The following is a 115,343-nucleotide window of genomic DNA, read 5'->3' on the forward strand; positions in this document are numbered from 1 at the left end:
ATCCACGCGAGGTATAGCTGACCACCACGTAGCCGTCGCTGGCCAGTTGGGTGGCGCGCCCCAAATATTCCAGATTGGGCAACGACCAGCTGGCCGGCATCACGATCAGCGGAAACGGCCCGGCGCCCTGCCCTTGCGGCACCAACACCAATGCGCCCATCTGGGCACCGTCCCAGCCGGGAATGCGTTCATAGGTCTTGCTGAAGGCGCCTGCCACGGCCGACGCCGATGCCAACAGCAACGCCAGTGCGGCGATGCTCCCGATCCAACGCTTGCTCATGCTGCTGTCTCCCACGCGAGGCCAGGCCGGGATGGCCCAGCGGCAACTGCGATGCATCCGTGGTTCGGGGGAGAACGGGGCGAACGTACCAGACGGTACGGTATGGCTCAAGGGCCGGGATTCGGGATTCGTTGCTTGCGCAAGCGGGAGCGGCCGGGCAAACCGGTTCGCTGCCTTCTCCCGCTCGCGGGAGAAGGTGCCCGGAGGGCGGATGAGGGCTGGCAGCACCCGTTGTTTCCAATGCGCTCCACCCAACTTCGCAGCAGGCGCCACCGCCGCCTCCGCTACGGCACCCAACGATCAGCGCAGCAGCATCGTCTCAGCGCAGCGCATCGGCACTGCCCGCATCCACTGCACGCTCCAACCCCACGCCTCAGCCGACGAAATGCTGGTAGCCGCGCTGCGGTGGGTGCCAGGGGTTGCCCTCGGCGTCGTGTACCACCACGCCGGGCGTGGCGACAATCTGGCCGATGCGCGTTGCAGCCACCGTTGCAAATTCCATTGCCTGCGCCACGGCATCGCGATGCTGCGGCGCGGCGGTGAAACACAACTCGTAATCGTCGCCACCGCCGAGTTGCCAGCCCAGGCACTGCACCACGTCGATTCCGGCACTGCGCGGCATCGCCGGCAAGGCCGCGAGCACCAGGTGCGCACCCACGCCGCTGCGTTCGCATAGATGCCCCAGATCGGCCAGTAGCCCGTCGGAGATGTCCACGCAGGCATGCGCAAGCCCGCGCAGGCGCAGCCCCGCCTGCACGCGGGGCTGCGGACGCAGCAGGCGGCCGCGCCAGCGCTCGTGCAGCGGGTCGGCCGCCGCGCAGGTCACGTCCAACTGGCCGGCCTGCCACAACGCCAACGCGGCGGCGGCTTCACCCGGCGCGCCGGTCACCCACACATCATCGCCAACGCGCGCACCATCGCGCCGCAGCGCGGCGCCCGGCGGCAGGCTGCCGATCGCAGTCACCGCGCACGACAACGGCCCGCGCGTGGTGTCGCCACCGACCAGCACAATGTCGTGTGCATCAGCCAGCGCGAAGAAGCCATCGGCAAAGCCATCCACCCATGCCGCATCGTCGTGCGGCAACGACAACGACAAGGTGCACCAACGCGGTTGCGCGCCCATCGCCGCCAGATCGGAGAGATTGACCGCCAGCGTCTTCCAGCCTAGATCGTCAGCGCGCGTCTCGTGCGGAAAATGCACGCCTGCATTGAGCGTATCGGCAGTGATCGCCAACTGTTCACCGGCCGGCGGCTGCAGCAACGCCGCATCGTCGCCAATGCCCAGCGGCACATCGGCGCGCGCTGCAATGCGCGCACGCAGACGGGCAATTAGATCGAATTCGGGCATGGCGACGGGAATCGGGAAAAGGGAGTCGGGAATCGCAAAAGCGCCTCAGTGAGGTATCGGAAACGGTGCTCTTACGATTGCCTATTCCCGACTCCCCAGTTCCCGCGGCGCTCAGGCGCCGCTGGCGCCCGACTCCACCTTGCGCCACTCCACCGCGGCGCGGTCCAGCACCCCGTTGACGTAGGTGTGGCCGTGCTCGGAGCCGAAGCGCTTGGCGGTTTCGATCGCTTCGTTGATCACCACGCGGTACGGCACATCCTGGCGGTACAGCAATTCGTAGGCGGCCAGGCGCAGCACGGCGCGCTCGATCGCATCGACCTCTTCCACGCTGCGATCCAGGTACGGCGTCAGCGCGGTATCCAGCTCGGCACGGTTGCTCAGCACGCCTTCAACCAGGTTCTCGAAGTACGCCAGATCGGCCACTTCGTGCGCCTGCTCGTGCGCGAACTGGGCGATCACCTGCTTGGCGAAGCCGCCGGAGATCTGCCAGGCATAGACCGCCTGCAAGGCGCGCCGACGTGCGCGCGAGCGCAGCACCGGGTCGATGCCGTCGCGACGGCCGTGGCGCGAATGCCCACCGGGCTTGCTCATGGCAACAACTCCATCAAATTCACCAGTTCCAGCGCTGCAAGCGCGCATTCCTCGCCCTTATTGCCGTGGCTGCCGCCGGCACGGGCTTCGGCATCTTCCACGCGTTCGACCGCCAGCACGCCATTGAGCACCGGCACGCCGGTCTGCAGCTGCACGCTCATCAGGCCTTCGGCACACAGGTCGGCCACGTGCTCGTAGTGGCGGGTATCGCCACGGATCACGCAGCCCAGCGCGATGATCGCGCCGTGCTGGCCGGACTGCGCCACGCGATTGGCGGCGATCGGGATCTCCCAGGCGCCCGGCACGCGGATCACGTCGATGGCGTCTTCGCCGATACCGTTGCCGGCCAGGCTCTGGCGCGCGCCGGCAACCAGCACGTCGGTGATGCGGGCATTCCAGCGGCTGGCGATGATCGCAAAGCGCGCGGTGGTGGGGCGAAGATCGCCTTCGTAGTGGGTCATGCGGGTCGGCAACTCGAGGGGGCGGGAAGTTTAACAGCTGCCGGGCCCAGGCCTGGCCGACGCGTGTGGGCCGGGTCGGCCAAAGCAGACCCGGCCATGCGTTTCAGCAACACAGGGCGTGGCAAATGGCCCACTGCGCAAACGGCCGGGGGCAGGCCACGGCTGGAACCGGTAGCCGGCCCCGGGCCACTTCAGCGCCGCCACACGCAGCGCGCAGCTGACAGCCGCGCGCCGTCAGCTAACTGACAGTCCAGACCAACGGGACCGGCCAAGTGAGCTCGCAGCCATCTCAGGGAACGGCAGACGGCGGCACCGAGCGTACGCCTTCACCGGGGTGGCATTCCAGATACTCAACCACCTCCAGCCCGAACCCGGCCAACCCCACCTGGCGCCGAGGGGTGCCCAGCACGCGCAACTTGCCCAGGCCGAGGTCGGCCAGGATCTGGGCGCCGGCGCCGTTGCGCCGCCACTGACTCACGTCCTTGGCATTGGCGGCCGCTTCGGGCTGCTGGCGCAGCCGTGCCAGCAGCGATTCGCTGTCGCGTGGCGCCGACAGCACCACCATCACGCCCTGCCCTTCGGCGGCGATCGCGCGCAAGGCGTCGGTGGCTGCCACGCCGAAGTCATCGCGCTGCCAGTGCAGCAGGTCGGCCAGCGGGTTTTCCACCTGCACGCGTACCAGCGTCGGCGTCTGCGGATCGGCGCGACCGCGCACCAGCGCAAAGTGCAGGTCGTGCGCGATGCGGTCGCGGTAGGTCACCAGCTTGAACGGACCGAATTCGGTGGTGATCTGCCGCTCGTCCACGCGCTCGACGGTGTGCTCATTGGCAAGCCGATATGCGATCAGGTCGGCGATCGAGCCCATCTTCAGGCCATGCTCGCGCGCGAAAACTTCCAATTGCGGGCGGCGCGCCATGCTGCCGTCCGGGTTGAGCACTTCCACCAGCACACCGGCCGGTTCCAGCCCGGCCAGCATCGGCAGGTCGCTGGCCGCTTCGGTGTGGCCGGCACGGGTCAGCACGCCACCGGGCTGGGAGATCAACGGGAAAATATGCCCGGGCTGGCTCAGATCCTGGGGCCGGGCATCCGGGCGTACGGCGGTACGCACGGTGTGCGCGCGGTCATAGGCCGAAATGCCGGTGGTCACCCCTTCGGCCGCTTCGATGCTGACAGTGAAGTTGGTCTGGAACTGCGCGGTGTTGTTGCGCACCATCGGCGCCAGACCCAGCTGCGCGCAGCGCTCGCGGGTCAGCGACAGGCACACCAGCCCGCGCGCGTGGGTGACCATGAAGTTGATGTCAGACGGCTTCACCAACTCGGCGGCCATGATCAGATCGCCTTCGTTTTCGCGGTCTTCGTCATCGACGATGACCACCATGCGCCCGGCGCGCAGTTCTTCGATCAGTTCCGGAACGGGTGCGAAATTCATGCTGCCCCCCGCGTGCCGAGCAGGCGTTCCACATAGCGCGCCACCAGATCGATTTCCAGGTTCACCGCCGCACCGACCGCAGTCTGCGCAAACGCGGTGTGGGCCACGGTATGCGGAATCAAGGCGACCTCGAAGCCGTCTTCGTCTACGTCATTGACGGTGAGGCTCACGCCGTCCACGCAGATCGAGCCCTTCTTAGCCACATAGCGCAACACCGACGCCGACGCAGCAAACCGCCAACGCTGCGCACGTGCATCGTCATGGACCGACTGCACCTGGCCCAGGCCATCCACATGTCCGCTGACCAGGTGCCCGCCAAGCCGGTCGGTAGGCCGCATCGCGCGTTCCAGATTGAGCAGTGCGCCCTCTGGCAACGCGCCCAGGGTGGTCAGCGACAGCGTTTCGGTCGAGGCATCGGCCTGAAAACTGGCCGCGTCGAATGCGATCACGGTCAGGCACACGCCATTGACCGCGATGCTTTCGCCCAACTGGACCGCTTCGAACGGCAGCGTGCCGGTGGCGAAGGTGAAGCGCACATCGCCGCCCTGCGGCTGACGCGCGGCCAGTTGGCCGACGCCTTCAATGATGCCGGTGAACATCAGCGTGCCCCCGCTTGCAGCAGCACGGCTGCCGTGATGGAGCGCTGGAAGGCCGCGGCACAGCGCGGCTGGTGGTGCATGGACATTAGTCGTTTCTCGCAGGAGTTGAGCGAAAAACGCCGCAAGGCAAAGCAAACAGGCGCGCGCGCAGCCGCAAGGCCGCGCGTTGGCCGTCTTCTTTCATCCGGACTATACCGTCGGCTCCGGCATCGGACCGGATCTGCTGACCTTGCCCGGCAGGCGTTTGGCGTTGATCCGCTCAACCCTGGAGTGCAAGCGCTCGCGGGCTCGCACGCTTGCGCATGCCTACCGCCGGTGGGGAATCGCACCCCGCCCTGAAGACGTTCGTGAGTACCGGCGAACCGGTGCGCAAAGTTTAACAGGGCACATCGACGCAATGGCCGAGCGTGGGCCAAGGCTGGCAGGACACTGCGTCATGTCGGGAAATCCCCCATAGCCAGGATTGTGAAGGATCTGTTAATTTACGCGCCGCGACGGGAGACGTCGTTCTTTTCCACCTCGCAACGGGGTGGAGACACGGACATCAATTCGAAGAGAGACATCCAATGCGTAACACCCTGATTCTGGCTGCCCTGCTGGCTGCCGCACCGTTTGCCGCTTCTGCGGAAGGCTTGAGCTACAACTACGTCGAAGGCGGCTGGAACCGTACCGAAATCAGCGTCAATGGCGATTCGGACGATATCGACGGCGGCTACATTCGCGGTTCCTGGCAGATTGCCCAGCCGGTCTACCTGTTGGCCAGCTATGAGCGCGCCAATAAGGATTTCAACCTCGGTGGAGGCTTTGTGCTCGAGGGCACGCTGCAGCAGGCCACCTTAGGTATCGGCTACCGCCAAGAAATGACCGAGCGCGTGGAGTTCACCGCCGACATCAGCGTATTGCGCGCCAAGGTCGAATCCGACCTGCGCCTGCGCGGCCGTTCGGTCGACGATGCGTCGGACTCGAGCAACCTGGGCTTCGCTAATCTGGGCCTGCGTGGCAAGCCTTCGCCGCGCACCGAAGCCTGGATCAAGGCCGGTTACATCGACGGTAGCGACGTGGACAAGGGTGAGTTCGTCGGCACCCTGGGTGGCCAGGTCAACTTCACCCGCACCTGGGGCCTGGTCGCCGAAGCGCAGTTCGTCGACAACGCCAACCAGTACAAGGTCGGCGTGCGCGCGAGCTTCTGATCGGCGCCTCGCAGATACACCAAGGCCCCGCATGCGGGGCCTTTTTTTATGCGCGCAACAGCACAGCCGCGCAGCATCGCACGCGCCATGCAGCTCTCACCCGGCAACAGCCGGCGCATAGCGCAGACGCAGATCCTGCCCCAGCTGGCGCACATCCAGCAGCTGCAGTGCATGTCGCCGCGCCATCGTTTCGATGCCAAGGCCAGCGACCAGCGGCCTTGCGGTGTCGCCCAGCAACACCGGCGCCATGTAGACCAGCAATTCGTCCACCAGTCCGGCCTGCAGTAGCGCACCGCTCAGCATGGCGCCGGCTTCCACGTGGACTTCGTTGATGCCGCGCTCGGCCAGCAGCGCCAGCACCGCCGCCAGATCGAAGCGTCCAGCTTGCAACGGCATCGCAAGGAACTGCGCATCGTCCAGCGAAGGTGCGGCCACATTTTCGCCATGCAGATACAGCGTTGGCGCATTGCCCTGACGAATGTTCCTGCACGCCAACGTCCGCAGCCCGGCATCGAGCACCACGCGCAGCGGCGGCACGACCGGCATGTCCTCGCCCAGCCGCACCGTCATGGATGGGTCGTCGGCCATCACCGTACCTGCACCGGTCAGGATCGCGCCAGCACGTGCGCGCCAGCGCTGCCCATCGGCACGCGCGCGACTTCCGGTAATCCATTTGGATTCACCGCTTGCCAGCGCCGTCCGTCCGTCCAGGCTGGCGCCGAGTTTGACCCGCAGCCACGGCCGCCCACGCTCCACCCGCGACAGAAATCCCTGGTTGAGCGTGCGCGCCTGCGCGTGCATCACGCCGCTCAGCACTTCGATCCCGGCCTCGCGCAGCAGCGCAAACCCGCCGCCATTGACCTGCGGAAACGGGTCGGCCATTGCTGCAACCACACGCGCAACGCCGGCATCGATCAAGGCCAGCGCACATGGCGGGGTACGCCCATAGTGCGCGCATGGCTCCAGCGTCACGTACGCGGTGGCACCGCGCGCCAACTCACCCGCTGCACGCAGCGCGAAGACTTCGGCATGCGGGCCGCCGGCACGTTGATGAAAGCCCTCGCCCACGCAGACGCCGTCGCGCACGATGACGCAGCCCACCATCGGATTGGGCCGGGTGGTGTAGGCGCCGCGCTCGGCCAGACGCAACGCCTGCGCCATCCAGCGATGGTCGTCGGCGCTGGCGGTCGTTGTGGCCTCACGCATTGCGTTGCCCTCCCGGCGCAATGCGCATCACCACGATCTGCATCGGGCCCAGCAGAAACCCGGTATGTATCTGCCATCCCAGGCGCTGGTAGAACGGCGCCAAGCCCGGCTGGCAATACAGGTATAGCAGCGGCACGCCCAGCTGCGCGGCGGCCTGCACACAGTGTGCGACCAACGCCTCGCCGATGCCCTGCCCGCGCGCCTGCGGCTGCACGTACAACGACGCCAACCACGGCGACCATTGCCGGATGCGTGCGTCGTCGTTTTCGAGCAGGCTCACCGAGCCCAGCCACTGCGTTTGATCCAGCGCCACCCAGGTCGTGGGAATGACGCCATCGCGCGCATGGCTGCGCAGTTCGCTCAGCGCCTCATCGATGCTCCACTCCGGCAGCAGCGCGCCGAAGGCCTGTAGATGCGCTTGCGCAATCGCAGGCAGGTACTGCGGCGTTTGCGCAACGCAGGCGATGCGCATCGCGCTCATCGCTTGCCGGGTTTGCCGGCGCGTTCCAATGCCGCTTCCAGCAGCGGCAGTTGTTCGCTGCCGACCGGCAGTTCGCGTTCGAGCTTTTCGATTTCCTCGCGGAAGTCGGCCACGTCCTGAAAGCTGCGATACACCGAGGCAAAGCGCACATAGCCGACATGATCGAGCTTGCGCAGCTCCACCATCACGTATTCGCCTACCCGCAGCGAACCCACTTCGCGCTCGCCGGACATGCGCAGCTGATGCACCACCGCGCGCACCGCCGCCTCGATCTGCTCTTCGGCCACCGGCCGCTTCTGCAGCGCGCGGTCGAAGCTGGTGCGCAGCTTGCGTGCATCGAACGCCTCGCGTCCACCATCGCTCTTGACCACGGTGGGCAGCTTCAGCTCGATCGTCTCCAACGTACTGAACCGCTCGCCGCACGCCTCGCACTCGCGGCGCCGACGGATCGTCGTGCCGTCTTCGGACACCCGCGAATCGATCACGCGGGTGTCGTTGTGCTGGCAGAAGGGGCAATGCATCAGACGTCCGGGATTTGGGATTGGGGATTGGGGATTGGCAACAGCACAAGCAAGGACGCGCCGTTAGCGCATCCCGAATCCCGAATCACCAATCCCGGCACCTTAGCCATACACCGGATAGCGCTTGCACTGCGCGGTCACGGCATCGCGCACCTTCGCCAGCACGGCTTCGTCGGTTGGCGCGTCGAGCACGTCGGCGATCCAGTTGGCCAGGTCGATGCTGTCCTGTTCCTGGTAACCGCGCGTGGTGATCGCCGGGGTGCCCAGGCGCAGACCGGAAGTGACGAACGGCGAGCGCGGGTCGTTGGGGACCGAATTCTTGTTGACGGTGATGTGCGCCTTGCCAAGCGCAGCTTCGGCGTCCTTGCCGGAGACATCGCGACCGATCATGTCCACCAGCATCAGGTGGTTCTCGGTGCCGCCGGAGACGATCTTGTAGCCGCGCGCAATGAGGGTATTGGCCATCGCCTGGGCGTTCTTGACCACTTGTTGCTGATAGGTCTTGAACGCCGGCTCCAACGCCTCCTTGAACGCCACCGCCTTGGCCGCGATCACGTGCATCAGCGGGCCGCCCTGGATGCCGGGGAACACGATCGACTGCAGCTTTTTCTGCAGCTCTTCGCTGGCACCCTTGGCGACGATGATGCCGCCGCGAGGGCCACGCAGTGTCTTGTGCGTGGTCGAAGTGACCACGTGCGCATGTTCCATCGGGCTGGGGTACACCCCGGCGGCGACCAGCCCGGCAATGTGCGCCATGTCCACGAACAGATAGGCGCCGACGCTGTCGGCGATGGCGCGGAAGCGGGCCCAGTCGATCTTCTGCGAATACGCGGAGAAACCGGCCACCACCATCTTCGGCTTGTGCTCGGTTGCGAGGCGCTGGACCTCGTCGTAATCGATCAGGCCCTGCTCGTTGACGCCGTACTGCACCGCGTTGAACAGCTTGCCAGAGACGTTGACCTTTGCGCCATGGGTCAGGTGGCCGCCATGCGCCAGGCTCATGCCCAGGATGGTGTCGCCCGGCTGCAGCAGCGCCAGATACACCGCCTGGTTGGCCTGGGAACCGCTGTGCGGCTGGACGTTCGCGTAATCGGCGCCAAACACCTGCTTGATGCGGTCGATCGCCAGTTGTTCGGCAATGTCGACGAACTCGCAGCCGCCGTAGTAGCGCTTGCCCGGATAGCCTTCGGCGTATTTGTTGGTCAGCTGGCTGCCCTGCGCTTCCATCACCAGCGGGCTGCAATAGTTTTCGCTGGCGATCAGCTCGACATGATCCTCCTGGCGGCCGGCTTCAGCAGCGATGGCCTTGGCCAGTTCGGGGTCGTAGGTTTCCAGTCGGACATCGCGCGAGAACATTCCAAGCTCCGGGGCAGCTATTGCCAGTAGGGTCGCCGATTGTAAGCCCCTGCCGCACGGGTGACCAATCGCGCAGCCGGCGCCGCCCGTGTGACCGCACTGCGCACATGACAAAGGCGCACCCGACGATGCGCCTTTGTGTGATGACCGGCTCGATTGCCGGTCGAGGCCGGGGGCGAACGGGCAGCCGCGCCGCGTTAGTTGTTGAGCACCAGGTCGGCAATGATGCCGGTGGCGATGGCCACCAACAGCAGATTGCCGCGGTCGTCGCGCTGCCAGCGGTAGCCGTACGGCGGGCGGCGCAGGTCGTAGCGGTCGTAATCGTTCACCACATAGACCGGGCCGTGGTAGCGCTGGCCACGGGCCCAATACGGACGCGGCGGCGGGCCGGCGCGGTAGTACGCGGGGCGATCGTAGACGTAGACGCGATTGCGGTCGTAGCGGCGGTCCTGGTAGCGGGCATCGCGGTAACCCTCGCGATAGCCGTTGCTGTAGTAGCGGCGGTCCTGGCGCCACTCGCGACGGTCGTCACGGCGGGCGTCGCGCCAGTCTCTTCGATGATCGTGGCCATGGTGACGGTCATGGCCGCGGCGATCGTGGTCGCGGTCCCAGTCCCCGGCGAACGCCGCAGGTGCGAAGGCACCGAGCGCCAGGATGGAGGAAAGCACAACGGTAACGATGCGTTTGCGGTTCATGACAGTTCCTGTTCGCGGTGTCGTAATTTCATTAAGGGGCGGACCGCCTTAACGCATTCTTGCTGGAATCGATTACGAAAAAGCCTATTCAGGTCGAAAGTAAGGTGCGGTTTAGCTGCAAGGGTGCTGCCGCGGCTCAAGCCACTTGCCCGTATAATTGGCGCAACCCCTTTTCCGCTGCCTCCGGCCTCGGCCGGCGGGCTGCCTGCGTCCACGGAGCCCCCATGTCGCAATACATCTACACCATGAACCGCGTCAGCAAGGTGGTCCCGCCCAAGCGGCAGATCATCAAGGACATCTCGCTGAGCTTCTTTCCGGGCGCCAAGATCGGCCTGCTGGGCCTGAACGGCGCGGGCAAGTCCACGGTACTGAAGATCATGGCCGGCGTGGACACCGATTTCGAGGGCGAGGCGCGCCCACAACCGGGCATCAAGGTCGGCTACCTGGCGCAGGAACCGCAACTCAATCCCGAGCACACCGTGCGCGAGGCGGTGGAAGAAGGCGTGGGCGACGTGCTGCAGGCCCAGGCCGCGCTGGATGCGGTGTATCTGGCCTATGCCGAAGAAGGCGCCGATTTCGACGCGCTGGCCAAGGAGCAGGAGCGCCTGGAGGCGATCCTGGCCGCCGGCGATGCGCATACGCTGGAAAACCAGCTGGACGTGGCGGCCGATGCGCTGCGCCTGCCGCCGTGGGACGCCATCGTCGGCAAGCTCTCCGGCGGCGAAAAGCGTCGCGTGGCGCTGTGCCGCCTGCTGCTGCAGAAGCCGGACATGCTGCTGCTCGACGAACCCACCAACCACCTGGACGCCGAGTCGGTGGAATGGCTGGAGCAGTTCCTGGCGCGCTACACCGGCACCGTGGTGGCGGTGACCCATGATCGCTACTTCCTCGACAACGCCGCCGAGTGGATCCTGGAACTGGACCGCGGCCGCGGCATTCCGTGGAAGGGCAACTACACCGACTGGCTGACCCAGAAGGACGAGCGCCTCAAGCAGGAAGACAACCAGGAAAAGTCCCGCCAGAAGGCGATCCAGAAGGAACTGGAATGGTCGCGCCAGAACGCCAAGGGCGGCCGCACCAAGGGCAAGGCACGTCTGGCCCGCCTGGAAGAGCTGCAATCGGTCGATTACCAGAAGCGCAACGAAACCAACGAGATCTTCATCCCGCCGGGCGAGCGCCTGGGCAACGCGGTGATGGAGTTCAAGAACGTGTCCAAGAAGTTCGGCGACCGCCTGTTGATCGACAACCTGTCGATGATCGTGCCACCGGGCGCCATCGTCGGCATCATCGGCCCCAACGGTGCCGGTAAGTCGACCCTGTTCAAGATGATCACCGGCCAGGAAAAGCCGGACTCCGGCGAGATCGTGGTCGGACCGACCGTGCAGCTGTCGTACGTGGACCAGAGCCGCGACGCACTGGAGGGCAACCACAACGTATTCCAGGAAATCGCCGGCGGCCTGGACATCCTCAACATCAACGGCATCGAAATCCAGTCGCGCGCCTACATCGGCCGCTTCAACTTCAAGGGCCAGGACCAGCAGAAGATGGTCGGTTCGCTGTCCGGTGGTGAGCGCGGTCGTCTGCACATGGCCAAGACCCTGCTGCAGGGCGGCAACGTGCTGCTGCTGGACGAACCGTCCAACGACCTGGACATCGAAACCCTGCGTGCGCTGGAAGATGCGTTGCTGGAATTCCCCGGCAACACCTTCGTGATTTCGCATGACCGCTGGTTCCTGGACCGTATCGCCACGCACATCCTGGCCTTCGAAGGCGATTCGCACGTGGAGTTCTTCCAGGGCAACTACCGCGAGTACGAAGAAGACAAGCGCCGCCGCATGGGCGACGACGCCGGCCCGAAGCGTTTGCGTTTCAAGGCCTTGAAGTAAGTCGCAGTAGTTCCAAAGAAAAGGCGCCGAAAGGCGCCTTTTTTGTGTGCGGAGTCAGCGGACGGAGACTTGGCTGTTGGCTGCTGGCGCCGTCCACCTGCGCGTATGGAGTCCCCTGCCCGCCCGTCGACGGGATGCTCACTTGCGCTGCACTACCGTGCCGGCGTCATCCATCTGAGCCTTGCATATGCCTGTCAGCTATTCGATCAGCCTGCCCGATCCCAAGCTCGCCCGTGGCAGCGCGCCCTCGGTGAGCTTCACCGCCAATGGCGCCGAGGCCTTTGCCGAGCAATTGCAGGCGGCTTTGCGCGATCCGGCGTGGTTCGACCGTTGGCGCCAGCTACAGACCGACCCCGACGAAGTGGATCCCAGCCTGGGCATCACCGACCCGGCAGCGACGGTCACCGGCAAGCAGCACGACCTGCGCATCGATCTGATTGCAACGACAAGCATTCCCGGCGACCTTTTCAAACAGCGCATGCAGGCCCTGGCTGGCTCGCACTGGGAACTGCGCGACGTTCGCTGAACTGCACTCCGTCATGTGTCGGCGGCGCTGGCAGTGCCCAGTGCCGCCGATGGCAGAGCGGGCGAGTGACGCCACTCAGCTACACGTGACGCCACGCACTGCATCGGCGTGGCCCCCACCCTCATTCACCGGACTGCATCTCCAGCGGCATACGCCAACAGCGGCACTCAACCACGCAAGGCCGCAGCATGATGCGCAATGTGCTCGCCAATAAAGCTCGCGATGAAGTAGTAGCTGTGGTCGTAGCCGGGCTGCAGCCGCACCGTCACCGGGTAGCCGGCGGACCTGGCCGCATCTTCGAACAATGCGGTTTTCAGCTGGGTTTGCAGAAATTCATCGGCATCGCCCTGATCGATGAGCAGCGGCAACCGCTCCTGCGCGTCAGCAAGCAATGCAGTGGCATCGTAGGCTTTCCAGGTCGTACGGTCGTTGCCCAGGTACTGGCCAAATGCTTTCTCGCCCCACGGCACCTGGCTGGGCGCCACGATTGGCGAAAACGCCGACACGCTGCGATAGCGGCCCGGATTCTTCAATGCGATGGTCAACGCGCCATGCCCACCCATCGAATGGCCACTGATCGCACGCGCACCGGTGGTGGCAAAGGTCGCTTCAATCAAGGCCGGTAATTCGTTCACCACGTAATCGTACATGCGGTAATGCGCCGCCCATGGCGCTTGCGTGGCATCGACGTAAAAGCCCGCGCCCTTGCCGATGTCGTAACCGTCCGCATCGGCCACATCCTCGCCCCGGGGGCTGGTGTCGGGCGCAACCAGGATCACGCCATGCTCGGCCGCATAGCGCTGCGCGCCGGCCTTGCTGATGAAGTTCTGTTCGGTACAGGTCAAACCGCTCAGCCAGTACAGCACCGGCAACGGGCCGTCGGCGGCTTGCGGCGGCAGGTAGACGCCCACCTGCATGCTGCAGTTCAAGGTGTGCGACTGATGCCGATAGACATCCTGCCAGCCGCCGAAGCAGGCGCGGTGTTCGATACGTTCCATGAGATTCCTTACGAAGAGAAAACCCTGCAGCCGGATCGCCGGCTGCAAGGTTGGACCATCAATGCAACAGACCCTTTTTGCGTGCCACATGCGCCGACAGGGCATCCATCAATGCCGGGGAAAGGCAGTCGTAGGGCGGCAAGCCCAGTTCGGTCAGGCGCGTGCGTATGCCATCCATCTGCTCCGGCGGCGTGCCGGTTTCGATGATCGACGAGACGAACGCGGCAAAGCCCGGTGCCGACCAGCCCTGTTGTTTCGACAACTCGGTGTGCACAAAATCCAGACCGTAGAATGCGTGGTCCTTGTTTTCGATCCGCCCATACAGATGCACGCCGCAACCGGTGCACGCATGGCGCTGGATCGTCGCGCTTTCGTCGACGATCTTCAGCTTTTCCCGGTGCGCGGTGACCTTGACGTTGTCGCGCGGAACCACCGCCACCACCGAGAACTTCGCGCCATCGGGTTTCCAGCATTTACTGCAACCGCAAGCATGGTTATGCGCGGTCTGCGCAGACACCTCGACGGTCACCTTGTCGCTGGCGCAGTGACATTCAAGCGTGCCGCCTTGAAAATCTTCTGCACCACCTCGCGCAACACCATCATCTACCGAAGGATGAATCGACACGTTAGTCATTACGCTCCTCCCGGAGTGTCGGGTACCACGTGCGCGGAAGCGGCCGCGCGCCGCTCCTGGCCGCCTGGTCAGAAATGGATCACGGTGCGGATCGACTTGCCCTCGTGCATCAGGTGGAAGGCCTCGTTGATCTCTTCCAACGGCATGGTGTGGGTGATGAATGGGTCCAGGTCGATCTCGCCCTTCATCGACTGCTCCACCATGCCCGGCAATTGCGTACGTCCCTTGACGCCACCGAAGGCGCTGCCGCGCCACACGCGACCAGTCACCAGCTGGAAGGGACGCGTGCTGATTTCCTGGCCGGCGCCAGCCACGCCGATGATGACGCTCTCGCCCCAGCCCTTGTGGCAGCACTCCAGCGCCGAACGCATCACATTGACGTTGCCGATGCATTCGAAGCTGAAGTCCACGCCGCCATCGGTCAACTCGACGATGACCTCCTGGATCGGCGTGTCGTAGTCCTTGGGGTTGATGCAATCGGTGGCACCCATGCTGCGCGCCAGGTCGAATTTGCCCGGATTGGTGTCGATGGCCAGGATGCGCCCGGCCTTGGCCTGCACCGCGCCCTGGATCACCGCAAGACCGATGCCGCCCAGGCCGAACACGGCAACACTCTCGCCTGGCTTGACCTTGGCGGTGTTGTGCACCGCGCCGATACCGGTAGTGACGCCGCAGCCGAGCAGGCAGACCTTCTCCAGCGGCGCCTCCGGGTTGACCACGGCCAGCGAAATTTCCGGCACGACGGTGTATTCGCTGAAGGTGCTGCAGCCCATGTAGTGATAGATCGGCTCGCCGTTGTAGGAGAAGCGCGTGGTGCCATCCGGCATCAGGCCCTTGCCCTGGGTGGCGCGCACGGCCTGGCACAGGTTGGTCTTGCCGGACAGGCAGAACTTGCACTTGCGGCATTCGGCCGTGTACAGCGGAATGACGTGGTCGCCGACCTTGACGCTGGTCACTCCCTCGCCGACCGCCTCGACGATGCCGCCGCCTTCATGCCCGAGCACCGACGGGAAGATGCCTTCCGGGTCGTCGCCGGACAGCGTGAAGGCATCGGTGTGGCACACGCCGGTGTGGGTGATGCGGACCAGCACTTCCCCGGCTTTCGGCGGCGCGACATCGATTTCGACGATTTCCAGCGGCTTGCCGGGTCCGAATGCGACTGCTGCACGGGATTTCATGGGATGACGCTCCTGACGATGAGGTTCGAGGACGGGGGCGCGACAAGCGCCGACCCGGTGGGAGATTTATTTGAGGTAGGACCGGACCAGACCGAGCAGATCCTGCACCCGCTCGGCGCGTTGCGCATCGGATGCGGCGGCGTGCCCGAAATCTTCACGGATATGCGCTTCAAGCACCTGCGACATCAGCCCGTTCACGGCGCCCCGGATCGCGGCGATCTGCTGCAAGACCGGAGCGCAATCCGCGCCCGCCTGCAGCGCCCGCTCCAGCGCGTCGCATTGCCCGCGCAGCCGGCGCACACGTGCTAGCGCTCGCTTTTTCTCGTGCGGCGAATGCGGCATGGCAGCTCCAGCAAAATACTGGGGGGCAGTATATGGATTGTTTCGAAAAAAGCTATGGCCAGCGGCCCGCCGACCGTGGTCTTGTCGAGCGCGATGACCGCCACGCGTTGGCACATGGCGCGATGCCCCCACTGCCGCCGGTGGCACGGGGATAAAGAGCCCACCTGTTAGCCGCAGTGCAGCACGCACATTGCGCAGACGTGGCGACGCCTCGCACATCGCAGGCGCGCCAGGCACCCAGCGCAAGGATGGTTGCGGGCCATTGCCGCAGCATCTGACCCTTCGATCATCCCGACCGTTGCCGACCGCTGGGGTGGCGTCCCCGCATCAGCGCCGGGGCTGGAACGGCGGCGGCGGCGGCGGAGCGAATCCTGCGGCATCCAGACATTGCGCCAGCAACTCGGGCGGCAGGTCCGGCGAAGGCGCCTGCGGGAACGGCGCTGCGCTGCCTTCGGCGGTCGCGCACGCCTGCAGCGCTGCGTCGAACTCGGAATCGTCTGGCGGCAGGCCAGGCAGTTCATCTGCGGCATCCGGTGCGTCGAATGGGTCGCTATCGAAGGGTGGCGGCGGTGGCGGTGCCACGCCCCTATGTACCAGGCAGCCGTCGCCGCTTCCCCGATCCTGCCGCTCCGGCGCAGCGCGGTGCGCGACGTCGGCAGGCGCTGCCGGGACCACCTCGTGGTCCGGCGCACACGGCGGCAATGCTTCGATGATTCCTGCACCCGGCGGTGGCGGTGGCGGTGGCGCACGATGCGCGTAGGGCATAGGCGCATGGTGCATAGCACCGCAGAAATTGGCACAACCTGCCAGGTTGAGCGCCGCGAGTATTGCAGTGGTAACGACAACGCGTGGTGGTGCGTGGACCATCGTGATCTCCCTGGCTGGATGGCACATCTGCGCACGGCCTGCAGACGGCGGACGCGGGCTGGGCCGCGCTGGTCCGGGAAGAGTTGCAGCTGACTGTGCTGCGCATTTGCCATCGCGCGCCGCGCGCCGGCGTGGATTGGCGCTTGCCGGCATCCGCAGCGCAGATGCAAGGCGCGTGCAGCACCTGCTTCGGCTTACGCACGGGAAGATGCGGGGTCCGACAGTGGCGACGCAGGGGTTGTCGCCGTCAGTTTTCGACGGCAGCCGGCGCCGCGGCGACCGCAGCGTCCACTGCATGCTCCGGTAGCGAGGCCAGCACCGCAGCACGAAAGCGCGCGGCAAATGCCGCATCGTTGGCCTGGTAGAACGCGCGCGCGTTGGCCGACAACTGGTCCAGTTGGGCCTGTGGCAATGCCAGCGCGGTTTCCACTGCCTGCGCGATGCCTGCCGCGTCCACGTAGTAATACGATGCCAGACGACGCTGACGCACCTCGGCCACCGGGATCAGCACCCCGTGTTCGGGCCTGATCAATTCGTTCATCGGCTCGCCGTCGGTCGCCAACGTCACCGCGCCCACGCTTAGCGCTTCCATCAGGTAGTGCCCGAACCCTTCGGCCTCGGAGGGGCAGATATGGAACAGATGCGCGTTCTGCATGCGGCGCAGTTCGGCATCGTCCAGATACCCCACGCGGTGGTCGATGTTCGGGGCCACGACCGGCTTGCCGGCGGTGCGTGGGTTCTGCACCACCGTCAGCAGCGGCCACTCCGGATGCTGCTGCCAGGTGTCCAGCAAGACGCGCGTGCCCTTGGCGGTACTGCGCCCGGCCAGGTGGAAGAAAGCGCGCTGACGAAACACGCGTGGGTCATGGCGATCCGGACTGGTGAAGCCGATGAAGCGCGTGGCGCACCCGAGGCTGCGGAAGATTCGCTCGGCATGGTGGGTCTTGCACAGCACCGCATCGAAGCGCGGCAGCAATGGCAGCCACTTGGGCAGCAGCCACTCCGGGTTGGGCACCAGCAGGTTGATCCGCCCCAGCGGCAGGCAGCGCTTGTACACGCGCTCGGAAAAGATCTGCAGCGGCACCCGCCCGAACAGCGTGCGGCTGGCCCACAGGCGTGCCTCGCGCCCAGTGTCGTGCAGGCGCTGACTGGTGAATCCCACTTCCTGCACCGGCACGCCGCCGGCGCGCAGCGTATCGGCCATCAGCACCATGTCGCGGGTCAGCCCCACGCCGTTGTCGCGACTGATCACCCGCATCATTGGAAATGCCTTGTCATGAACGCACGCGCCAGTACAACGGCATAGTGTCGATGCCGTGGCTTCCTGCGCGATGTCTTGGTCTGTCATGGTGCGTTACACGTGTGCCAATGGTTGACAAATTCGATCATTATGATGCGTGCTCCAGCCCTGCAATTGCGAGCACCATGTATCCGGCAGCCACCACCTTGCGCGGGCCAAGCTCCGCGCCACAGACGATGATCCCTATGGACCTGCAACAACCCTGCGTTCTCGTGGTCGACGACGATCCGGACCTGCGCAAGCTGATCGGCGAATTTCTGAGCGCTCACGGCTACCAGGTGGATATGGCCGAAAACGTGGCGGAGATGCGCTCTGTCATGGCGCAGCGCCGCCCGGACCTCATCGTACTCGACGTGATGATGCCAGGAGAAGATGGGCTGAGTGCAGCGCGCGCCCTGGCCAGCGAGCGCGGTTCACCTGCGGTCATCATGCTCAGCGCGTTGGGTAACGACACCGACCGCATCATCGGCCTGGAAGTGGGTGCCGACGATTACCTGGCCAAACCCTGCAATCCGCGCGAATTGCTGGCCCGTGTGCGCGCCCTGCTGCGGCGCAGCCAGGCCAGCAACGAACAGGCCGACCAGCGCGGAAACGTCTACGAATTCGCCGGCTGGCGGCTGGACGTGGTGCGCCGCGACCTGCGCGACCCCACCGGCATCTTCATCAATCTGTCCGACGGCGAGTTCGCGCTGCTGCGCACCTTCGTCGAACACCCGCAGCGCGTGCTCAGCCGCGACCAGCTGCTGGACTACGCCCGCGGCCGCGACACCGACGTCTACGACCGCGCCATCGACAGCCAGATCAGCCGCCTGCGCCGCAAAATCAATGAGCGCGTCCATACCGAGTTGATTCGCACCGTACGCAACGAGGGCTACATGCTGCTGCCGAGCGTCTCGCGCCTGTGAGCAAACCGGCACGGCGCGGGCTGTCGATCTTTGCGCGGACCTTTGTGTTGTTGGCGGTGGCCCTGGTCACCGCCCAGGCGGTGGGCATCGCCCTGTTGATGATGCGTACCCCCGTCTACGAGCCTCCGGTCCATCCGCCGGAAGTGGTGGCGCTGCTCTCCACCCGCATGCCGGCCGGTACCCAGACCCTGAAAGTGCACGAATCGGCGCAAGCCCCGGTGCCGCCGACAGGCCAGGTGCGCGACCCCTTCGCCGAAATGCTGCTTGCGCACTGGCTGGACGTGCCCGAACGCCAGGTGCGGTTCTACCGCAACGCCAATGATCGTGAAGGCCCCCAGCCAGGCATGCTGCCGCCGCAGCGGTGGTCCAACGAGAACCACGCGGGCGAGAGCGGTGACGGGGCGCACGAACGCCCTGGCACGCAACCTCTGCCGCCGTTTCCGGACGACTGGCCGCGTGACGGCCACCCTGCTGCGCTGCCCGGCGACGGGCTGCGCCCGGACGAGTTGCCCGGCGCCTGGGAAAGCGAGCGCCTGACCCCCGGCGTACCGCTGCTGGACGGCTTCACCGCCGCCCTGCAACAACCCGATGGCCGTTGGCGTACGGTGGAATCGCCGCGTCGACGCCTCTCGGGCGAGTTCAAGACCCACGTCGTGCTGCTGTTCCTGGCCGGCCTGCTGGCCAACGTGCCGCTGGCATGGTGGTTTTCGCGCGCGCTGTCGGCACCGATCAAGCGCTTTGCCGAAGCTGCCGACCGCCTGGGCCGGAATCCCGATGCCGCCGCCCTGCAACGCAGCGGCCCGCCGGAAATCGTGCGCGCAGCCGATTCGTTCAACGCGATGCAGGCGCGCCTGAACCGCCTGATCAACGAACGCACGCACATGGTCGCAGCGATTGCGCACGACCTGCGCACGCCGCTGGCGCGGCTGTCGTTTCGTCTGGATGGCCTGCAGCCACCGCTGCGCGACAAGGCGCTGGCCGATATCAACGAAATGAAGGCGATGATTTCCGCAGCGCTGGACTTCATCCAGAACGATCGTCATCGCGGCGAGCGCGCGCCGCTGGATCTGCGCTTGCTGGTGGAGAGCGTGGTGGACAACGCCACCGATATCGGCGCCGACGCCGAGCTGCTGCCCGGCCCGGAAATCACCCTGGACGGCGACCCGCTGGCGTTGCGCCGCGCGGTCATGAATCTGCTCGAAAACGCGTTGAAGTACGGCAAGCGCGCCCGTCTGCAACTGCAGCGCGATGGCGAGGACGGCGTGTTGTGGATCGACGACGACGGCCCCGGCATCGACCCGACCCAGCGCGAACAATTGTTGCTGCCGTTCGTGCGTGGCGAGTCTTCGCGCAATCGCGACACCGGCGGCATCGGGCTGGGTTTGTCGGTGGCGCACAGCATTGTGCTGGCGCACGGCGGCGACCTGCGCCTGGACAATCGCCCGCATGGCGGCCTGCGCGTGACCGTACGACTGCCCTGCATGCCCGAGCGGCGCTGACGTGTGATGGAGTGCGGCCTGCCGGGCCGGGCAAGCGGCAGCTGTCATGATCCGAGCCCACCACCGCTGTTCCGGCCATGGCCTTGCGCGTCTGGCGACATCGGCTGAGGCGACGACTCCGGCACGCAATCGCCGACGGCAACGGCTGCCAGCGCCAGCACGCGCTGGCGACCGGCCAACCCACGCTCAGTAGGCGAACTCGCGGAACACGCGGTCGATATCGCCCTTCCATGCGCCGTGATACAGCGCCAGCTTGCGTTCGGCGGCGGTGACACCACTTTCGGCGATCTCGGCGATCACATCCAGAAAGCCGGTTTCGTCCTGCCCGTCGCGATTCAGGCGTGCGCGGCGACGCAGGCCCTCGCGTGCGATGTTGACCGCCTCCACTGCCAGATCGCGCGCGGTGCCGTTGCGGAACGGCAGGCCCAACGCGTACCTGGGCACGCCGTCGCGCAGCGCATGCCGCTCGGTCGGACTGAAATCCTTGACCAGGTCCCAGGCCGCATCCAGCGCGGTCTGGTCGTACAACAGGCCGACCCAGAACGCCGACAGCGCACACAACCGATCCCACGGGCCGGCATCGGCACCGCGCATTTCCAGATACTTCTTCAAGCGCACTTCCGGAAACGCGGTGGTCATGTGATCGGACCAATCGCGCAGTGTCGGCAACGCGCCCGGCAGCGCGGGCAGCTTGCCCTGCATGAAGTCGCGGAAGCTCTGCCCGCTGGCATCGTGATAGACGCCATCGCGATACGAGAAATACATCGGCACATCGAGCAGGTAATCGACGTAGCGGTCGTAGCCGAAGCCATCTTCGAACACGAAATCCAGCATGCCGGTGCGATCGGCGTCGGTGTCGGTCCAGATGTGCGAGCGGTAGCTCAGGTAGCCGTTCGGCTTGCCTTCGGTGAACGGCGAATCGGCGAACAACGCGGTGGCGATCGGCTGCAACGCCAGCGACACGCGGAACTTCTTCACCATGTCCGCTTCGGTGGCGTAATCCAGGTTGACCTGCACCGTGCAGGTGCGCGTCATCATGTCCAGGCCGAGCGAGCCGACCTTGGGCATGTAGTTCTTCATGATCTGGTAGCGGCCCTTGGGCATCCACGGCATCTGGTCGCGACGCCACTTGGGCTGGAAGCCCATGCCCAGAAAGCCCAGCTGCAATTCGCCGGCGACCTGCGCCACTTCGTCCAGATGGGTGCCGGTTTCCACGCACGTATGGTGCAGGGTTTCCACTGCCGCGCCGGAGAGCTCCAGTTGCCCGGCCGGCTCCAGCGTGACCGATGCACCATCGCGCAGCAGCGCGATGGTGCGGCCGTTTTCCTGCACCGGCTCCCAGCCGAAACGGGTCAGCCCGGTCAGCAAGGCCTCGATGCCGCGTGCCCCTTCGAAGGTGGGCGCACGCAGGTCATCCAACTGAAAGCCGAACTTCTCGTGCTCGGTGCCGATCCGCCAGTCCGCACTCGGCTTCTCGCCGGAAGCCAGCACCTGGACCAGCTCCGCGCGTTCGGTGATCGGCGTTTCGGCAACGTGGCTGGGACTCGACAAGGGCAGGCTCGCAAACGAAAGGGGTGGGACGATGTGGGGATCCTCCCCTGCCACCGCAAGGCCCGCACTATACCCGCCCGACGCGAAAGGATTGGCGACACCGGCGGGGCATGACATTTCCACCGATGCATGCCCGCCATCGATCGCGGCGATGGCGTGATCTGGATCAAATGACCGGGCTGCGCGTTCTGCAGCGCCGGCATCGTCCGACACAGCCCGGTCATCACCGCAAGCGTTGCCATGCGCGCCCTACGCACTGCTCAGGCTGCGCATCGCTCCGCAAGGCGACCCACCGATCACTGCCGCTGGAAACGCAAACGGCAGACCGAAGTCTGCCGCCGTGACGAGGCGCTGGGCATCCAGCCACGCCCGACACTCGTGTTGCACGGCATCATTCGGCCGCAGTGGTTTCCACATCCAGTCCCAGCCAAGCACCGACAATTGCGCGCAATTCGTCCACACCCTGGCGGGACTCGCCCGAGTAGGTCTGCACCGTCACGCTGTCGCCAAAGCGCGAGGTCACTTCCTTCTTGACCTTCTGCAAGGTCTGCATCTGCTGGCCACGGCCGAGCTTGTCGGCCTTGGTCAGCAATCCATGCGCGGGCAGGCCGCGTTCGGCGGCATAGCCGAGCATCTGCAGGTCGTAGTCCTTCAGCGGGTGGCGGATATCCATCACCACCACCAGCCCGCGCAGCGCCTCGCGGGTGCGGAAATAGCGGTCGATGAAGGCCTGCCAGTGCGCCTGCAGGTCCTGCGGCACCTTGGCGTAGCCGTAACCGGGCAGATCCACCAGGTAGCGCTCGGGCTGGATCTGGAAGAACACCAGCTGCTGGGTGCGGCCGGGGGTCTTGGACACGCGCGCCAGCGCGTTCTGGCGGGTCAGCGCATTGAGCGCGCTGGATTTTCCGGCGTTGGAGCGGCCGGCAAAGGCCACCTCGTAGCCGCCATCGTCGGGCAATTGCCGGGCGTTGTGGGCGGACAGGTGGTAGCGGGCTTGTTCGATAAGAAGCGACATCCGCTTAGGATCGCACGTTCGGGCCCGGCAGTTTTGCTGCACTGTTCGTTGACCCTGGCGCAAAGGCGTGTCGATAATCGAAGCACGCCTGCCACTGCCAGTACCCAACGCGCGCGGGCCGGGTCCATACGGAGCTTTAGCTGATGCGCCATGCTCGTGTGCTAGTCCTCGCCGCACTCGCCGTACCGGTCATTGCGGCCGTGGCGTTTGCGCAATCGGCAGTCACGCCGATCCCCGATCCGCCGCCGGTACGCGTTGCGCCGCTGGAGGTGGACCTGGCCAAGACCACCTGGGGAGATGCCAAGGCCGGCCAGACCAAGGCTGCTGCCTGCGCAGCCTGCCATGGACCGGACGGCAATCCGGCCGTGGCGATGTACCCGCGCATTGCCGGGCAAACCGAGCGCTACGTGGCGCATCAGGTGGCGTTGATTGCCAGCGGCGAGCGTAATACCGGGATGTCGGCGGTGATGGTGCCCTTCGTCAAGGACCTCACCGCGCAGGACATGCGCGACCTGGGCGCCTATTTCGCCACCCAGAAGGCCTCCGCCGGTGTCGCCGACGACGCGGCGATCGCCGAGGGCCCCTACCAGGGCATGAAGTTCTACGAGGTCGGCGAGAAGCTCTACCGCGGCGGCGACATCGCCCGCGGCGTGCCGGCCTGCATGGCCTGCCATGGGCCATCGGGCGGCGGCAATCCGGGCCCGGCCTATCCGCGCCTGGGCGGACAGCATGCCGAGTACGTGGCGCGGCGCCTGAAGGAATACCAGGCCGGCACCACCCAGGAGCGCAATCCGGCGCTGTTCAATATCATGGCGCAGGTGGCGCATCCGCTGACCGAGCAGGAGATCCAGGCGCTGGCCAGCTATCTGCAAGGCCTGCATGATCGTGCCGACGACGCGGCAGCGGCGCAGCCACCTGCAGGAGCGCCTGCACGTTCGTGATCTGATCCCTGCCGTCGCCACGCCGCTTCACGACGCCGGTCCCGCGACCGGCGTCGTCGTTTACCGCTCTCCCCTCGCCCCCACGGAGCCCGCATGAAATTGCTTTCCCGTCTGCCCCTGCTGTTGATGTTCCTGTTGCCGCTGGTGGCCTGCGCCGCCGACAAGAAAGCCGCGCCGGTCGAAGGCGAGGACTACACCCTGATCGACGGCGGCCAGCCGTACGCCCCGCTGGCCGGCAAGGTCGAAGTGACCGAAGTCTTCGGCTACACCTGCCCGCATTGCGCACATTTCGAACCAGTGCTGGAAGCCTGGGTGGCCAAGCAGCCGGCATACGTACGCTTCACCCCGGTACCGGCCGCCTTCGGTGGCTTCTGGGACGCGTTTGCGCGCGCCTACTTTGCCGCCGACATCCTGGGCGTGGCCAAGCGCAGCCATCGCGCCATGTTCGACGCCATCCATGAAAAGCAGACCGTGCCCACCCAGAACGTGGCGCCCGAAGAACTGGCCGCGTTCTATGCCGGTTACGGAATCCCGCAGCAGCGCTTCATCGAGACCTACAAGAGCGAGGCGGTGGAGGCCAAGCTCAAGGCCGCGCGCGAGTTCGCGCTGCGCAGCAAGATTCCCGGCACGCCGGCCATCATCGTCAACGGCCGCTACCTGATCGGCGCACGCAATTACCCGGACATGTTGCGCATTGCCGACTACCTGATCGCCCGCGAGCACGCCGCGCCGGCCAAGCGCTGAACCGCATAACCGCCAGCGACGGCCGCGCGTGGCATCATGCGCCCCGCGGCCGTCCGGCCCTTTTCTCGCCCCACGCTGGAGATCCAATCCGATGAAGACACGCTTCGCCCTGACGCTGATGGCGCTGTTGCCGATCCTGGTCGCCTGCAAGGCGCAGGACGGTTCGTCCGACACCGCACCTGCCGCCACCACCCCAGCTGCCGAAACGGCGCCCGCGCCTGCTGCCGCTACCCCGGCCGCAGACCCGGCCGCTCCGCCTGCAGTCGGCGAAAGCGCCACCACTCAACCGCCCGCCGCGCCCAGCGCTGCCCCGCGTGCACCGAATGGCCCCGAGCCGGTCGCCGGCACCGATTATCTGGACATCGACGCTGGCCAGCCCTACCAACAGGCCGCCGGCAAGATCGAAGTGGCCGAAGTCTTCGGCTATGTCTGCCCTGCCTGCAACGCGTTCCAGCCGCTGATCGGGCCGTGGAAGGCCGGTTTGCCGTCGGACGTGCATTTTGTCTATGTGCCGGCCATGTTCGGTGGCACCTGGGATGACTACGGCCGCGCCTTCTATGCCGCCGAAACCCTGGGCGTGCAGGAAAAGACCCACGAGGCCTTGTACAAGGCCATCCACGTCGACCAGACCCTCAAGGGCGAGCGCGGCAAGGATTCGGTGCAGGACATCGCCGCGTTCTATGCCAAGTACGGCGTGGACCAGAAGACCTTCATCGACACCATGAGCAGCTTCGGCGTCTCGGCCAAGACCAACCGCGCCAAGCAGTTCGCCACCCGCAGCAAGATCACCGGCACCCCGTCGCTGATCATCAACGGCAAGTACCTGGTCAAGGGCCAGAGCTTCCCGGACATGCTGCGCATTGCCGATCACCTGATCGCGCGCGAACGCGCCACGCTGGCCAAGTGAGTCGCGCGAACGCAACGTCGTGAACGCTTCGGACTCGCGCACCCTGCGGGTGCTGACCGCCAATATCCAGGCCGGTTCCAGCACCCGCCGTTACAGCGACTATGTGACGCGTAGCTGGTCGCACGCGTTGCCGCTGGGCAGCAAGCGCACCAGCCTGGACAGCATCGCCAAGCTGGTCGGCGAACGCGACATCGTCGGCCTGCAGGAGGCCGACCCCGGCAGCCTGCGCTCGGGTTTCACCAACCAGACCCACTATCTGGCCGAGCGCGCCGGTTTCGATTATTGGAGCCACCAACCCAACCGCCGCATGGGCGGGGTGGCCTCCAGCGCCAACGGCTTGTTGAGCAAGCTGGAACCGGTGGAAGTGCAGGACCACGCCCTGCCCGGCCGCATCGGCGGGCGCGGCATCCTGCTGGCGAAATTCGGTGAGGGCCGCGATGGCCTGGCCGTGGCGGTGGCGCATCTGTCGCTGGGCGCCAATTCGCGTATGGCGCAGTTGGCCTTCATCGCCGAATTGTTGTCCGACCATCCCAACGCGATGTTGATGGGCGATTTCAATTGCATGGCCGATCGCCCGGAGATGCAGTCGCTCTATCGCCATACCCGTCTGCAACCGCCCAGTTGCGAGGTGCACACCTTTCCCAGCTGGCGTCCGGACCGGGCGATCGACCACATCCTGGTCAGCGACAGCCTGGTGATCGAACATACCGAAGCCATTCCGGCCGCGTTTTCAGATCACCTGGCGGTGGGCATGGATATCCGCGTGCCAAGGCAATTGCTGCGTTAAGAGCAGCCAACAGAACGACTGCGCAGCCGCCAGACGGGCGCGGCCGGTGCTCGGAATCGGCACGTACCGCTCGTACACTCCGGTTCTGAGCGCGCCGCCCACGCCCACCTAACGACTGCTCGCCACGCTGTGTTGGCCGCTCCAAACAACCGGAAAAGTGACGACGGGTTCGCATTGGCGAACTCGACCGCTGACACCCCCTCGACACCGCCTGTGCGATAACGCAGGCGGTTTTTCGTTGGGAGCACAACACGTGATACGCAGCGTATGAGTGCGTTGCCATGAGTGCGACAGCGCCGCACACCTTGCCGGTACGCACCCTGCGCCCGGTGTTCGTGCTGGCTGCCACGGTCGTGTGCACGTTTGCCTTGCTGGTGTCGTTGTTTCCGCTGGAATCGGGGCGTGTGCTGCTGGATGCGCAGACCTGGGCGTCGCGCAATGTCGGCTGGTATTACCTGCTGGCGATGACGCTGTATCTGGTGTTCGTGCTGGCCACGGCCCTGTCCAGCTACGGCAACATCAAGCTCGGCGCCGATCACGACGAGCCGGAATTCAGTTATCTCTCCTGGGCCGGCATGCTGTTCGCCGCCGGCATCAGCATCACGCTGTTCTTCTTCTGCGTCTCCGAGCCGCTCACGCATTATCTGCAACCGCCCCAGGGCGGTACCGGCAGTGGCGAGGCGTCCGCGCGACAGGCGATGCAGGTGCTGTTCCTGCATTGGGGCCTGCACGGTTGGGGCGTGTTCGCACTGGCCGCCATGGCGCTGGCGTATTTTGCCTTCCGCCATAACCTGCCGCTGGCGTTGCGCTCGGCGTTGTACCCGCTGATCGGCAAACGCATCAACGGGACGATCGGCTATACCGTGGATGCGTTGGGCATCGTGGCCACCGTGTTCGGCCTGGGCGCGGACATGGGCTTTGGCGTGCTGCATCTCAACGCCGGCCTGAGCACCTTGATGGACGTGCCGCATACGCACTGGGTGCAGGTGGCGCTGATCGTGGCGATGATGGGCGCGGCCATCGTGGTGGCGGTGTCCGGCGTCGAAAAGGGCGTGCGCTGGATGTCGGACATCAACATGCTGCTGGCCATTGCGCTGCTGTTGTTCATGCTGTTCGCCGGACCGACGCAGTACCTGCTCAATGCGCTGATGCAAAACCTGGGCGACTACCTGGGCAGCGTGGTCAACAAGAGTTTCGACGTGTATGCCTACGGTGGCCGCGCCGATTGGCTGGGCAACTGGACGGTGTTCTATTGGGCCTGGTGGATCGGCTGGGCGCCGTTCGTCGGGCTGTTCATCGCGCGCATCTCGCGCGGCCGCACCATTCGCGAATTCGTGTTGGGGGTATTGCTGATCCCGCTCGGGTTCACCCTGGCGTGGCTGTCGATCTTCGGCAACAGCGCGCTGGATCAGCTGCTGCATCACGGCCAGGCAGCATGGGCGCAGCAGGCCATCGATGCACCGCAAACGGTGTTGTATTCCCTGCTGCAGAGTTATCCCTGGAGCCACACGGTGATCACGGTCACGGTGGCGATCAGTTTCGTGTTCTTCGTGACCTCCGCCGATTCCGGCACGGTGGTGTTGTCCACGCTCTCCTCCCACGGCGGCGAACCGCACGACGATGGCCCGCGCTGGCTGCGCGTGTTCTGGGGCGTGCTCACTGCCGTGGTCACGGCAGGCTTGTTGCTGGCCGGCAGCATGGACGCCCTGAAATCGGCGGTGGTGCTGGCGTCGCTGCCATTCTCTGCAGTGCTGCTGCTGATGGCCTGGGGCCTGTCACGCGCCCTCAGCGAAGAATCGCAGCGCAAACGCGCGCAGCTTTACAGCCCCAGCCCCTTGATCGGGCAATCGCGTCATCACGGCGGCTGGCGCCAGCGGTTGGGCCAGGCGATGCACTTCCCGGCGCGCGATGAGGTGTATCGCTTCATGCACGACCAGGTGCGCCCGGCCATCGAAGCGGTCACCGCACAGCTGCAGGAGGAAGGCTGGAAGGTCAGCAGCCGCATCGACGACGGCGACATGGAAATCAGCGTCGATCATGGCGAACAGCAGGGTTTCCGCTATCAAATCGTGATGCGCGGCTATCTGACTCCGTCGTTTGCCGCGCAGCGCTTCCGCAACCAGCGCTACTACCGCGCCGAGGTCTACCTGTACGAAGGCAGCCAGGACTACGACCTGGTGGGCTACAGCCGCGAACAGATCATCAACGACATCATCGATCAATACGAACGTCACCTGCAGTTTCTGCACCTCACCCGCTGAAGGTGCGTCGCTGCGGCGACCGTCCCACAGGAGGTTTGTCATGCCACGTTTTTCCGACCAGTTGCTGTATATCGGCGGCCGTTATGTTCCCGCCCGCGGCGGCCACACGTTCGAAGTGGTCAACCCCGCCACCGGCGAGGTGCTGGCCAACGTGCACAATGCCGGTGCCGACGATCTGGACGCCGCGGTCGATAGCGCGCAGGCAGGCCAGCGACAATGGGCGGCCCTGACGACAGTGGAGCGCTCGCGCATTTTGCTGCGTGCGGTGGCGTTGCTGCGCGAGCGCAACGATGCGCTGGCGGAATTGGAAACGCTCAACACCGGCAAGCCGCTGAGCGAAACGCGTAGCGTGGATGTGGTCACCGGAGCCGACGTGCTGGAGTATTACGCTGGCGTTGCGCAGGCGCTGCAGGGTGCGCAGGTGCCCTTGCGCGAAGGCAGCTTTTTCTACACGCGCCACGAACCGCTGGGCGTTGTGGGTGCAATCGGCGCGTGGAATTACCCCATCCAGATCGCGCTATGGAAAGCCGCGCCCGCCCTGGCCGCCGGTAACGCGATGATCTTCAAACCCAGCGAAGTCACCCCGCTCACCGCGCTGAAACTGGCCGAAATCTTTACCGAGGCCGGCCTGCCCGATGGCGTGTTCAATGTGTTGCCCGGCGATGGCGCCAGCGTGGGCACGGCGCTCACCGAGCATCCGCAGATCGAAAAGATCAGCTTCACCGGCGGCACCGCCACCGGCCGCAAGGTGATGGCCAGCGCATCGAGTTCGTCGCTGAAGGAGGTGACCATGGAGCTGGGCGGCAAGTCGCCGCTGATCATCTGCGCCGATGCCGACCTGGACCTGGCTGCCGACATCGCCATGATGGCCAACTTCTACAGCTCCGGGCAGGTGTGCACCAACGGCACGCGCGTGTTCGTGCCGCGCGCCTTGCGTCATGCATTCGAAGCGCGCCTGCTGGCCCGCGTGCAACGGATCCATATCGGCGATCCGCTCGATGAGCGCACCACCTTCGGTCCGCTGGTCAGCGCCGCGCATATGCAGCGCGTGCTGGAGCATATCGAACAGGGCAAGGCCGAAGGCGCACGTCTGCTGTGCGGCGGCGAGCGCCTGCAAGACGGCGCACTGGCGCAGGGCTATTACGTGGCGCCGACCATCTTCAGCGATTGCACCGATGTAATGACCATCGTGCGCGAGGAAATCTTCGGGCCGGTCCTGAGCCTGCTCACCTACGACGACCAAGACGAAGCGGTGACGCGCGCCAACGCCACCACGTATGGGCTGGCTGCAGGCGTGGTCACGCCGGATCTGGCGCGCGCACATCGGCTGATCCATCGCCTGGAAGCGGGTATCTGCTGGGTCAACACCTGGGGCGAGTCGCCGGCGCCGATGCCGGTGGGCGGCTACAAGCAGTCGGGCGTGGGGCGCGAAAACGGCCTGGCGACCTTGCAGGCCTACACGCGCACCAAATCGGTCCAGATCGAACTGGAACGTTACGCGTCGGTGTTCTGAGGGCAGAGAGCCAGCGCACGCAAGCGCGGTGGCAGTAACGCGCCGCTATCGCCCCGGGAGCACGCTTGCGTCTGTGCCGTATGCCTTGATCGCCACCGCACCGTTACCGCATCAGGAGAACACCATGCAACGCGAATACGACTACATCATCATCGGCGCCGGCTCGGCAGGCAACGTGCTGGCGGCACGCCTGACCGAAGATCCCGGCGTGACCGTGCTGCTGCTCGAAGCGGGCGGGCCGGATTACCGCCTGGATTTCCGCACGCAGATGCCGGCAGCACTGGCCTTTCCGTTGCAGGGACGTCGCTACAACTGGGCCTATGAAACCGAGCCGGAACCCTACATGGACAACCGGCGCATGGAATGCGGTCGCGGCAAGGGCCTGGGCGGTTCGTCGCTGATCAACGGCATGTGCTACATCCGCGGCAATGCGCTGGACTTCGATCATTGGGCCAAGCGCCCCGGCCTGGAGGACTGGAGCTACCGCGATGTCCTGCCGTACTTCCGCAAGGCAGAGACGCGCGACATCGGCGCCAACGATTACCACGGCGGCGACGGCCCGGTGAGCGTGGCAACGCCGAAGAACGACAACAACGTGTTGTTCCATGCCATGGTCGAGGCAGGCGTACAGGCAGGCTACCCGCGTACCGACGATCTCAATGGCTATCAGCAGGAAGGCTTCGGACCGATGGACCGCACGGTGACGCCACGCGGGCGCCGCGCCAGCACCGCGCGCGGTTACCTGGACATGGCCAAGCCGCGCGACGGCCTGCATATCGTCACCCACGCCACCACCGACCGCATTTTGTTTGCAGGCAAGCGTGCCATCGGCGTGCATTACCTGGTGGGCAACAGCAGCGAAGGAATCGATGCGCATGCACGCCGCGAAGTACTGGTGTGCGCGGGTGCGATCGCCTCGCCGCAGCTGCTGCAACGCTCCGGCGTAGGCGCACCCGATCTGCTGCGCGCACTGGATGTGCAACTGGTGCACGACCTGCCCGGCGTCGGCCAGAACCTGCAGGACCACCTGGAGGTGTATATCCAGTACGCATGCACCAAGCCGGTGTCCTTGTATCCGGCATTGCAGTGGTGGAACCAGCCTGCGATCGGCGCGGAATGGTTATTCGCCGGTACCGGCACCGGCGCCAGCAATCAGTTCGAAGCCGGCGGCTTCATCCGCACGCGCGAGGAATTCGACTGGCCCAACATCCAGTACCACTTCCTTCCGGTGGCCATCAATTACAACGGCAGCAATGCCGTCAAGGAGCACGGCTTCCAAGCGCACGTCGGCTCGATGCGCACACCCAGCCGCGGGCGTGTGCACGCCAAATCGCGCGACCCGCGCCAGCATCCTTCGATCCTGTTCAACTACCAATCCACCGACCAGGACTGGCAGGAATTCCGCGACGCGATCCGCATCACCCGCGAGATCATCGCGCAACCGGCGCTAGACCCCTACCGCGGCCGCGAGATCAGCCCCAGTGCGGACTGCAAGACCGATGCGGAGCTGGACGCATTCGTCCGCGCTCGCGCTGAAACCGCCTATCATCCCTCCTGCTCCTGCGCGATGGGCACCGACGACATGGCGGTGGTGGACGGCCAGGGCCGCGTGCACGGCATGGAGGGCCTGCGCGTGATCGATGCCTCGATCATGCCGCGCATCATCACCGGCAACCTCAACGCCACCACCATCATGATTGCCGAGAAAATCGCCGACCGCATGCGCGGTCGCCCCCCATTGCCGCGCAGCACCGCCGATTACTACATCGCTGGCGATGCACCTGTGCGCGGGTGACCTTTTCTCCGGGTCGAGCGTGCGGTGCCCTAACCCTTTTTGCATGTACCGTGAACCCTTCCATGAGCGCGTTGGCGGCGTCCTCGCCGCCAGTGGTCCCGCAAGCAGCCGGGAGAGCGTACAGACAGGCGCATGATTGCTCGGGCATCATGCGCTGATGAAGATCTATCTCGTTGGCGGCGCAGTCCGCGATGCATTGCTTGAGCAGCCGGCTGGCGACCGCGACTGGGTGGTGGTTGGCGCCGATCAGGCGCAGATGGAAGCGCAGGGGTTCAAGCCGGTCGGCAAGGATTTCCCGGTGTTCCTGCACCCACGCAGTGGCGAGGAATACGCACTGGCGCGTACCGAGCGCAAATCCGGCCGCGGATATCGCGGCTTCGTGGTGGACGCCGACCCATCGGTGACCCTGGAAGAAGACCTGCTACGCCGCGACTTCACCATCAACGCGATCGCGCGCGATGAGGAGACGGGTGAATTGTTCGACCCGTACAACGGTGCGCGTGATCTGCAGGCGCGCGTCTTGCGGCATGTCGGTCCGGCGTTTGTCGAAGATCCCGTGCGCGTGTTGCGTGCCGCGCGCTTCATGGCGCGGCTGGCACCGCTGGGCTTCACGCTCGCTGCCGACACTGCGGCATTGATGCGGGACATGGCCGCCAGCGGCGAACTCGATAGCCTGGTGCCGGAGCGCGTGTGGCAGGAGCTGCGGCGCGCATTGAGCTGCGCGCAGCCCTCGGCGTTCCTGCGCACGCTGCACGACACCGATGCGCTGCGGGTCATCCTGCCGGAAGTCGATGCGCTGTACGGCGTGCCGCAGCGCGCCGAATTCCATCCGGAGGTCGACACGGGCATTCACCAGGAAATGGTCAGCGATATGGCGGCACGTCTCGCGCCCGGCGATGCGCTGGTGGGCTTTGCCGCACTGACCCACGATCTGGGCAAGGCACTCACACCACCTGAGGAATGGCCGCGCCACGTCATGCACGAACAACGCGGCGTGGCGCCATTGCAGGCGCTGTGCGAGCGGCTCAAGGTGCCGCAGGACTTTCGGCAACTTGCCATCATCGCCTGCCGCGAACACTTGAACGTGCATCGCCTGGCCGAGCTGCGCGACCGCACCCTGCACGAGCTGCTGGTGCGCTGCGATGCGTTTCGCCGGCCGGAGCGTATCGCGCAGCTGGCACTGGTCTGCGAAGCCGACAAGCGTGGCCGTCTGGGCAGTGAAGAAGCCGCGTACCCGCAGGGCGAAGCACTCAAACGACTACATGCCGCCGCACTGGCGATCAATGCGCGGGATCTGGCGGCCGAAGGTCTGCAGGGGCCGCAGATCGGCGAGGCACTGACAAAGGCGCGCATTGCCGCGATTGCGGCAGCGCGAAGGATCGGTGCATAGCTGAATGTCGCGCACCTGTGTCCAGGTGCGACGCGATGTGGGGACGCCAGGAAGGACACAATTGCAGCACCCCATGGACCGAAACCTGCCCATTCGATGTCAGTGATGTATTGGAGATCTGATTTACGCCGTTAAGAGCGGCTAACAAAACTACTGCGCAGCCGCCAGGCGGGCGCGGCCGGTGCTCGAATCCTCATGTACCACTCGTACACTGCGGTTCCTGTGCGCCGTCCGCACCCACCTGACGACTGCTCGCGACATTTTGTTAGCCGCTCTAAACCAAGGCGGCTGCATATGAGCAGCCGCCCCGGCCGGGCATCACAGCTTGAAATTCAGGCTCAACATGAAAGAGCGACCGTTCTTGTAGATGTAGTACGGCTGGTTCTTGTTGCCGATGTAGCTGAAATAGGTTTCATCCAGCAGGTTGGTGGCTTCCAGCGCCACGCGCAGCCGCTCGGTGGCCTGGTAGCCGAATGAGGCATCTACCTGCGTAAACGCGTCGGTCATCTGCTGCCCGTTGAGCCGGCCAATCTGGGTGAAGTATTCCGAGCGCCAGCCCAGATTCACCCGCGCATTCCACTTGCCTTGCTCGTAGTACGGGCTGATGTTGTAGGCATTGCGCGAGTTGTACGGCAGGCTGTAGTCGCCGTCGGTGTTGGAATCGGAATAGGTGTAGTTGGCCACCACGCCGAAGCCATTGCCGAAATTGTGCTGCAGATTGAGCGCCACACCCCGCACCGTGGCATCGCCGGCGTTGGTGGGCACGGATGTCTGGTAGGTGCTTGAGCCGCCGGTAGCGTTGTTGAAGAACACACGGTCCTGCACGGTGGTGAGGATGTAGTTGGAGATGTCGCGCGAGAAGAATTCGCCACTGAGCAAGCTGCTGTCGGAGAAATACCACTCCAGCGATGCACCGAGATTGGTCGACTCGTATGGACTCAGTCCTGGGTTCCCCGTCGAGGCCGTCAGCGTGGTGTCGTCGGTGGCCACGTACGGCGTCATGTTGGTGTAGCGCGGCCGCGCGATCACTTTGGAGGCGGCAAACCGCAGCATCAGGTCGTCGCGCAGGTCGTAGGCAATATTGAACGAAGGCAGCCATTTGCCGTAGCTGCTGAGAAAGTTGACCGGCGTGTAACCGCCGCCCGGCGCATAGCTGTAGCCATCGGTGGAATCGCGTGAGTGCACATAGCGCACGCCGATGTTGCCGCGATACCGCTCGCCGGAGAAATTGCCTTGCAGGAACCACGCACGGTTCTGCTCCTGGATGCTGTAGTTGCCCGCATAGCTGATGGGCAACCCATCATCGCCTTCCAATTCGCCGATATACCGACCGATCGCACCGCTGTTGATGGTCGACCAGCGTTGCATGTCGGTGCTGGTCGACAGCCCGTCCAGATAGCCCGACGGCGTGGTACCCGGCGAGAATGCCGCCAGCGTGCTGCCATCGTTCGGGGTCCAGGTACGGCTATAGGACGATTGCCCGGTGGCGTGATTGGTGAGCTTGATGCCGGTGAGGATTTGGTTGAATGGCCCCCACTCCACCGCATGATCGAAATCCAGCTGCAGATAGCGCTCCTTGTCGTATTGCGGGCTATGGCTGGCCAAGGCGTTGTTGAGCTGCATCGCCGCCGCATTGGTGGGATCGGTGCTGTAGTCCATCGCGGTACGGCGCCCGTCGATGGCGTAGCTGTAGCCAGCCAGATTGCGGAACTGGATGCCGTAGATACGCTCGGCGCCGCCTTGCGAACTGGTGTAGCCCACCTGGCTGGAGGCGTTCCAGCCCTCGCCATGCCAATCGGTGCGCAAGTGGATGCTGCCGGTGCTGACCTGGCTATTGCGCAGATAGCCGTCGAGATAGGTGTTGGATTGATCGCCGAAGGTGCCCGAGGTGGCGATACCGTTTTCGAAGCCCAAGGCCTGCGCATCGCCGGGCGTCGAGCCCCAGTAGCCGTAGCGGCTCTGGTTGTAGTTGTCGAAGCTTTCCTTGACGTACAAACCGGTCAGATTGAGCTCGAAATCGCTGTCCGGCTTCCATTGCAGCGCCGCGCTGACACCGTCGCGCTTGCGTGTCTGCTGGAATAACGCCGTGTTGATCGACGTCGGAAACACGCCGGTGTGGTTGCCGACCACACCGGGCGGAAACCCGGCGCCCTGCACATTGTCGTAGCCGAAAATTTCCACGCCGTCGCGGCGCAGAACGCGCTGCGAATGCATCACCGAGGCAAGCACGCCCAACGTTTGGTCCTGATTCTTCCAGCTATACAGCGCCGATGCGTTCGGCTTGCCTTCGTCGGAACGATCGTTGTAGCCATAACTCACGGTGCCGGTGAGCGTATTGCGATCCAGATCGAGCGGTTTGCGCGTATGCACGATCACGGTTCCGCCGATGGAGCCCTCGTCGATGCGCGCTTCGGGCGTCTTATAGACCTCCATCAGGCCGACCACTTCCGGTGCCAGCGTGCTGTAGTTGAACGAGCGGCTGTCCGGATCGTTGGGATCGCCGCCCCAGCTGGTCGATGCAATGGTCTGACCATTGAGCAGCACGCGATTGAGTGCCGGATCGGTACCGAGGATGCTGACTTTTTCGCCTTCGCCGAACTGTCTGTCCACGGTGATGCCGGACAACCGCGACAGCGATTCGGCAACATTGGTATCGGGAAACTTGCCGATATCCTCGGCGCTGATCGCATCGACGATCGCATCGGCGTTGCGCTTGACGTTGAGCGCCTTGCCCAGGCTGGCCTGGTAACCCACCACCTTGATTTCGTCCAGGGTGGAGACCGAGGGACTGGTTTGTGGTGGTGTCTGTTGTTGCGCGGGTGCGGGCTGCACCTGCGCAAATGCGGGAAGGCTTGCGACGCAGGCCAGGCTGGCGCCACCCATGAGCAGGCGCCTGACAGCGGCACTTAATGATGAGCGGCGCAGTGGGTTGACGAACGCAGATACCGGAACGCAAGGGGATGACGCGAACAGACGGGAAAACAGCATTGCGTGGACCTCATCACTGATGTCGGATGGCAACCGCCTGGTTGCACAACGGCGCGCGACGCGCGTGCCATGCCCGTGATCCGTCCCCTGTGCCGGATACGAACAACTGCCCGCATTGCATGACCACATGCGGGTAAACGCCGGACCGCTGGAACAACGGCCGGTTGTCGTCTTCTCAAACGTGGAGCAGACGTTTCTTCGCTGAGAACGTTACCTGCGAAGGTGCCTTCGGTGGGTTGCAGTGTCAACCCGCTGCTGCATACGTCTGTTTTTATGCGCTAAACACCGGCTTCCCTGCAGATATCGGGATGATGGCGTGATCGCTGTCTCACTGCCCTCGGCGTCGATGCAGACCAGTGCGCCTTACGGCCTGTTCGCACAAGGCCGCACCACCCAAATGTTGCGACGCAAAGCGTCTGCGCACGCGAACGGAGACGATGAGAAAACTTGCGCAGCATGGAACGCTGCGCTGTCGTCGGAAAGCCGATCGCCAGCTGCACGCGTGTCGGGTCAGACGACAGCCTGCCCACCGTAGGACTGGTTTCATCGCTGCCGCGGGCGTGCACGGTGCCAGCGTCCGGCGCAGTTCCCTTAGCCGGGCAACAGCACTTGCACCTCATGTGCTGGCGGCAACGAGCGCGTTTGTCAGGCGAGCAAGGCGAAGCATGCGACATGCGCCAATTCGATGTGCATGGGCCGCTGCACGCCCCTGCATTTCAAAAATCAAACACGACACGCGCGCCGCATTACGCAATGCGGCGCGCACGATACGTAGATTGGCAAGTCGTGTTGTCAGCGGCACCTAATCGCGCTGCCCAGCCACCCACGTGCTCAACACCTGCACATCGTCATCCACCAGTACCAGATCGGCTTGGTAGCCAGGTGCGATGCGTCCCAGGCGTTCGCCCAGGCCAATGCATTGCGCGGGATAGGTGGAGGCCATGCGCGCAGCTTCGGCAAGGTCCACGCCCAGCCAGCGCACGCTGTTGCGCACGGCGGTGGCCATGTCCAATGCAGAGCCGGCCAATGCACCATCGGCATTGCGCACCACGCCGTCCACGGCGGTGATGGTTTCGCCGTAGAGGTCGAAGCTGGCGCTGTCGCTGCCGACCATCGGCATGGCGTCGGTGACCAGCAGCAATTTACCGCGTGGCTTGGCCGCCAGCGCCACGCGCAGGCTGGCCGGATGCACGTGCACGCCGTCGACGATGACGCCGCACCACACGTTGGGGTCTTCCAGCGCTGCGCCGACTGCATTGGGTTCGCGGCCAGCGAGCTGGGACATCGCGTTGTACACGTGCGTGAAGCCGCTGACGCCGGCGGCAATGCCCTCGCGCGCCTGCTCGTAGGTGGCCGCAGTGTGGCCGGCGAACACGATCGCGCCGCCGGCAACGAAGGCACGGATATCGTCCAGCGGCACGCGTTCGGGTGCGAGCGTGATCAGGGTGACGCCGTTGTCCAATGAGGTATCGACGGCAATCTCGTGCGCGTCCGGCACGCGGAATTTGCCTGCGTCGTGCGTGCCCTTGCGCGCAGGACTCAGGTACGGGCCCTCCAGATGGATGCCGAGCACTCCGGGCACGCCTTGTGCGATGGCCTGGCGCGTGGCATCGATCGCCTCGGCCATCACCTGCGCGGTATCGCTGATCAAGGTCGGCAGCATGCCGGTGGTACCGAAGCGGCGATGTGCGGCCGCAATGGTGGCCAGCGCCTGCGGGTCGCGTGCGTTGTTGAACAACACGCCGCCGCCGCCGTTGACCTGGATGTCGATAAAGCCCGGCAACAAGGTGGCGCCGCCCAGATCCACGCGCGTGTGCGCCTGCGCAACGCGCGCATCGTCGGCCGGCACGATCGCCTGGATCTGCGTGCCAGCCAGTACCACGACCAGGCCGTCCTGCAATCCGTTGTCGGTGAGCACGCGTGCATTACACAGTGCCTGAGTCGCGAGAGCGTGCATGATCAGACGGTTTCCGTGACCTTGTTCAGATGCGGCGGAAGATCGGGATTGTTGCCGCGCTGCAGCGCCAGCGCATTGATCGCGCGATAGAAGCTCTGCACGGTCAGCAGCGGCGCGCAAGCCGGATGCGCGGCCTCTGCCAGCGGCAGATCGCCACCGGGCGCGGCCAGCCACACTTGCGCGCCACGCGCGCGGAATTCTTCGGCCAGTGCGCGGGTGCCGGCACCGGTTTCGTCGGGCTGTGCGAAGACCAGCACCGGGAAGCCCGGCCCCACCAGGGCCATCGGGCCGTGCTTGACCTCGGCCGAACTGTAGGCTTCGGCGTGCAGGCCGCAGGTTTCCTTGAACTTCAATGCTGCTTCCTGCGCTGCGCCCAGGCCCAGGCCGCGGCCGAGCACGAACAGGTTGTGCGCAGGCACCAGGCCGGCGGTGAGCGCCGACCAATCGGCCTGCCACGCGCTGCGCAACTGTTGCGGCAATGCGTCGAGCGCGGCAAGCAGGGCCGGGTCGTTTTTCCACACCGCGCCCAGATGCAGGACCGCGGCCAGCGAGGCAAGATAACTCTTGGTGGCGGCCACACTCTTTTCCGGGCCTGCGCCCAGCGGAATCACCACCTCTGCCAGTTGCGCCAACGGCGAATCTTCCACGTTGACCAGCGCGACCACGCGCGCGCCGGCCGCCTTGGCCGCTTCGGCATTGCGCAGCAGATCCGGGCTCTTGCCCGATTGCGAGATCACGATGTACAGCGCGCCACGCAGCTGCAGCGGCGCTGCATAGACCGAGCCCACCGATGGCGACGCAGATGCGGTGACGATGCCGAGCTGGGTTTCGAACAGGTACTTGGCATAGGTGGCCGCATGATCGGAGCTACCGCGCGCGCAGGTCACCACGAACGGCGGCGGCGTCTGGCGCAGCGACTGCGCGAGCGCGGCGATGGTGTCGGCATTACGCGCGAACTGTGCAGCCACCACATCGGCGGTCTGCGCCGCTTCGCGGAACATCAAGGTCTCGGTTTCGGAGGGAAGGCTCATCGTGGCTCAGGCAGATTCAGGAGGAAGGGGTTTGCCGGTGGACGCGGGCGCCGGCGCGGTGGAGCCGCGCACCACCAACTGCGGCACGAAACCACGGCTCTGCAATTGCGCCGGTTGGTCGTCGTAGGCGTCGCTGCGCAGCTGGCTGATCAACAAGCGTGCGGCGTGCCGCGCGATGTCATCGGTGGCCTGTTTGGCGGTGGTCAATGCCGGCCACGACTGGCGCGAGAACGGGCTGTCTTCGAAACCGGCGATCGACAATTGATACGGCACGTTCATGCCGGTGGACTTGGCTGCGGCCAGCACGCCTGCAGCGATCTCGTCGTTGCTGCCGAAAATGGCGGTGGGCGGTTCGCGCAGCGACAACAGCCGGCGTGCGCCGCGGAAGCCATCGTCGAAGGTGTAGTCGCCGGGAATCACCAGGTGCTTGTCCAGGCTGATGCCGTAATCCTTCAATGCCGCTTCATAGCCGGCGTAACGCTCGCCGCTGGAGCGATGTTGCGGGCCGCCCCACAGGAAGCCGATGCGTTGATGGCCGAGCTGGATCAGGTGCTCGGTGATTTCATAGGCGGCATCGCGGTCGTCGATGTACACGCACGGGCCGTCGCCGGGGTCGTCGGTGGAGGCGATGATGCGCACGCTCTTGATGCCGCGCGCGGCCAGACCGGCCAGCAATTCCGGGCGTTCGGACATCGGCGCGGTCAACACCACCCCGGCCAGGCGCGAGCGCTGCACCCATTCGGCCAGTTCTTCGGCCAGCAACGGCGAGGTGGAATCGCAGGGATGGATCTGCAGGCCAAAGCCGGTTTCCCGGCACGCGGCCAGCACGCCGTTCTGGATGCCGATGATGTGGTACGGGTTGGGGTTGTCGTACACCAGGCCGATCACGAACGGCGTGCCGCTGCGCAGATTGCGCGCGGACGGGTCGGGTTCGTAATCCAGGTCGGCGATGGCGCGCAGCACGCGCGCGCGCGTGGCCTGCATCACCGACGGCTCGTTGTTGATCACCCGCGACACGGTCTTCAACGAGACCTTGGCGCGTTCGGCGACATCTTTGATGGTGGGCCTGCGCATGGAGGTACCTTGTCCGTCGGAACGCATCATGCCGCCGCGATCACTTGGCCTGGGCCGGCAGGCCCACGCGATGACCGCGCAGCGAATAGAACAGAATGTACAGATAGCACGGCACCATCAGCGCAGCGAACACGACCTGGAAGTCGTAATGCTGCTTGAGGATGGCGAACAGCTGCGGAATGATCGCGCCGCCGGCGATGCCCATCACCAGCAGTGCCGAGCCGATTTCGGTGAACCGGCCCAGTCCGCGAATGGCCAGCGGAAAGATCGCCGGCCACATCATGGCGTTGGCAAAGCCAAGCGCGGCGACGAAGCCCACCGACACGTAGTTGTGGGTGAACAAGGCACCGAGCGAGAACAGCACGCCCAGCACCGCCGACACGCTCAGGTAACGCGCCTGCGAGATCACGCGCGGAATCAGTACCAGGCCGGCGATGTAGCCCAGCAACATCGCGCCCAATGTGTAGGAGGTGAAGATCTTGGTGCTGTCCAACGGGAGATTGAAGCCGTGCCCGTAGGTGCCGATGGCATCGCCGGCCATCACTTCCACGCCCACATAGACGAACAGGCACAGCACGCCCAGCCACAGGTGCGGGAACTGGAAGATGCTGGATTTCTGCACGCCACCGGTCGCGCCCGGCGTGGCGTTGGCCTCGGAGGGCTTGAGCTCGGGCAACGGCGAGAACAGCACGCCGATGGCCAGCAGCAGCAGGACGCCGGACATCACCAGATATGGCGCGTGAATCTTGGCGGCGAAGGCGGTGAGCAAGGCTTCCTTGGTCGCCGCATCGGCGCTGGCCACCTGAGCGGACAGGTCGCCGATACCGTGCAGCACCAGCGAGCCGATCAGGATCGGCGCCAGGATGCCGGCGATCTTGTTGCAGATGCCCATCAAGGCAATGCGGCGCGCGGCACTTTCGATCGGCCCGAGAATGCTGATGTACGGGTTGATCGCCGTCTGCAGCAAGGCCAGGCCGCTGCCGATGACAAACAAGCCGCCGAGTGCGCCCGGATACCAGCGCTGCGTGGCGAACTGGCCGAAGCCTGCTGCGCCCACGGCCATCACCACCAGGCTCAGCGCCAGGCCTTTCTTCATGCCGGTGCGTTTGAGAATCCACGAAGAGGGCAAGGCCAGAAAGAAGTACGACAGGTAGAACACCATCAGCACCAGGAACGCATTGACCTCGTTGAGGTCGAACGCCAGCCGCACGAAGGTGATCAGCGGCCCGTTGATCCAGGTAAAAAAGCCGATGATGAAAAACAGCACGCCGACGATGGCGATCGAGACAACGGGATTTGCGGGCCTGGCGGTAGTCATGGATCGGCTGGCTCTGAGGTTGTCGTAAGGAATGCCGTTGGCGTCAGCGGCGCAGTTCGGCGACGAAGTCGTAGAAGTCGTTGTGGCAATAGGTGTCGGTCAATTCGATCGCGCTGCCATCGCGGGCATAGCCCACGCGCACCACATGCAAAATCGCCTCGCCGGTCTTCATGCGCAGGTGTTCTGCCAACCGTGCGGGCAGATTGATGGCGCGGAAGTACTGCAGCGCGCGCACCACCGGCGTGCCCTGGGCATCGAGATAGCTGTAGAGCGAATCGCCGATCTGCTGTGGGTCGGTGACGATGCGCTGCGGCAACACCGCGTGCTCATAGGCCATCACGCGGTCGTCGGCGCTGCGCAGACGCGTCAGCGAGGCCACCGCCGCATCCGGCGACAAGCCCAGCCGCAGGATCTCTTCGCCATGCGCCGGGCGCAGCCGCCGTTCCAGCCAGCGCGTCCCGGGTTCATAGCCCTTGATGCGCAGCGTCTCGCTGAAACTGGTCAGGCCGCTGAGCTGATGCTGGATCTGGGTGGTGACAAAGGTGCCGGCGCCCTGCCGGCGCGAGACCAGGCCTTGTTCGACCAGCACATCCACCGCCTGGCGCAGGGTCACCCGCGAGATCTGCAGGCGTTCGCACAGCTGGCGCTCGGCCGGCAGCGCCTCGCCGGCCTTCCACTGCCCGCCACGGATGGCGTCGCTGAGCTTGGCCGCCAATTGCAGATACAGCGGCGTCGGCGCGGAAGCCTCCAGCGCCAGCGCGTCCATCCTGGGGTCGTCGTCCGTCCTGGCATTGGTTCTCGGTTTGGCCACTGCCTGTCCTCCGGACCGACTTGGATTTGTTAGGTCCAATATAGTACCAATTTACCCCGCGCGCATCAGACCGCGTGCAATCGCGAAAGCGCCGGATCGGCGACGCATCCGGCCGCGGCAGACCGGCTGCACTCGTTCGGCCGGCACCGTGCAGGCGTTCGGTAGCTGCTGCGTAGGTTGCGTGCACGCTGACGAATGCCGTAACCACTCGCCACCGCACCATGACGACAGGTTTGTCGGCGGATGCCCCGGCGTGTCGCTTAATCGGCCGCGATGGATGCGCCAGCGGTGCCGCGCGCACGTGCATGGTGCAGAAAACCGGCGCTACGGCGCGCAGCCAGTCACATCGCCACTAGCGCAATTGACCGTGGTCGTTGCGCACCATCCCGCGTTCCGGCGCGGCGGCGAAGCCCAGCAATTGCAGGCCGACGCCCAACACCGCGTCCTGCGCTGGATCGACACGCGACTGCAGCTGCCAGCGTCCGTCGGGCCACAGTTGCAGCTGTGCTTCGGCCTGCACGCCGGCGGGCAATGCGTTGTCGGGCAGCAAGGTCAGCACGGCGGTGTGATCCACGCACGTCGGCTGCCCGGACAAGCGCAGCGGCGGCAGACCGGGCAGCTCGCCCGCGCCGCTTGCCAGCAATTGCAGGCTGACCCGCCCATGCGCCTGCACGCAACCGGTGGCATCGAAGAGCAGATCCACCTGCTGCAGCTGCAACGCCAGATCGATCAGCGCCACGCCACCGGGCTGGCGCACCAGCAATTGGCCCTGTGCATTGCGTATGCCGCGTTGCGCCCCATCCACCAACAGCAGGTGCAGCTGTGTGGACTGCAACTGCACCTGGCGTTCGCCACGCACCAACGGCCAGAGCCGCGGCCGCACCGCCACATCGCCGAAGGCGATGCCTTGCCATTGCACCTGCCGCAACGTGCCGGCCCAGATCGGGCCCTCCACATCCAGCACCGAGAACGGCAGTCCCTCGCGCGGCAGCACCAGGCGCAACGGGACAAACGCCAGCAGCGCGACCCCCACCATCGACACCAAGAGCAAGGCCCAGCGCATGCGCGTCACGGTTCCGATTCCGCAAACCCGCAGCGTACGCGGAGTTGGCCCTGCTCGCGTGCCACGTGCAGTTGGGTCGGCGCCAGGCCGTGCGCCTGTCGCAACCGCTCAAGCCAGCCGAACAGCGTGGCGGCACTGACGGCCTCGATCTGCACCTCCACCCCGCCCGCGGCGCTGCGCTGTTGCGAGGTGATGTTGACGCCGGCATCGCGTGCGCTGCTTGCGATGATCTCGGCCAGAGCCGCTGGTCCCGGTGCGGCGGTGCGTCTGGTCGATGCCGCCTGTGCAGATGCATCGAGCACCAGCTGCGCAGCGTGGGCATAGCGCGCCCAAGCCCGGTCATGCCAGTGCCGCAATGGCATGTAAAGCGCATACCAGCCCACGAATGCCGCCAGTGCGGCGCACATCACACCCAGCATGCGCCGCTCACGCGGCGCCCGTGTCTGCCACCAGTACGTGCCGCGTTGCACGGATGTCTTCATCGCAATGGCTCCAGCGCCAACGGTGTCCGCATGCGACCGTCTTCGACCTGGCTGCTGCCCGGATCCACGTGCCAGCCGTCATCCGCAAGCCGCGCCGAGAGCTGCTGCAGGCTGGCGTCATCGGTGTGCAGCAAGGTCGCGCGCAACGGCTGTGCGGCGTTGTAGTCCAGCTGATCCAGTTCTGCCGCTGGAAGGGTATCGACTGCGCCGAACAAGGTGCTCAGTTGCACCGCCAGGCGATCGGTCGCCGTGCCGGCCTGCCGACGCGCCTGCAATGCGGCCGGCACCGCCGCTGCATCGCGCACACCCAACTGCGTGGCGGCGCGGGCCTGCAGTACACGCGCACCGATCTCGTAGCGCAAGGTCTGCGCCAGCAACAGCACCCCTGGCGATAGCAGCAGCAATGCGGCCAACACCGCCAGACGGCGCGGAGCGCGCCGTTGCTCAGCAGCGGCCTTGTTCGCGAACGGGTGCTGCAGGAGATCGATCGGCACGTGGGCAGCATTGCGCGCAAAGCAGGCAATGGACTGCGTCGGGTCGGGCACCGGCGGCACGGCCGGCACACGATCGCCCAACAGCAGACGCGCCGCCTCTGGCTCCAGGCTGCAGGCCAGCTGTGCGCCGCGGATCAGCCATCGGCCGTCCCAGTGCATCACCGCGACCGTCGCATCGGCACCGGGCTCCAGCAGCAGGCAATCCGGCACCACCGCATCGGGAACGAAGCCCAGTTGCGTTGCGCGCGCCAGCCAGTGCTGCATCACCACGCTGTCCACTGCGGCGACCAGGCGCGTGCCATCGGCCTCAGCGCCAGCGGCGATCACCACATGCAAGGCCTGCGCGTCGACAGCCAGATGCTCGGCCAATTGCAGGCGCGCAGCGGCCCGCGATTGCGCAATGCTGCGGCCAGGCAAACTCAACCAGCGCAGATGGACATCCACACCCGGCACCACCAGGAGGTTGCGCGTGGATGGCCCAGGCGGCGTGGCGGCCTGACCCATCGATTGCACTTGCCCCTGCGCGTCCACACGCACTGCAGTGGCTTGGGCGGCTGCATCGGCTGGCAGCAACAACAACGTGGTGGTCATTGGTCAGAACTCCATTGGCGCGCGACCAGTCGGACCCGGCCGGCCGTTTCCTGTTGCAGCAACGCTTCCAGCATGACCTGCGCGCCGGCATGGTCGACCTGGCTGTAGAGAGAGAAGTAGCGGGTGCGTAGTTCGAGCTGTTCCAATACCGCATTGGACAGCTCGGCCTGCATCAGCGCCGGCTGGCTGAGAAACATCCTGACATCGCGCCATCCTCCAGCCGGCCGTGCAGCGATAACGCGTCGCGCGGCCGGCAGCTCCAGCGCTCCTCCGGTCAACGCCACCAGCACCGGTGCATCGTCCAGGCGCAGCGTGTTGATATTGATCGGCGACAAGCGCCCCTCCGGCAATGCGCAGACATACGGCTGCAGTTGCGCGATCAATTGCGGCGTGTAACCGGCGATGGCGCGCAGTTCGCTGACGCCTGCCAGCAAGGTTGCACCGGTACGCCGCGGCGCGGCGACCTGCAGGTAGCGGTCGTCTTCGGCGCCGTGCACGCCCGGCTGTGTGTCGGAGTCGATCCAGTCCACCAATGCGTCGGTCAGCGCATACGCCTGTTGCGGGGCGATGCCCAACACCTGGAGCAATGCGCGATATTGGCGTGCTCCCTCATCGCTACGCTGCCATTGTTCGGGCGCACCAACGACCACGCTGTTGAGATTGAAGCAGCCGCCGCGATCGCGCAGGCGCACGCTCACCGCACCGTCGTCCAGCGGAAAGCGGACCGGCTGGTCGTTCCAGCCGCCGTCCAGCGTGGTGCGCAGCGGATCCCGCTGGGACAGCGCCTGCAAGCGCTGCCGCGCAACGGCCTCGCTGCCCAGGGCGTACCACTGCGCCTGCGTCATCGCCTGGCCATTGCCGCTGCGACGCAGACCAAAGCGCAGGTCTTCCAGCACGGCCGCCATCAGCAAGGTCATCACGGCAACCAGCAGCAATACCGTGAGCAAGGCCACGCCGCGTTGCCTGGCAGGTACGTGCAGTGCCATCACGTGCGCCCTTCCGGCAACAGGAACAGTTGGCGCACGCGCCCCCAGTGCTCCAGGTCCAGCTCCAGTGCGACCGCGTCCGGCAATGCTTCAAGCCCGCCGCTCCAGCCATCGCTCCACTGCGCCCGGTAATGGAATGCCACCGCCGCCGAACGCACGCCGCGCAACAGTACCTGCGGCGTGCCAGCTGCCGCGCCGTCGAGCGCAGAGCGTGCGCTGCGCTCCAGCCGCCCATCCACGACGCGGTATTCCACGTATTGCAGCGACGCACGCGGTGCCTGGTCCGGATTGCTCCAGCCACGTCGCACAAACCCGAACAAGGGCCCGTACGTTCCGGGTGCACTGGCGACAAATGCACTGCGTGCGGCGCTGCCCTCGCTGTTGCGGGTGCGGCGCACGGCCGCCTGCTGCAGGTCGCTGCGCAGCAGGCCATGGGCCAGTTGAAAGTCGCGAATCTGTTGCAGCCGCGCGCGCACGGCATCGCGCTGGTCGATGCTCTGCCGCATCACCACCACCGCAGCTGCGGCCACCAACGCGAACACCGCCAGGGCCACCAGCAATTCGATCAAGGTGAAGCCACGCGCGCGTTGCTTGCCGATCATTCGGCGCTCCGCAAGACATTCAGACCGGCAACTTCCTGCGCCTGGCCTGCAGGGCGCACGCGCACCTCGATTTGCACCAAACCTGCCGCGCCGGCCGGCATCGACTGGCGCTGCCACTCCCAGCTGCGCCCGCCGAGCACCACCTGCCCGTTCGCCGGCGCGCGGATCGCGGCAGCTGGCGTCAGCGTCGCCTCGATCGCCTGATTTTCCGCCACCACCGCGGCCAACGCGCGCTCCTCCAGCACCACGGCGGTGCGGGTACTCTCGCTGGAAAGGTTCAACAGGCCGACCACCGCCATGCCGAAGATCGCCAGCGCGACGATCAGTTCGAGCAGCGAAAATCCACTTGATGCGCGTGCATTAGCGAGATGGCGCATCGACCTGCACCACGCCTGCGGCATCTACCACGATCTGCATCTGCTGCCGGCCATCGCCCAACGCGATGCGCTGCGGTGTGGCCGCACCGGTGGGGTCGAAGCGCACACTTATGTGTCTGCTGTCGACAGGCAGCTGCGCCTGGATGCCCTGCGGCCAGCGGACCGCGGCAAATGGCGCTTGATCCAAGGCAACCCACTGCTGCTGGGCCTGACGACGGAAACCATAGCCGCCGGCATCGATGCTGACCTCCACCATGCGCAAACTCATGATCGCCTCGTCGCGTGCATGCATCAGCGCGCTGGCCAGGGTGTCGGCATGATCGTGCAGATCGCGCCGCGTATCCGGCAAGGTCATCACCGCCAACGTGCTGGCCAGCGCGGCAATGACCAACACGGCAAGCACCTCAAGCAAGGTGAAGCCACGCGCGCATCGGTTCGCCACGCGCATCGGCATGCGCGATGAACACGGCCTTGGAGGGCCCAGCATTGCAGACACGGCCGTCACTCAGCGCCAGTTGCCGATATCGGCATTGTCGGCATCGCCACCTTCGGCACCGTCTGCGCCAAACGAGTACACGTCAAAGCCGCCATGGCGGCCGGGGCGCCGGTATTGGTATGCATGGCCCCATGGGTCTTCCGGCAACCGGCGGATGTAACCGCCCTGCCGATAGCGCTCCGGCCGCGTCAATCCGACCGGCGGGTTGAGCAAGGCTTGCAGCCCTTGTTCGGTGCTTGGGTAGCTGAGGTTGTCCAGGCGATAGGTTTCCAGCGCCTGCTCCAATACCGCCACGTCGGCGCGGGCTTTTTCCACCATCGCGCGATCCTGGCTGGGCATCACATTGATCATCACCACCGTGGCGAGCAGGCCGATGATGACGATGACCACCATCAGTTCGACCAGGGTGAAACCACGGCTGCGTCGATGTGCCGTCAGCGAGCCAAGGCGTGCACGTGGATGGATGGACTGCATGACGATCTCCATGGATAAGCGGACGCGCTCAACCAAGCGCGAGGGTGTTGAATTGCAAGATGGGCAGCAGGATCGACAACACGATCACCGCCACCACGCCGCCGAGCAGCACGATGATGGCCGGCTCCAACAGGCTCATCGCGGCGGCGGTGAAGGTCTCGAATTCGCGCTCCAGGTAGTCAGCGGCACGCTCCAGCATCGGCGCCAGGCGTCCGCTGTTTTCGCCGCTGGAGGCCATGTACAGCAGCGTTGGCGGAAACACCCCCGCGCGCTTCATGGCCGCGGCCAGGCTGCCGCCTTCGCGGATCGCGGTGACCATGCCGTCGGTGGCCAGGCGTAACGCGCGGTTGTCCACGGTGCGTGCGGCAATCATCAGCCCCTCCATCAACGGCAAGCCGCTGTTGACCATGATGGCCAGGGTGCGCGCCATGCGCGCGGCGTGCAGATCGCGGAGCAACCGGCCCAGCAGTGGCGCACGCAGTAACGCGCGGTCCGCCGTCAGGCGCAGTGCCGGGCGTTTGAGCAGCTGCAACGCCGCAACCACCGCAATCACCAGCGCGATCAGCAGCGGGATACCGGCATGCAGCAGAAAATGCGACACGCCGATCACCGCGCGCGTCAGCCACGGCAGGGCACGGCCCATCGAATCGAACTGGTCCACCACCTTGGGCACCACGAAGGTCATCAGCACGATCACCACCGCACCGGCCGTCGCTGCCAGCGCCGCCGGATAGACCAATGCAGACTGCAACTTGCTGCGCACCTGTGCCTGGCGTTCGAGCAGATCGGCCAGTCGTTCCAGCACCTGCGGCAACGCACCCGCGCTTTCGCCGGCGGCCACCATCGCCCGATACAACGCAGGGAACGCCCTGCCCTGGCGTGCCATCGCATCGGACAGGCGGAATCCTTCGACCACCAATGCATGCGTCTGGCTGGTGACCCGACGCACGCCGCGGCGTTCGGACTGGGTGCCGATGGTGCGCAAGGCCTCTTCCAGCGGCGCGGTCTCCACCAGCGTGGCAAGCTGGCGGGTGAACAGCACCAGATCCTTGCCGCTGAAGCGCGCTGCGCGCCCGGCCGTGCTGCCGGCCGCGGCCGCAACTTCCACGCGCACCGGCACCCATTGCCGCTGTTCCAGCAGCGCACGTGCGCCGTGCACGCTGTCGGCACTGATGACGCCGTGCCGGTTGCGCCCATGCAGATCGAGCACGGTGTAATCAAACTGCGGCATGCGCGTCGTCCTGTTGGCGGGTCACACGCAGCGCTTCTTCCAGCGTAGTCAGGCCTTGCAGCACGGCAGCGCGTGCGGCATCGCCCAGCCGCGGCGCGCGTGCGAAGGCCACAGCAGCCAGCGCGTCTTCGTCGGCGTTGTCGCCGATCAAACGGCGCATCGCATCGTCTACCGCAATCGCTTCGTAGATGCCCACGCGGCCGGCGTAGCCGCTGTGGTGGCAGGCGTTGCAGCCCACGGCGGTGTAGATCACTGCATCGGCCGGCGCATCCAGCAGTTGACGCGTGCCAGTATCGATCGAACGCTCGCTACGGCATTGCGGGCACAAGCGCCGCACCAGCCGCTGCGCCAGGATCAGTCGCAGACTGGAAGCCAGCAAGAACGGCTCGATCCCCATGTCACGTAACCGCGTGACCGCGCCCACCGCATCGTTGGTGTGCACGGTGGAGAGCACCAGATGGCCGGTGAGGCTGGCCTGTACCGCAATCTGCGCGGTCTCGGTATCGCGGATCTCGCCGATCATCACCACGTCCGGGTCCTGGCGCAGGATCGCGCGCAGGCCGGCGGCGAAGGTCATGCCGACACGTGCGTTGACCTGGGTCTGGCCGACGCCATCGATGGCGTATTCCACCGGATCTTCCACGGTGAGGATATTGCGCGAGCCATCGTTGAGCAGGCGCAGCGCCGCGTACAAGGTCGTGGTCTTGCCCGAACCGGTGGGCCCGGTGACCAGCACGATGCCATTGGGCACCTGCAATGCGCGCTGCACGGTGTGCATCACCACAGGTGGCATGCCCAGCTGCGCCAGCGACAGCGTGCCCTGCTCCTTATCCAGGATACGCAACACCACCCGCTCGCTGCCGCGCGTGGGCAACGTGGACACACGCACGTCCAGTGCCTTGGCCCCCATCACCAGCGACACGCGTCCATCCTGTGGGATGCGTTTTTCGGCGATATCCAGCCGCGCCATCACCTTGACGCGCGACACCAGCAGCGGTGCGATGCGTCCGGGCAGCGTGGCTGCCTCGCGCATCACGCCATCCACGCGCAGGCGCACGCGCAGGCGCGACTCGTAGGATTCCAGATGCACGTCGGATGCACCCAGCCGCGCGGCCTCGGCGATGATGCCGTTGATCAAACGAATGATCGGCGCATCGTCCTGGCTGTCGAGCAGATCGGCGGTGGGAATGTCGTCGATCAACGAATCCAGGCTGCCATGCAGATCCAGCGCTTCCACCTGCACACCTTGCTCCAGCCCGGCATCGGCGTAGATCTCCGATACATGCCGGTCGAACACCGACGGCGCCAGCGTGCGCACCTGCAATGGCATGCCCAACGCGCGGCGCAACTCGATCAGGGCCTGCACATCGCCACCTTCGCGCAAACCGATCTGCGCGGTGGTGTCGCTGCCAAGCAGCACTACGCCGTGACGCTTGGCGAATGCATAGGAAATGCTGGCGCGGGCGCTGCTCATGGCATCAACGCTGCACGGGACGTGCGCCGGGCGCAGGTGGTGTTGCCGGTGCCGGCGCAACCGACGATGGACCGGCCGGCAGCTGCGGCGGCTGCGCACGCAAGTAGTCGCGCACCAGCGCATCCAGCGCCGCTTCCGGATCGCCATCGGCCAGCTGGCGCTCGCGCAGGTAGTTATAGCGTGGCGCGGTCATGCGCTGGGCATCGGCTGCATCGCGAATGATGGTAGGGCGAATGAACACCATCAGATTGGTCTTGTCGCGGTTGCGCGACTTGTGCCGGAACAACGCGCCCAGGCCGGGTACATCGCCAAGTAGCGGCACCTTCTCCACGGTCTGGCGGTCGTTCTGATCGAGCAGGCCGCCAAGTGCCACGATGGCACCGTTCTCCACCACCACGCGCGTTTCGATCTGGCGCTTGTTGAACACCAGCTCCGAGGATTGCGCGCTGACCGGCCCGGCAATGGCCGAGACTTCCTGCTTGATCGCCAGCGTGATGCCGCCGGCCGTGTTGATCTGCGGGCGCACTTCCAGCTCCACGCCCACGTCCTGGCGCTGGATGGTGCGGAATGGGTTGTCGTTGGCCGCACCGAGCACTTCGCCGGTGGTGATCGGCACTTCCTGGCCTACCAGGATGCGCGCCTGCTCGTTGTCCAGGGTCATGATCGAGGGCGTGGACAACAGGTTGGAGCCGGTGTCGCTCTTGACCGCGTCGATGATCATGCCGAACACCGCGTCGTTGCTTTGCCCGGCCAGGCCGATCAGGCCACCGCTCAGGCCCAGCAGCGATTGCGCAGCCACGTTGCGTGCCTGTTCCAGCACCGAATCGTCGTCGGCATTGCCGCTGCGCGTGCCAGCCGCCGCCGCAGCCAGCGGCACGATGCCTGGCGAGGCGCCGCTGTATTGCGTGGCGATCAGCGGCACCGTGCCATTGCGGCCAGCCAGCAGCAGCTGCACACCCAGGCGCTTGGCGGCGGTGTCTGAGATCTCCACCACGATCGCTTCGACCAATACCTGCTCGCGATGCACATCCAGCTGCCGGATCACATCCATCAAGGCGCGCTGGGTTTCCGGATCGGCATTGATGATCAACGCATTGGAGCCCGGGTAGCGCACGATCACCGGGCGCTTGCCTGCCGCCGGCGCGATCACCTGCGTCTGCGCCGCGCCGCTCGCCGCAGCCACGTCCAGCGCAGTGGAACGTGTGTCCTGCCCGGCCTGCGCCTCGTTGCCGGGCGTCTGCCCGACCAGCTGCTGCAGCACCGGCAGCAATTGCTCGGCACTGGCGTGCTGCAGGCGCACCACGCTCACGTCGCCGCGGCGCTCGGCGCGCCCGTCCAGATCGACTGCGGTGCGTACCACGCGCTGGACCAGTGCCGGGTCGCCACGCACGATCAAGGAATTGCTGCTTTCCACCGGTAACACCGACAACACATTGCTGCGCTCGCCGCCTTGCCCGAACAGCGAGGTCAGGGTGCGCGCCAGTTCCTGCGCCGAGCTGTTGCGCAGCGTCACCGTATCGATGGCCGCACGGTCGGTGTCGATCTGCGCCACCAACGTACGAATGCGTCGCAGGTTGTCGGCGTAGTCGGCAATCAACAGGCTGTTGCCTTGCGGCATCGCCATGATCACGCCACCGCGCCCGATCAGCGGCTTGAGGATTTCTGCCGCGCTGCGTGCGTCCACGCGCTGCAGGGTGAAGACCTGCGTTGCAAATCCCAGGTTGCCGTTGGCGGCGCTACCTGGCTGCTGCGCGGCGGTGTCGTCGGGAATGATGCGATAGGTCGATGGCCCGCTGGACACCGCAATCAATCCATTGGCGCGCAACACGGCCAGCAGCATGCCCAGCAGATCGGCTTCGGACATCGCCTGCGCGCGCGCCACGTTGACCGAGCCCTGCACGCGCGTGTCCACGATGAAGGTAATGCCGGTGGCACGCGAGACGTCCTGGATGAAAGCGCGCAGGTCCACGTCCTGCAGGCGCACGGCCGGTGCATCGGCGGCATGCAACGCAGTCATCGGCACCGCGGGCAGCGCGAGCAACAACGTGGCCGAGAGCAGCCAGAGCGGGCGAACAGCAGTCATTGCGGGCGCTTCAAGGTCATGGTGTGGGTCTGGCCGTCGCGGCGGTAGGTCAGCGTGGCGCTCTGGCCATCGCGCAATTCGTCCTGCAGCTCGCGCAGATGTTCTGCATCGAGCGTGCGGCCGTTGATCTGGGTCAGCACATCGCCCGGCGCCAGACCGGCCTGACGCAGCAGTGCGCCATCGCCGCGCGGCATGATGGTGAAACCGCCACCATCGGCGCTGGCGCGCAAGCCGGCACTGGCGAGCAGCTGCTGCGGATCGACGACGGTGGCTGCGCTCGCGCCTGCTGCCGTGGTGACATTCGATTGCACGGCTGCCGGAGCAACGGTCGGTGGGGTGGCGCTCGTTGCTGCAGGCCGGAGCGATGCACCCGCAGCAGATGCCTCGCTCAATGCAATGCGACGCACACTGCCGCCAGCGCGCAGCAGCGCATGATCGGTCGCGATCGCCTGCACCACCACGCCGGGCGCAACCGTGTCGCCTACGCGGTAGACGCCTTGCCGGCCATCGCTACCGCTGAGATAGGCCGCCGCCTGGGTGCCGCCAGCACGCACGCCGTGCAGCACCATGCCATCGCGATTGGTGTCGGAGGCGCTGCGATGGAACACATCGCGACGCAATGCGGACACGTCGAGAGTAGTGACGCGACCGCGCTGCGCAGTGCCCAACGGCCCGATCGGCGTGAGCACCAGCCACAACAGGCGCACACCTTGCAGCACCAGCAACGCAACCACGCAACACGCCACCGCCGTGCGAACGCCTGGCGCCAGCAACAAGGAATTCAACGAGGGCCAGGCGCGCTGCAAAGCGGACATCCGTCTCAGGATTTCGATTGGATGACAGAATGCGGCTGCAATGTGTCAGTTCGAAGAAACCGATGACACAGACCGACACACGGCGCCATACGACTAAACGCAAACGCCCGCCATGCAACGCACAGCGGGCGCTTGCGACACTGGCAACTGCACCTCAGATCAGAAGCGCGCTGTCACACTGATGTCATAGCTGATGCCAGGCTGGTAGGTGTACAGGTCCACCCGGTTGCTCCCTACCTTCTGGTACTCCTGGTACTTGGTCTTGAGCAGGTTACGCGCGGCAAAATTCACCGACACCGTCTCGCCGGACCACGTCAGGCCCTGCTTGATCACCAGATCCAGCGAGGTGCCCGGCTTGTCGATGTAATCCGGCTGCCCGGGGCGACCACGCGCGGACACCCGCTTGCCCACGTAGTTGGCGATCAACGTCGCCTGGCTGAGCGTGCGCTCGCTTTCCACCCCGATCTGCAGGTTGGCGATGTCATCGGACTGGCCTTGCAATGCCGAACCATCGCGGATGAACAAGGTCGCCTGCACCGGTGCGCTGAAGCCGAACGGCTGCACCGTATCGCCATCGCTGGCACTAACCTCGGACGTGGTTCGGGTGTAATTGCCGGACACGAACATGCGTTTGTCGCCCCACCAGTCGGCAGCGATCGGCAACTCCAGATACTTCTTGGCCTCCAGCTCCACACCGTACAGCGTCGCCTTGGGCGCATTGATGAAGCTCTGCACGATGCCGCCGCCGGGGGCGTCGTTGACGATGGCTTCGATCGGCTTGTCGATGTTCTTGTAGAACGCGCCGACGGTGACGTATTGGCCCGGTTCGAAGAACCATTCGTAGCGTGCGTCCAGATTGACCAGCTCGCTGTCGACCAAAAACGGGTTGCCGAAGAACTGGCGGTCGATGTCCGGGTCCAGATACTGCTGTGGCGCCATTTCGCGAAACTGCGGGCGTGCGATGGTCTTGGAAGCGCCAAAGCGCAGCTGCTGGTTCTCGGCAAAATTCCAGGTGACCGTGGCCGACGGCAGCGCATAGCTGTTGTGCAACGGTGCCACACCGTCCTGGCGCGTGCCGCTGAAGATGTCGTACGGATGCACCGCCTGGGTGGCGTCTTCGTAACGCACGCCCGCCGTGGCGCGCAGCGTCGGCATGATCTCGCCCTCTGCCTGCAGATACGCCGCCTTGACCTTCAAGTTCGCGTCGTAGGCAGCCGCACCGAAACTACCGGTGGTTTCGCGCAGACGCAGCAGATCGTTGCTGAGGTTGTAATCGGAGAACAGATAATCCACGCGCTGGTACTGGTTCAGGAACGGCAGCGGCCCGTCCAGCGCCAGGAAACGGAATTCGCGGCTCCACGCGCTGCGGTCGTTGTCCAGATAGGCCAGCCCGCCCTTGACGGTGAGGTCGTGCTCCATCGGCAAGCGCCAGGTGACATCCACGCCACCGCTGGCCACCTTGTCGTCGACCTTGCTGAAACGCGTGTAGTTCTGCACGCGTGAGGCATCGTGCGCCCAGTAGCCGTCCAGCCGCTCGTAACGAATCCCGGTTTCGTAAGGCACATCGCGGCTGGCGTTGGCCACTGCAGCGCGCCATTCGATCTTCAGGTCGTCGTATTCGCCGAAGGCGTGCGTGCCGCGTAGTTGGTTGTTGATCAACTGCCGCGCGTACCACTCGGTGTTGTCGTCGCGCACGTCGAAACCTGCCAGTTCGTCGCGACCGGCGCGGCTGCGCGCCACCTTCAAGGTGTCGTGCACGTAGAGCGTGGTCCAGCCGATGGTATGCCGGCCATATTCCCACCCTAGCCCCAGCATGCCGTTGCTGCGCACGTTGTTGCGGGTGGTGGCGAAGTCGTAGTTGGAATTGAACTCGACGCTGTCGCCGACAAAGATGCCGTCCTGCTGCTTGCCGGTGCGCGTGCGCCATTCGTTGTCGTAGCTGGCCACCGCGATGATGCCCAGCTTGGCCTCGCCCACATCCATGCTGTAGCCGGCGCTGCCGCCGACATTGACGTCCGGAGCGATGCTGTCCTTTTCCTGCAGCACATACAGGTTGGCATCGTTCAAGCTGCGCCCGATGCGACGGATGTCCTCGCGCGAAAAGCTGCCCAGATCGACTCGGCGGCCGGTCCTGATCGCATCGCGCAAGGCGGTAGGCTGCTTGCGGATGCCATCATCAAAACCCCACTCGTCATCGTCGGAGCCGTAATAGGTCAGGCCTTTTTCGCCGGTGCTGACGCTGTTGGCCCCACCACCCACGGTCAACGACAGGAACGGCGTGTCGGGGATTTCCATCGATTGCAGATCGATCACGCCGCCGCCGAATTCGCCCGGATAATCGGCCGAATAGGTCTTTTGCACGGTCACGCTGGCCAGCACATCGCTGGGGAACAGGTCCAGCGGCACCACGCGCTGCATCGGCTCTGGGCTGGGCAGCGGCGAACCGTTGAACAACGCAGACGAATAGCGCTCGCCCAGACCGCGCACATACACATACTTGCCGCGCGACAGGCTCAGCCCGGTGACACGCGTCAGCGCCACCGCGGCGCTGCTGTCGCCGGTGCGCTCCATGTCTTCGCGCGTCACGAACGAGGCCACTTCGGAGGTATGCAGCATCGGCTCGGGAATGTAGTCGCCACGCACCACGACCTGGTCGAGTTGCTTGGGCACACTGGTACTGGCCGCGCTGGACGTACTGCTGCCGGCGTCGGCGTCGCTGGTGGTCGACTGCGCCATGGCGGCGCCGGACATCAGCAAGGTGGAAATGGAAAGAGACAGGCCCGTCCGCGAGAGACGGGCAACAGCAGAGGTTCGCATCGTGGGAGCCCTGGCAACAGAAAGATGAAGCTGGACGCATCGCACGGCGACCGATGGCCGCCGTGCGATGCCATGCCTCAGCAGGGACGGTCGGCGGTCAGCCCGCAGGTCCAGCCCTGCCACCACGTATCGTTGGCATCGCGCACGCCACCGATGTAGTTCACCTGCTGGAAGAAGCTGCTCACCCCGTTCAGGCCCTGGAACGCCGGTACTGCCGATTCATTGGCGCCATTGACGAAGGTGTTCTGCAAGGTGGACACGCCGTTGGCGACATTGTTGGTGCCGGCTGCGAACTGGCTGGCCGCACGCGCGTCGCTGCCGAAGGCCGTCGGGCAGGCGAAGAACACCGAGTTGAAGGTGCCGAGCGTGTCGGTATCGGCCAGGTTGAAGCACACCAGGCCATCACCGGTGCCGCCGGCTGGGCGGGTGACCACCGAGTTGTAGAACGCGGCCTGGGTGCCCTGGTTGAGCATGATCGCCGCACCGGCGCGCGCGTTGCCCACGTAGGTGAAGTTGGCCACTTTCGGGCGCGAATACGGCTGGCGGCGCAGGCTGCTCCACTCGTTCATGCGGTCGCCGCCACCGGCGCGCTGCACCACGATGCCGAACTGCAGTGCACCGCTCCAGCCAGCATCGGTATCCAGCGAATCGTCGTCGGCACCGGTGATGACCAGGTGGCTGCCGTTGACCGTCCCGCCGAACCATTCGATGCCGTCGTCGGAGCTATTGTGGATCTGCACATAATCCAGCTTGGTGCCGCTTCCCACGCCCGCCAGGGTGATGCCCTGCAATTCGTTGTTGGGCGAAATTTCGAAGCCCGAATACATCACGCGCAGGTAGCGCATCGACCCGCTGTTGTCGGTAGCGTTGTTGCCGCCATAGAACGCGTTGGTCCCCTCGACCTGCGCCTGACATTCCGGCGTCCCCGACACCGTGGTGCCCGGGCAGTTGTTGATCGCCGCGCGCCCCAGCACCACGATGCCGCCCCACAGGCCGATGGTATTGGCACTGACCGTGCTCTCCAGCGCCTGACGTGCGGTGAAGACGATCGGCGCAGCCGCACTGCCTTCGGCAAAGATCTGCGAACCGCGATTGACCACGATGTAGTCGCTACCGGCCGACCCGAACAGGGTCACGCCCGGCTCGATGGTCAAGACACCCTGCGTGCTGCCGGCGGCCGGTGCGGTGGCGTTGCCGCCGCGGTCGGTGCCGACATTGACGCGGCCGCTGATCGAGTAAACGGTGCCCGCGCGCGCCGGCACCACCAGGTTGCCGTTGATGGTTTCCGGCAACTGGCAGGCGCGTAGCGTGTTGTTGGCGATGGTGCCGACGTTGGAAAAACCGCTCGGGCAATCGGCGGCCGGACCGCTCGGTGCGGGTGCCGGCGTTGGTGCAGGCGTGGGCGCCGGCGTCGGTGTGGGGGCCGGTGCCGGCGGGAATGCGCCTTCACCTGGCGAGGCGACACGGTCGGCTCCGCCACCACAGGCCGACAGCGCCAGTGCGGTACCAAAGGTCATGAGAAGTGTCTTGCTGCTGTTGCGAACGGCCATGCGGCTGATCTCCAGGTCAAAGGTCGGTATGAAGAGGAGTCGTCAAGAATTGGTGGCGTTCCGCGCACTGCAGTGGCGAGCACGTTCAAGATCCCCGTCACTTTTATAGAGGGCATCTGTTTCATTTGTCTTACCACGACATAATTGACATACCAATGCCACATGCCGACATGCACTGTAGAGCGATGGCACACACCGATATCCCGACCCCGCTGGCCGACTGGATCGTGGCGCAAGCCGTGGCCGGCCATCCGCCCGAGCAAGCGCTACAGCCGCTACTGGATCAGGGCTGGAACGAACAGGACGCCATCGATGCGGTCGAGGCACTGGTCCGTGCCCACATCCGGCAACACGCGCAAGCGAACGGCTTGCCGATGCCGGTGCGCGTGCCCGCGTTGCAACAAGACGCCGATGCCTCGCTGCTTGCGTTGGGCGACCGCGATGTGCGCGTGTTGGTCAGCCTGTTGCTGCCGCGCGTGGTGGTACTCGGCGGCTTTCTCTCCGACGAGGAATGCGATGCATTGATCGCCTTGGCCCAGCCGCATCTGGCGCGCTCGCGCACCGTGGACAATGCAAACGGAGAGCACGTGGTGCATGCCGCGCGCACCAGCGACAGCATGTGCCTGCGCCTTGGCCAGGATGCGCTGTGTCAACGTATCGAAGCGCGCATCGCGCGCCTGCTCGACTGGCCAGTCGATCACGGCGAAGGGTTGCAAGTGCTGCGCTACGCCACCGGTGCGCAATACCGGCCGCATTACGATTACTTCGATCCGGACGCAGCCGGCACCCCGGTGTTGGTGCAGGCCGGCGGGCAACGCGTCGCCTCGCTGGTGATGTACCTCAACACGCCAGAACGCGGTGGTGCGACGCGTTTTCCTGACGCGCATCTGGATGTCGCTGCGGTCAAGGGCAATGCAGTGTTTTTCAGCTATGACCGCCCGCACCCGATGACACGCAGCCTGCACGCCGGTGCGCCGGTATTGGCTGGCGACAAGTGGGTGGCCACCAAGTGGCTGCGCGAGCGCGCAGTGCGCATGCCCGGATAAGCACCGCAACACCGCGCCGGCGGGATCGACCCCGTCCGCCGCCAGCGCGAAGCGACACGGCACCTGCATCGCCTGCGTGCTGCGGCTGTCGGATGCAGCACCATTGGCTGTTGGCTGTTCCCCACGCCGCGAGCGGCGCATCGCCGACACGCAAGCGGCCCATCAGGCGTTGCAACACGATCACTTGCTGACCGTCCCCAAAGGCGGCAGCAGCGCGACGCGAATTGAATTTGTCAGAATATGTTATAACATGTCATTACTGACACGATTCCATTAGCCCGCAGGTATTGCCCGCTTCATGAAGATCCATTCCCTCGTGGCGACTGTCGCCGCTCTGCTGTTTGCGGCCGACGCACGCGCGCAGTCCTCCGATTCGGCGCTGACGCTCGGCAAGGTCGACGTCCATCAGCATCACGAAGGCCAGCTCAGTGCGCATCAGGTGCTGACGTCGGTGGATGTCCTGGGCGCCGACCAGATCGAGGACAAGAACGTGTCCTACAGCTGGGAATTGCTGGGGCAGATGCCAGGCATGCAGTTGACCGAAACCCGTCAGGGCGCCGAATCGGGCAAGGTCAGCTTCCGCGCCTTCAACGGCGAGGGCTATCTCAATGCCATCAAGACCCTGATCGACGGCATTCCCAGCAACGTCAACAGCGGCAATCAGCGCTTCATCGACATGCTGTTTCCGCTGGAGATCAGCTACATCGAGGTGGTGCGTGGCACCAACGATCCGCGCTATGGGCTGCACAACATCGGCGGCAACATCAACTTCGGCACCCGCCAGGGCGGCAGTTACACCGATGCCCGCGTGGCCTACGGCAGTTACGCCAGCCGCGATGCGCAGATCGCGATAGGGCGCGAACGCGACGGATTCGCGCAGAACTACTTCATCGGCGCACAGGCGTCGGATGGCTATCGTGCGCACGATCGCTCCAGCAAGCATGTGCTGGGCGGCAAATGGTTCTACGGCAGTCTCGACGACGGCATGCGCATCGGCCTGACGGCACGCGCGTACCGCACCAAGGCCGACGAGCCGGGCTTCATGACCGCAGCAGAGTTGCAGGCGGATCGTCGCAACTCGGACCGCCGCAACCGCAACGATGGCGACGACCGCGACATGCAGCAGCTCGGCGTGCATCTGGACCTGAAACTGACCGATACCCTGTTCCTGGGCAGCAAGCTTTACTACAACCGCTACGAGGACGATCGCCGGGTGACCTTCAGCGACCTGCCCACCGGCAATGCCCCGCGCCAGCGGCGGCGCTGGAACGAAACACAGGTGGGCATGCTCAACACCCTGACCTGGCGCGCCAACGACCTGCTGACCTTGGAAGGCGGCATCAACTACGAACATCAGGACAATGCGTACCGGCGCGAACGCTTCAACTATGCCGAGCCCACCGACTTTGCCGCAGTGCCAGCGCGCATCCAGAACGACGACCGCTATACCTTCGACAATTGGGGCGCCTACGTACAGGCCATCTATCAGCCGGTCGAGGCCCTGAAGCTGGTGCCGGCCTATCGCGTGGACCGCTTCGACGGCGACACACAGCTACCGGGTGCGGTGCGCGCACCGCTGCAGCGTTACGGCAGCATCGGGCAGCCCAAACTCAGCGTGATCTACGCCCTGACGCCCAGCACCAACGTGTACGCCAACTGGGGCCGTACCTTCCAGGTGTTGACCGGCTCCACCGCCCCGGCCTATCTCACCCCAGGGCAAGCCGGCATCCGCCCTTCCACCAACACCGGCGTCGAGCTGGGCATGAAATTCAGCCCATTTGCAGGCAGCCAGGCGCGTATCGCCGTCTGGCAACAGGATGCGGAAAACGAGGTATCGAACATGCCGGCCACCGGCACCACCGTCACCTTGGGCAAGACGCGTCGCCGCGGCGTGGATGCGCAGATCAGCGCACAGCTGGGCGATCGCTGGACGCTCTGGGCATCGCATGCCTACCAGGAAGCCAGGATCACGCGCGACGACCGTGCCGCCGCGCTTTCGCTGCAAGGCAACGAAGTCATCGCCACGCCCCGCTACATCAGCAACATCGGCGTGGACTACCGCGCGACCGAGGCGCTGCAACTGGGCCTGCAGGGACGCGCCCAGGGCGACTACTACCTCGAAGAGCGCAACGTGGCGGGCAAGTACGGCGGCTTTGCAACGCTCGACCTCACCGCGCGCTATACGATCAACCCGAACTGGAGCGTGGACGTGCAGGTCCGCAATGCCACCGGTCGCGAGTATGCCTACGTGTGGTACGACAGCTTCTTCTGGGCACAGGCGCAGCCCATGTTCTCGCCAGCGGCCGGACGGCAGCTGTATCTCGGGCTGAGAATGAAGCTGTAACGCCGCGGCAGCGGTGGCGAGGTGCGAACCACGGGTCCGCGACGCAGCGTAGCGGCTGCACAAGCCGTCATCGCCAAGCCGGCACCTGGCGCCCCGCCGCGGCTTAGGCACGCTGCTTGGCGCATGCGGTCCTGGCGTACGATGCTTCAGATCGCTGCGGATATACGCTGCCAGGTTGATCAGGATCGCGTCGCCGCCTGGCTCCGTTTACGGCAGCGGGCAGGCGCCTGGCCTGCCGAGACATCGTTCCGTCACCGTCGCCGCTGTCCAAACAGGCGCCGATCGATCCGCAACATCACACATCGCAACGGCGTCCATGCCAGACAGAGCCCGGCGAGAATGCCCAAGGTATCGGCCAATGCATCGTACGGGTCGGCGCTGCGATTGGTGGTCAGCGCGCCTTGCGCGATTTCGATGCCGATGCCCAGCAACACCAATCCGAACGCAGCGAACGCCAGCGCGCGCCGGGTCGCAAACAACTGCACCGCTCCCCAGCACAACAACGCGAACGTAATGAAGTGCTCGGCCTTGTCGCTGTTGGACGGCAACTCCGGAAACTCCGGCGGCGGCCCCAGGCACACGGCAATGACCACGACGATTGCCGCGATCCACACGCCCACCCACAACCGCGGCCGGTGAAACGGCCGGAGTGCCGAACTCACAACCGCCATGTGAGATCGCCGGACAGGAATGCCGGGGCAAAATCGACATCGCGCGAGAAGCCCATCACCTGGAAGCGCTCGCCCATCTCGCTGGGCAGCGTCAGCCGCTTGATCTGTTCGCGCAGACGCATGCGCCCCACTTCATCGGTGCGCGTATCGGCCTGCGCCAACAATGCGTCCAGCCCATTGCCGAGCAGGAAGCTTGCTTGCGTGCAATACCCGGCCAGCTCGAAACCTGCGCCGGTGCCTGCCTCGGCCAACGCGGTGAAGTCCACCGATGCGGTCAGATCCTGCAGGCCCGGCCAACGGTAGAGATCTTCGTGCATGCGATGCCGGTAAAACGCACGCAACGTGCCGTCCTCGCGCTGCGCACGATAGAACTCGCCGCGCGGGTAACCGTAGTCGACGAACAACATCGCGCCACGCTTCAAACCGCCGGCTACCGCCTGGATCCAGTACGGCAACTGCGGCAGCAACTCGGAGCGATAGCCATCGGCGAACGGCTGCTCCAGATAACGCTCCAGGTGACGCACGGCCGCGCTCAGCAACGCATCGGCCGGTTGCTCGCCGCGCGCGAAGTGCTGCTGGGCATCCAGCACCACGGTTTCTTCATACACCTGCCCATCGCGCAGTGCGAAACGCGGCGTGGGCAAGGCGTCGATGACTTCGTTGGCAAACAGCACGCCATCCCAATCGTCCGGGAACGGCGCATCCAGCCATTCCACCAGATCGAACACCGGCGGAATCAGGCTGCGCCCCAACCGCTCGCGTTGACGTTCGCGCAGGTCGGCGCTGGGCTCCAGGATCGCGTAACGCTCGGGCAACGCGTCCAGTTCCAGCAGCCGCTTGAGCGTGACTTCGGCAAACGCGCCGCTGCCGCCGCCCACTTCCAGCACCCGCGCTTGCGGCCCTAGCTGTTGCAATACCGGCGCCAACGCGCCGGAGACGGTGGCCGCAAACAACGGCCCCAATTCCGGGGCGGTGACGAAATCGCCGGCCTCGCCGAACTTGCTGGCGCCGGCGCTGTAGTAGCCCAGGCCAGGCGCATACAGCGCCAGCTCCATGAAGCGCGAGAACGGGATCGCACCGCCGGCGGCCTGGATTTCGGCGCGCACATGCGCAGCCAGCCGGTCGCTGTGGGCCAGCGCGTCCGGATCGGGTGTGGGAAGGTCGGCGTGCATGCGGGCACCGGTTGCGGGGACAATGCACAGGATAGCCGAGCCCTCCGCAACGCCGAGCGAGTACGCCATGACAGACAGTTCCAAGGTGGTGTTGATCACCGGTGCCGCCCGCCGCATCGGCGCGCAGATCGCCACCACGCTGCACGCTGCCGGCTACCGCGTTGCACTGCACGCACACCGTTCCGCCGAGGTGCTCGACGCACGCGTGGCCGAACTGTGCGCCCAGCGTGCCGGCAGCGCATATGCCTTGCACGCCGATCTGCGGTTGCCCGACGCACCTGCGCAGTTGGTGGCCGACTGCGTCGCCGCGTTTGGTCGCCTGGATGGGGTGGTCAACAACGCCTCGGCGTTCTACTCCACCGCCATTGGCGAGGCCACTGCAGCGCAATGGGACGAGTTGTTTGCGGTCAATGCACGCGCGCCGTTCTTCATCGCGCAAGCGGCCGCCGCACAGTTGCGCCAGCGCCGCGGGGCCATCGTCAACCTCACCGATCTGCACGCGCAGGCGCCGATGCGCAACCACCCGCTGTACGGCGCCTCCAAGAGCGCGCTGGAAATGCTGACCCGTTCGCTGGCGCTGGAACTGGCGCCGCACGTGCGTGTCAACGCGGTCGCGCCTGGCGCCATCCTGTGGCCGGAAGAAGGCAAGTCCGCCGATGCCAAGCAGGCGTTGCTCGCGCGTACGCCGCTGGCGCGCATCGGCACGCCGGAGGAAATTGCCGAAGCGGTGCGCTGGTTGCTGGACGAGGCCAGCTTCGTCACCGGCCATACCCTGCACGTCGATGGCGGCCGCCAGCTCAGTTGAACGACGCTTCCGGGGCCTGCGCACTTTCGCTGCAAAGGGACGCCCCCCGTGTCATGCACGTGCGCCCGGTTGCCACCTCGCCGAATGCGGCATTGCCGGACGGTTGCACACGTCCTTGCGCTACGTGCGCGCGTGCTCGGCCGCGCTCAACCGCGCTGCCAGAACAGCACTATTGCGTGACGCTCAACTGCGGCGCAGCCGCATCCAGCTCCACCGTGGCAAACGCGCTGCCGTACTGCGGGTGCGCCTGCCACAGGGCTGCCAACGCCTGCCCGCTCAGCGGGTCGACGAAGTCCGGCGCGATGTCGGCCAGCGGTTTGAGCACGAATGCGTGCTTGAGCTCGGGCCGCGGGATGCGCAGATGCCCGGGGCCTTCGACGATACGGTCGCCAAAGAACACCACGTCCAGATCCAGGGTGCGGTCGCTGAAACGCGGGCCGCTGCGATCGCGCCCATGCGCATCTTCCAGTGCATGCAGCCAGTGATCCAGCGCGTCCAGCTCCAGATCGGTCTGCAAGACCACCGCGTTGTTGACGAAGTCCGGCCCTTCGAAGCCCACCGCAGGCGTGCGGTACGCGGGTGACACGACGATCTGGCCAAAGCGCGCGCGCAGTGCGGCGACAGCCAGGCGCAGGTAGTGGGTCGGCTGGACGTTGCTGCCGAGGCTGAGAAGCACGGTGGTCATACGTTATTCGCGCATGCGGCCGGCACGGACGTCAACTGTTGCAATCGCGTTGCACCCATCGACGCATGCGCCGGGTGCGCGCAAACGTGGTGTCAGGCCACTTCCAGCGCATGCGAAACGGCGCGGAACACCCGGCGCATTTCCAGCGGCTTGCGCAGCACATGCACCGGCAGATCCGACGGGAAATGCGCACGCTGCAACGGCGCACCGACATCTTCCAGCACGATCGCCGGGCCCTGGTACCCCAGCTCCTGCATGCTCAGCAGCACGCTCACGGCCGAGAGCAGGATGATGTCGCTGTCGATGATCACCAGGTCCGGCATCGCGTGCTGCTGCACCAGCTGCAGCGCCGCGGCGCCATCGCTGGCCAGCTGCGGCTGATAGCCCTGGCTGGAGAGCGCATTGCCCAGCAGCGATAGGCGCGTTGCCTCGCCATCCACCAGCAAAATGCGCTGCCCATGGCCAAGCGGAAGCGGCAGTTCGGCTTCGGTCACCGCCGCCGACACCGCACGCATCGGCACGATCATGTCAAAGCGCGTCCCTTCGCCCAGCCGGCTATCGACCACGATGCTGCCACCATAGCTTTCGATGATGCGCTTGCACGAAATCAGTCCCAACCCGGTGCCATCGGCCTTGGTGGTGAAGAAAGGACTGAACAGGCGCGCGCGGGTTTCATCGCTCATGCCCACGCCGGTGTCGGCCACGCTCATGCGCACGCGCGAGGCATCGTAGCGATCGGCTGCCAGGATCAGTCTGCCGCCCTCGGGCATCGCCTGGATCGCGTTCAAGCCAAGGTTGAGCAGACATTGCTGCAATTCGGTGTAGTTGGCCTCGATGGTCAGATCTGCAGCGATGGTGTCCATCTGCAGGCGTACTCCGTCGGGCAGGCTGCTCTTGAGCAGCATCTGCACGGCCTGGAACAGGTTGGCGATGGACACCTGCTCGCGTGGCTTGTTGGAACCGCGCACGAACGAAAGCATCGACTCGGCCATCTCATGCCCGCGCCGGCCGCATTCGGCCACCACGTTGGCCAGCTGACGCAGCTGCGGGTCGTCGGTGCGCCCGGCCAGCAGGTCGGGCACGATCAACAACGGTTGCAGGATATTGCGCAGGTCGTGGCTCAGACCGGCCGCCAGCATCGCCAGGCTTTCCAGGCGCTGCGCGCGCATCAGTTCGCTTTCCACGCGCTGGCGTTCCAGATCCGCGCGTGCTTCGCGGATCGCGCGGATCACCGCGCTCGGCAAGCGCGTCGGGTTGTGCTTGATGATGTAGTCGTTGGCACCATCCTGCAGCGCCTTGACCGCGGTCTCCTCACCCATGGTGCCGGAGACGAAGATGAAGGGCGTGGCGCCGTTCTGGCGCACCAGGCGTAGCGCCTGGTGGCCGGAAAAGCCCGGCATGCTCAGGTCCGACAGCACGATGTCCGGCTGGAAGTCATCCAGCGCGGCGCGCAGCGACGGCTCGCTGTCCACGCGCTCGAATGCCGCATCCAGTCCGGCCTCGAGCAACTGATCGGACAACAGCTCGGCGTCTTCCGGTGAATCTTCCACCAGAAGGATCTTCAGCTGCTCCAGGTTGCCCCCCTCATGCGGCATGGTTCAGTCCAGCTCCGGTGCCTGGTTGATGACCGCCCAGAAGGTACCGAGCGTCTTGACTGCGTTGAAGAACTGATCCACGTCCACCGGCTTGACCACATAGGCATTCACGCCCAGGTCCCAGCTGCGGGCCAGATCGCTTTCTTCGCGCGAGGACGACAGGATCACCACCGGCAGGCGCTTGAGCGTTTCGTCGCTGCGCACCTGCTTGAGCACTTCCAGCCCGTCCAGGCGCGGCATCTTGATGTCCAGCAGCAGCACGGCCGGCAGGCCTTCCTCGCGGTCGGCGAACATGCCACGGCGCAACAGGTAGTCCATGGCTTCCACGCCGTCTTCGACGTGCACGATGGGATTGGCGAGGCGGGCTTCGCGCAAGGCGTCGACCGCCATCTCCGCATCGGCCGGGCTGTCTTCTGCCAGAAGAATGGTACGGATGGCGGTCATGCAATGAACTCTTGGTTGGGCGCTTCAAGCGCAGGAGGTAACACGAAATAAAACGTGGCGCCCTCGTCGACGACGCCTTCGGCCCACACCCGGCCGCCGTGACGCGTCAACACGCGCCGCACGCTGGCCAGGCCGATGCCGGTACCAGCGTATTCGCTGGCCTTGTGCAAACGTTGGAACACACCGAACAATTTTCCGCTGTATTCCATATCGAAACCGGCGCCGTTGTCGCGCACGCTGAACTGGTGGCCGCCGTCGGACATCGGCGTATAGCTGACCTCGATTTTGGCCACCTCGCGCTTGGCGCTGTACTTGACCGCATTGCCGAGCAGGTTCATCCACAGCTGGCGCATCATGTTTTCGTCGGCAACCAGTACCGGCAGCGGCGCGATATGCCATTCCACCCGGTGGCCGGTGTTCTCGCTCTGCACGTTGGAATCCAGGATCGCACGCGTTTCGGCCACCAGCGATTGCATGTCCACCGCCTGCAGGCGCAGCGCACCGCGGCCCAGGCGCGAATACACCAGCAGATCGTCGATCAGCGAGGCCATGCGCCGCGCCGAGCTGCTGATCACCTCCATGTAATGGCGCGACTTCTCGTCGGCCGCATCGCCCAGATGGCGCGCCAGCTTGTCGGAGAACCCGGCCACGTGCCGCAGCGGTGCGCGCAGATCGTGCGAGACCGAGTAGCTGAAGGCTTCCAGCTCGCGATTGACTTCCGAGACCTGCTCCACCTTGCCTTCCATCTGCCGGTTGAGCTCCTGGATACGCAATTGCGCGGCCTTCTGCAGGCTGATGTCGCTCACCGTCATCAGCACCACGTCTTCGTCTGTGCTGTCGGGCAGCGGCATGCGGCGTGCATTGATCAACATGGTGCGCAGCACGCCGTCGGCGGCGCGCTGCTCGTGTTCGAAATCCCACAACTCGCGTCCACGCAACAACACGTCCGCCAGCCGTTGATGGATCTGCGCATCGCGCCAGACGCCATCGCCCACCTCTTCCAGCGGCATCAATTCGTTGCCGCGCTCTTCCAGGCCATACAGGTCGGCGAAGGCCGGGTTATGCAGCACGATGCGCTGGCTGGCATCCAGCAGCACGATCGGCTCGCGCACGGTTTGCAGCACCGAGCTGGCGCGCCCGTTGGCGCGCAGGTATTCCTGCTCGGCCGCCAGCCGGCGGCGGATCTGCCGCTGCAGCAGCCAGGTCACCGTGCCCAGCAACAGCAACTGCACCGCCAGCGCCGCCCAGCTCAGCACCGCGTAATGCATGCGCTCGGTTGCGGCGCGCGCATTGCGCAGCGCCAGCAACCGGCCTTCGGCGCTCTGCAGGTCGTCGATCAGCACACGGATCGGGTTGTTCAGGGTCATGTCGTTGATCAGCGCGCGTATCTGCTCCGGCGCAGTGGTCACCGCAATGCGCTCGGCCAACAGCAGACGCCGTTCGATGGTGCTCTGGATGCGCCCCATGCGTACTTGCTGGGCGGGGTTGTCCTTGGTCAGTTCGATCAGTCGCTGCACGGCGGCCAGCGATTCGCGCCGGCCGCGGCGCATACGCTCGTTCAGCGCCTCGCGCTCCACGCCATGCGAGCGCATCAGCGCCGCCGATTCGGTATCGCGCATCGCCGCCTCCAGGCGCTGCGCGGTCTCCTGCACTTCCTGGCTATGCGACACCCAGGACGCGGCCTGGTTGGCGTTGCGGGCCATCTGCTGCAGCAACAAGGAGGGCACCACCACAATCAGGAACACGGCGGCCGCCAACAGAGGCAGGCGCCAGCGATCCCACTTGTCTGCTTGGACCGTTGTTTGCATTGCTGGACCGAATTGCACTCGCTGCAGGGCCAAGGGCTGACCGGCATTGTCTCCGATCACGCAGCTTGCCAGATTAATGATTCAGAGAAATCAGGTCAGTCTGTGACATAGCTGAATGGGCATAGCATACGTGCAGCATGCGTGAAAATGGCGCGAGCGCCCTGCCAGCTGTCGGCTTGCCGGCCGGTTCATCAAAAACAAAAAAGGCGCACTCCGTGGAGTGCGCCTGGTGCTCGGGTCGCCGCCTCGCCTCGGCGGCCCGGCATTCGCAGCAGCTGCGCTTACTTCTTCGCAGCGGTGACCTTCAGGCCGGTCGACTTGACGCTCTTGACGCCCTCGATGCCCTTGGCAACGGCAACGGCCTTGTCATGCTCGGCCTGGGTGGCAACCGCGCCGGTCAGGGTCACGATGCCGTTCTTGGTCTCGACCTTCACGTCGGTACCCGAGACATTGTCGGTCGCCAGCAGGTCGGCCTTAACCTTGGTGGTGATCCAGGTGTCGGTGACCGGCTTCTTGGACTCGTTCATGCCGGCAGCGTGGTCCTTGTGGTCGGCATGTTCCTGCGGTGCCGCAAATGCCTGCGACGCGCCGAGGGTCAGACCGAGCGACAGCGACAGAGCCAGCAGCTTGCGTGCATGCGTCATGTTCTTCATACCAAGCACCTCCTGTTGAATGTGGGCGCAGCTTGCGGTGGCGCTCGTCGAGCAGACGTGACCGTTGCATGCAGAGGTTGTGAACCCTGCGCACACGGGCAGGTGCAATACCATGCGTGCTCCCTCCGTCGTTGCGATGAACCGTTTTCAATGCCTAAACTGTTCAATCTGGCCGTCGTCGGCTATGGCTATGTCGGCCGCACCTTTCATGCACCGCTGATCGCAAGCACCCCCGGCCTGCAGTTGCACAGCGTGGTGTCGTCCAAGCCGCAACAGCCACAGGCCGACTTTCCCGGCGTCACCGTGGTGGCCGATCTGGACAGTGCGCTGGCCGATCCGGCACTGGATGCCGTGGTGCTGGCCACCCCGAACCACACCCATGCACCCTTCGCGCTGAAGGCCCTGGCCGCCGGCAAGCATGTGCTGGTGGACAAGCCGTTTGCATTGGATGCGGCGCAAGCGCAGCAGATGGTCGATGCCGCCGATGCGGCGGGATGCATCATCAGCGTGTTCCAGAATCGCCGCTGGGATGCGGACTTTCTCACCGTGCGCCGGCTGATCGAAGAAGGCCAGCTGGGCGAGGTGGTGGAATTTCATTCGCACTTTGACCGCTATCGCCCGCAGGTGCGCGACCGTTGGCGCGAGAGCGACAGCCCCGGTGCCGGACTGTGGTACGACCTGGGCCCGCATCTGCTCGATCAGGCAATGCAGTTGTTCGGTATGCCGCAGGGCATTGGCGCGGATCTGCAACGTCAGCGCGACCAGGCGCGCAGCGTGGATTATTTCCACGTCACCCTGCACTACCCTCGGCTGCGCGTGATTCTGCACGCGGGATCGCTGGTGGCCGATGGCAGCCTGCGCTTCGCCGTGCATGGCACGCGCGGCAGTTATCTCAAGCACGGCCTGGATACGCAGGAAGACCAGCTGCGCGCCGGCCGTCGCCCCGGTACGGTCGGCTGGGGCGTGGACCCGTTACCGGGCACGCTCACCCGCGTCGATGACGAAGGCCGCGTCCACACCCATCAGCCCGACAACCTGCCGGGCGACTATCGGCAGTACTACGCCGCCTTTCGCGACGCGCTGGCAGGCACCGGCACAGCGCCGGTCAGCAGCAGCGATGCGGTGCAACTGATGCGGTTGGTGGACCTTGCGCAACGCAGCGCTGCGGACGGCCGAGTGCAGTGGCTGGATGCCGCGCGCGGTTGATCACGCTGCAACGGTTTTGCACTTCCAACAGCGCGCGCCGTAGTCCCGGCGCGCACCGTGGTTGCATCCAAGTCCTTACGCGTCCTTGCTACCGATGGTCGGCGCTGCCGGGGTGGTGGTCATCACCGCGTGGCCGCCGAATTGGTTGCGCATCGCTGCGAGCAGTTTGTCGGTAAACGAATCCTTGTCGCGCGAGCGCAGCCGTTCCATCAGCGACAACGTGATGACCGGTGCCGAGACTTCCAGATCGATCGCTTCGGCAACCGTCCAGCGGCCCTCGCCCGAATCGGCCACGAACGGCGCGATGCCGGCCATGGTCGGGTTATGCGTCAACGCATCGGCCGTCAGGTCCAGCAACCACGAACGCACCACGCTACCATCGCGCCAGATTTCGGCAACCTGGTGCAGATCCAGCGCAAAATCGGCCTTGTGCTGCATCAGCGCGAAGCCTTCCGCATAGGCCTGCATCATTCCGTATTCGATGCCGTTGTGGACCATCTTGGTGAAGTGGCCTGCACCGCTCGGGCCAACCCGCCCCCAGCCCTTGTCCGGCGCCGGCGCGAGCGTTGCCAGGATCGGATGCAAGGCCGTCACCGCCGCTTCGTCGCCACCCACCATCAAGCTATAGCCTTCCTGCAGACCCCAGATGCCGCCGCTGGTGCCGCAATCGACAAAGGCAATGCCACTGTCCTGCAGCAACGCCGCGCGCCGCTGCGAATCCTTGTAGTACGAATTGCCGCCATCGATGACGATGTCGCCGGCCTGCAGCAGGGGCAGCAGCTGCGCCAGCGTGTCATCGACGATCTTGCCGGCCGGGACCATCAGCCACACCACGCGCGGGCTCGGCAATGCGGACACCAGCGCTGCCAGCGCATCGGCGGTGACGATGCCCTTGGCTTGCGCGCTGGTGCGCGCGTTCGCGCCCGGATCGTAGCCATGCACGCGATGCCCGCCATTGACCAGGCGCTCGGCCATGTTGGCGCCCATGCGGCCTAGTCCCACCATACCCAGTTCCATAATCGCTCCTCATGATCTGATCAGTGCAGGGTGCCACGCTCGGCGTACGCTGGCGTGGCGGAATTCTCAATGGATTGTTCCGCGACGGTGGCGGCGCTGCATTGCTGCAGCTGCCAGTCGATCCATCGCCAGTACAAGGTGGTGCGCAGATTGTGCAAGGTCAGGTCGATGGCATACGGCGTGCGCGGGTTACGGTCGAGCAGGCGTGCCACGTGGTAGCCCATCGGCTTGGTGCCCTTGGGGTGCACATAAACCCAAAAGCCTTGGTAGAACGGGTCGTCCAGCAGCGCCTGCAACTGCTGCAGCTGGGTCTGCTGCTGCGGGTCGAGCGTGGCGCGCAGGGCTGCATCACGCTCGTAAAGCAGGCGCTCGAAGCGGCGCTTGCCTGGCCCGCGCAACTGTTTGGCCAGCTCCCAGATCTGCCGGTTGCGCGCGTCGTAGTAGGCAAAGCCACCGTGCTGCGCCAGCGCCTGCGCGGCTGCATCGCTGACATCCACCACCACGAAATTCTCGGCCTGATTGTGGATGTCATCCAGATAGGACTTATCGAACACATGCGCGATGAAGCCTGGTGCGCCCACGAACGCCTGCCGCCCGAGCTGTGAGGTTTTCACTGCCTTGCCGTCGGCAAAGAAGTCGCCGGCATGCGCACCGAGCAGGATGCTGTCGGTGTCGTGCAAGGTCAGGAACGTGCCGATCGACAATTCGCCAGGCGTAAATACGTCATCGAACCCGGCATCGCCGAACAATTCGCGCTGGGTGGCGAGCTGAGCCACTTGTCGGCCCACGCCGCACTCGGAACGCACCTGGCCGCGGTAGAACGCATCCAGCGCCCGCGCATTGCTGCCGCGCGGCTGATACCCGCGACCGAAACTGCGAAAACCGCTCCAGCCCTGCGCCGCTGCGCCACGCCAGCCGAATCCGATCCAACCCAGCTGCAGTGCCGAGAAGCGGTAGCGCGGGTTGTTCTGCAATTGCGTGACCGCGCGGCGGGTGGCTGCACCGAGTTCGAACGCGTAGGCGCAGTGCGTGGCTGCATCGTCCAGCACAGCGGTGAGCGCTGCGCCGCGCTGGTGCGTGTTCCAATCGGCTGGAAGCGTCAGCTGCAGATCGCCGGCGGCCTGCGCCTGCGCAAGCGTGCCACGCGTACACGGTTCACCACGCTTTAGTACCGGTTCGCTCACTGCGGCGCGTTGGATGGTCCAGCCCAGCCGTCGCAGCAGCGCTTCCAAGCACTCTGCGCTGGCAGCACGTGCGGTCTGGCTCGGTGCAGCATCGGCGACCTGCAGCAGTTGCCCCGCCAGCAAACCGCTTGCACATGCCAGCGCGGCAAGCCGGCGCAGGCGCGCATACCGCGGCGGCATCGGCGCCGATGGTGCGCGCGATGACGAACTGCCATGCGCGTGGACAACACTCATCGATGGCATACGCAATGAATCGTCGGCACGACGCCACTCTCAAACGTAGCAAGCCCCGGCATGGCCGGGGCTTGCAGGACTCAACTCAGACCAATCGCCGCACCGAACTTCAGCGACGTTCGCAGACGCGCTCAACTTGGCGATTGCCGTTGGCCTGCTGGCGATTGCCCTGAATGGTGCGGCCTGCCGCGCCACCCGCCACTGCACCTGCCACGGTCGCCAGCTTCTTGCCGTTACCGCCGCCAACCTGGTTGCCCAACAGGCCACCGATTGCAGCGCCGGCCAGCGTACCGCCGATGCGGTTCGGGTCGGTCGAGTTCTTTTGCACTTCGACATTGCGGCAGCGCACGCGGGTGCCGTCATTGAACCTGCGACCTTCGTCCGCTTCCGTATAGCGCTGCTGATGCGCGTAGTTTTGAGCCTGTGCGAAAGTGCTCGTCGCCATCAGGCCGATCAGGGACATACCCAGCAGGGAGGTGCGCATTTTCATCGTTGTTCTCCACGTTTCTCGCCCGCTCGGCGAGGCATGGGCGCACTCTGGCCGCTGGGTCGAGAACACAACGTGAAGCGCGCAGTCGCTATTCAGGCTTTGGAGCGGAGCGTGAACCGCGCCATCACGGCTGCGTGGCAGGCTCGGTTTGCGGCACCTTCGCCGGTGCCGGTGGGGGGTCTTGCGCTTCGACGGGCAACGGCGCAACCGGAGGCTGTGCAACCGTGGTGGGAGCGGCAGCAGGAGCTGCCGACGTCGTGGTGGTTGCGGCAGGCGCGGCCGGAGCAGCAGCTGCCGGCGCTGGTGTGGCTGCAGGTGCAGGTGCGGGCGCTGCACTCACCGCAGCAGGTGCCGCTTCGGTGACCTTGGGAAGATACGAATTCAGGCGTTCGAAAAAGCGCTTGTAGAAAGCCGCATCCTGCACCGTGGTGCTGGATACGCGCACCAGCGAATCGCCGCTGCTGCCGACCGGCAACGATAACGAGCCCAGCACGCCGACGCCCACGCTGGCCGAGGTGGAGCTCTTCTTCAGTGCGTAACGGTCCTGCAGCGCACTGACGAACACCTGCGCCTTGCCGCCATCCTGGCTGGCGCAGGAAATGCGCAGATTGAGTTGTTCGCTCTGGTCTGCTTCCTTGAGCTGGAAGTTCTTGCTGCCTTCCACCGCGGCGGCATCTGCGCGTGTGACGGCGTAGCCCTGACTCAACAGCACACGCCGCGCCGCCTCGCAGGCTTGCGGCGAACTGGCCGCCACGCTGCGCGAATAGGTGTCATCGGAATTGAACGACTCGCGCATCAGCATCGTGTCGCCCTTGCTGCCGCCGCAGCCAGCCAGGGTTGCCAGCGCGCCAAGCAGTGCGCCGCGCGCGATCAGGGAAGAACAAGACATAGGGAGATTCCGGCATCCAAAACCGGCACAGAGCATAGCGGCAACCCGTGTGCGCGCGGCGTCGCGCTGCCGGGTCAGGGCAACGGCGGTTCATCCACTGGCAATTGCAGGTCTACCTGCAGGCGGCGGCCATCGGCACCGATGCGCTCGGCACGCAGGTAGTGGTGCGCACGCACCACTGCCACTGCCACCGGCGCCCGGCACGGTTCGCCCCACAGGCTCAACGCGAAGCCCTGCTGCTGCAGCCAGAGGGTGAGGCGGTCCCACAGCGCTTGTTCGCCACGCAGCATCAGGTCCAGATCGGCCGGGCCTTCGGGCACCAAGGTCGGCGACGCCAGCCAGCGCGCGTAGCTGCCATGCACCACGACCGGCAGGCCCTGTGCCTGCACCGCCTGCAGCAATTGCGCAGCCTGCTGCAGATCCAGCCGGGCACGACAATGCTGAAAAATCAGTGCGTATTCGTGGCTGCGATCGCTCTGTGTCTTGGCATGCGCCAGCGCTGCGGCCGGACGCCGATAGCACAGCACCCGCTCTTCGCGCAGGGTGAACAGGCTGGCCAGGATGCGGCCCAGATCCCAGGCCTGCGGAATCACGCGGCCGCCGACCACCACGTTCTGCACCATCGCCACGCCCACGCCGTCGGGGCGCATCTGCTTGCGCAGCGCATGGAAGACCGCGCGCATGCCGGTCAGATAGCTGGCGTAATCGCTGCTCGCATAAAGCTGCCCGGGCAGCACGTCGCCACGCCAGTGGCAGCCGAAATACGGCACGTTGGTCAGACACAGGTCGATCGGCCCTGCCGGGGCAGTATCGGCCAGGCTGCCGACCACCACCGGCGCCGCCACCGCATGCCGCGCCAGACGCATGCGTGCCAACTGCGCACGTGCCGGATCGATTTCCATGCCATGCGCGTTGCGGCCTTCCAGCGCGGCCGCCAGCAAGGTGCTGCCAAAGCCGCAGAACGGGTCGAACACCTGCTCGCCCGGCCGGCTGAAATGGCGCACAAACGGGCGCATCTGATTGACCCAGCCACAATCGCGCCCGCTCAGCGGGTCGGCCGCGCGCAGATCGTCGGGCAGCGCCCAGGCGGCCTCGTCCGGGGCCGGCATCCACCAGCTGCGCTGATCGAACTCATCCATCGGTGGGCTCCCACAGCACATCGGCCTCCGGATCCCAGCCCGCACAGAGACGGCCGTTGGCGAAGAACACCAGCTTGTACAGATCGCCGGTCGCGTGGCGCGCATGCATCGCGGCGTAGTCGGCGCTCTCGAAGACCACCTGCAAACCCGTCTGATCGCGCAGCCGCACATTCCAGAAGTAATAGCCTTCGGTCAGGCCATCGGGTTGCCAGCGCGACCACCAGGGCTGCTGCATGCACTCGTCCAGCAATGTGTCCACGCCGACGCGGTGCTCGCCGATGTAGCGCAGCGTGCCGTTGCTGCGATAGGCATCGTCCAACCGCGACAATTCCCGAAAGATCACCTGGCTGGCGCCGCAGCTGCGCGCCCACGCGATGTACTGCGCAACGGCGTCGGCATTGTCCACGCCACCGCGCTGCACGATGCAGACCAGTCGCAGCGGCAGCCGTGCTGCCAGCCGCCGTGCGGTCTGTACGAAGATCGCCACATCGGCGATCGGCTCGTCGGGGCGGAAACGCATGATCGCGTCGTTGCGCTCCTGCAACCGATGGTGACGCGACAGCTCGACCCACGACAGCCCAAACGCGACCAGCGCCTCGATCAAGCGCGCACCGTGCGCACGCGCCAGCCCGGCGCCATTGCTGTAGAGCACGCGCTGCTCGACGCGCGGGCCGTTGGGCGTGGTTGCCAGGGTCTGCAGCAAGGTCTGCAACCACGCCGCATCGTCGGTCATTTCCAGACCGGACAGCGAATACGACAGCGGCACATCGCGCAGCAGCTGCAAGACAGCGCTCAACTGCTGGAAATACGCAGGCCCGGGTCGCAACGTCGCTGCCGCACGACCGCCGCCGTGCTGCCGCAGATTTTCCGAACAGAAACCGCAGCGCGCCGAACACGGCCGCACCGAGGCATACGGGGTAAAGGTGATCGGCAACGCTGCGCGATAGCTGCGCGCGCCGATGCGCAGCGCATGCCAGCGGCTGGCCTCGTCCTGCAGCGGCACGCGCCGCTGCAGGTGGGGTGCTGCGGCGCGCAGGCGCGCCAACAGCGCCGAAGCAGGCAACAAGGAGATGTCGTCGATGGAAGCGTGCATGGCGAACCCTGCGCGCCGCGCGTCAGCGACGTGCGGCGTTGGCACGCGCGCGCACCTGCTCCAGCGTCCACTCCTGTTGCGACACGCCGTTTTCCCACACCGTCACCAGCGCGTCTTCGCTGTCGGGGTAGGCGTCCATCTCATCGAGCAAGGCGCTGCGGTAGCTGCCATCGTTGCGGTTGCGCAGCAAGGTCAGGCGGCCGCGCTTGCTCTGCTTGCCTTGGTCGGTGATCGGGTCCTTGTAGACATCGACCCACCGGCCGTCCACGCGCACCGCCGAGCACTTCAACGCAAACTTCTGCGTGTCCCGGTCCACCTTCTGCAGCAACGCACCGCCCATACCGAAGGCGACATTGTCGGCGGCGTATCCGGCGGCGGTGATGCGCTCCAAAATCGCGCGCAGCGAGGTGGGATTGATGCCATCGCCCTGGATCACCCGCACATGGTTGAGCACCTTGTAGCCCTTGCCATTGACCTGATGGCCGAACGCTTCGTCCAGCAACAGCAGGCACTGCTCGACCACATCCACCGGGTCGCCCGAATCCGGACGAATCACCACCGTTGCGCCGGAGGCGATCACTTCCTCGCGCAAGGTGGTACCCCAATGCTCGGCAATGGCGCGGTAGATGTCGTAGCTGTCCGACACCACCGCCACGATCGAACCCGGACGCGCGAACTGCCTCAGCATGTTGCGATACGCATCCACCTCGCGCTCGCGGCCCCAGCTGGTGATGGTGCTGTGCTCGGCAGCGGGAATCGAATACCCGGCCACCGGCGTGTGGTAATGCGCACGCGCCAGCAGCAACGCCGACAAGGTGTCGGTGCCGAGAAAGTTCACCAGATGCGCGGCACCGCCCAAGGCGGCCGAGCCAAGACTGGACACGCCACGCGCGCCAAAATCGTGCAGCTTGAAAGGCAACTGCCCTTCCGGATCGTCGCTGGTGCGCTCCAGGTAGCCGCGCACGATCTGCTTCACCTGCCAGCTCACCGTGGCCACCGTCACCGGGTACCACACGCGCAGCAACAAGGTTTCCAGATACGACGGCACCCAGAATGCCTTGGCGTCGGTGGACTCGATGGTCATCAGCACGTTGTGCGTTGGCACCACCGCGCCCTCGGGCACCGCGCGGATGCGGATCGGCAACTGACCGCCAAGCCGGTCGACGATATCGCGCCAGCCGGCTTCGTTGAACGGCTCGCCATGCGCGGCCAGCAACGCTTTTGCATCGTCGATGTCGGCGTGCGTCACCGGCCGGTTGATCGCTTCCTTCAGGATCGACTGCAGGCCGAAGAACACGGTCTGCTCGTAAAGTCCGCCGCGTGATTCGACATAGAAAAACGACGCGTCGGTGCCGGGCGGATATTGCAGCCAGTGGCTGGCCTTGTAGCTATCGGTGTTGAGCAGCAGGTTATCGAGGTAATGCATGACGGAAGCTCCTTCGCGTCGAATGAACCGGCGGTCTGTCCGCCGGCGGGAGGTCACGGTTCAAGCGGTCACGGCATGTGCGGCCCTGGTGGTATCGCGGCAGCACGTCGTCGTTGCGCGCGTCAGCCACGGCCCAGGAAGAATTCAAGAATATGCAGGTGGTCTTCGTACAGGCGCGGGCCCATCGCCATCACTTCGGCGATCGGAATCCAGCGCGCCTTGTCGGCATCGTCGCCGCCGCGCACCGCAGGCAACTCGCCGGCCGGAAACTCGAAATGGAACGCATGGGTAATGGTGCGTCCGCGCTGACTGCGTTCGGGATGATCGAAGACCTGCTTGCCACGCAACGAGCCCTTGAGCACCGGCACCGGCAGCTTGAGCCGGGTTTCCTCGCGCAGCTCGCGCAGGCAGCAGTCCAGCAGTCCTTCCTCCTGGCCGACGAAACCGCCGGGCAATGCCCACAAGCCCTTGCCCGGTTCGGCGCGACGCCGCACCAGCAGCACGTGGCCCGAATGCACCACCACCGCATCGGTGGTCACGAACGTCGGCGGATATGGCGCGTCTTTCCACGCAGCACGGTATTGCTCGATGAAGCGGTATTCGGCCACCAGCTGCGCGTAGCTGGGGGAATTGCGCCGGAACGCTTCCAGCATGTCGTAGACGGGCGCCGGCACATTGCCGCGCAGCATCAACAGGCCGCCGTGAAAACCGATGTCGCCGGCTTCGAACAGGTAGCGGCGCAATTCGGTGGCAGACAGCGTTGCGGTGTGTTGCACATCTTCCAGCGGCCACTGCGGAAACTCACGCAGGTAATAACTGCTGGCATCCTTGTCCATGCCGATCAGGCCGATGTTCGCATCCAGCGAGCCGCCATCGGCGTGCACCGCTTCGGCAACCTGCCGCTGCACTTCGGCAATCCACAGGCTTTCGTTGTAGAGATGGTCGCGTAGCGGGCGCACGATCAGCCGCGCAGTTTCGTCCGGCAACGCGGATTCGATCATCACCGCACGTTCGGCGACGGTCCAAGGATTGCGAATGGTGCGCGGCGTGTCGGCCGAGCCGATCAGCACGATGAGCTTTTTCGCCTTGCCCAGCGCATGGCGGGCGACGGCGGCGTGGCCGTTATGAAAGGGCTCGAAACGCCCGATGAACACGAGATAGTCGTACGGTGTTGCCATGAGAATCCCTCACGGTTGAGTGGTGGGCTGGCGGTCTGTCCGCCTGCCTGGTGCAAATGCTACGCCGATGCACGATGGCGTCAAGCGGCCACTTGCCTCTGCATCGGTGGTCGTCGCCGTGACGCAGTGGTCATCATCTCTGGCTAGACTCGGCGCTCTTATTCTTCAAGGAATTTCCCTGCATGCCACGCTCCATCGCGCAGGTGCTGCGCCGCCTTCTCGCATTCGGTGCACTGTTGTGTGTCGCCTTACCCGCGCTGGCTGTCATGCCGGCCGCGCCACTGCGGGTCATGTCGTTCAACGTGCGCGTGCCGGCCGATACCGATGGCGACAAACGCTGGCAGGTGCGTCGCGCTGCCATGGTCGCGTTGATCAAACAGACGCATCCGGACGTGTTCGGCACGCAGGAACTGGTGAGCGAACAGGCTGCCTTTCTGGCCGAACAGTTGCCCGACTACCGCTGGTTCGGCCAGGGCCGGCGCGGCGATGACAGCGACGAGCACATGGGCGTGTTCTACGACGCGCGTGTACTGAAGGTGGTGGAGTCGGGCAACTTCTGGCTGTCCGACACTCCCGAACGCGCCGGCAGCATTACCTGGGGCAATGTGCTGCCACGCATGGCCACCTGGGCGCTGTTCGAGCGACGCAGCGACAAACGCCGCTTTTATCTGTTCAACACGCACTTTCCGTATCGCGATGAGGACGAGCCCGCCCGCGAGCGCAGCGCGCGCCTGATCCTGTCGCGCATCGCGCAGTTGCCCGCCACTGTCCCGGTGGTGCTGACCGGCGACTTCAACAGCGATCCGGACAAAATCACCTACCCCACGCTGACCGCGGTACTTCGCGATGCACGTGCACAGGCCAGCAAGCGCAGCGGGCCGGAAAACACCTTCCAGGACTTCACCACGCACCCGACTCGGCGCATCGACTGGATCCTGTATCGCGGATTGCGTCCTACCCGCTTCGCGACCCTGGACGATCGTCCCGGTGGCATTCTGCCGTCGGACCATTACCCGGTGATGGCCGAGTTCGACTGGCCACGCTGAGGACAAGAGCGCGCAAGAGCCAGCGGCCGGCAGCCGGCGCGCGCGCTGGCGGTGACACGGTCCAGCCGATGCACGCAGCGCTGCGGTGATCAAGCCGGGTGAATGCCGGCGTTCGCGGCGCTGGCCTGCAGCCATTCCAGCAAGGCCTGCAGGGTGGCCGAGGGGGCGTCGCGCCAGATGATGGACAGCTCGCGCCGCGCCCAGGTCTCCTCCAGCGGTACTGCCGCCAGCTGCTGCCTGACACTGGAGCAAGCCAGCGCCGCGTGCGGCACGATGGCCACACCCACGCCGCGTGCCAGCATGCGGCACAGCGTTTCGATGCCCGGCACGCGTGCGCGGATGCGCAGCTGCACGCCGGCACGGGCCAGATGCGTCCGCAGGTGGCGCTGCAAGGCGTTGTCGGCCGATAACGCCAGCAACTGCATCGGCGCGATATCGGCCAGGCGCAGGCTGTCGGCGCCGGCAAGCCGATGGCCGGCGGCCACCGCGACTACCAGGCGATCCTGCCGAAACGGGCGCCGTTGCAGGCCGGTGAAGTCGGCATGCCCGGCCACCACGGCCAGGTCGGCACGTTCGTCGCGCACTGCATCGGCCGCCTCCTCGCTGCCCCATTCGGCCAGGGTCAGGTCCACCCGCGGATGGGCCAGCAGAAAATCCGCGACGCACTCGGGCAGCCATTCGGAGAGTGCGGCGGTGTTCGCGGCCAGCCGCAGGGTGACCTGTCCACCAAGACCGTAATCGCCAAGCTCGCTGCGCATCGCCTGTTCCTGCCGTGCCAGCACCCGTGCATGACGCAGCAGGACCTGGCCGGCGGCGGTGAGCGTCACGCCCCGCCGGCCACGCTCGAACAGGGCCGCGCCGACCTGCAGCTCCAGCGCGCGAATACGCGCACTGGTGGCCGCCAGCGACAGCGCCACGCGGTCGGCGCCAGCGGTGATGCTGCCGGTATCGGCCACCGCAACAAAGATCCGCAAGTCGGTGAATTCCACCTGCATCTGCACTTCCAGCCTTCGGTGTGGCCGAAGTCTGCCTCAAACAAAGACAGCTTGCCGGGCACCGCCACCGCGCCGATGCTGCTCCCCATGAATGAAGACGTCTCGCAGCTGGTCATGGTTGCCGCGGCATTCCTGTTGGCTGGCGCGGTCAAAGGCGTGGCCGGCATGGGGCTGCCAACGGTGGCAATGGGGTTGCTGGGGCTGTGGCTTCCGCCCAGCCAAGCCGCCGCGCTGCTGGTGCTGCCTTCGTTGGTGACGAATCTGCAGCAGGCCTGGGGGCCCGCTGCGACCGGGCTGTTGCGGCGTCTGTGGCCGGTGCTGGCGATGGTGGTGGCGGGCACCTGGTTGAGCGCCGGGTTGATGATTGGCGGTCATCCGCGTTACCTGCGCGGCGCACTTGGGGTCCTGCTGGTTGCCTATGCCCTGCTGGGGCTTGCCCGCCGGCAATGGACCCTGCCGCCACGTCACGAGCGCTGGGGCAGCCCGCTGATCGGCCTGGTCGGTGGCCTGCTCAATGGCGCCACCGGCGTGCTGGTCCTCCCGGTGGTGCCGTACCTCTCTGCACTGGGCCTGCCACGCGAGGTGTTGATCCGCGCACTGGCCGCGTGCTTCGGTACGGCAACGCTTGCGCTGGCCATCGCACTGGTCTGGCACGGTGGCGTGCCGCTCTCGGCCGGCCTCCCATCGCTGCTGGCGTTGCTGCCCACCGCGCTGGGAGTGTGGGCCGGTACGAAGCTGCGACGCCGCATCTCTCCCGAGGCATTCCGCCGGATATTTTTCGGCACCTTGCTGCTGCTCGGCCTGCAGGCCTGCTGGCAGGCCATCGCCTAAGACGCTGCCAGCGGCAACACTACTGTCCAAATGAAAACGCCACCGGCAAGCGGTGGCGCCCATGCATTGAATCGGCAGTCTGGCTCAGTCTGCCCAACGTCCCGGTGCGGTCGACTTCGGCAGCACCTGCGCCGACAACGGCTTGTCCTGCGACAGCAAGCCCAGCGCATCGGCCAGGATGGCCGCCGACTCATGCAGCAGCGGATCCGGACGCTTTTCGGCGGCCTTTTCGCGTGCAGTGTCCTTGACGATGTCGCGCTCGTTACCGGTCAGGCCGTCGTCGCTGTCTTCGGCAAGCGGATCCAGCGGCAGGCCGAGTTGCTTGCGAATCAGCTGGCGATCCTTGCGTTGCTGATCCTGCTTCTGTCGCTCGGCAACGCGCTCGGCCTCATTCAACGAAATGTACTTCTTGGCCTTTTCGTCGCGGAACTGCTTGACGTCTTCTTCCCACCACTGGAATTCCTTGTCGGTGGCGATGCGCGCAGTGTGCAGAGCCTGCAACTTGGGCAGCAGCGGTGCGAAGTTGCCGTACTGGGTGTGCGGCGCAGCGGCGATCCGCGTCCACGGCAATGCATTGTCGTAGGTGCTCTCACCGAACTCGGTGGCATCCACGCTGGCCGGGAAGGCGATATCCGGCACCACACCCTTGTGCTGGGTGCTCGAGCCGCTGACGCGGAAGAACTGCGCGATCGTCAACTTGACCTGCCCATACCGCTGTCCTTCGGCAGCAGGCCAACGGTCCAGGTCGACGATGTTCTGCACGGTGCCCTTGCCGAAGCTGGTTTCGCCGATCACCAGACCACGACCGTAGTCCTGGATGGCACCGGCAAAGATCTCCGATGCCGACGCCGAGCCGCGGTTGATCAAGACAGCCAGCGGGCCGTCCCAGGCGACCTTGGGGTCGCTGTCACCGTTGACGGTGACGCGGCCGCCGGATTCGCGGACCTGCACGACCGGCCCCTGCTCGATGAACAAGCCGGTCAGTTCGATCGCCTCGTCGAGCGACCCACCGCCGTTGTTGCGCAAGTCGAGCACCACGCCATCGACCTTGTCGGTCTTGAAGCCGGCCAGCAGCTTGGCGACGTCGCGCGTGGCCGAGGCGTAGTCGGTTGCGTTACGGCGACGGCCTTCGAAATCCTGGTAGAAGCCCGGCAGCTTGATAATGCCGATACGGCGCTGCGGCTCGCTGCCGGTGGCCGGCAAGGTGATGGTTTCGCCCTTGGCAGCCTGCTCGGCCAGACGCACCTTCTGACGGGTCAGAGTCACCGTGCGGTGCTTGCCGTCGATGCCCGACTCGGCCGGGATGTACTCCAGGCGCACCTGGGTATCCTTGCTGCCGCGAATCTTGGCCACCACGTCATCGATGCGCCAGCCGATCACATCTTCGATCGCGCCATTCTTGGACTGCCCAACGCCGACGATGCGATCGCCCGGCTTGAGCGTGCCGTCCACCGCCGCCGGACCGCCCGGGATCACCTCGCGGATCACCACCATGTCGTCCTGCTTCTGCAGCTGCGCGCCAATGCCTTCCAGCGACAGCGACATCTGCTGATTGAACGTTTCGGCAGTGCGCGGGGTGAAGTAATCGGTATGCGGGTCGACGGCATTGGTATAGGCGTTGACGAAGAACTGGAACACGTCCTCGCCCTTGAGCTGCTTGACCGAATCGGCCAGCGCCACATACCGCTTGTCCAGCGTCTTGCGAATGTCGTCGGGCTTCTTGCCGGCCAGTTTCAGGCGCAGCCAATCGTTCATCACCGACTGGCGCCACAGCACGTCCAACTGCTTGTCGTCTGCAGCCCACGGCACGTCCTTGCGGTCGTACTCGAACTTGTCGTTCCCGCTGAAATCGAAGTCCTGCTTGAGCAGGTCGCGCGCGTACTTGACCCGTTGATCGACGCGCTTCTTGTAGACCGAGAACACCTGGAACGCCGGCTCCAGGTTGCCGCCGCGCAACGCGTCGCCCACGCCGGCCTGGAGCGGCGCGAAGCTGTCGATATCGGCCTGGGTGAAGAACTGTTTGCCGCCATCCAGCGTTTCCAGGTAGCGCTTGAACACGTCCTTGGACATCGCCTCGTCCAGCGTGCGCGGCCGGTAGGCATAGCGGCTGTCGGAGAGCAGGCCGTAGACGAGTTTGGTGGCCGTCGCCTGGTCGGGCGTGGCAGCGGCGGGCAGCGCAGTATCGGCGCGCGCAAGCAAGGCCATCGGAGTGGTCAACACCAGCGCCAGCAGGCCGGCCTTCATGCACGAAGAAACGTTGTAGGTCATCGAATGGCTCTCGGCACGAGGCCGACGAAAGAAGGGCGGTGAACGGATCAGACAGCATGACAGTGCCGAAAGTTGCTGGCGTTGTCATCCGCTGGCTGAATCAGCCTAGCGCCGGGCCTGTAGCGGATTGTGAACGAGACCGTACCTTGCGGCTGCGCGCCGCATGGGCCAGAGACGACACAGCCCCGCGCGATGCACGGGGCTGTCGTTGATTGGCATCGCGATATGGCCGGCCGTAGCACGTCGCCACTGATCGATCAGTGGCCTACCGACACACGCAGGACCGGCCGCATCGACGCACCCGCACCGCGGGGCTGGTTCCGACATCGATCGCACACGGGCAGCGGCAGTCGCCCGATTGCCTGTTACCGACTCAGGCGGCGACGCCAGCGCCTGCAGCCTGCCGATCGGCGTGGTACGAAGAACGCACCATCGGGCCGGAGGCGACATGACTGAAGCCCAGCGCATTGCCGTAGTCTTCCAGCGCCTTGTATTCCTCCGGCGTCCAGTAACGCATCACCGGATGATGGTGCGGCGTGGGCTGCAGATACTGGCCGATGGTGATCATGTCCACATCGTGCGCGCGCAGGTCGCGTAGCGTGGCCTGCACCTGCTCCATCGTTTCGCCCAGGCCCAGCATGATGCCGGACTTGGTGGCGATGGACGGATGCTGCGCCTTGAAGCGCTGCAACAGCGTCAGCGACCATTGGTAGTCCGCGCCGGGGCGCACGTTCGGGTACAGGTCCGGCACGGTTTCGATATTGTGGTTGAACACGTCCGGCGGGCTCAGCGCCAGGATCTCCAGCGCGCGGTCCATGCGGCCCTTGCCGCGGAAATCCGGAGTCAGGATTTCGATACGCGTGTTGGGCGAACTGGCCCGGATGGCCGAAATGCAGTCGACGAAATGCTGGGCGCCACCGTCGCGCAGGTCGTCGCGGTCCACGCTGGTTACCACCACGTACTTCAGGCCCATGTCGGCCACGGTGGCGGCCAGGCTGGCCGGCTCGCTCGCGTCGGGCGGCTTCGGCCGGCCATGCGCCACGTCGCAGAACGAGCAGCGCCGCGTGCAGACCTCGCCCAGGATCATGAAGGTCGCGGTGCCGTGGCTGAAGCATTCGTGGATGTTCGGGCAGCTGGCTTCTTCGCACACCGTGACCAGGCGGTTTTCGCGCAGCTTGGCCTTGAGGTTCTGTACCGCATTGCCGGAGGGAATCCGCACCCGGATCCACGACGGCTTGCGCAGCACCGGCGCATCGACGAACTGCACCGGCGAGCGGTTGATCTTGTCGCCACCGATCTGCTTGACGCCGGTCTGCAGCGGCGCAGGCGCGGCGGTGTCGCCTGAGACGACCTGCAAGGGAATGGAACGGGCGATAGGCTGGGTCATGACGATACGGGGCGCTCAGGCCGGAAGCGAAAGGTCGGGCAATGCGGAAGTGGGCTGCAGCACGAGGCCGAACTGGCGCGCCAGCTGGTCGAGCAGCACCGCCTTGACGGCGTCCATCCCGGAGGGGCCGCCCAAGTCTAGCACCGAGGTCACCTGCAGACCCTGGTAGCCACACGGGTTGATGCGGTGGAACGGTTCCAGGTCCATCGCCACGTTGAACGACAACCCGTGGAAGGTGCAGCCACGCCGCACGCGAATCCCGAGCGCGGCGATCTTGGCCCCGCCCACGTACACACCAGGAGCACCGTCGCGGCGCTCGGCCACGATGTTCCACTCCTCCAGCGTATCGATCAGCGCCTGCTCGATCTTGCACACGTAATCGCGCACACCGATCTTCAGCCGGCGCAGATCCAGCAACGGGTAAACGACCAATTGGCCCGGGCCGTGATAGGTGACCTGCCCGCCGCGATCGACCTGCAGCACCGGAATCTCGCCCGGGGCCAGCACATGCTCGGCTTTGCCGGCCTGGCCCAACGTAAACACCGGCGCATGCTCGACCACCCAGACCTCATCGGCCGTGTGCTCATCACGCGCATCGGTGAAACGCTGCATTGCACGCCACACAGGCGCGTAGTCGTGCTGGCCAAGGTCGCGTAATTGCGCAGGCAGGCCGGCCGTAGAGCTGCTCACGGGCTCGGCCGCTACAGCGTCCACTTCACTTCCGGATGGTCGCGTAGCGCCTGATGTGCGGCCTCGAACTGCTCGCGGCTTTCGGCACGGAAGCCAATCTTGACCGAGACATACTTTCCGCCGGAAGAATGCTTCCAGCTCACGCTCTCCTGCAGCAGCTCCACGCCGCTGGCAGCGAGCAGGCGCGGAAGCTCGGTTTCCAGTCCGCGCTCGGCCGTGCCCATGGCGCTGAGCTCGAAGGTGCCGGGAAATTGAAAACCGTGATCGGGGTTGTCGGTGCTGATATCCATCCGACCATTATCGGGCCGACGATGGGCAAACCCAAGCCCGCCCCGCGCGGAATGGGACAGCGGAGCCGCGCGGCCCCGCTGCGTTACGCCAGCGCCGTCACGCCTGGCGCCGATTGCATCAGCGGCTTACTTGGACAGTTCCAACATGGCCGAGGAGACCCAGCCACGGTTGCCCATCTCGTCCTCGACTTCCCACATGACGCCTTCCTTGGTCCCGGTGGGGTAGAGCATCATGCCTGGCTCCAGCGTGCGCACGGCCGCACCCGTGCCCTTGGCATTGGCCAGCAGACGCCCTGCACGCGTGACCGTGACCGCCTGCTGCGTGTTCGATGCCGCCGCATTGCCGGACAGCCCGCCGAGCTGGCTGACGATGTCGGTGTAAGCCTGCAGATATGCCAGCGTGATCACCTGGCCGATCTCGGTATTGGCGTAACCGCCCGCACCGGCCGCGCCGTAGTCGCCGCCGCTGAACACGTTGCCACGCGCGCCCCAGCCCAAATCGGTCTTCTTGGCGTTACCTTCAGCCATGGCGACCTGTTCGGAAGAACGCACATCGGTGATGGTCAGCACCACGTCAGCGGTCTTCTTGCTGAGGTTCAGGCCTCCGACCAGGTTGCCGGCATTGCCGCCCACCAGGCCGCCCAACATGCCGGCAATGGCGCTGCCGCCGGCATTGTGGTTCTGCGAAATGAGGTCCGGCGTCATCACATAATCGGCCGCGCGGATCTGGCCCTTGCCCATGTTGGACCGGGCACGCAGATCGCCATTGGCCGCCATATCGCGCTCGCGCTGCGAGGCCGCCATGCCGGCGCCGCGATCCACCAGGGTGAAGCAGCGCGACTTGTTGACGAACACCTTGATCAACTTGGAAGGCGCCGGCAGCTGCTGGCCCGACCACCAGTTGACCGCGTCTTCCGGCTCGATGACCGACAGGCTACCCAGCGACTTGGTGCAGGTCGGGATCTGCGCCACACCCTCCTTGCGCTGATCTTGCGCGGAGCCCTTGAAGGCGTCCTTGAACCCGGCCGACGCCGGCGCGCTAACGCTGGCCAATGCAATACCCAGCACGCTGGACAGCAGCGCTGCGCCCACAGAAATCGTCTTGCTCATGTTAGTCCCCTAAACACCTGCGCTGCCGTTGGCAAACGCGATCCGTTGGTAATGAATTGGCCTGCAAAGGCCGCCGTTCCTTGGGGCTGGTTCCCCCGCGGCGGATCATATGCTATCGGCGCCAGCTTTTCATGGCAGCAGCGCTCGCCTGCTGCCTAGGGCTGTCACTGCCCCACAGACATCGCACACGGCTGTGTTCGACGGCTGCTACAGCTCGCTTTAGCCGCGGCAAATGACGCGCGCGTTCACACGGCGCAACAGAAGACGCAGGCATTTTTCCGATTCCAGCCCTCCTCCCCAGGTCCTCCATGCTCCGACCGCGCGCGTTGTCTGCTGCCTTGCTGCTTTCTCTCTCCGGGCTGTCGTTGCCGGCCCTGGCGGCGGATCAGTGCGATTCCAGCCGTCTTGGGCGCACGCCGCCTGCGGTGAACTTCCGTGTCGATAACGACTTGTTCGGCGGCGAGGATCAGGACCAGGGGTATTCCAACGGCGCGGTACTGACATTGGTGTCGCCGAACCTGGTCGATTACACCGACGACCCGTGCCTGCCGCGGACTGCGCGGTGGGTCAACAGCTATCTGGAGCGGCTGCACCCGGGCGAGTTCGACCAGCAGAACATGGTGTTTTCCATCGGCCAGGCGATCTTCACCCCGACCGATTACACCCGCCGCGACGTCATCCCGGACGACCGCCCCTATGCCGGCATCCTGCTGGCGAGCTTCGGCTACAACGCGCGTAACGATGCGCACCTGCGCACCACGCAGTTGCAGGTCGGCGTTGTCGGCCCGTGGGCGCTTGCGAAGGAAGCGCAGGATGCGATCCACGATGCGCTCGGGGACGAGAAATTCCAGGGCTGGGACAACCAGCTGCACAACGAACCGCTGATCAACCTGGTGCACGAGCGCATGCATCGCTGGCCGGCCGATGCCAGCGGCAATGCCGGTGGGTTCGGCTGGGATTTCATTTCGCATTGGGGCGGCGCGGTCGGCAACATGGCCACGCACTTGAATGCAGGCGGCGAGGCGCGCTTCGGCTGGAAGCTGCCGGACGACTTCGGCAGCACCCCGACTCGCCCCGCGGGCGAAAACACCGCCCCCAGCCGGCTCGGGCGCGCCAGCGGCTGGTCCGGCCACCTGTTCGTCACCACCGACGCGCGCTGGGTGATCCGCGACATCACCCTGGACGGCAACACCTTCCGCAACAGCCACAGCGTGGACAAGCGCCCGTTCGTCGGCGATGTGGGCTACGGCCTGGCAGTGATGTACGGCCGCTGGAAATTCGCCCTCGCCCGCTACCACCGTACCCGCGAATTCGACACCCAGCGCGAAACGCCGGTGTATGGCAGTTTTACGATTAGCCGGATGCTTTGACGGCTGGGATTCGGGATTCGGGATTGGGGATTCGCAAGAGCGGGCCAGCGGGATTTGGAAGAGCAGCGCGGGGCTTCGCCGCTGCCCTCGCTTTTTCGAATCCCCAATCCCCAATCCCCAATCCCGCAAACAAAAAAGCCGGCGAAAGCCGGCTTTTTTGTTTGGATCACTCCGATTCCCACCACATCCAGAACGCATCCCACAGGCGCTTGAAGAATCCGCCCTCTTCGACCGCGTTGATGGCGACCAGCGGGGCCTGGGCGATGACCTTGCCGTCCAGGCTGACCTTCACGGTGCCAACCTGCTGCCCCTGCTTGATCGGTGCCTGCAGGTTCTTGGGCACTTCCATGCTGGGCTTGAGATCGTTGTAGCGGCCGCGCTGCAGGCTGACCAGCAGCGGCTGTGCCACGCCGAGCTGCACTTCATCCTGCTGACCCTTCCAGACCTTCTGCTTGGTGACGACCTTGCCGGGCGCATACAGGCTGTGGGTTTCGAAGAAGCGGAAGCCCCAGTTGAGCAGCGCCAGGCTATCGGTGGCGCGCTGTTCTTCGGAGCTGTCGCCCATCACCACCGCGATCAGGCGCTGATCGCCGCGCTTGGCCGAGCTCAGCAGGCAGTAGCCGGCTTCGGAGGTGTGGCCGGTCTTGATGCCGTCCACCGCCGGGTCGCGCCACAGCAGCCGGTTACGGTTGCTCTGCTTGATGGTGCCGACCTGGAATTCCTTGATCTTGTTGTAGGCGTAGGTCTCCGGGTAATCGCGCACCATCGCGCGGCCCAGCAGGGCCAGGTCGTAGGCGGTGGAGTGATGCCCTTCGGCGCTCAGTCCGTGCGCGTTGACGAAGTACGAATCCTTCATGCCGATCTTGGCGGCGTAGCTGTTCATCAGCGAGGCGAAGGCTTCTTCGCTGCCGGCCACGTGCTCGGCCAGCGCGATGGCGGCATCGTTGCCGGACTGGATCGCCATGCCCTTTTCCATGTCTTCCAGACGCGCCGTCTGGTTGACCGGGAAGCCGCTGTAGCTGCCGTCGGTGCCCGCGCCGCCTTCGCGCCAGGCGCGTTCGCTCATCATGACCTGGTCGTCGCGCTTGACCTTGCCGTTCTTGATCTCGGCGGCGACCACGTAGGAGGTCATCACCTTGGTGATGCTGGCCGGCGCCAGCTGCTGGTGGATGTTTTCACCGGCCAGCACCTGCCCGGTGGCGTAGTCCATCAGGATCCAGGACTTGGACACGGCCGGTGCGGGCGCCGGCGGCACCGGCAAGGCGGCCGGGGCGGCAGCCACGGCAGGAGTCGGCTGCGGCGCAGGTGTCTGGGCGCAGACCAGGCCGAAGGCGAACGTGGCCACGGCAGCGGCGGCGAAGCGGAATTTCATTGAAGAACGACTCCTGACGGGCCCGAAAGCCGGGCAATGCGAAATTGTAAGGCGCCGCGGCGATCAGGGCGACGCGTTGCGCGATGCGTGCGCTTGCGCAGTTCAGCGATGGCAGCCAGGCGCACGGACGCTTGCGGTGCCCGAGGCGAACTGCCGAATGCGGCGACACGCACACGTGCGGCATTGCTTGCAGCGCATTCGACGGGCGACGCTGGTGCGCAGGCGTGAGCTGGAGGCAGAGGACGCGAAGGATTTGACGTGCGCGACGTGCATATCGAAGCCGACCTTGGCCGCATCCGCCTCGCAGATGCGCAATGCAGATGCGCAATGTTTACCCGCTGACCGGGTGGGCTCAGCCGTTCCCGATAATGCCACTGCAGCCAGCGCGCAAGCACGGATGCGCTCACGCCCGATCGGCGTCGCAGTGGCCCACCCAGGCGCGCTAATTGACCACGATCTGCGGGCGACCGAACCCGAGGCCGGCGATGCGCTGGGCAATCTCCGACGCATTTGCATGGTCGCGTGCATTCACGCGTAGCCGCCACAGCGTGCGCCCGCCACTGACGATGTCGCTGACGCTGGCGCCGGCAATCCCCGCCGAAGCCAGTTGCGACAGTGCGCGATTGGCGTTTTCGCGGCTGGCGAAACTGGCGACCTGCAGCAGGATGTCGCCGAGCGCAGCTTCGGCCACGCTGGGCGCCTTGGCGGGCGCTGGGTCGGCCTTGAGCGGGCGCGAGGCAGTGCTTTCGGACGGCTTGACCGCCGCAACCGCCACTGGCGGCGCCGCGGCGGGCACGGCGGCGGACGCTGACGGGGCCGGTCGCGGGGCCGCAGCAGCCGGCTTGCCGGTGGCCACACGCACGCCCTGCGCCTTCATCCAGGCATCGAAGTTGTCGGCATTGCCAGGCTTGCGCGAATCGGCGACGCGGTAGCGCCAACGCTCGCCGGCCGGGATGACCGGTGCACCGGCAGTGGGTGCAGCGGCAGTTGTGGCAACCGCGGTGGCGGTACCGGTGGCGACTGCACGTGGCGGCACGGTGCGGGTAGGAAGGCGCTGCACCAGGCCATCGATCTGGCTGGCGCCGGCAGCCGGCCGCGCCGCGGCAACGGCGGTATTCACCGGTGTCTGGCCACTGCGGCGCTTGGCGAGCAGATTGCCGTTGTCGGCTTCGGTCAGGCCGCGGACTTCGACATTGCCGGTGCCCTTGCCCGTGATGCCCAACTTCACCGCCGCGGCGTAGCTCAGATCGATCACCCGGCCGTCGTGGAAGGGGCCGCGGTCGTTGACGCGCACCACCACCGACTGGCCGGTGTCGGTGTTGGTCACCAGCGCAAAGCTGGGCAGCGGCAAGGTCTTGTGCGCGGCGGTGAAGGCGTACATGTCGTAGACCTCCTTGTTGGAGGTCAGCCGGCCATGGAACTTGTTGCCGTAGTACGAGGCGGTGCCGCGTTCGACATAGTCGCCGGGGTTGTCCATCACCACATAGCGCTTGCCCAGCACTTCGTACGGCGAACGATTGCCCACCGCCGAGCGCGGCTCGTTGGTCACCAGCGGCTCGGGGATGCAGGCCACATTGGGCACGTGATCGGGCGTGGAGTCTTTCACTCCGGGCTTGTACAAGCCGCCGGCGGTGTAGTCGCCGCGCGTGGACGGATCTTCCTTGGCGGGCGCATACGGCGAGGTGGACGGGCAACCGGTGGCGACATACGCCGGGCCCTTGCCTTCGACCTTCACACCCTTGATCGCGCCGCTGCCGTTGCCGCCGGCGGTCTTCTTCGGTGCACTGCTACAGGCCGCCAGGCCGAGCATCAGCGCCATCGGGATCAGCCACTTGGGGCCTGCAATGTTGTTCATGCCGGGGGTAACTCCTTGCCGGCGATGGCCTCGGACAGCTGGAACACGGCCATCGCATACATCTTGGAAATGTTGTAGCGGGTGATCGCGTAAAAGTTCTGGAAGCCCAGCCAGTACTGCTTGCCGTTGGCGTCGTCCAGGCTGATCGGGGTAGCGGTGCTGCCGGCCACCACCGGTGCGCTCGGGTGATAGCCGCGCGCCGACAGGTCGGACAGCGTGTACACCGGCGACCAGTCGGTGGGATTGAATTCTTCGTGCCCGGCGGCCAGCGTGGCCGGTACCGCGACCTGCCCGCCACGCACCCAGCCGCCCTTCTTGACGAAGTAATTGGCGATCGAGGCGAATACGTCGTTGTAGTCGGTGAACAGATTACGCTTGCCGTCGGCATCGCCATCCACGCCGAACTGGCGATAGCTGGACGGCATGAACTGGCCCATGCCCATTGCGCCGGCATAGCTGCCGATCAGGGTGCTGACGTCGAGTTGCTCTTCCTTGCCGAGCGCGAACAACTGGGCGAGTTCGTCGCGGAAAAACAGTTCGCGGCGCACTTCGCGTTCGAGCTTGGCCGGGTCGCCGCTGCGCGGATAGCGGAACGCCAGCGTGTACAGCGCGTCCAGCACGCGGTATTTGCCGGCGTTGCTGCCGTAGCTGGTTTCCACCCCGATGATGGCCACGATCACCTGCGCGGGCACACCGGTGGCGGCTTCGACCTTGCTCAGCTCGGCGCGATGTTCGGCGAGAAACTTGCGGCCGCCATCGATGCGCGCCTGGGTGATGAACATCGGCCGGTATTCGTTCCACGGCTTGACCCGTTCGGCCGGGCGCGACATCGCAGTGACAATGGCGTCCTTGAATTGCGCCTGCGCCAGCACCGCTTCGATCTGCGCGGCATCGATGCCGTACCTGGCCGAGGTGTCGCGCACGAAGTTGGCGCGGGCGATCTCGAACGGCACCGGAGTCAGGTCGACTGGCGGAAGCGCGGGCGCCTCGGCGGCGGCGCTGGCCGGCGGTGCTGATGCCGATGGCGCAAGCGGCGGCTTGGCCGGCGGCGCGCTGGCAGCCGGTGGCGGCGACGGAGGACTGGGCTGGGTCGCGCAGGCGACAAGGCCGAGGGTGAGCAGGCAGGTCAGGGTGCGTCGAATCATCGGCCGAGGGTAACAGACATCAGATGAACTTCTGGCAATAAGGCCATGAAAACGAAGAACTTTGGCCAATGTCAAGGCTCTCCGCAGCATGCCGCCTCCGCCAGAGCGAACCGGCCAGTGATCTGCGGCGGGCGCTGAAGGGCGCTTCAAAGGCCTGCGGCTGGCGGTGGTGGCAGCACCGCGGCTCGTGCAACCCGGATGAGGCCGCTAATGTCGCGTGGCCCTGCCGATCTGCCGGGCCAAGCCCGGCGTCGGCCACCTTCTCCGGACCACAGGCTGCATTCTGGCAACCGGCCTGCGCTGCTGCGCAGGAGCGCTCGTCAGCGACACGACCGGCGAAGGTCGCGCCGCACCGCTTATAGATCTGGAAACTGTGAAGCGCCCGGGCAGGTAGGCACCGCACCGTCGAGCTGGACTGCGGTGGTCACCACGTTGCTGCCGCTCGGCGTCAACGCGCTATTGCTCAGACCGATCCGCGCATTGCCGGTGGTATTGCCGAGGTTGTCGGACGCCACGTTCGCCAGCACCAGATCGAGCGGAGCGCTCGCATCGGCGCCCTGCAGGACCCATCCCTTGCCGCCGCGCCCGTCGACGCTGCGCAAGCCATCGACCACGATCCTGCGAAAGGTCGGGACGTTGCCGCCGCGGGCGCTGCCGTAGAACGGATTGATCACCAGCGGGTTGCTCACTCCGTACAGGCAGGTGTTGCGGTAGGTCACCAGGTCGACCGCCCCTGCCTTGGCCAGGCTGGTCTTGATGCGCAGGCCATTGTTGTCGGTGCTGCGATTGCCGTTGGCATCGGTGGATACGATGACGTTGTTGTCGACCAGCACGTTGCTGACACCGGACATCAATTCGCTACCGATCGAGATGCCGTGGGTGCCATAGAAGCGCGAATTCAGCACGCTGATGTTGGCCGACCTGGACGCAATGGTCTTGATCGCCACGCCATCATCGCCGCTCATCACGTCGCTGTCCTGGATGGTGGCATTGAGCACACTGTCCAGGTCCAGCGCGTCGGTATTGGGACTGGTGGCCGGCGACTTCACGCGCACGCCCCAAATGGTCAGGCCGTCGACGATATGCGCAAAGAAATGGAAGTACGGTGCATTGACCAGGTTGATGTCGTAGAGCGTGAAAGCGCTGGCGTTCTGCAACTTGACCAGGTCCGGGCTGTTCTGCACCTGGCCGGCGCCTTTGGCGGCCTCGCCGAACTCCCACCAGGTGGTGGTCTTGCCCAGCATGGGCAGATCGCCGCGGCCATCGATGGTGCCCTGGTGGCCATTGCGGCGCACCCCCATCACGCCGGATCGAGCGCCCTTGATGGCGATCAACGGCAGGCAGCCTCCGCTTCTGGCGCCTGCCGTACCGCAACCGTTGCCGTAGTCGGCCGGGTTGCGCGAGCCGTACACGGTGACGCCTTGATCGACGACCAGTGTCACGCCAGCGGGGATCGACAACGGGCCAGTCAGGAAGGCGTCGCCGCTGCCGGTGGTCAACAACACGCTACCGTGCTTGCTGGCGCAATCGGTCAGCGCGGTCTGGATGGCCTGGGTATCGGGCGGCGCGCTTTCCAATGCCGGGTCGAATTGGCGATCGCTGGCGGTCCGGCCGGCACGCAGCAGCTTGCAGGTGGCCGGAACGACCGGCTCGGACAGCGGACGGGAATCGCCAGTGGCGAAATCGATGGCGGCGGCATGACCGGCCAGCGCCAGACAGGCACCGCCGATGGCGGTGGCGAGCAGTTTCATCGGGGAGATCACTCGAATGCGAAGGAATGTGTCGCCTGCACGTTGCGATCGACGCAGTCGCGCCAGCGTGCGGACTCTACAAGCGCCCGGCGCAGCTGGCGGCAGCGATTGCGAATCGGCCACCGTGGCACCGAACCAGTCGCCCAGGGAGCCGTTTTTTACAGGCTCCCGCAAAACTCCAGACGCCGACGCGACTTCAAGGTCGCGGGATCAAGAGCCCTCAGCAGAGTGGCGATCCTCCGTCTGAACGCCGACTGCCATCGCCGTCGATGCCGACTGAAGCAGCCATGGCGATGCACTGCATCTGCCCGACGGCGAGCGGCCGACGATCACCTGCGCTGGCTGCTGCACAGGACTGCGCTCCTAGGTGCCTTGCACGCGCGATGGCATGGGTCTTGTTGAGCCAACATTCCAGTCACCACACGCGGCCGGCTTGACCAGTTTATCCAAGGGCACCAGTGAATTTAATTCGCGTAGTTTTCAGTGGCAAATAATACCCCGGCCCACCGCTCCATTTACTCGAATTATATTAGATAAAATTCCCCGTTATATACATCCATATCCGACCCACGCGCTTTCGTGACTTTCTCCGCAATTCCATCTTATCCATTAACTTCACTATAGACAAAATGCGCGACGCTCAGGCAACAATTAAATACGCCACTGGCGATATCCCCCGCAGCCTGCAACAGGCCGCCCTTCTCCAACCCAAATAAAATTTAAATGACCATATATTCGAACGCACGTGATTTCAGGAAAGCCGCATGCTGTGCCTTGCTCGCATTGGCAGCGGGAGTCGCCACGACGGCCAGCGCGCAGCAGGCCGTTCCCATTTTTGCGACAAATAAAAACCCCGGCGTGAAAGCAATTTTCGTACAGAACGTCAAAGTTCGCAGCGGATGGAGTTGCACCCCGCTACCTTCGAACGGCAGGACCACAACCCTTGCCTCGGTTCTTGTCGGCTCCACATTTCAAGTGGGTGGATTCAGCACGACCGACTGCAGACTCGGCACTGCGCTGCGAACCCTGAACCAGCCGACTTTCACAGTCGGCAACGTGTTTCAAGTCTTTATCGACGTTAACGGCAGCATCCGGGTTTCCCAATAAGGCTGCAACGCTCAGCCACTGACACGCGCGGCAGCCTTCCAGCCACGGGCTGCCGCGTCGCCAGCAAAGGGACAATGTTCAAGGCGTGCCTGCCGTACGAGCATATTTTCGGCACGGCTCAGTACCCGTGCACCGGGCGATGCGACTTTACTGCCATGACCAGGCCCAGGCCGGCCAGCAACGACACCGCCGAGGTGCCGCCGTAACTCATCAGCGGCATCGGCACGCCCACCACCGGTAGCAGGCCGGAGATCATGCCGCCGTTGACCAGCACGTAGACGAAGAACGCCAGGCCGGTGGCGCCGGCAACCAGGCGCGAATAAGTGTCGCGCGCCTGCGAGGCGATCCACAGGCAGCGGCCGATGACGATCAGGTACAGGGTCAGCACGGTGGCTACGCCGATCCAGCCGAATTCTTCGCTGAGCACGGAAAACGCAAAGTCGGTGGTCTGTTCGGGAATGAAGTTCAGGTGCGATTGCGAGCCCAGACCCCAGCCCTTGCCGTCCAGCCCACCCGAACCGATCGCGATCTTGGACTGGATGATGTTCCAGCCCGCGCCAAGCGCGTCGTTTTCGGGGTTGAGGAACATCATGATGCGGTCCTTCTGGTACGGCCGCAGCAGCCAGAACCACGCCACCGGCGCAGCCGCGGAGACACCACCCACACCAACGGCCACCCACCACCACGGCAGGCCGGCCAGCAACAGCACGAACACGCCGCTGGCAGCAATCAACACGCCGGTGCCGAAGTCCGGCTGCAACATGATCAGCGCGGTGGGCACGCCGATAATCACGCCGGTCACCAGCACGGTGGCAATGCGCGGCGGCAGCGGCATGCGGTGGAGATACCAAGCCGCCATCATCGGCAGGCTGATCTTGAGCAGCTCTGCCGGCTGCAGGTAGAACACTTTCAGGTCCAGCCACTGCCGGCCGTACTTACCGGTGCCCAGCGCGAAGACCGCCAGCAGCGGCAGCATCGACAAGCCGTACACCCACGGTGTCCAGGCGCGCAGGCGCAGCACCGACATGCGTGAAATGCCCCACATCGCCGCTGCCCCGATGATGAAGCGGATGCCCTGCGCCATCATCAGGTGCTCGCCATTGGCAGTGCCGCCGGCGCTCTTGAGCACCGACAGGCCGATGGCCATCAGCCCACCCAGCGCCAGGCACAGCACCCAGTCCAGGCTGCGCGTAAAGCGCGCAGCCATGTCCACCAACCAGCGCAGGATGTCGCTCAATGGTCGGTCTCCTGCACCGCGTCCGGCACATCCGGCACTACCGGTTGCGCGGGAGTGTTGGGGTCCAGCGCAACGGCGCTCTGGCCGATCACCACCGGCAGCTCGTCCAGCGTGGCAGCGGCGGCGTCGCCGGCTGCGCGCGCGTCGGTGACGCCGGCTTCGAACTGATTGACGCCCACGGCGGTCATGCCCAGCTCGCTGTCCAGCGGCTCCAGACCGGCGGGCATCTTGCCCAGCAGCCAGGCATCGAAGATCTTGCGTGCGATCGGCGCCGCCGAACTGGTGCCGAAACCGCCGCCTTCCACCGCCACCGCCACCGCGATGACCGGGTTGTCGGCCGGCGCGAAGCCGACGAACAGGCCGCGGTGACGCAGGTGCAACGGCAGGCTGCGCGGGTCTACTGCCGCCACGCCCTTGCGGCTGACCACCTGCGCGGTGCCGGTCTTGCCCGCCATCTGGTACGGCGCGCCCGGGGTGATCGCATAGCCGGTGCCGCCGGGCCGCATGGTGTCCATCATGCCCTCGCGCACCACCTGCAGATGCGCCGGGTTCTGGCTGAGCGGCTTGCCGGGCGGCTGGATCATCGGCTCCCAGGGATGATCGAAACCGGTGCGTTCTTCCAGCACCAGGTGCGGGCGCAGCAGCAGGCCACTGGCGATCGCCGAGACGCCGCGCACCAGCTGCAGCGGCGTGACCTTCCAGTCGCCCTGGCCGATGGCGATGTTGACCGTGTCGCCGGGATACCAGCGCTCCTTGCGCGTCTTGTACTTGTAGGCGGGCGACGGCAGGATGCCGCCGATTTCGCCCAGCAGGTCCACCCCGGTAGGCTGGCCGAAGCCGTACTCGGACATGTAGTGGTCGAAGCGCTCGATGCCCATATCCACCGCCAGGCGGTAGTAGTAGGTATTGACCGACTGGGCGATCGACTTGCGCAGGTCGGTCCAGCCATGCCCGCCGCGGTGCGAATCGCCCCAACCGCGGCTGACGCCGGGCAGGTAGAACATGCCGGTGGACAGCACCCGGTCTTCCGGCCGGCGCAGGCCGCTGTCCAGGCCGGCCAACGCGATCAGCGGCTTGAGCGTGGAGCCCGGCGCCACGCCGCCCAGCACCAGCCGGTTGAACTGCGGCCGGGACGGGTTGTCGTTGAGCATCTTGAAATCGGTATGCGAGATGCCGTTGACGAACAGGTTGGGGTCGTAGCTGGGCAGGCTGACCATGCCCAGGATCTCGCCGGTGCGCGGGTCCATCGCAATGGCCGCCCCTTCGTGCTCGCCGAAGGCGGCCACCATCGCGCGCTGCAGGTCGGCGTCTACCGACAGGCGCAGATCCGCACCCGACTGCGGGGCGACCCGGCCGACGGTGCGGATGGCCCGCCCCTGCACATTGGTTTCGACCTGCTCGTAACCGACCTGCCCGCGCAGATCCTGCTCGTAGTAGCGCTCCAGCCCGGATTTGCCCATATGGGTGAGCGCAGCATTGCCCTCGCCCAGCACTGCCAGGTCTTTTTCGTCGATCCGGCCCACATAACCGATGATGTGCGCGAACAACGGGCCGTAGGGATAACGCCGGGTCAGATACGGCTCCAGCTCCACGCCGGGGAAGCGCCAGCGCTCCACCGCGAACCGTGCCATCTCTTCATCGCTCATGCGCAGCTTGAGCGTCACCGGCAAAAAGCTGCGGCGTGCGCGGCGCTCGCGGTTGAAGCGTTCCAGATCCTCCGGCGCGATCGGGATCACCTTGCCCAACGCGTCCAGCATGGCGTTCATGTCGGCGACCTTGTCGGGGGTCACGTCCAGACGGAAGGCCGGCACGTTTTCGGCCAGCAGCCGGCCGGTGCGGTCGTAGATCATGCCGCGCCCGGGCACCACCGGTTTGGGCTTGATGCGGTTGGCCTCCGAACGGGTGGCGTAGACCTCGTGGTCGAGCACCTGCAACTTGAAATACCAGCCGCCCAGGCCGACCAGGCAGATCACCACCATCACAAAGCCCAGCACCGCGCGACGGCGGAACTGTTCGGCCTCCGCATGCGGATTCTTGGGATGACGGCGCCCGTGCATGGCTTACTTCTTGCCCCGCTTGCCCAGCCGCACCGCATCCAGCACCACGAACAGCGGCGGCCACAGCGCCATGCCCAGCAGCGGCGCCCACCAGTAGCTCCACGGCAGGGTTGGCTCGCCCACCGCCAGATGCACCGCCGAAGACACGATGCGGTCGTTGAGCAGCAGCCCGCCGATGGCCAGCGCCTGTTGCGAGACCGGGAAAAAACGCATGCGCGCGCGGAAGCGCTGCAGGATGAAGGTCATGATCACCAGCCGCAGCGCCTGTTCGCCGAGCAGCCCGCCATACAGCAGATCGGCCAGCACGCCGGCCACGAAGGCCAGGCCCAGCCCAACCCGGTCCGGCTCCTCGATCACCCAATATGCCAGCACCAGCGCCAGCCAGTACGGCCGCAGCGGCTGCACCACCATTGGCAACGGCAGCAGGCCCAGGACCAGCGCAATGAAGATGCTCGCCGGCAGGATCCAGGTGTTGCGCATGCGGGTCATTGGTCCGTCTCCTGCGGAGAAGAACGGGATTGGGGATTGGGGATTGGGGATTGGTTAGAAGCGGCCGCCTGTGCTGGTGCGGCGTTGCCGTTGCCGTTGCCCCTTCCAGCGTCTCCACTCCCTGAAGCCTGTGAGCCCTGCGATGACGCTGCGCGGGAACCGCGGGTCGGGAGTTCAGGGCCGTTCGACCCAGGAGGACTGGCCGGCAGGCTGGCGTGGCCGCTGGATGCTGACGCTGATGCGCGGGCCGACTGGACACCAGGCGCGGCAGGTGTCGACACGGACTGTGTGCGCGGCGCGGGAACAGTGCCGGTGCCCGATGCCGCAGCGGCCGTCGGACGCGCGGTATCAATCATTACGTTGGAAATCCCGCCCACCGGCGTGCGTGGCGTGGCAGCCACCGGCGCGCTGGCGGCTGCCGCGCCGCCGTTGCTGTTGTCGCTGTTGCGAATCCCAACTCCCGAATCCCCAATCCCGGCCCCCGGCACCAACCGCAACGGCTTGCCGGCACGCAGCAGCAACACATCCCGGCCGCGATCGAGCTTGGCGGCCGGGGTCAGTTCGCCGACCAGGAAGGCGTGGGTGTCGTCCGGATGCAGTTCGGAGACCTTGCCGACCGGGAAGCCGGCCGGGAAGCGGCCGCCCAACCCCGAGGTGACGATTTCATCGCCCACCTGCACGCCGGCACTGAGCGGGATGTCGCGCAGTTCCAGGCGGTCGCCGCGCCCGTAGACGATCAGCCGCACGCCATTGCGCGCCACGCTGACCGGCACGGCGTGGTCGGGGTCGGTGAGCAGCAACACGGTGGAATGCAGCGGGGTGACTTCGATCACCTGTCCCATCAGGCCGCCGGCATCGATCACCGCCTGGCCCAGCACCACCCCTTCGCGGCTGCCAGCGTCCAGCAGCAGGCGTTGGCGCGTCGGATCCAGATCGATGTTCAGGATCGGCGCCAGTTGCACGTCCAGACCGCGGCGCTCGGCCACGTTGAGCAGTTCGCGCAGTTGCGCGTTGTCCAGGGCTGCGGTCTGCAACCGGGTCAGGCGCGCATTGGCGACCAATAGCTGATTGCGCAGATCCCGGGTCTCCTCCACCAGTTGCGCATGCGTTGCGGCGTTGTCGCGCACCTGCGAGCCGATGCGCCCCGGCAGCCCGGCCACCGCCCAGATCGGCTGGATCAGCAGATTGGCCTGCATGCGCACCTGGCTCAGCCAGCCACCGCGGCTATCGAGCGCGATCAGCACCACCGCCAGCACCAGATAGACCAGCAGCCGCAGCGTGGAGGTGACTTCGCCCGGACGGGAGGCGACGGGAGGACCGGCGTAGGAGGGCACGTTAAGGCCGGGATTCGGGATTAGGTATTGGGGATTCGAGGAGCAGTTGGCGGCCCCCGGTACGACTAAGCGTTAGACAAACAGGGCTACACCGCAATCGGTCAAGGCCGAAGGCCGGGACACGCTTTGCGAATCCCGAATGCCGACTCCCTAATCCCGAGCGCTTCACTCCGGCGCGAAGAACTCGTTGCCGTGCATGTCCACCAGCTCCAGCGCACGGCCGCCGCCGCGGGCCACGCAGGTGAGCGGGTCGTCGGCCACCTGCACGTGCAGGCCGGTTTCTTCGGAGATCAGGCGGTCCAGGTCGCGTAGCAGCGCGCCGCCACCGGTAAGGACGATGCCGCGCTCGGCCACGTCGGCACACAGTTCCGGCGGGGTCTGCTCCAGCGCCAGCTTCACCGCCGAGACGATGCCCGACAGCGGCTCGTGCAGCGCTTCGAGCACTTCGTTGGAGTTGATCTTGATCATCTTCAGCACGCCCTCGGCGAGGTTGCGGCCGGAGATTTCCATCTCCTGCACCTCGTCCTGCGGGTAGGCGCAACCGATCTGCAGCTTGATGCGCTCGGCGGTGGCTTCACCGATCAGCATGCCGTGGTTACGGCGCACGTAATTGGTGATCGACTCATCGAAACGGTCGCCGCCCACACGGACCGATTGCGAGTACACGATGCCGTTGAGCGAGATCACCGCCACTTCGGTGGTGCCGCCGCCGATGTCGATGACCATCGAACCGCGCGCCTCGGTCACCGGCATGCCGGCGCCGATCGCTGCGGCCATCGGCTCTTCGATCAGATAGACATCGCGCGCACCGGCCTCTTCCGCAGATTCCTTGATGGCGCGGCGCTCGACCTGCGTGGAGCCAGCCGGCACGCACACCAGCACGCGCGGGCTGGGGCGCAGGAAGCGCGATTTGTGCACCTTCTTGATGAAGTGCTTCAGCATCGCCTCGGTGTAGGTGAAGTCGGCGATGACGCCGTCCTTCATCGGGCGGATGGTGGTGATGTGGCCGGGGGTACGGCCGAGCATCTGCTTGGCCTCCGCGCCGACGGCAGCGACCGAGCGCGTGCCGCCGATTGCGCGATCCTGCCGCACCGCAACCACCGACGGCTCGTTCAGCACGATGCCCTGTCCGCGCACGTAGATCAGCGTATTGGCCGTGCCCAAATCGATGGACAGGTCGTTGGAGAACATGCCGCGGAGTTTCTTGAACATCGAGGGAGTCGTTCCTGGGTGAGTCGCATGCCCGCCGCCAGACTGGCGAAAATTTGGGCAGAAAACGAAGTCGGCTAGCCTAGCAATCCCCCCCGGGGTGAGCAAGGAAAAATCGGCGATTTCGCCCCCGTTTTCATGTGGCGGTCACGCCGGCCATGGCATGCGGTTGTGGCCCTGATCGGCCGCAGCCGTTACCCTTTGCGCCGCGGCGCACGCGCCGTCCCGCTGCCATGCCCGGCAATTGGCGGGTTTTCCCAACGCAAAGGCCCGACTCGATGTCCGCACTGATCTGTGGTTCCCTCGCCTACGACACCATCATGGTGTTTCCGGACCAGTTCAAGAACCACATCCTGCCGGACAAGGTGCACATCCTGAATGTGTCGTTCCTGGTGCCGCGCATGCGCCGCGAGTTCGGCGGCTGCGCCGGCAACATCGCCTACAACCTGCATCTGCTCGGTGGCGCGCCGATCCCGATGGGCACCGTCGGCCAGGATTTCGGCCCGTACCGCGAACACTTCGAAACGCTGGGCATCGACCTGTCGCGGGTGAAGATCATCGACGACCTGTTCACCCCGCAGGCGTTCATCACCACCGACCACGACAACAACCAGATCACCGCCTTCCATCCGGGCGCGATGATGCGCAGCTACGAAAACCACGTGAAGGATGTGCCGGGCGTGACCCTGGGCCTGGTCGGCCCGGACGGGCGCGAAGGCATGATCCAGAACGCGGAAGAGTTCGCTGCCGGCGGCATCCCTTTCATCTTCGACCCCGGCCAGGCGATGCCGCTGTTCAACGGCCCGGAGCTGCGCCAGTTCATCGAACAGGCCCAGTACGTAGTGGTCAACGACTACGAGTCGAACCTGTTGCAGGAACGCACCGGCTGGGACGAAAAAGACATCGTCTCGCGCGTGCAGGCCTACATCACCACGCAGGGCCCGAAGGGCGCGCTGGTGCATACGCCGGAAAAGACCTACGACATTCCGCCGGCGCACGAGCGCCGCGTGGTCGACCCGACCGGCTGCGGCGATGCATTCCGCGCCGGGCTGATCTACGGCATCCAGGGCGGCTACGACTGGTTGACCATCGGCCGCATGGGCAACCTGATGGGCGCGCTGAAAGTGGAACACCCGGGCACCCAGAACCAACGCTTCGACTTCGCCGAGTTCAACGACCAGTTCAAGCAGCAGTTCGGCTACGCGTTGTAGCCGGGAGTGGGGATTCGGGAGTCGGGAGTCATAAAAGCTGGGTCCTGGCGCCTCGAGGCCACGAGGAACCGCGCGATGGCGCGGTTTTTTCGTTTTGGCCCGGGCGAAAAGGCAGCCGCCCCCAGCCGAGCCGCTTTTGCCAATCCCGACTCCCGAATCCGCATCCCCGGCGTTTGCTGCACCGCGGTTTGAGCCTCGCCCCGGTTTATGCGTCACTGCCGCTCTGGCCCCGGGTAGGGACCGAGGAAGCGCCACGTGTCGGAAGTGACTGTCGCCAACCTCCTGCAGGCCACGGCCGGGCCCTTGTCCGATGCCCAGGCCGAATCGGCGCTGCTGGCGCGGATGCGCCGCTTCCGCCAGATCGAACCGCTGCCGCCGGCGCTGGCGCGCTCGTGGCAGCGCTGCCTGGACGAGTATGGGCTGAGTCCGGATGCCCCCCCGTTGCCGATGGTCCACGACGGTAGCGGGCTGCGCGAGCGCCAGCAGCGGCTCGAGGAAGTGCTGCGCATCGCCAAGGTGGAGATGGAGAACCTCTACGAGCAGATCGCCGGCGGCGGCTATGCCGTGGTGTTCGCCGACGCGGAGGCGACCTTGCTGCACAGCGTGCAGGACCCGGCACTGCTGCGCGAATTCCGCCAGACCGGGTTGTTTTGCGGCGCCAGCTGGGCCGAGCGCTACCAGGGCACCAACGGCATCGGCACCTGCGCGGTGGAGCGCAGCGCGCTCGGCGTGCACCGCGGCGAGCATTACCTGGCCCGGCATCTGCCGCTGTCGTGCAGCGGTGCGCCGATCCTCGACCCGCACGGGCAATTGCTGGCGGTGCTGGATGCGTCCACGCCGGACGCGCGCGACACCAAGCTGGTACAGCGCCACACCAGCGCGTTGGTGCGCATGTCGGCGGCACAGATCGCGCGTTCGTATTTCCTGGAGCAGTACAGGCATGCGTGGATCCTGCGCTTCCACAGCCGCCCGGAGTTCGCCGGCCTGTTGCACGAGGCGCTGATGGCGATCGGCGCCGACGGCTGCGTGCTGGCCGTCAACGAAGCGGCGCTGGAACAGCTCGGCAAGGGCGACCGCAGCCTGCTGGTCGGGCGCGACATCTCGCAGGTGATGCAGCTGGACTTCGACACCGTGGAGCAGCGTGCGCGCAACGCTGCCAGCACGCTGTGGTCGATCCGCTGCGCCTGCCACGGGCGCCGTTTCTTCGCCCTGGCGCAGCCGCCGCGCCGCAACGCGGTTGCTGGCGGCGCGCACGCCACCCCCGCCGACGATGGCGAGGCCGCTTACGCACGCGAACACGTCGGCTCCGATCCGCGCATGCGCCACAACCTGGACAACGCGCTGAAGCTGGTCGCGCATCGCGTGTCGATCCTGCTGTGCGGCGCCACCGGCACCGGCAAGGAGGAGTTCGCCAAGGCGGTGCACCGCGGCTCGCCATGGGCAGCGCGGCCGTTCGTGGCGGTGAACTGTGCGGCGATTCCCGAGGCGCTGATCGAGAGCGAACTGTTCGGCTACGCGCGCGGCGCGTTCACCGACGCCGCGCGCGAAGGCCGTCACGGCAAGCTGCTGCAGGCCAGCGGCGGCACCTTGTTCCTGGACGAAATCGGCGACATGCCGCTGCCGCTGCAGACGCGGCTGCTGCGCGTACTCGAAGAACAGAGCGTGACACCGCTGGGCAGCGACCGGGCAATGCCGCTGGAGTTGCACGTGATCAGCGCCAGCCACCGCGACCTGGCGCAGATGGTGGCCGCCGGCGAATTCCGCGAGGACCTGTACTACCGCCTCAACGGCGTGGTGCTGCATCTGCCGCCGCTACGCGAACGCAGCGACAAGGCCGAACTGATCCGCACCCTGTTACGCGAGGAAAACAGCGAGCGCAGCGTGCGCATCAGCGAAGATGCGCTGCACAAGCTGCTCAGCTACGCCTGGCCGGGCAACCTGCGCCAATTGCGTAATGTGCTGCGCACGGCGGCCGTGCTGTGCAGTGACGAGGTGATTCGCCTGCCGAATCTGCCGCAGGAGATCGTCGACGCGGGCAGCGCACCTTGCCTGGTCGATGCGCGCGCGGTCGCGGCCGACGATATGCCCGGCCGCGTTGCATTGGATCAGGCCGAACGGCTGGTGCTGCAGCAACAACTCGAACGCCATCGCTGGAATGTCAGCCGCACCGCCGATGCCCTGGGCATCAGCCGTAACACCCTGTATCGCAAGTTGCGCAAGCACGGGCTGGAGACCGGATGAATCGGGAATCGGGAATCGGGAATAGATAAAAGCAGCGCGCTGACGCTCTACGATTCCCGATTCCCGATTCCCGATTCCCGATTTCCCGCGATCAAAGCGCCCAGCGCACGCCGATCAGGTACTGCCGGGGCACCCCCGGTGCGAGAAATCGTGCCGGGCCGGTTTCCACTGGCGCATCCTGCGGGCGTGCGAGTTCGCCGTCGGGAAACACGTCTTCGGCCACGGCGGCATAGGTGGCGTAGCGGCGGTCGAAGACGTTGTCGATCCGGGCGAACAGCGACACCCGCGCGTTGATGGTCCAGCGCGCCTGCAGGTCCGCCAGGGCATAGCCGGCGGTGCCGATGTCGAGACGCTCGGGCGCGGCCTCGCCTTCTTCGGCATTGTCGACCTGGCCATCTTCGTTGCCGCTGGCCACCCGCCCGGAGACCGCACGCACGCCCACGCCCAGCGTCAGCGCATCGCGTTGCCACTCCATCCCGAGCTTGAGGTTGTGCCGCGGTAGCGCGGCGATCCGCAGTCCCGGCCGCAGAGCGATCACACGCTCGCCGGACAGCAATTGGCCGTCGCTGCGGTAAGTGGCATCCAGGTAGCTGTAGCCGGCCGACCACTGCCAATCGCCGCTGCGCAGATGCAGTGCCGCGTCCACGCCCTGATAGCGCGTGCGGCCGACATTGTCGAAGTAACCCAACTGCGTGTCCGGTGCGCGCAAGAACAGAATGTCGTCGCGATTGTCGGCGCGGTAGACCGACAGCGTGGCGTTGCGATCGGCCGACGGCGTCCAGCGCGCGCCCAGTTCGTAGGTGCGCGAGATGATCTGCTCCAGGCGCGGATCGGCCTGCAGACCGGTCGGCAACCGACATGGCTGGGTGGGATCAGCGCAGCCCAATTCGATGGCGGTCGGTGCACGGCTGTTCTGCGCGACCGAGCCGTAGAGCGTCACCGCCGACGCGAGCCGCCGGGTCAGCCCCAGCGACGGGTTGGCTTTGGCATAAACGAAGCGCTCGCGTGGGCGGTCGCCGTCGTCGGCGGTGGAAAGAACGTTGTCCACCACCACATGATTCCAGCGCACCGCGGCGGTGAGATGGGTGGCATCGTCCAGTGCCCAGGTGTCGGCCAGGAACACGCCCAATGTCTGCGTACTGCCGCGCACGCCGGAAAAGAACGTGCGGTCGGTCGCCGGATCTGCAACGATCGAGCGGTCGGGCTGCACCCACCCGTCGCGGGCGAATTGCCGATAACGCACATGGCCGCGATCGAAGGTGGCGCCGGCGGTGAGCGCATGCGCACCCCATTTCATGCTCAGATTGAGCGCAATGCCCTGCGCGTGCTGACGCATCTGGGTGGTGTTGAGCGCGCCGGTGTGCAGCGTGTCGGCATCGGTGCGGGCGACGTCGCAATCGGCATCCAGTGCGCTGCCATCGGTGGCGTAACCGGAAGCGCACTTTTCGACGAATTCCTCGTAGTCCTGCCCGATGTCGCCATTGACGGTGTCGCGCCGCCCCATCTTCGAATAAGCCAGCGCGTGCAGCGCAGTGTCTGCATCGAAACGATGGTCCAACTGCACGCTTAATAGCGTATTGCGATTGCGGGTGAGATCGGGCGATGTGTAGACCGAGCGCCGATCGGCGCGATACAAGCCGGGCTCCGGACCTTCGTCGGTGTAGCGTGTATCGGGCAGCAGACCATTGCCGATCAGACGGCTGCGCCCGTGCAGCAGCGACAGGCTCCAGTCGGTCTGCTCGCCTTGCTTACCGACCTTGCCGAACACGGTGCCAAGCCGGCCTTCGGAGGCAGCGCGCCAGCCGTTTTCGTCGAAGCCGGTCAGCGCGACAAAGCCATGCCAGCCGTCGGCGCCGGCAACGCCGTAACTGGCATCCAGCCGCTTGCGCGCGCCGCTGCCGATGCTCGCTTCCCCCTGTAATCCGGGCGCGGTCAGCCCGGAGGCGGTAGACAGCACCACCGCGCCGCCCAGCGTGTTCGGCCCGAACAACGGGTTGGAACCCGGCATCAGCGTCACGGCGCTGATTGCCGCTTCGGGCAGCATGTCCCAGCTGACGATATCGGCGAACGGTTCGTTGAAGCGCACGCCATCCAGATACACCGACACCCCTTGCGAGGCGCCCGGCAGCGCCGACGCACGAAAGCCATGGAAGGTGAGATCGTTCTGGAACGCGCTGCCCTGCACGTCGTTGCCGTCCACGCCAATGAAGCGGCGCTGCAGCAGATCGCTCAGGTTGTTGCTGCGCCCACGCGACAGTTCGGCATTGCTTGCCGACTGCACCATGTACGGCAATTGCGCCGCATCGATGGTGGTGCCCGGGATCGGCGTGGCGGTCACCTCGATACGGTCCAACCAGGTGACTTGCGGCGCTTCCGCTGCAACGGCCAGTGCGCTGCGTGCGAGCAAGGTCATGGCGCATGCGCCTGCCAATCCCCTGCGATGCAGCGTCGCTGTCCTGCATCTGCCTGCTGCCATGTGCGTCTCCTTCAATACACCACGATGGATTTGATGCCGCGTGCCGCACGCAGGTCCGCCAACGCCTGGTTGATGTCGTCCAGCGCCAGGGTTTGCGTGATCAGCGGCGCCAGTTGAATGTCGCCGTGCAGATAGCGTTCGACATAGCCAGGCAACTCGCTGCGGCCTTTGACGCCACCAAAGGCGCTGCCGCGCCACACCCGCCCGGTGACCAATTGAAACGGGCGCGTGCTGATTTCCTGCGTGTCCTCGGCCACGCCCAGGATGACGCTCTCGCCCCACCCCTTGTGGCAGCACTCCAGCGCGGCGCGCATCGCACCGACATCGCCGATGCATTCGAAGCTGTGGTCGGCGCCGCCATCGGTCAGGTCCACGATCACCTGCTGGATCGGCGCACCGTAGTCGCGCGGATCCAGGCAATCGGTGGCGCCCAGCGTGCGTGCCAGTGCGAATTTCGCAGGGTCGATGTCCACCGCGATGATGCGACCGGCCTGGGCCAGCACTGCGCCCTGTATCACCGACAATCCGATGCCGCCCAACCCGAACACCGCCACGCAATCTCCTGGCCGCACATGCGTGCTGTTGAGCACCGCACCGACGCCGGTGGTGACCGTGCAGCCGAGCAGGCAGGCCTGCTCCAGCGGCGCATCCGGATGGATGCGTGCGACCGCAATCTCCGGCAATACCGTGTATTCGGAAAACGTGCTGGTGCCCATGTGATGCAGGACCGGACGCCTGTGCAACGAGAACCGGCTGCTGCCATCGGGCATCAGGCCACGTTCCTGGCTGCTGCGAATCGCCTGGCACAGATTGGTACGGCCGGAACGGCAGAATTTGCACACGCCGCATTCGGGCATGTACAGCGGAATCACGTGATCGCCGGCCCGCACGCTGGTGACGCCGATCCCGACGTCTTCGACAACACCGGCGCCCTCCTGCCCCAGGATCGCCGGGAAGCTGCCGGCGTGGCCATGCGCCAACGCATGCGCATCGCCATGGCAAATGCCGGTAGCGACCAGGCGCACCAGCACCTCACCGGGACGCGGCGGCTGCAGGTCTACCTCTTCGATGGTCAACGGCTGGTGCGGACCCCAGGCCACCGCAGCGCGTGTCTTCATCCGGCCTCCCTGACGCGCGTCGGCCTGCCGGCCGCTCAGCGCGCGATGATCACGCCCCACGGCAGCTCGCCGACGGGGATCTGTTTGAGTTCGCGCAAGCTGGCGGTGTCGATCACGCTCACGCTGTTGGAACGCCCGTTGGCAACGTAGAGCTTGTCGCCGGCCGGCGTCAGCGCCGGATTCCACGGACGCTGCCCGACCGGGATCTCGGCCAGGGTGCGTGCGGTCTTGAGATCGATCACGCTGACCGTGCCGGCGCCCCCGTTGGAGGCATACAGCCGCGCGCCATCTCCCGACAGCGCCACGCCGGCGGTGCGCACGCCGGCCGGCAGGCTGGCGCGCCGCTGACGCGTCTGCAGGTCGATCACGTCCACCACGTTGGCGGTTTCCTGGGCGATGTACACGCTGTGCCCGTCGGGTGCGAATGCCATGCCGCGCGGATGCCCGCTGGTGGCCACCACGCCGCGCGATCGATGCGTGGCCAGCTCGATCATGTCCATGTCGTTGGAGCCTTCATTGCTGGTGAGCAACCACTTGCCATCCGGGGTGTAGGCGCAATGCTCCGGCGCCTGCCCGCGCGTGGCGATCACCTGCTGCACGACAAATTGCGCCGCGTCGATCAGCGTCACCTGATTCTGGCCTTCCACGCATACCGCGAACTGCTTGCCGTCCGGCGACAACGCGATGCCTTCGGCGTTCTCGCCGATGTCCACGCTGCGCAACACCGCATCTTTTTCGGTATCGAGTTCGACCAGCCGGTGATGCTCGGCATCGATCAGATACAGATGCCCTTGCGGGCCGGGCAATAGCTGCTGCAAGCGCTTGCCGAGCTGGCCCTGCGCGCTGAGCGTGCGCACCACGGTATCGGTGTGCGTATCGATTACCGAGACGGTGCCACTGCGTTGATTGGGCACATACGCAAGCACCGGCGGCGTTGCCGGCGCCGGTGCTGCAGGGCCCGTCGTCGCGGGTGCGGCGGTGGAGGCCGGCGAGGCAGCGTCGCGCTGGCAGCCGGCCAGCAGCAGCGTGGCCAGCAGCGTTGCCGCAAGCATGCATGGCCAGCGAGCAGGCGCTGGCCTCATTGCGCCTTGCCTGCAGTCTTGTTGATCGAGTGGATGAAGGCGAGCAACTTTTCGGTATCGCCGGGCTTGAGCACCGGCGCGAACGGCGGCATCTGCCCGACGACCTTTTCGTGCCCGACGCGGGTCTTGCCGTGGGTGATCATGGCCGCGGTGCCTTCATTGATCAGCGTACGCAGGGTGTCGTCGTCGCTGCCGTACACCCAGATGTCGTTGGTCAGCGGCGGGCACATGCCACCGCCACCGGTACCGCCATGACAGGCATTACAGCCGGCCGAGAAATAGATCTTCTTGCCTTCTGCGACCAGTTCGGGCGTGACCTTGACCTCGGGTCCCTTGGGAATCGGCACGATCGTGGCAGGTGGTGCGACCGGCGTCGCTGGATCCGGGGCAGGCCCGGCCGCCACATTCGGCATCCCTGCGGCCGCAGGTGCAGGTGCAGACGCTGTGCTGTCGGCGGCTGGCGCAGGCGCCGGTGCGCTGGCGGCCGCCGGGGGCGCTGGCGGCGGCGCATCGGCGGCCGGGGCCGGCGGCGCGTCCTTGCCGCATGCCGCCAACACGACGCTGAACATCAACGCGCACAGCGGTGCGCGGACGGAACGATCGAGATAACGTGTAGTGGACGTGCGCATGAACGAACCTTTTTGATCGGAGGGAACGCCGCGCACTCCGGTGCGCGCGACGAGTGAGGCAATCATTTGGGTGCCGGGCGCGGGGCCTCGGCGAGCAGCGTGGCCAGCGCGGTGTCGCCACGTGCCTGCGCCAAATCCGCAGCGCTCTTGCCGTCGCGGTTGCGCGCAGACGGGTCGGCACCTGCGGCCAGCAGGCGTCGGGCAACCGCTTCGCGCCCGGCCGCGGCAGCCAGCATCAGCGCTGTGACACCGGCCTGATTGGCGTGGTTGACCTCGGCGCCGCGTGCCAGCACAGCCTCCACAATGGCCGGGTCGTCGCGCGCCACCGCAAACATCACCGGGGTGAACCCGGTGGGGTTGGCGCGCCGCACGGTCGCGCCCTTGTCCAGCAGCGCCTGCACCACACCCACGTCGGCATAGGACACCGCAAGATCCAGCGCGCTCCAGCCGTCGCTGGACACGGTGTCCACCGGCGCGCGCTTGGCCAGCAACCTGCCGACACTGTCGGCGTCATTGGCCCAGGCGGCTTTCATCAGTGCGGTCCAGCCGCTGGCGTCGCGCGCCTCGATGCGCGCGCCGGCATCCAGCAGCAGGCCGACCAGGTCCGGCTCCTGGTTGCGGATGGCCTGGTGCAATGGCGGCTCGCCCAGCAGGTTCGCGCGATTGGCATCGGCGCCATGGCGCAGCAGCCATGCCGCACGCACGGCGTCGCCCGCGTCCAGTGCATGCGCCAGTTCCTGGTTCGGGTCTGCACCGTCGGCGATGCGCAATTGCAGCTGCGCCAACTCTTGCGACGAGGCCGCCGGACTGGGTGCAGTGGATGCCGGTGTCGGCGTGACATACGGCCCGTGCGACGCCAGATCGCCGGCCACCACGCAGTCGCTACAGCGCACCAGCGGCACGTGATACCTGCGCAGGATCTGGTCGATCTTTGCCGCGCTCTGCTGCAGCGCCGTGTTCAACGCATCGCGCAGGTCTGCATTCTTGCGCGACACCGCCCAGGCCATCGAATACTCCAGCACCGCATCGTCGATGGTGTTCAAGGGCACCATTCCCAGACCGTTGCGCTGTGCGTAATACCCGGCCACCGGGCCCCAGGATTCGGCCGCATCCAGCGTGTTGGCGGCAACCCGTTCGACCAGCTTGCCGGGGTGTTCTTCCGGCGCAGTGGCCGAATCGTAGAACAGGTATTGCACCTCACCGCTGATGCCATGCTCGTACAGCGCCTGACGCGCAGGCGAGCTCTGGAACACGCCCAGGCGCAGCTTCTTCAGCGCCGGGTCGTCCAGCGAAGCAGGCCGCACATTCAAGCCTTTGCGTGTGACCAATACATAGGTCGAGCGATAGAGCGGGCGCGTGACCACCCCTTGCTCGAAATCGCTGTTGAGATCCATCAGCACATCGCAACGGCCCGCGTTGATCGTGCTGCGTGCCAGCCCGCGCTGGTAGTAGGTGCGCCATTCGTATTGCAGGCGCCGGCCCATGGCAGCGGCCACGACCTGGGCAATCTTGTTCTGGAAGCCTTCGCCGGCCTTGTTGGACAACGGCATGTTGCCCGGGTCTGCGCACACGCGCAGCACGTGCGGGTCGGGCGCTGGCGGCGGTGTTGCCGGCGAGTTGGTTGATGCAGGTGCCGCAGCGGGCACCACATCCGAACGAGAAGCGCGAGCCGTCGGTGAAGACGGCTCGCGTGTGCAGCCTGCGGCGACGAGTCCGAGGCTGCACAGCACCAGCACCTGCTGCAGGTGCCGGGTGATGCCGCGCACGCCGGCAGCACGCTGCCGAGGTGCGCGTCCAACGCCTTGCGTGCAGATCATCGTGCCGTCTTCGCTGCGGCATTGGCGGTACCGCCACCTGCGGCCGCAGTGGCGGTCGCAGTGGCAGTCACGGTCTTGCCGGCGCCATCGATACGGAAGCTGTGGACCATGCCGCCGAGCGGGATCTTGTCAAAGCCCGCACCGAACGCCAGCCCTGCCGCACCCAGCGCGCCATACGGATCGGACGGATCCAGGCCCGCAGTGACCGGCAGGCCGATCCAGCCGCCGATACCGGAGAACACCGCCACGTATTGATGGCCGTTGGCCTTGTAGGCGATGGGGTTACCGATGATGCCGGACGGCAGCTTGGTCTCCCACAGCTTTTTGCCGGTGTCCTTGTCCACCGCGCGGAACCAGCCATCAAGCGTGCCGTAGAACACCAGCCCGCCGTCGGTGACCAGGGTGCCGCTCCACACCGGGTACTTCTCCTTGATCTCCCACTTGGACTTGCCTTCCACCACGTCGAACGCCTTGACGATGCCCAGCGCGCCCGGCTCGTTCGGCTTCATCATCATGTTGGCGAACACATACGGCAGGCCCATCATGGTGTTGCCGCGCTCCTGCGGTTCCAGCTCCATGTGCCAGTTATTGGTGCCGCAGAAGAACACCGCCGCATTGGCCGGATCCACCGAGCACGGCTGCTGGTCCTTGCCGCCCATCGCCGACGGAAACGCCTGCACTTTCTTGCCGCGTTCCAGCGGAGAATGCGCAGCCACCTTGACCGGGCGACCGGTCTTCATGTCGATGCGTTCGGCCCAGTTGGCCGGCACGAACTTGTGCGCGCGCAGCAGCGTGCCATCGCGCCGATCGAGCACGTAGGCAAAGCCGTTACGATCGAACTGCACCACCGAGGGGACTTGCTTGCCGTCGATGGTCAGGTCGACCAGGATCGGCTCGTTGATGCCGTCGTAATCCCACTGGTCGAACGGGGTCTTCTGGTAGCCCCACACCGCCTCGCCGGTATCGATCTTGCGGGCGAACAGGGTCATCGACCACTTGTTGTCATGCTCGCCGTTGTTGCACTCCTCCTGCGAGGTCTTGCCGCAACGATACGACGGGCTCCACAGGCCGGGATTGCCGGTGCCGTAGTACACCAGCTTCAACTTCGGGTCGTAGCTGTACCAGCCCCACGCTGCACCGCCGCCGCGCTTCCATTCTTCGTTGGGAAAGGTCTTGACGCCCAGGTCGCCGAGTTGGCCATGCTGCGGATTGGCCTTGTTGAAATCCGGACCCAGGCAGATCGCCTTGTCGGTGCCGGCCGCATCGCAGGACCAGGCCTGCTTGCCATCGGCGAGGTTGTAGGCGGCCACGCGACCGAGCACGCCGAATTCGTTGCCGCTGATGCCGGCCACCACCTTGCCGTCGGCGATGATCGGCGCCATGGTGATGGTTTCGCCCTTGTCCGGGTGGGCGAGTTTTTGCTTCCACACTTCCTTGCCGGTCTTGGCATCGAGTGCGATCACATCGCCGCTGAGGCTGCCGAAGACCAGCTTGCCATCGGCATACGAGGCGCCGCGGTTGACCGTGTCGCAGCACGCCACCGCCACCGACCGTTCGTCCTGTTGCGGGGTGTATTTCCACAACACCTTGCCGCCGTCGTCCTGCGCCGCCAGATCGATGGCGAAGACGTTGTTCGGATACGCACTGACCATGTACATGATGCTGCCGATCACCAGCGGCTGGCCTTCGTGGCCGCGCGTGGCGTCGGTTTTCATCTCCCACGACATCTTCAGATTCTTGACGTTGTCGCGATTGATCTCGGCCAGCGGGCTATGCCGGGTGAGTGCGAAGTCGCGCCCCACACCGCCCCAGTTGTCCGCATTGCTGGCATTGGCGGTGAACTCGCTATCGGTATCGACCGCGGTGGCAGGTGCAGCGGCGGGCGCAGCGGCAGGTGTTGCAGCCGTTGCCGGCGCCGCAGTTTCGGTCGGTGTGTCTTTCTTGCAGCCAGACAGAACGGCGCTCAGCGCAAGCATAAGCAGCGCAGTGCTGCATACGCTGCGACAGGAAGATTGGTGCATGTGCGTCTACCCCTCTCGTTTGAACAACCAGTCGGTTGAAACATCCCGCAGCGCAGGCGCTGTCACCGCCGTGGCGATGCGGACGTAGGAAACGTCGGGAGAGACCTGAGCAAACGTCATGCCAGCACACTGGTGCGCCGCACCACGTCGAGTCGGCAAGGGTTGGGGGCAATGACGGCGAGCTGGGAACTTGGCGCTGTCACGGTTTTGGCACAG

At 65.6% G+C, this 115,343-nt stretch carries 98 protein-coding genes, 2 other RNA genes and 1 riboswitch (1 of these 101 only partly in view); of the genes, 25 read left to right on the forward strand and 75 right to left on the reverse strand.

What is annotated here, in order from left to right; translation table 11 throughout:
* The 6 genes from AC1POX_RS18170 to AC1POX_RS18195 form a co-directional block, all read right to left on the reverse strand.
* Positions 1-280 carry the 5' portion of a CocE/NonD family hydrolase gene (locus AC1POX_RS18170; RefSeq protein WP_372356446.1) on the reverse strand. The gene continues 1,301 nt to the left of window position 1, outside the view, so only the first 280 of its 1,581 coding nucleotides appear in the window; it begins with the start codon at positions 278-280; the stop codon falls past the left edge of the window.
* Positions 281-653: 373 nt separating this feature from the next.
* Positions 654-1,628, reverse strand: coding sequence for a thiamine-phosphate kinase (gene thiL, locus AC1POX_RS18175; protein ID WP_031421072.1), 975 nt, complete (start codon positions 1,626-1,628; stop codon positions 654-656).
* A gap of 111 nt (positions 1,629-1,739) precedes the next feature.
* A complete protein-coding gene (gene nusB, locus AC1POX_RS18180; protein ID WP_003490336.1) occupies positions 1,740-2,219 on the reverse strand; it encodes a transcription antitermination factor NusB in 480 nt (159 codons plus the stop codon).
* Complete coding sequence (ribH, locus tag AC1POX_RS18185; protein ID WP_003490334.1) at positions 2,216-2,680, reverse strand: 6,7-dimethyl-8-ribityllumazine synthase; 465 nt, start codon at positions 2,678-2,680, stop codon at positions 2,216-2,218. Before ribH ends, nusB begins: the two co-directional genes overlap by 4 nt.
* Before the next feature lie 289 nt (positions 2,681-2,969).
* Entirely contained in the window at positions 2,970-4,109 is a 1,140-nt protein-coding gene (ribB, locus tag AC1POX_RS18190) for a 3,4-dihydroxy-2-butanone-4-phosphate synthase (protein ID WP_011346403.1), read from the reverse strand.
* Positions 4,106-4,708 (reverse strand): riboflavin synthase, encoded by a 603-nt coding sequence (locus tag AC1POX_RS18195; RefSeq protein ID WP_372356447.1) that lies wholly within the window; start codon positions 4,706-4,708, stop codon positions 4,106-4,108. Before AC1POX_RS18195 ends, ribB begins: the two co-directional genes overlap by 4 nt.
* Before the next feature lie 168 nt (positions 4,709-4,876).
* A riboswitch (FMN riboswitch) is annotated at positions 4,877-5,055 on the reverse strand.
* 219 nt (positions 5,056-5,274) lie between these two features.
* Between AC1POX_RS18195 and AC1POX_RS18200 the strand changes: the two genes are divergently transcribed.
* Positions 5,275-5,898, forward strand: coding sequence for a hypothetical protein (locus tag AC1POX_RS18200; RefSeq protein WP_029818661.1), 624 nt, complete (start codon positions 5,275-5,277; stop codon positions 5,896-5,898).
* Positions 5,899-5,994: 96 nt separating this feature from the next.
* On the opposite strand, the gene ribD is transcribed toward AC1POX_RS18200, so the two are convergent.
* The 5 genes from ribD to AC1POX_RS18225 form a co-directional block, all read right to left on the reverse strand.
* On the reverse strand, positions 5,995-7,104 hold the full coding sequence (gene ribD / locus AC1POX_RS18205; RefSeq protein WP_014089376.1) for a bifunctional diaminohydroxyphosphoribosylaminopyrimidine deaminase/5-amino-6-(5-phosphoribosylamino)uracil reductase RibD: 1,110 nt from the start codon (positions 7,102-7,104) through the stop codon (positions 5,995-5,997).
* Complete coding sequence (locus AC1POX_RS18210) at positions 7,097-7,585, reverse strand: GNAT family N-acetyltransferase (protein WP_041469431.1); 489 nt, start codon at positions 7,583-7,585, stop codon at positions 7,097-7,099. Before AC1POX_RS18210 ends, ribD begins: the two co-directional genes overlap by 8 nt.
* Complete coding sequence (gene nrdR / locus AC1POX_RS18215; protein ID WP_003490311.1) at positions 7,582-8,106, reverse strand: transcriptional regulator NrdR; 525 nt, start codon at positions 8,104-8,106, stop codon at positions 7,582-7,584. The genes AC1POX_RS18210 and nrdR overlap by 4 nt, the downstream gene beginning before the upstream one ends.
* Before the next feature lie 102 nt (positions 8,107-8,208).
* Complete coding sequence (gene glyA / locus AC1POX_RS18220) at positions 8,209-9,462, reverse strand: serine hydroxymethyltransferase (protein WP_057685076.1); 1,254 nt, start codon at positions 9,460-9,462, stop codon at positions 8,209-8,211.
* 197 nt (positions 9,463-9,659) lie between these two features.
* A complete protein-coding gene (locus AC1POX_RS18225) occupies positions 9,660-10,157 on the reverse strand; it encodes an RcnB family protein (RefSeq protein ID WP_008576772.1) in 498 nt (165 codons plus the stop codon).
* A gap of 224 nt (positions 10,158-10,381) precedes the next feature.
* Between AC1POX_RS18225 and ettA the strand changes: the two genes are divergently transcribed.
* Together ettA and AC1POX_RS18235 are read left to right on the forward strand one after the other, a co-directional pair.
* Entirely contained in the window at positions 10,382-12,043 is a 1,662-nt protein-coding gene (ettA, locus tag AC1POX_RS18230; protein WP_005910999.1) for an energy-dependent translational throttle protein EttA, read from the forward strand.
* A 187-nt stretch (positions 12,044-12,230) separates the two neighbouring features.
* On the forward strand, positions 12,231-12,569 hold the full coding sequence (locus AC1POX_RS18235) for a hypothetical protein (RefSeq protein WP_372356448.1): 339 nt from the start codon (positions 12,231-12,233) through the stop codon (positions 12,567-12,569).
* 167 nt (positions 12,570-12,736) lie between these two features.
* Here the strand turns inward: AC1POX_RS18235 and fghA are convergent, their stop codons facing one another.
* The 6 genes from fghA to AC1POX_RS18265 all read right to left on the reverse strand — a co-directional run bounded on the left by fghA (position 12,737) and on the right by AC1POX_RS18265 (position 17,936).
* Positions 12,737-13,567: an S-formylglutathione hydrolase gene (fghA, locus tag AC1POX_RS18240; RefSeq protein ID WP_372356449.1), complete on the reverse strand. Its 831-nt coding sequence runs from the start codon at positions 13,565-13,567 to the stop codon at positions 12,737-12,739.
* Between the two features lie 58 nt (positions 13,568-13,625).
* The gene (gfa, locus tag AC1POX_RS18245; protein WP_029818656.1) at positions 13,626-14,201 is read right to left on the reverse strand and encodes an S-(hydroxymethyl)glutathione synthase; all 576 of its coding nucleotides are present in this window, start codon (positions 14,199-14,201) and stop codon (positions 13,626-13,628) included.
* Positions 14,202-14,269: 68 nt separating this feature from the next.
* On the reverse strand, positions 14,270-15,379 hold the full coding sequence (locus AC1POX_RS18250) for an S-(hydroxymethyl)glutathione dehydrogenase/class III alcohol dehydrogenase (protein WP_122273278.1): 1,110 nt from the start codon (positions 15,377-15,379) through the stop codon (positions 14,270-14,272).
* A 66-nt stretch (positions 15,380-15,445) separates the two neighbouring features.
* The gene (locus AC1POX_RS18255; RefSeq protein WP_005911021.1) at positions 15,446-15,721 is read right to left on the reverse strand and encodes a metal/formaldehyde-sensitive transcriptional repressor; all 276 of its coding nucleotides are present in this window, start codon (positions 15,719-15,721) and stop codon (positions 15,446-15,448) included.
* A 327-nt stretch (positions 15,722-16,048) separates the two neighbouring features.
* On the reverse strand, positions 16,049-16,396 hold the full coding sequence (locus AC1POX_RS18260) for a hypothetical protein (RefSeq protein WP_122273582.1): 348 nt from the start codon (positions 16,394-16,396) through the stop codon (positions 16,049-16,051).
* 439 nt (positions 16,397-16,835) lie between these two features.
* Positions 16,836-17,936 (reverse strand): glycosyltransferase, encoded by a 1,101-nt coding sequence (locus AC1POX_RS18265; RefSeq protein ID WP_372356450.1) that lies wholly within the window; start codon positions 17,934-17,936, stop codon positions 16,836-16,838.
* A gap of 137 nt (positions 17,937-18,073) precedes the next feature.
* Here AC1POX_RS18265 and AC1POX_RS18270 point away from each other — a divergent pair, with 137 nt between their 5' ends.
* Together AC1POX_RS18270 and AC1POX_RS18275 are read left to right on the forward strand one after the other, a co-directional pair.
* Positions 18,074-18,793 carry a response regulator gene (locus AC1POX_RS18270; RefSeq protein WP_011050505.1) on the forward strand — a complete coding sequence of 240 codons (720 nt, stop codon included), beginning with the start codon at positions 18,074-18,076 and terminating at the stop codon, positions 18,791-18,793.
* Positions 18,790-20,292 carry an ATP-binding protein gene (locus tag AC1POX_RS18275; protein WP_338340073.1) on the forward strand — a complete coding sequence of 501 codons (1,503 nt, stop codon included), beginning with the start codon at positions 18,790-18,792 and terminating at the stop codon, positions 20,290-20,292. Before AC1POX_RS18270 ends, AC1POX_RS18275 begins: the two co-directional genes overlap by 4 nt.
* Positions 20,293-20,478: 186 nt before the next feature.
* On the opposite strand, the gene AC1POX_RS18280 is transcribed toward AC1POX_RS18275, so the two are convergent.
* Together AC1POX_RS18280 and yihA are read right to left on the reverse strand one after the other, a co-directional pair.
* A complete protein-coding gene (locus AC1POX_RS18280) occupies positions 20,479-21,843 on the reverse strand; it encodes a glutamate--cysteine ligase (protein ID WP_033837250.1) in 1,365 nt (454 codons plus the stop codon).
* A gap of 391 nt (positions 21,844-22,234) precedes the next feature.
* Positions 22,235-22,858, reverse strand: a complete 624-nt coding sequence (gene yihA / locus AC1POX_RS18285; protein WP_008576759.1) for a ribosome biogenesis GTP-binding protein YihA/YsxC — start codon at positions 22,856-22,858, stop codon at positions 22,235-22,237.
* A 143-nt stretch (positions 22,859-23,001) separates the two neighbouring features.
* Between yihA and AC1POX_RS18290 the strand changes: the two genes are divergently transcribed.
* The 10 genes from AC1POX_RS18290 to AC1POX_RS18335 all read left to right on the forward strand — a co-directional run bounded on the left by AC1POX_RS18290 (position 23,002) and on the right by AC1POX_RS18335 (position 33,467).
* A complete protein-coding gene (locus tag AC1POX_RS18290; RefSeq protein ID WP_007968623.1) occupies positions 23,002-23,799 on the forward strand; it encodes a c-type cytochrome in 798 nt (265 codons plus the stop codon).
* Between the two features lie 93 nt (positions 23,800-23,892).
* The gene (locus AC1POX_RS18295) at positions 23,893-24,543 is read left to right on the forward strand and encodes a thiol:disulfide interchange protein DsbA/DsbL (protein WP_008576757.1); all 651 of its coding nucleotides are present in this window, start codon (positions 23,893-23,895) and stop codon (positions 24,541-24,543) included.
* A gap of 91 nt (positions 24,544-24,634) precedes the next feature.
* Complete coding sequence (locus AC1POX_RS18300; protein ID WP_008576756.1) at positions 24,635-25,450, forward strand: thiol:disulfide interchange protein DsbA/DsbL; 816 nt, start codon at positions 24,635-24,637, stop codon at positions 25,448-25,450.
* 49 nt (positions 25,451-25,499) lie between these two features.
* Positions 25,500-26,237: an endonuclease/exonuclease/phosphatase family protein gene (locus AC1POX_RS18305; RefSeq protein WP_010377815.1), complete on the forward strand. Its 738-nt coding sequence runs from the start codon at positions 25,500-25,502 to the stop codon at positions 26,235-26,237.
* A 61-nt stretch (positions 26,238-26,298) separates the two neighbouring features.
* A non-coding RNA gene (locus AC1POX_RS18310) (sX9 sRNA) lies at positions 26,299-26,375 on the forward strand.
* Positions 26,376-26,518: 143 nt separating this feature from the next.
* Complete coding sequence (gene betT / locus AC1POX_RS18315) at positions 26,519-28,498, forward strand: choline BCCT transporter BetT (protein WP_372356451.1); 1,980 nt, start codon at positions 26,519-26,521, stop codon at positions 28,496-28,498.
* A gap of 40 nt (positions 28,499-28,538) precedes the next feature.
* Positions 28,539-30,011, forward strand: a complete 1,473-nt coding sequence (gene betB / locus AC1POX_RS18320) for a betaine-aldehyde dehydrogenase (RefSeq protein WP_372356452.1) — start codon at positions 28,539-28,541, stop codon at positions 30,009-30,011.
* 124 nt (positions 30,012-30,135) lie between these two features.
* The gene (gene betA / locus AC1POX_RS18325; protein WP_218533540.1) at positions 30,136-31,806 is read left to right on the forward strand and encodes a choline dehydrogenase; all 1,671 of its coding nucleotides are present in this window, start codon (positions 30,136-30,138) and stop codon (positions 31,804-31,806) included.
* A gap of 157 nt (positions 31,807-31,963) precedes the next feature.
* A complete protein-coding gene (locus tag AC1POX_RS18330; RefSeq protein WP_122273284.1) occupies positions 31,964-33,196 on the forward strand; it encodes a multifunctional CCA addition/repair protein in 1,233 nt (410 codons plus the stop codon).
* Positions 33,197-33,391: 195 nt separating this feature from the next.
* Positions 33,392-33,467: non-coding RNA, sX9 sRNA (locus AC1POX_RS18335), on the forward strand.
* A gap of 47 nt (positions 33,468-33,514) precedes the next feature.
* Here the strand turns inward: AC1POX_RS18335 and AC1POX_RS18340 are convergent.
* The 20 genes from AC1POX_RS18340 to AC1POX_RS18435 form a co-directional block, all read right to left on the reverse strand.
* Positions 33,515-36,184 carry a TonB-dependent receptor gene (locus tag AC1POX_RS18340; protein ID WP_372356453.1) on the reverse strand — a complete coding sequence of 890 codons (2,670 nt, stop codon included), beginning with the start codon at positions 36,182-36,184 and terminating at the stop codon, positions 33,515-33,517.
* 802 nt (positions 36,185-36,986) lie between these two features.
* Complete coding sequence (nagA, locus tag AC1POX_RS18345; RefSeq protein WP_218498721.1) at positions 36,987-38,141, reverse strand: N-acetylglucosamine-6-phosphate deacetylase; 1,155 nt, start codon at positions 38,139-38,141, stop codon at positions 36,987-36,989.
* Positions 38,142-38,143: 2 nt separating this feature from the next.
* Positions 38,144-39,172 carry an SIS domain-containing protein gene (locus AC1POX_RS18350; RefSeq protein ID WP_014089359.1) on the reverse strand — a complete coding sequence of 343 codons (1,029 nt, stop codon included), beginning with the start codon at positions 39,170-39,172 and terminating at the stop codon, positions 38,144-38,146.
* A 6-nt stretch (positions 39,173-39,178) separates the two neighbouring features.
* Positions 39,179-40,246 carry a LacI family DNA-binding transcriptional regulator gene (locus tag AC1POX_RS18355; protein ID WP_003482633.1) on the reverse strand — a complete coding sequence of 356 codons (1,068 nt, stop codon included), beginning with the start codon at positions 40,244-40,246 and terminating at the stop codon, positions 39,179-39,181.
* Between the two features lie 40 nt (positions 40,247-40,286).
* Positions 40,287-41,564, reverse strand: a complete 1,278-nt coding sequence (locus AC1POX_RS18360) for a sugar MFS transporter (protein WP_008576740.1) — start codon at positions 41,562-41,564, stop codon at positions 40,287-40,289.
* A gap of 43 nt (positions 41,565-41,607) precedes the next feature.
* Positions 41,608-42,330: a GntR family transcriptional regulator gene (locus AC1POX_RS18365; protein WP_008576739.1), complete on the reverse strand. Its 723-nt coding sequence runs from the start codon at positions 42,328-42,330 to the stop codon at positions 41,608-41,610.
* A gap of 397 nt (positions 42,331-42,727) precedes the next feature.
* Entirely contained in the window at positions 42,728-43,438 is a 711-nt protein-coding gene (gene gspN, locus AC1POX_RS18370) for a type II secretion system protein N (protein ID WP_122273285.1), read from the reverse strand.
* A 5-nt stretch (positions 43,439-43,443) separates the two neighbouring features.
* Positions 43,444-43,920 (reverse strand): type II secretion system protein GspM, encoded by a 477-nt coding sequence (gene gspM, locus AC1POX_RS18375; protein ID WP_071117851.1) that lies wholly within the window; start codon positions 43,918-43,920, stop codon positions 43,444-43,446.
* Positions 43,917-45,005: a type II secretion system protein GspL gene (gspL, locus tag AC1POX_RS18380; RefSeq protein ID WP_014089356.1), complete on the reverse strand. Its 1,089-nt coding sequence runs from the start codon at positions 45,003-45,005 to the stop codon at positions 43,917-43,919. The genes gspM and gspL overlap by 4 nt, the downstream gene beginning before the upstream one ends.
* Positions 45,002-45,991: a type II secretion system minor pseudopilin GspK gene (gspK, locus tag AC1POX_RS18385; protein ID WP_071117853.1), complete on the reverse strand. Its 990-nt coding sequence runs from the start codon at positions 45,989-45,991 to the stop codon at positions 45,002-45,004. Before gspK ends, gspL begins: the two co-directional genes overlap by 4 nt.
* Positions 45,991-46,593 carry a type II secretion system minor pseudopilin GspJ gene (gene gspJ, locus AC1POX_RS18390; RefSeq protein WP_277573329.1) on the reverse strand — a complete coding sequence of 201 codons (603 nt, stop codon included), beginning with the start codon at positions 46,591-46,593 and terminating at the stop codon, positions 45,991-45,993. Before gspJ ends, gspK begins: the two co-directional genes overlap by 1 nt.
* Positions 46,590-46,970, reverse strand: coding sequence for a type II secretion system minor pseudopilin GspI (gene gspI / locus AC1POX_RS18395; RefSeq protein WP_372356454.1), 381 nt, complete (start codon positions 46,968-46,970; stop codon positions 46,590-46,592). Before gspI ends, gspJ begins: the two co-directional genes overlap by 4 nt.
* Positions 46,954-47,418, reverse strand: a complete 465-nt coding sequence (locus AC1POX_RS18400; RefSeq protein ID WP_033479187.1) for a GspH/FimT family pseudopilin — start codon at positions 47,416-47,418, stop codon at positions 46,954-46,956. Before AC1POX_RS18400 ends, gspI begins: the two co-directional genes overlap by 17 nt.
* A gap of 57 nt (positions 47,419-47,475) precedes the next feature.
* On the reverse strand, positions 47,476-47,940 hold the full coding sequence (gene gspG / locus AC1POX_RS18405; protein WP_014089352.1) for a type II secretion system major pseudopilin GspG: 465 nt from the start codon (positions 47,938-47,940) through the stop codon (positions 47,476-47,478).
* A 28-nt stretch (positions 47,941-47,968) separates the two neighbouring features.
* Positions 47,969-49,171, reverse strand: coding sequence for a type II secretion system inner membrane protein GspF (gene gspF, locus AC1POX_RS18410; RefSeq protein ID WP_029818640.1), 1,203 nt, complete (start codon positions 49,169-49,171; stop codon positions 47,969-47,971).
* A complete protein-coding gene (gene gspE, locus AC1POX_RS18415; protein ID WP_481108589.1) occupies positions 49,158-50,645 on the reverse strand; it encodes a type II secretion system ATPase GspE in 1,488 nt (495 codons plus the stop codon). Before gspE ends, gspF begins: the two co-directional genes overlap by 14 nt.
* A gap of 4 nt (positions 50,646-50,649) precedes the next feature.
* Entirely contained in the window at positions 50,650-52,728 is a 2,079-nt protein-coding gene (gene gspD / locus AC1POX_RS18420) for a type II secretion system secretin GspD (protein WP_372166447.1), read from the reverse strand.
* Positions 52,725-53,543 carry a type II secretion system protein N gene (locus AC1POX_RS18425; protein WP_372356456.1) on the reverse strand — a complete coding sequence of 273 codons (819 nt, stop codon included), beginning with the start codon at positions 53,541-53,543 and terminating at the stop codon, positions 52,725-52,727. Before AC1POX_RS18425 ends, gspD begins: the two co-directional genes overlap by 4 nt.
* Before the next feature lie 159 nt (positions 53,544-53,702).
* Positions 53,703-56,360: a TonB-dependent receptor domain-containing protein gene (locus tag AC1POX_RS18430; protein ID WP_372356457.1), complete on the reverse strand. Its 2,658-nt coding sequence runs from the start codon at positions 56,358-56,360 to the stop codon at positions 53,703-53,705.
* 77 nt (positions 56,361-56,437) lie between these two features.
* On the reverse strand, positions 56,438-57,910 hold the full coding sequence (locus AC1POX_RS18435; protein WP_031421017.1) for a hypothetical protein: 1,473 nt from the start codon (positions 57,908-57,910) through the stop codon (positions 56,438-56,440).
* 185 nt (positions 57,911-58,095) lie between these two features.
* Between AC1POX_RS18435 and AC1POX_RS18440 the strand changes: the two genes are divergently transcribed.
* Positions 58,096-58,956, forward strand: coding sequence for a 2OG-Fe(II) oxygenase (locus AC1POX_RS18440; RefSeq protein WP_372356458.1), 861 nt, complete (start codon positions 58,096-58,098; stop codon positions 58,954-58,956).
* Between the two features lie 298 nt (positions 58,957-59,254).
* On the forward strand, positions 59,255-61,300 hold the full coding sequence (locus AC1POX_RS18445; RefSeq protein ID WP_372356459.1) for a TonB-dependent receptor: 2,046 nt from the start codon (positions 59,255-59,257) through the stop codon (positions 61,298-61,300).
* A 251-nt stretch (positions 61,301-61,551) separates the two neighbouring features.
* Here the strand turns inward: AC1POX_RS18445 and AC1POX_RS18450 are convergent, their stop codons facing one another.
* On the reverse strand, positions 61,552-61,971 hold the full coding sequence (locus AC1POX_RS18450; protein ID WP_218488928.1) for a VanZ family protein: 420 nt from the start codon (positions 61,969-61,971) through the stop codon (positions 61,552-61,554).
* On the reverse strand, positions 61,959-63,212 hold the full coding sequence (locus AC1POX_RS18455; RefSeq protein ID WP_029818631.1) for a class I SAM-dependent methyltransferase: 1,254 nt from the start codon (positions 63,210-63,212) through the stop codon (positions 61,959-61,961). The genes AC1POX_RS18450 and AC1POX_RS18455 overlap by 13 nt, the downstream gene beginning before the upstream one ends.
* Here AC1POX_RS18455 and AC1POX_RS18460 point away from each other — a divergent pair.
* Entirely contained in the window at positions 63,211-63,948 is a 738-nt protein-coding gene (locus AC1POX_RS18460) for a pteridine reductase (protein WP_218498730.1), read from the forward strand. The two genes, AC1POX_RS18455 and AC1POX_RS18460, sit on opposite strands and share 2 nt — an antisense overlap.
* 169 nt (positions 63,949-64,117) lie before the next feature.
* On the opposite strand, the gene folK is transcribed toward AC1POX_RS18460, so the two are convergent.
* From folK to AC1POX_RS18485, 5 genes are all read right to left on the reverse strand, one after another.
* A complete protein-coding gene (folK, locus tag AC1POX_RS18465) occupies positions 64,118-64,633 on the reverse strand; it encodes a 2-amino-4-hydroxy-6-hydroxymethyldihydropteridine diphosphokinase (protein ID WP_071117859.1) in 516 nt (171 codons plus the stop codon).
* A 92-nt stretch (positions 64,634-64,725) separates the two neighbouring features.
* Positions 64,726-66,228 (reverse strand): ATP-binding response regulator, encoded by a 1,503-nt coding sequence (locus AC1POX_RS18470; RefSeq protein ID WP_011346356.1) that lies wholly within the window; start codon positions 66,226-66,228, stop codon positions 64,726-64,728.
* A 3-nt stretch (positions 66,229-66,231) separates the two neighbouring features.
* A complete protein-coding gene (locus AC1POX_RS18475) occupies positions 66,232-66,672 on the reverse strand; it encodes a response regulator (protein WP_003482689.1) in 441 nt (146 codons plus the stop codon).
* The gene (locus tag AC1POX_RS18480) at positions 66,669-68,480 is read right to left on the reverse strand and encodes a sensor histidine kinase (protein WP_008572116.1); all 1,812 of its coding nucleotides are present in this window, start codon (positions 68,478-68,480) and stop codon (positions 66,669-66,671) included. Before AC1POX_RS18480 ends, AC1POX_RS18475 begins: the two co-directional genes overlap by 4 nt.
* Before the next feature lie 281 nt (positions 68,481-68,761).
* Positions 68,762-69,133 carry a BON domain-containing protein gene (locus AC1POX_RS18485; RefSeq protein WP_008572114.1) on the reverse strand — a complete coding sequence of 124 codons (372 nt, stop codon included), beginning with the start codon at positions 69,131-69,133 and terminating at the stop codon, positions 68,762-68,764.
* A gap of 150 nt (positions 69,134-69,283) precedes the next feature.
* On the opposite strand from AC1POX_RS18485, the gene AC1POX_RS18490 reads away from it, so the two are divergent.
* The gene (locus tag AC1POX_RS18490) at positions 69,284-70,339 is read left to right on the forward strand and encodes an oxidoreductase (RefSeq protein ID WP_127167592.1); all 1,056 of its coding nucleotides are present in this window, start codon (positions 69,284-69,286) and stop codon (positions 70,337-70,339) included.
* A 75-nt stretch (positions 70,340-70,414) separates the two neighbouring features.
* Here AC1POX_RS18490 and gnd read toward each other — a convergent pair whose 3' ends face one another.
* The 8 genes from gnd to AC1POX_RS18530 all read right to left on the reverse strand — a co-directional run bounded on the left by gnd (position 70,415) and on the right by AC1POX_RS18530 (position 78,989).
* On the reverse strand, positions 70,415-71,356 hold the full coding sequence (gene gnd / locus AC1POX_RS18495) for a phosphogluconate dehydrogenase (NAD(+)-dependent, decarboxylating) (RefSeq protein WP_011346352.1): 942 nt from the start codon (positions 71,354-71,356) through the stop codon (positions 70,415-70,417).
* Between the two features lie 20 nt (positions 71,357-71,376).
* Positions 71,377-72,720 carry a hypothetical protein gene (locus AC1POX_RS18500; RefSeq protein ID WP_372357190.1) on the reverse strand — a complete coding sequence of 448 codons (1,344 nt, stop codon included), beginning with the start codon at positions 72,718-72,720 and terminating at the stop codon, positions 71,377-71,379.
* A gap of 163 nt (positions 72,721-72,883) precedes the next feature.
* Positions 72,884-73,264, reverse strand: coding sequence for a glycine zipper 2TM domain-containing protein (locus AC1POX_RS18505; protein WP_008572108.1), 381 nt, complete (start codon positions 73,262-73,264; stop codon positions 72,884-72,886).
* Positions 73,265-73,388: 124 nt separating this feature from the next.
* Positions 73,389-74,153, reverse strand: coding sequence for a DUF2242 domain-containing protein (locus AC1POX_RS18510; protein ID WP_029818627.1), 765 nt, complete (start codon positions 74,151-74,153; stop codon positions 73,389-73,391).
* Positions 74,154-74,227: 74 nt separating this feature from the next.
* Positions 74,228-75,292, reverse strand: a complete 1,065-nt coding sequence (locus AC1POX_RS18515) for a DNA methyltransferase (RefSeq protein WP_372356460.1) — start codon at positions 75,290-75,292, stop codon at positions 74,228-74,230.
* A complete protein-coding gene (locus AC1POX_RS18520; protein WP_372356461.1) occupies positions 75,285-76,385 on the reverse strand; it encodes a hypothetical protein in 1,101 nt (366 codons plus the stop codon). Before AC1POX_RS18520 ends, AC1POX_RS18515 begins: the two co-directional genes overlap by 8 nt.
* 22 nt (positions 76,386-76,407) lie before the next feature.
* Complete coding sequence (locus tag AC1POX_RS18525) at positions 76,408-77,811, reverse strand: nicotinate phosphoribosyltransferase (protein ID WP_127167589.1); 1,404 nt, start codon at positions 77,809-77,811, stop codon at positions 76,408-76,410.
* A gap of 122 nt (positions 77,812-77,933) precedes the next feature.
* Complete coding sequence (locus AC1POX_RS18530) at positions 77,934-78,989, reverse strand: bifunctional nicotinamide-nucleotide adenylyltransferase/Nudix hydroxylase (protein ID WP_218489905.1); 1,056 nt, start codon at positions 78,987-78,989, stop codon at positions 77,934-77,936.
* Positions 78,990-79,171: 182 nt separating this feature from the next.
* Here AC1POX_RS18530 and AC1POX_RS18535 point away from each other — a divergent pair, with 182 nt between their 5' ends.
* Entirely contained in the window at positions 79,172-80,035 is an 864-nt protein-coding gene (locus tag AC1POX_RS18535) for an endonuclease/exonuclease/phosphatase family protein (RefSeq protein ID WP_057682125.1), read from the forward strand.
* A gap of 89 nt (positions 80,036-80,124) precedes the next feature.
* Here the strand turns inward: AC1POX_RS18535 and AC1POX_RS18540 are convergent, their stop codons facing one another.
* Entirely contained in the window at positions 80,125-81,030 is a 906-nt protein-coding gene (locus AC1POX_RS18540; RefSeq protein ID WP_008577903.1) for a LysR substrate-binding domain-containing protein, read from the reverse strand.
* A gap of 87 nt (positions 81,031-81,117) precedes the next feature.
* Here AC1POX_RS18540 and AC1POX_RS18545 point away from each other — a divergent pair, with 87 nt between their 5' ends.
* Complete coding sequence (locus tag AC1POX_RS18545; protein WP_372356462.1) at positions 81,118-81,861, forward strand: sulfite exporter TauE/SafE family protein; 744 nt, start codon at positions 81,118-81,120, stop codon at positions 81,859-81,861.
* Between the two features lie 84 nt (positions 81,862-81,945).
* Here AC1POX_RS18545 and AC1POX_RS18550 read toward each other — a convergent pair whose 3' ends face one another.
* The 5 genes from AC1POX_RS18550 to AC1POX_RS18570 all read right to left on the reverse strand — a co-directional run bounded on the left by AC1POX_RS18550 (position 81,946) and on the right by AC1POX_RS18570 (position 87,606).
* Complete coding sequence (locus tag AC1POX_RS18550; RefSeq protein WP_372357191.1) at positions 81,946-84,105, reverse strand: carboxy terminal-processing peptidase; 2,160 nt, start codon at positions 84,103-84,105, stop codon at positions 81,946-81,948.
* Between the two features lie 397 nt (positions 84,106-84,502).
* Positions 84,503-85,516 (reverse strand): lipoyl synthase, encoded by a 1,014-nt coding sequence (gene lipA / locus AC1POX_RS18555; protein ID WP_008577899.1) that lies wholly within the window; start codon positions 85,514-85,516, stop codon positions 84,503-84,505.
* A 15-nt stretch (positions 85,517-85,531) separates the two neighbouring features.
* Positions 85,532-86,230 carry a lipoyl(octanoyl) transferase LipB gene (gene lipB / locus AC1POX_RS18560; RefSeq protein WP_014089331.1) on the reverse strand — a complete coding sequence of 233 codons (699 nt, stop codon included), beginning with the start codon at positions 86,228-86,230 and terminating at the stop codon, positions 85,532-85,534.
* On the reverse strand, positions 86,218-86,496 hold the full coding sequence (locus AC1POX_RS18565) for a YbeD family protein (protein WP_014089330.1): 279 nt from the start codon (positions 86,494-86,496) through the stop codon (positions 86,218-86,220). The genes lipB and AC1POX_RS18565 overlap by 13 nt, the downstream gene beginning before the upstream one ends.
* 126 nt (positions 86,497-86,622) lie before the next feature.
* The gene (locus AC1POX_RS18570; RefSeq protein WP_014089329.1) at positions 86,623-87,606 is read right to left on the reverse strand and encodes a CsgG/HfaB family protein; all 984 of its coding nucleotides are present in this window, start codon (positions 87,604-87,606) and stop codon (positions 86,623-86,625) included.
* A gap of 308 nt (positions 87,607-87,914) precedes the next feature.
* Between AC1POX_RS18570 and AC1POX_RS18575 the strand changes: the two genes are divergently transcribed.
* A complete protein-coding gene (locus AC1POX_RS18575) occupies positions 87,915-88,976 on the forward strand; it encodes a lipid A deacylase LpxR family protein (RefSeq protein ID WP_008577896.1) in 1,062 nt (353 codons plus the stop codon).
* 166 nt (positions 88,977-89,142) lie between these two features.
* Here the strand turns inward: AC1POX_RS18575 and AC1POX_RS18580 are convergent, their stop codons facing one another.
* The 4 genes from AC1POX_RS18580 to AC1POX_RS18595 all read right to left on the reverse strand — a co-directional run bounded on the left by AC1POX_RS18580 (position 89,143) and on the right by AC1POX_RS18595 (position 95,099).
* On the reverse strand, positions 89,143-90,348 hold the full coding sequence (locus AC1POX_RS18580; protein ID WP_003482723.1) for a D-alanyl-D-alanine carboxypeptidase family protein: 1,206 nt from the start codon (positions 90,346-90,348) through the stop codon (positions 89,143-89,145).
* A 442-nt stretch (positions 90,349-90,790) separates the two neighbouring features.
* Positions 90,791-92,203, reverse strand: a complete 1,413-nt coding sequence (locus AC1POX_RS18585) for a septal ring lytic transglycosylase RlpA family protein (RefSeq protein ID WP_218498735.1) — start codon at positions 92,201-92,203, stop codon at positions 90,791-90,793.
* A complete protein-coding gene (mltB, locus tag AC1POX_RS18590) occupies positions 92,200-93,348 on the reverse strand; it encodes a lytic murein transglycosylase B (RefSeq protein ID WP_011346339.1) in 1,149 nt (382 codons plus the stop codon). Before mltB ends, AC1POX_RS18585 begins: the two co-directional genes overlap by 4 nt.
* Before the next feature lie 356 nt (positions 93,349-93,704).
* The gene (locus AC1POX_RS18595; RefSeq protein ID WP_014089327.1) at positions 93,705-95,099 is read right to left on the reverse strand and encodes a glycoside hydrolase family 28 protein; all 1,395 of its coding nucleotides are present in this window, start codon (positions 95,097-95,099) and stop codon (positions 93,705-93,707) included.
* A gap of 723 nt (positions 95,100-95,822) precedes the next feature.
* Between AC1POX_RS18595 and AC1POX_RS18600 the strand changes: the two genes are divergently transcribed.
* Entirely contained in the window at positions 95,823-96,206 is a 384-nt protein-coding gene (locus tag AC1POX_RS18600) for a hypothetical protein (RefSeq protein ID WP_372356463.1), read from the forward strand.
* A gap of 118 nt (positions 96,207-96,324) precedes the next feature.
* Here the strand turns inward: AC1POX_RS18600 and rodA are convergent, their stop codons facing one another.
* The 5 genes from rodA to AC1POX_RS18625 all read right to left on the reverse strand — a co-directional run bounded on the left by rodA (position 96,325) and on the right by AC1POX_RS18625 (position 102,535).
* Positions 96,325-97,443: a rod shape-determining protein RodA gene (gene rodA, locus AC1POX_RS18605; RefSeq protein WP_372356464.1), complete on the reverse strand. Its 1,119-nt coding sequence runs from the start codon at positions 97,441-97,443 to the stop codon at positions 96,325-96,327.
* Positions 97,440-99,500 (reverse strand): penicillin-binding protein 2, encoded by a 2,061-nt coding sequence (mrdA, locus tag AC1POX_RS18610; protein ID WP_008573355.1) that lies wholly within the window; start codon positions 99,498-99,500, stop codon positions 97,440-97,442. The genes rodA and mrdA overlap by 4 nt, the downstream gene beginning before the upstream one ends.
* A 3-nt stretch (positions 99,501-99,503) precedes the next feature.
* Positions 99,504-99,989 (reverse strand): rod shape-determining protein MreD, encoded by a 486-nt coding sequence (mreD, locus tag AC1POX_RS18615; protein WP_005911183.1) that lies wholly within the window; start codon positions 99,987-99,989, stop codon positions 99,504-99,506.
* The gene (mreC, locus tag AC1POX_RS18620; protein ID WP_372356465.1) at positions 99,986-101,323 is read right to left on the reverse strand and encodes a rod shape-determining protein MreC; all 1,338 of its coding nucleotides are present in this window, start codon (positions 101,321-101,323) and stop codon (positions 99,986-99,988) included. Before mreC ends, mreD begins: the two co-directional genes overlap by 4 nt.
* Positions 101,324-101,488: 165 nt before the next feature.
* Positions 101,489-102,535: a rod shape-determining protein gene (locus tag AC1POX_RS18625; protein ID WP_481108590.1), complete on the reverse strand. Its 1,047-nt coding sequence runs from the start codon at positions 102,533-102,535 to the stop codon at positions 101,489-101,491.
* A 275-nt stretch (positions 102,536-102,810) separates the two neighbouring features.
* On the opposite strand from AC1POX_RS18625, the gene AC1POX_RS18630 reads away from it, so the two are divergent.
* Positions 102,811-103,743, forward strand: coding sequence for a carbohydrate kinase family protein (locus AC1POX_RS18630; RefSeq protein ID WP_008573357.1), 933 nt, complete (start codon positions 102,811-102,813; stop codon positions 103,741-103,743).
* Positions 103,744-103,998: 255 nt separating this feature from the next.
* A complete protein-coding gene (locus AC1POX_RS18635) occupies positions 103,999-105,984 on the forward strand; it encodes a sigma-54-dependent Fis family transcriptional regulator (protein WP_011346332.1) in 1,986 nt (661 codons plus the stop codon).
* A gap of 91 nt (positions 105,985-106,075) precedes the next feature.
* Here the strand turns inward: AC1POX_RS18635 and AC1POX_RS18640 are convergent, their stop codons facing one another.
* The 6 genes from AC1POX_RS18640 to AC1POX_RS18665 are packed head-to-tail and all read right to left on the reverse strand — an operon-like array spanning position 106,076 to position 115,127.
* Positions 106,076-108,460 carry a TonB-dependent receptor gene (locus AC1POX_RS18640; RefSeq protein WP_372356466.1) on the reverse strand — a complete coding sequence of 795 codons (2,385 nt, stop codon included), beginning with the start codon at positions 108,458-108,460 and terminating at the stop codon, positions 106,076-106,078.
* Positions 108,461-108,471: 11 nt separating this feature from the next.
* Positions 108,472-109,578, reverse strand: coding sequence for an S-(hydroxymethyl)glutathione dehydrogenase/class III alcohol dehydrogenase (locus tag AC1POX_RS18645; RefSeq protein WP_033837397.1), 1,107 nt, complete (start codon positions 109,576-109,578; stop codon positions 108,472-108,474).
* 35 nt (positions 109,579-109,613) lie between these two features.
* On the reverse strand, positions 109,614-110,660 hold the full coding sequence (locus tag AC1POX_RS18650) for a beta-propeller fold lactonase family protein (RefSeq protein ID WP_057681156.1): 1,047 nt from the start codon (positions 110,658-110,660) through the stop codon (positions 109,614-109,616).
* Complete coding sequence (locus AC1POX_RS18655) at positions 110,657-111,325, reverse strand: c-type cytochrome (RefSeq protein ID WP_031420966.1); 669 nt, start codon at positions 111,323-111,325, stop codon at positions 110,657-110,659. Before AC1POX_RS18655 ends, AC1POX_RS18650 begins: the two co-directional genes overlap by 4 nt.
* Positions 111,326-111,351: 26 nt before the next feature.
* Entirely contained in the window at positions 111,352-113,106 is a 1,755-nt protein-coding gene (locus tag AC1POX_RS18660) for a quinoprotein dehydrogenase-associated putative ABC transporter substrate-binding protein (RefSeq protein ID WP_372356467.1), read from the reverse strand.
* Positions 113,103-115,127, reverse strand: a complete 2,025-nt coding sequence (locus AC1POX_RS18665; protein WP_481108591.1) for a methanol/ethanol family PQQ-dependent dehydrogenase — start codon at positions 115,125-115,127, stop codon at positions 113,103-113,105. Before AC1POX_RS18665 ends, AC1POX_RS18660 begins: the two co-directional genes overlap by 4 nt.
* Positions 115,128-115,343: the final 216 nt, after the last annotated feature.

This window comes from Xanthomonas sp. NCPPB 3442, from assembly GCF_056725145.1.

Bases quoted from the DNA above. Each gene is read 5' to 3' on its own strand.
- AC1POX_RS18300 (WP_008576756.1), top strand. From the start codon at position 24,635: ATGAAGACACGCTTCGCCCTGACGCTGATGGCGCTGTTGCCGATCCTG.
- gfa (WP_029818656.1), bottom strand. From the start codon at position 14,201: ATGACTAACGTGTCGATTCATCCTTCGGTAGATGATGGTGTTGCGCGA.
- AC1POX_RS18510 (WP_029818627.1), bottom strand. From the start codon at position 74,153: ATGTCTTGTTCTTCCCTGATCGCGCGCGGCGCACTGCTTGGCGCGCTG.
- AC1POX_RS18330 (WP_122273284.1), top strand. From the start codon at position 31,964: ATGAAGATCTATCTCGTTGGCGGCGCAGTCCGCGATGCATTGCTTGAG.
- AC1POX_RS18480 (WP_008572116.1), bottom strand. From the start codon at position 68,480: ATGCAAACAACGGTCCAAGCAGACAAGTGGGATCGCTGGCGCCTGCCT.
- fghA (WP_372356449.1), bottom strand. From the start codon at position 13,567: ATGGAACGTATCGAACACCGCGCCTGCTTCGGCGGCTGGCAGGATGTC.
- ribD (WP_014089376.1), bottom strand. From the start codon at position 7,104: ATGCGTGAGGCCACAACGACCGCCAGCGCCGACGACCATCGCTGGATG.
- AC1POX_RS18630 (WP_008573357.1), top strand. From the start codon at position 102,811: ATGTCCGCACTGATCTGTGGTTCCCTCGCCTACGACACCATCATGGTG.
- gspE (WP_481108589.1), bottom strand. From the start codon at position 50,645: ATGAGCAGCGCCCGCGCCAGCATTTCCTATGCATTCGCCAAGCGTCAC.
- AC1POX_RS18355 (WP_003482633.1), bottom strand. From the start codon at position 40,246: ATGCGCAGGCCCACCATCAAAGATGTCGCCGAACGCGCCAAGGTCTCG.
- AC1POX_RS18435 (WP_031421017.1), bottom strand. From the start codon at position 57,910: ATGGCCGTTCGCAACAGCAGCAAGACACTTCTCATGACCTTTGGTACC.
- AC1POX_RS18490 (WP_127167592.1), top strand. From the start codon at position 69,284: ATGCCTAAACTGTTCAATCTGGCCGTCGTCGGCTATGGCTATGTCGGC.
- AC1POX_RS18295 (WP_008576757.1), top strand. From the start codon at position 23,893: ATGAAATTGCTTTCCCGTCTGCCCCTGCTGTTGATGTTCCTGTTGCCG.
- AC1POX_RS18450 (WP_218488928.1), bottom strand. From the start codon at position 61,971: ATGGCGGTTGTGAGTTCGGCACTCCGGCCGTTTCACCGGCCGCGGTTG.
- lipA (WP_008577899.1), bottom strand. From the start codon at position 85,516: ATGACCCAGCCTATCGCCCGTTCCATTCCCTTGCAGGTCGTCTCAGGC.
- betB (WP_372356452.1), top strand. From the start codon at position 28,539: ATGCCACGTTTTTCCGACCAGTTGCTGTATATCGGCGGCCGTTATGTT.
- yihA (WP_008576759.1), bottom strand. From the start codon at position 22,858: ATGTCGCTTCTTATCGAACAAGCCCGCTACCACCTGTCCGCCCACAAC.
- AC1POX_RS18585 (WP_218498735.1), bottom strand. From the start codon at position 92,203: ATGAACAACATTGCAGGCCCCAAGTGGCTGATCCCGATGGCGCTGATG.
- AC1POX_RS18360 (WP_008576740.1), bottom strand. From the start codon at position 41,564: ATGACTACCGCCAGGCCCGCAAATCCCGTTGTCTCGATCGCCATCGTC.
- AC1POX_RS18505 (WP_008572108.1), bottom strand. From the start codon at position 73,264: ATGAAAATGCGCACCTCCCTGCTGGGTATGTCCCTGATCGGCCTGATG.
- AC1POX_RS18485 (WP_008572114.1), bottom strand. From the start codon at position 69,133: ATGAAGAACATGACGCATGCACGCAAGCTGCTGGCTCTGTCGCTGTCG.
- AC1POX_RS18425 (WP_372356456.1), bottom strand. From the start codon at position 53,543: ATGTCCGCTTTGCAGCGCGCCTGGCCCTCGTTGAATTCCTTGTTGCTG.
- thiL (WP_031421072.1), bottom strand. From the start codon at position 1,628: ATGCCCGAATTCGATCTAATTGCCCGTCTGCGTGCGCGCATTGCAGCG.
- mreD (WP_005911183.1), bottom strand. From the start codon at position 99,989: ATGACCCGCATGCGCAACACCTGGATCCTGCCGGCGAGCATCTTCATT.
- gspG (WP_014089352.1), bottom strand. From the start codon at position 47,940: ATGCAGTCCATCCATCCACGTGCACGCCTTGGCTCGCTGACGGCACAT.
- AC1POX_RS18255 (WP_005911021.1), bottom strand. From the start codon at position 15,721: ATGCCGCATTCGCCGCACGAGAAAAAGCGAGCGCTAGCACGTGTGCGC.
- AC1POX_RS18270 (WP_011050505.1), top strand. From the start codon at position 18,074: ATGGACCTGCAACAACCCTGCGTTCTCGTGGTCGACGACGATCCGGAC.
- AC1POX_RS18600 (WP_372356463.1), top strand. From the start codon at position 95,823: ATGACCATATATTCGAACGCACGTGATTTCAGGAAAGCCGCATGCTGT.
- betA (WP_218533540.1), top strand. From the start codon at position 30,136: ATGCAACGCGAATACGACTACATCATCATCGGCGCCGGCTCGGCAGGC.
- AC1POX_RS18265 (WP_372356450.1), bottom strand. From the start codon at position 17,936: ATGACAGACCAAGACATCGCGCAGGAAGCCACGGCATCGACACTATGC.
- AC1POX_RS18545 (WP_372356462.1), top strand. From the start codon at position 81,118: ATGAATGAAGACGTCTCGCAGCTGGTCATGGTTGCCGCGGCATTCCTG.
- AC1POX_RS18225 (WP_008576772.1), bottom strand. From the start codon at position 10,157: ATGAACCGCAAACGCATCGTTACCGTTGTGCTTTCCTCCATCCTGGCG.
- AC1POX_RS18575 (WP_008577896.1), top strand. From the start codon at position 87,915: ATGCTCCGACCGCGCGCGTTGTCTGCTGCCTTGCTGCTTTCTCTCTCC.
- AC1POX_RS18290 (WP_007968623.1), top strand. From the start codon at position 23,002: ATGCGCCATGCTCGTGTGCTAGTCCTCGCCGCACTCGCCGTACCGGTC.
- AC1POX_RS18365 (WP_008576739.1), bottom strand. From the start codon at position 42,330: ATGGACGCGCTGGCGCTGGAGGCTTCCGCGCCGACGCCGCTGTATCTG.
- AC1POX_RS18400 (WP_033479187.1), bottom strand. From the start codon at position 47,418: ATGCGCGTGGCGAACCGATGCGCGCGTGGCTTCACCTTGCTTGAGGTG.
- AC1POX_RS18430 (WP_372356457.1), bottom strand. From the start codon at position 56,360: ATGCGAACCTCTGCTGTTGCCCGTCTCTCGCGGACGGGCCTGTCTCTT.
- gspJ (WP_277573329.1), bottom strand. From the start codon at position 46,593: ATGATCGGCAAGCAACGCGCGCGTGGCTTCACCTTGATCGAATTGCTG.
- AC1POX_RS18530 (WP_218489905.1), bottom strand. From the start codon at position 78,989: ATGGCAACACCGTACGACTATCTCGTGTTCATCGGGCGTTTCGAGCCC.
- glyA (WP_057685076.1), bottom strand. From the start codon at position 9,462: ATGTTCTCGCGCGATGTCCGACTGGAAACCTACGACCCCGAACTGGCC.
- gspL (WP_014089356.1), bottom strand. From the start codon at position 45,005: ATGACCACCACGTTGTTGTTGCTGCCAGCCGATGCAGCCGCCCAAGCC.
- AC1POX_RS18210 (WP_041469431.1), bottom strand. From the start codon at position 7,585: ATGAGCGCGATGCGCATCGCCTGCGTTGCGCAAACGCCGCAGTACCTG.
- AC1POX_RS18515 (WP_372356460.1), bottom strand. From the start codon at position 75,292: ATGGATGAGTTCGATCAGCGCAGCTGGTGGATGCCGGCCCCGGACGAG.
- AC1POX_RS18475 (WP_003482689.1), bottom strand. From the start codon at position 66,672: ATGACCGCCATCCGTACCATTCTTCTGGCAGAAGACAGCCCGGCCGAT.
- AC1POX_RS18540 (WP_008577903.1), bottom strand. From the start codon at position 81,030: ATGCAGGTGGAATTCACCGACTTGCGGATCTTTGTTGCGGTGGCCGAT.
- AC1POX_RS18535 (WP_057682125.1), top strand. From the start codon at position 79,172: ATGCCACGCTCCATCGCGCAGGTGCTGCGCCGCCTTCTCGCATTCGGT.
- betT (WP_372356451.1), top strand. From the start codon at position 26,519: ATGAGTGCGACAGCGCCGCACACCTTGCCGGTACGCACCCTGCGCCCG.
- AC1POX_RS18550 (WP_372357191.1), bottom strand. From the start codon at position 84,105: ATGAAGGCCGGCCTGCTGGCGCTGGTGTTGACCACTCCGATGGCCTTG.
- mrdA (WP_008573355.1), bottom strand. From the start codon at position 99,500: ATGCACGGGCGCCGTCATCCCAAGAATCCGCATGCGGAGGCCGAACAG.
- AC1POX_RS18665 (WP_481108591.1), bottom strand. From the start codon at position 115,127: ATGCACCAATCTTCCTGTCGCAGCGTATGCAGCACTGCGCTGCTTATG.
- AC1POX_RS18350 (WP_014089359.1), bottom strand. From the start codon at position 39,172: ATGAGCCTTCCCTCCGAAACCGAGACCTTGATGTTCCGCGAAGCGGCG.
- AC1POX_RS18520 (WP_372356461.1), bottom strand. From the start codon at position 76,385: ATGCACGCTTCCATCGACGACATCTCCTTGTTGCCTGCTTCGGCGCTG.
- AC1POX_RS18250 (WP_122273278.1), bottom strand. From the start codon at position 15,379: ATGAAATCCCGTGCAGCAGTCGCATTCGGACCCGGCAAGCCGCTGGAA.
- gspF (WP_029818640.1), bottom strand. From the start codon at position 49,171: ATGCCGCAGTTTGATTACACCGTGCTCGATCTGCATGGGCGCAACCGG.
- AC1POX_RS18625 (WP_481108590.1), bottom strand. From the start codon at position 102,535: ATGTTCAAGAAACTCCGCGGCATGTTCTCCAACGACCTGTCCATCGAT.
- gnd (WP_011346352.1), bottom strand. From the start codon at position 71,356: ATGGAACTGGGTATGGTGGGACTAGGCCGCATGGGCGCCAACATGGCC.
- nrdR (WP_003490311.1), bottom strand. From the start codon at position 8,106: ATGCATTGCCCCTTCTGCCAGCACAACGACACCCGCGTGATCGATTCG.
- AC1POX_RS18455 (WP_029818631.1), bottom strand. From the start codon at position 63,212: ATGGCGTACTCGCTCGGCGTTGCGGAGGGCTCGGCTATCCTGTGCATT.
- AC1POX_RS18195 (WP_372356447.1), bottom strand. From the start codon at position 4,708: ATGTTCACCGGCATCATTGAAGGCGTCGGCCAACTGGCCGCGCGTCAG.
- ribB (WP_011346403.1), bottom strand. From the start codon at position 4,109: ATGAATTTCGCACCCGTTCCGGAACTGATCGAAGAACTGCGCGCCGGG.
- nusB (WP_003490336.1), bottom strand. From the start codon at position 2,219: ATGAGCAAGCCCGGTGGGCATTCGCGCCACGGCCGTCGCGACGGCATC.
- AC1POX_RS18565 (WP_014089330.1), bottom strand. From the start codon at position 86,496: ATGGATATCAGCACCGACAACCCCGATCACGGTTTTCAATTTCCCGGC.
- AC1POX_RS18440 (WP_372356458.1), top strand. From the start codon at position 58,096: ATGGCACACACCGATATCCCGACCCCGCTGGCCGACTGGATCGTGGCG.
- AC1POX_RS18445 (WP_372356459.1), top strand. From the start codon at position 59,255: ATGAAGATCCATTCCCTCGTGGCGACTGTCGCCGCTCTGCTGTTTGCG.
- AC1POX_RS18200 (WP_029818661.1), top strand. From the start codon at position 5,275: ATGCGTAACACCCTGATTCTGGCTGCCCTGCTGGCTGCCGCACCGTTT.
- AC1POX_RS18570 (WP_014089329.1), bottom strand. From the start codon at position 87,606: ATGAGCAAGACGATTTCTGTGGGCGCAGCGCTGCTGTCCAGCGTGCTG.
- AC1POX_RS18640 (WP_372356466.1), bottom strand. From the start codon at position 108,460: ATGGCAGCAGGCAGATGCAGGACAGCGACGCTGCATCGCAGGGGATTG.
- gspM (WP_071117851.1), bottom strand. From the start codon at position 43,920: ATGAAGACATCCGTGCAACGCGGCACGTACTGGTGGCAGACACGGGCG.
- AC1POX_RS18340 (WP_372356453.1), bottom strand. From the start codon at position 36,184: ATGCTGTTTTCCCGTCTGTTCGCGTCATCCCCTTGCGTTCCGGTATCT.
- AC1POX_RS18595 (WP_014089327.1), bottom strand. From the start codon at position 95,099: ATGAAACTGCTCGCCACCGCCATCGGCGGTGCCTGTCTGGCGCTGGCC.
- AC1POX_RS18650 (WP_057681156.1), bottom strand. From the start codon at position 110,660: ATGAGGCCAGCGCCTGCTCGCTGGCCATGCATGCTTGCGGCAACGCTG.
- gspK (WP_071117853.1), bottom strand. From the start codon at position 45,991: ATGGCACTGCACGTACCTGCCAGGCAACGCGGCGTGGCCTTGCTCACG.
- AC1POX_RS18500 (WP_372357190.1), bottom strand. From the start codon at position 72,720: ATGCCGCCGCGGTATGCGCGCCTGCGCCGGCTTGCCGCGCTGGCATGT.
- AC1POX_RS18645 (WP_033837397.1), bottom strand. From the start codon at position 109,578: ATGAAGACACGCGCTGCGGTGGCCTGGGGTCCGCACCAGCCGTTGACC.
- nagA (WP_218498721.1), bottom strand. From the start codon at position 38,141: ATGCACGCTCTCGCGACTCAGGCACTGTGTAATGCACGCGTGCTCACC.
- ettA (WP_005910999.1), top strand. From the start codon at position 10,382: ATGTCGCAATACATCTACACCATGAACCGCGTCAGCAAGGTGGTCCCG.
- AC1POX_RS18460 (WP_218498730.1), top strand. From the start codon at position 63,211: ATGACAGACAGTTCCAAGGTGGTGTTGATCACCGGTGCCGCCCGCCGC.
- AC1POX_RS18580 (WP_003482723.1), bottom strand. From the start codon at position 90,348: ATGAAATTCCGCTTCGCCGCCGCTGCCGTGGCCACGTTCGCCTTCGGC.
- gspI (WP_372356454.1), bottom strand. From the start codon at position 46,970: ATGCGCCATCTCGCTAATGCACGCGCATCAAGTGGATTTTCGCTGCTC.
- AC1POX_RS18235 (WP_372356448.1), top strand. From the start codon at position 12,231: ATGCCTGTCAGCTATTCGATCAGCCTGCCCGATCCCAAGCTCGCCCGT.
- gspD (WP_372166447.1), bottom strand. From the start codon at position 52,728: ATGACTGCTGTTCGCCCGCTCTGGCTGCTCTCGGCCACGTTGTTGCTC.
- AC1POX_RS18470 (WP_011346356.1), bottom strand. From the start codon at position 66,228: ATGCCGCATGAGGGGGGCAACCTGGAGCAGCTGAAGATCCTTCTGGTG.
- AC1POX_RS18525 (WP_127167589.1), bottom strand. From the start codon at position 77,811: ATGCATTACCTCGATAACCTGCTGCTCAACACCGATAGCTACAAGGCC.
- AC1POX_RS18660 (WP_372356467.1), bottom strand. From the start codon at position 113,106: ATGATCTGCACGCAAGGCGTTGGACGCGCACCTCGGCAGCGTGCTGCC.
- ribH (WP_003490334.1), bottom strand. From the start codon at position 2,680: ATGACCCACTACGAAGGCGATCTTCGCCCCACCACCGCGCGCTTTGCG.
- folK (WP_071117859.1), bottom strand. From the start codon at position 64,633: ATGACCACCGTGCTTCTCAGCCTCGGCAGCAACGTCCAGCCGACCCAC.
- mltB (WP_011346339.1), bottom strand. From the start codon at position 93,348: ATGATTCGACGCACCCTGACCTGCCTGCTCACCCTCGGCCTTGTCGCC.
- gspN (WP_122273285.1), bottom strand. From the start codon at position 43,438: ATGCGCTGGGCCTTGCTCTTGGTGTCGATGGTGGGGGTCGCGCTGCTG.